At 72.0% G+C, this 96,653-nt stretch carries 99 protein-coding genes and 1 pseudogene; 33 read left to right on the top strand and 67 right to left on the bottom strand.

The annotated features are described in order from the left end of the window. Window positions 1-64: 64 nt before the first annotated feature. The 5 genes from ACNTMW_RS27050 to ndhC all read right to left on the bottom strand — a co-directional run bounded on the left by ACNTMW_RS27050 (window position 65) and on the right by ndhC (window position 3,355). Window positions 65-670, bottom strand: coding sequence for a hypothetical protein (locus ACNTMW_RS27050; protein WP_426636653.1), 606 nt, complete (start codon window positions 668-670; stop codon window positions 65-67). 274 nt (window positions 671-944) lie between these two features. Further along, window positions 945-1,538, bottom strand: coding sequence for a DNA-3-methyladenine glycosylase I (locus ACNTMW_RS27045; RefSeq protein ID WP_426636652.1), 594 nt, complete (start codon window positions 1,536-1,538; stop codon window positions 945-947). Further along, window positions 1,535-1,972, bottom strand: coding sequence for an SRPBCC family protein (locus ACNTMW_RS27040; RefSeq protein ID WP_426636664.1), 438 nt, complete (start codon window positions 1,970-1,972; stop codon window positions 1,535-1,537). The genes ACNTMW_RS27045 and ACNTMW_RS27040 overlap by 4 nt, the downstream gene beginning before the upstream one ends. A gap of 215 nt (window positions 1,973-2,187) precedes the next feature. Beyond that, entirely contained in the window at window positions 2,188-2,748 is a 561-nt protein-coding gene (locus ACNTMW_RS27035; RefSeq protein ID WP_426636651.1) for a DivIVA domain-containing protein, read from the bottom strand. A gap of 229 nt (window positions 2,749-2,977) precedes the next feature. Next, window positions 2,978-3,355, bottom strand: coding sequence for an NADH-quinone oxidoreductase subunit A (gene ndhC, locus ACNTMW_RS27030; RefSeq protein ID WP_426636650.1), 378 nt, complete (start codon window positions 3,353-3,355; stop codon window positions 2,978-2,980). 440 nt (window positions 3,356-3,795) lie between these two features. Here ndhC and ACNTMW_RS27025 point away from each other — a divergent pair, with 440 nt between their 5' ends. Both ACNTMW_RS27025 and ACNTMW_RS27020 read left to right on the top strand, forming a co-directional pair. After that, complete coding sequence (locus ACNTMW_RS27025; protein ID WP_426636649.1) at window positions 3,796-5,640, top strand: 2-oxoacid:acceptor oxidoreductase subunit alpha; 1,845 nt, start codon at window positions 3,796-3,798, stop codon at window positions 5,638-5,640. Further along, the gene (locus ACNTMW_RS27020) at window positions 5,633-6,688 is read left to right on the top strand and encodes a 2-oxoacid:ferredoxin oxidoreductase subunit beta (RefSeq protein WP_426636648.1); all 1,056 of its coding nucleotides are present in this window, start codon (window positions 5,633-5,635) and stop codon (window positions 6,686-6,688) included. The genes ACNTMW_RS27025 and ACNTMW_RS27020 overlap by 8 nt, the downstream gene beginning before the upstream one ends. A gap of 138 nt (window positions 6,689-6,826) precedes the next feature. Here ACNTMW_RS27020 and ACNTMW_RS27015 read toward each other — a convergent pair whose 3' ends face one another. Both ACNTMW_RS27015 and ACNTMW_RS27010 read right to left on the bottom strand, forming a co-directional pair. Next, window positions 6,827-9,520 carry an ATP-binding protein gene (locus ACNTMW_RS27015; RefSeq protein WP_426636647.1) on the bottom strand — a complete coding sequence of 898 codons (2,694 nt, stop codon included), beginning with the start codon at window positions 9,518-9,520 and terminating at the stop codon, window positions 6,827-6,829. Window positions 9,521-9,735: 215 nt separating this feature from the next. Beyond that, a complete protein-coding gene (locus tag ACNTMW_RS27010; RefSeq protein ID WP_426636646.1) occupies window positions 9,736-9,936 on the bottom strand; it encodes an FmdB family zinc ribbon protein in 201 nt (66 codons plus the stop codon). 76 nt (window positions 9,937-10,012) lie between these two features. Between ACNTMW_RS27010 and ACNTMW_RS27005 the strand changes: the two genes are divergently transcribed. Both ACNTMW_RS27005 and ACNTMW_RS27000 read left to right on the top strand, forming a co-directional pair. Next, complete coding sequence (locus ACNTMW_RS27005; RefSeq protein ID WP_426636645.1) at window positions 10,013-11,053, top strand: lytic transglycosylase domain-containing protein; 1,041 nt, start codon at window positions 10,013-10,015, stop codon at window positions 11,051-11,053. A gap of 71 nt (window positions 11,054-11,124) precedes the next feature. Further along, entirely contained in the window at window positions 11,125-12,129 is a 1,005-nt protein-coding gene (locus ACNTMW_RS27000) for a GNAT family N-acetyltransferase (protein ID WP_426636644.1), read from the top strand. Between the two features lie 41 nt (window positions 12,130-12,170). Here the strand turns inward: ACNTMW_RS27000 and ACNTMW_RS26995 are convergent, their stop codons facing one another. The 6 genes from ACNTMW_RS26995 to ACNTMW_RS26970 form a co-directional block, all read right to left on the bottom strand. Further along, the gene (locus ACNTMW_RS26995) at window positions 12,171-13,142 is read right to left on the bottom strand and encodes a TIGR03557 family F420-dependent LLM class oxidoreductase (RefSeq protein ID WP_426636643.1); all 972 of its coding nucleotides are present in this window, start codon (window positions 13,140-13,142) and stop codon (window positions 12,171-12,173) included. A 74-nt stretch (window positions 13,143-13,216) separates the two neighbouring features. Next, the gene (gene hemB / locus ACNTMW_RS26990) at window positions 13,217-14,197 is read right to left on the bottom strand and encodes a porphobilinogen synthase (RefSeq protein WP_426636642.1); all 981 of its coding nucleotides are present in this window, start codon (window positions 14,195-14,197) and stop codon (window positions 13,217-13,219) included. Window positions 14,198-14,268: 71 nt separating this feature from the next. Further along, window positions 14,269-15,852 (bottom strand): bifunctional uroporphyrinogen-III C-methyltransferase/uroporphyrinogen-III synthase, encoded by a 1,584-nt coding sequence (locus ACNTMW_RS26985; protein WP_426636641.1) that lies wholly within the window; start codon window positions 15,850-15,852, stop codon window positions 14,269-14,271. Further along, window positions 15,849-16,772 (bottom strand): hydroxymethylbilane synthase, encoded by a 924-nt coding sequence (hemC, locus tag ACNTMW_RS26980; RefSeq protein WP_426636663.1) that lies wholly within the window; start codon window positions 16,770-16,772, stop codon window positions 15,849-15,851. The genes ACNTMW_RS26985 and hemC overlap by 4 nt, the downstream gene beginning before the upstream one ends. A 5-nt stretch (window positions 16,773-16,777) precedes the next feature. After that, a complete protein-coding gene (locus ACNTMW_RS26975) occupies window positions 16,778-18,199 on the bottom strand; it encodes a glutamyl-tRNA reductase (RefSeq protein WP_426636640.1) in 1,422 nt (473 codons plus the stop codon). Next, window positions 18,196-18,951: a redox-sensing transcriptional repressor Rex gene (locus tag ACNTMW_RS26970; protein WP_426636639.1), complete on the bottom strand. Its 756-nt coding sequence runs from the start codon at window positions 18,949-18,951 to the stop codon at window positions 18,196-18,198. The genes ACNTMW_RS26975 and ACNTMW_RS26970 overlap by 4 nt, the downstream gene beginning before the upstream one ends. Window positions 18,952-19,370: 419 nt before the next feature. Here ACNTMW_RS26970 and ACNTMW_RS26965 point away from each other — a divergent pair, with 419 nt between their 5' ends. Continuing rightward, window positions 19,371-20,840 carry a sensor histidine kinase gene (locus ACNTMW_RS26965; protein WP_426636638.1) on the top strand — a complete coding sequence of 490 codons (1,470 nt, stop codon included), beginning with the start codon at window positions 19,371-19,373 and terminating at the stop codon, window positions 20,838-20,840. Between the two features lie 44 nt (window positions 20,841-20,884). Further along, on the top strand, window positions 20,885-21,529 hold the full coding sequence (locus tag ACNTMW_RS26960; protein WP_426636662.1) for a response regulator: 645 nt from the start codon (window positions 20,885-20,887) through the stop codon (window positions 21,527-21,529). Window positions 21,530-21,563: 34 nt separating this feature from the next. Here the strand turns inward: ACNTMW_RS26960 and ACNTMW_RS26955 are convergent, their stop codons facing one another. The 4 genes from ACNTMW_RS26955 to ACNTMW_RS26940 form a co-directional block, all read right to left on the bottom strand. Further along, window positions 21,564-22,223: an HAD family hydrolase gene (locus ACNTMW_RS26955; RefSeq protein ID WP_426636637.1), complete on the bottom strand. Its 660-nt coding sequence runs from the start codon at window positions 22,221-22,223 to the stop codon at window positions 21,564-21,566. Window positions 22,224-22,232: 9 nt separating this feature from the next. Beyond that, entirely contained in the window at window positions 22,233-22,484 is a 252-nt protein-coding gene (locus tag ACNTMW_RS26950; RefSeq protein ID WP_426636636.1) for a glutaredoxin family protein, read from the bottom strand. Then, entirely contained in the window at window positions 22,481-24,154 is a 1,674-nt protein-coding gene (locus ACNTMW_RS26945; protein WP_426636635.1) for an AMP-binding protein, read from the bottom strand. Before ACNTMW_RS26945 ends, ACNTMW_RS26950 begins: the two co-directional genes overlap by 4 nt. 361 nt (window positions 24,155-24,515) lie before the next feature. Then, window positions 24,516-24,644: a hypothetical protein gene (locus tag ACNTMW_RS26940; protein WP_426636634.1), complete on the bottom strand. Its 129-nt coding sequence runs from the start codon at window positions 24,642-24,644 to the stop codon at window positions 24,516-24,518. 120 nt (window positions 24,645-24,764) lie between these two features. Between ACNTMW_RS26940 and ACNTMW_RS26935 the strand changes: the two genes are divergently transcribed. The 3 genes and pseudogenes from ACNTMW_RS26935 (at window position 24,765) to ACNTMW_RS26925 (ending at window position 28,067) form a co-directional block, all read left to right on the top strand. After that, entirely contained in the window at window positions 24,765-25,634 is an 870-nt protein-coding gene (locus ACNTMW_RS26935) for an ECF subfamily RNA polymerase sigma factor, BldN family (RefSeq protein ID WP_426636661.1), read from the top strand. 184 nt (window positions 25,635-25,818) lie between these two features. Further along, a pseudogene (locus tag ACNTMW_RS26930) lies at window positions 25,819-26,673 on the top strand (DUF5667 domain-containing protein); the annotation flags it as partial. Window positions 26,674-27,134: 461 nt separating this feature from the next. Continuing rightward, window positions 27,135-28,067 carry an HAD family hydrolase gene (locus ACNTMW_RS26925; RefSeq protein ID WP_426636633.1) on the top strand — a complete coding sequence of 311 codons (933 nt, stop codon included), beginning with the start codon at window positions 27,135-27,137 and terminating at the stop codon, window positions 28,065-28,067. A gap of 196 nt (window positions 28,068-28,263) precedes the next feature. On the opposite strand, the gene ACNTMW_RS26920 is transcribed toward ACNTMW_RS26925, so the two are convergent. The 5 genes from ACNTMW_RS26920 to ACNTMW_RS26900 all read right to left on the bottom strand — a co-directional run bounded on the left by ACNTMW_RS26920 (window position 28,264) and on the right by ACNTMW_RS26900 (window position 33,172). Then, window positions 28,264-29,133 carry a lysophospholipid acyltransferase family protein gene (locus tag ACNTMW_RS26920; RefSeq protein ID WP_426636632.1) on the bottom strand — a complete coding sequence of 290 codons (870 nt, stop codon included), beginning with the start codon at window positions 29,131-29,133 and terminating at the stop codon, window positions 28,264-28,266. Beyond that, window positions 29,130-30,200 carry an NAD-dependent epimerase/dehydratase family protein gene (locus ACNTMW_RS26915; RefSeq protein WP_426636660.1) on the bottom strand — a complete coding sequence of 357 codons (1,071 nt, stop codon included), beginning with the start codon at window positions 30,198-30,200 and terminating at the stop codon, window positions 29,130-29,132. Before ACNTMW_RS26915 ends, ACNTMW_RS26920 begins: the two co-directional genes overlap by 4 nt. Before the next feature lie 233 nt (window positions 30,201-30,433). Beyond that, window positions 30,434-30,535 carry a 30S ribosomal protein bS22 gene (locus tag ACNTMW_RS26910; RefSeq protein ID WP_007465623.1) on the bottom strand — a complete coding sequence of 34 codons (102 nt, stop codon included), beginning with the start codon at window positions 30,533-30,535 and terminating at the stop codon, window positions 30,434-30,436. A gap of 172 nt (window positions 30,536-30,707) precedes the next feature. Beyond that, complete coding sequence (locus ACNTMW_RS26905; protein WP_426636631.1) at window positions 30,708-32,114, bottom strand: hypothetical protein; 1,407 nt, start codon at window positions 32,112-32,114, stop codon at window positions 30,708-30,710. 137 nt (window positions 32,115-32,251) lie between these two features. After that, window positions 32,252-33,172 (bottom strand): proline dehydrogenase family protein, encoded by a 921-nt coding sequence (locus ACNTMW_RS26900; protein WP_426636630.1) that lies wholly within the window; start codon window positions 33,170-33,172, stop codon window positions 32,252-32,254. Between the two features lie 282 nt (window positions 33,173-33,454). Between ACNTMW_RS26900 and ACNTMW_RS26895 the strand changes: the two genes are divergently transcribed. Further along, entirely contained in the window at window positions 33,455-34,003 is a 549-nt protein-coding gene (locus tag ACNTMW_RS26895) for a CGNR zinc finger domain-containing protein (RefSeq protein WP_426636629.1), read from the top strand. Between the two features lie 32 nt (window positions 34,004-34,035). Here ACNTMW_RS26895 and ACNTMW_RS26890 read toward each other — a convergent pair whose 3' ends face one another. The 3 genes from ACNTMW_RS26890 to ACNTMW_RS26880 all read right to left on the bottom strand — a co-directional run bounded on the left by ACNTMW_RS26890 (window position 34,036) and on the right by ACNTMW_RS26880 (window position 36,460). Continuing rightward, a complete protein-coding gene (locus ACNTMW_RS26890; RefSeq protein WP_426636628.1) occupies window positions 34,036-34,575 on the bottom strand; it encodes a riboflavin biosynthesis intermediates N-glycosidase in 540 nt (179 codons plus the stop codon). Window positions 34,576-34,618: 43 nt separating this feature from the next. Beyond that, complete coding sequence (locus tag ACNTMW_RS26885; RefSeq protein ID WP_426636627.1) at window positions 34,619-35,416, bottom strand: sugar phosphate isomerase/epimerase family protein; 798 nt, start codon at window positions 35,414-35,416, stop codon at window positions 34,619-34,621. A 120-nt stretch (window positions 35,417-35,536) separates the two neighbouring features. Further along, a complete protein-coding gene (locus ACNTMW_RS26880; RefSeq protein ID WP_426636626.1) occupies window positions 35,537-36,460 on the bottom strand; it encodes a Ppx/GppA phosphatase family protein in 924 nt (307 codons plus the stop codon). Between the two features lie 60 nt (window positions 36,461-36,520). Between ACNTMW_RS26880 and ACNTMW_RS26875 the strand changes: the two genes are divergently transcribed. Continuing rightward, a complete protein-coding gene (locus ACNTMW_RS26875; protein WP_426636658.1) occupies window positions 36,521-37,324 on the top strand; it encodes a DUF3109 family protein in 804 nt (267 codons plus the stop codon). Between the two features lie 37 nt (window positions 37,325-37,361). On the opposite strand, the gene ACNTMW_RS26870 is transcribed toward ACNTMW_RS26875, so the two are convergent. Both ACNTMW_RS26870 and ACNTMW_RS26865 read right to left on the bottom strand, forming a co-directional pair. After that, a complete protein-coding gene (locus tag ACNTMW_RS26870) occupies window positions 37,362-38,048 on the bottom strand; it encodes a response regulator (RefSeq protein ID WP_426636625.1) in 687 nt (228 codons plus the stop codon). Between the two features lie 22 nt (window positions 38,049-38,070). Further along, on the bottom strand, window positions 38,071-39,276 hold the full coding sequence (locus ACNTMW_RS26865; RefSeq protein ID WP_426636657.1) for a sensor histidine kinase: 1,206 nt from the start codon (window positions 39,274-39,276) through the stop codon (window positions 38,071-38,073). Window positions 39,277-39,680: 404 nt separating this feature from the next. Here ACNTMW_RS26865 and phoU point away from each other — a divergent pair, with 404 nt between their 5' ends. Next, window positions 39,681-40,325: a phosphate signaling complex protein PhoU gene (gene phoU, locus ACNTMW_RS26860; protein WP_426636624.1), complete on the top strand. Its 645-nt coding sequence runs from the start codon at window positions 39,681-39,683 to the stop codon at window positions 40,323-40,325. A gap of 65 nt (window positions 40,326-40,390) precedes the next feature. Here the strand turns inward: phoU and ACNTMW_RS26855 are convergent, their stop codons facing one another. After that, complete coding sequence (locus ACNTMW_RS26855; RefSeq protein ID WP_426636623.1) at window positions 40,391-41,143, bottom strand: phosphoglyceromutase; 753 nt, start codon at window positions 41,141-41,143, stop codon at window positions 40,391-40,393. Window positions 41,144-41,316: 173 nt separating this feature from the next. On the opposite strand from ACNTMW_RS26855, the gene ACNTMW_RS26850 reads away from it, so the two are divergent. Both ACNTMW_RS26850 and ACNTMW_RS26845 read left to right on the top strand, forming a co-directional pair. After that, window positions 41,317-42,576, top strand: coding sequence for an MDR family MFS transporter (locus tag ACNTMW_RS26850; RefSeq protein ID WP_426636622.1), 1,260 nt, complete (start codon window positions 41,317-41,319; stop codon window positions 42,574-42,576). Window positions 42,577-42,606: 30 nt separating this feature from the next. Then, window positions 42,607-43,866: an MFS transporter gene (locus tag ACNTMW_RS26845; protein WP_426636621.1), complete on the top strand. Its 1,260-nt coding sequence runs from the start codon at window positions 42,607-42,609 to the stop codon at window positions 43,864-43,866. 383 nt (window positions 43,867-44,249) lie between these two features. Here ACNTMW_RS26845 and ACNTMW_RS26840 read toward each other — a convergent pair whose 3' ends face one another. Genes ACNTMW_RS26840 through mshA form a run of 3 tightly spaced genes read right to left on the bottom strand, consistent with a single transcriptional unit; the run spans window position 44,250 to window position 47,701 of the window. Next, window positions 44,250-45,794, bottom strand: coding sequence for a glycosyltransferase family 39 protein (locus ACNTMW_RS26840; RefSeq protein WP_426636620.1), 1,545 nt, complete (start codon window positions 45,792-45,794; stop codon window positions 44,250-44,252). Window positions 45,795-45,803: 9 nt separating this feature from the next. After that, window positions 45,804-46,304: a type III secretion system chaperone family protein gene (locus tag ACNTMW_RS26835; protein WP_426636619.1), complete on the bottom strand. Its 501-nt coding sequence runs from the start codon at window positions 46,302-46,304 to the stop codon at window positions 45,804-45,806. Between the two features lie 47 nt (window positions 46,305-46,351). Next, window positions 46,352-47,701 (bottom strand): D-inositol-3-phosphate glycosyltransferase, encoded by a 1,350-nt coding sequence (mshA, locus tag ACNTMW_RS26830; protein ID WP_426636656.1) that lies wholly within the window; start codon window positions 47,699-47,701, stop codon window positions 46,352-46,354. A gap of 172 nt (window positions 47,702-47,873) precedes the next feature. Between mshA and ACNTMW_RS26825 the strand changes: the two genes are divergently transcribed. Both ACNTMW_RS26825 and ACNTMW_RS26820 read left to right on the top strand, forming a co-directional pair. Continuing rightward, complete coding sequence (locus ACNTMW_RS26825; RefSeq protein ID WP_426636618.1) at window positions 47,874-48,641, top strand: SDR family oxidoreductase; 768 nt, start codon at window positions 47,874-47,876, stop codon at window positions 48,639-48,641. Beyond that, the gene (locus tag ACNTMW_RS26820; protein WP_426636617.1) at window positions 48,641-49,474 is read left to right on the top strand and encodes a class I SAM-dependent methyltransferase; all 834 of its coding nucleotides are present in this window, start codon (window positions 48,641-48,643) and stop codon (window positions 49,472-49,474) included. Before ACNTMW_RS26825 ends, ACNTMW_RS26820 begins: the two co-directional genes overlap by 1 nt. 61 nt (window positions 49,475-49,535) lie before the next feature. On the opposite strand, the gene ACNTMW_RS26815 is transcribed toward ACNTMW_RS26820, so the two are convergent. Beyond that, on the bottom strand, window positions 49,536-50,618 hold the full coding sequence (locus ACNTMW_RS26815; RefSeq protein WP_426636616.1) for a UDP-N-acetylmuramate dehydrogenase: 1,083 nt from the start codon (window positions 50,616-50,618) through the stop codon (window positions 49,536-49,538). A 63-nt stretch (window positions 50,619-50,681) separates the two neighbouring features. Between ACNTMW_RS26815 and ACNTMW_RS26810 the strand changes: the two genes are divergently transcribed. Then, on the top strand, window positions 50,682-51,443 hold the full coding sequence (locus tag ACNTMW_RS26810; protein ID WP_426636615.1) for a maleylpyruvate isomerase family mycothiol-dependent enzyme: 762 nt from the start codon (window positions 50,682-50,684) through the stop codon (window positions 51,441-51,443). A 74-nt stretch (window positions 51,444-51,517) separates the two neighbouring features. On the opposite strand, the gene ACNTMW_RS26805 is transcribed toward ACNTMW_RS26810, so the two are convergent. The 12 genes from ACNTMW_RS26805 to ACNTMW_RS26750 all read right to left on the bottom strand — a co-directional run bounded on the left by ACNTMW_RS26805 (window position 51,518) and on the right by ACNTMW_RS26750 (window position 59,707). Next, window positions 51,518-52,042 (bottom strand): O-acetyl-ADP-ribose deacetylase, encoded by a 525-nt coding sequence (locus ACNTMW_RS26805; protein WP_426636614.1) that lies wholly within the window; start codon window positions 52,040-52,042, stop codon window positions 51,518-51,520. After that, on the bottom strand, window positions 52,035-52,808 hold the full coding sequence (locus ACNTMW_RS26800) for an EI24 domain-containing protein (protein WP_426636613.1): 774 nt from the start codon (window positions 52,806-52,808) through the stop codon (window positions 52,035-52,037). Before ACNTMW_RS26800 ends, ACNTMW_RS26805 begins: the two co-directional genes overlap by 8 nt. 9 nt (window positions 52,809-52,817) lie before the next feature. After that, window positions 52,818-52,955, bottom strand: a complete 138-nt coding sequence (locus ACNTMW_RS26795; protein ID WP_426636612.1) for a hypothetical protein — start codon at window positions 52,953-52,955, stop codon at window positions 52,818-52,820. 10 nt (window positions 52,956-52,965) lie between these two features. Beyond that, window positions 52,966-53,853: an alpha/beta fold hydrolase gene (locus ACNTMW_RS26790; RefSeq protein WP_426636611.1), complete on the bottom strand. Its 888-nt coding sequence runs from the start codon at window positions 53,851-53,853 to the stop codon at window positions 52,966-52,968. Further along, complete coding sequence (locus tag ACNTMW_RS26785) at window positions 53,853-54,164, bottom strand: DUF2516 family protein (RefSeq protein WP_426636610.1); 312 nt, start codon at window positions 54,162-54,164, stop codon at window positions 53,853-53,855. The genes ACNTMW_RS26790 and ACNTMW_RS26785 overlap by 1 nt, the downstream gene beginning before the upstream one ends. A gap of 131 nt (window positions 54,165-54,295) precedes the next feature. After that, window positions 54,296-54,820 carry a hypothetical protein gene (locus tag ACNTMW_RS26780; RefSeq protein ID WP_426636609.1) on the bottom strand — a complete coding sequence of 175 codons (525 nt, stop codon included), beginning with the start codon at window positions 54,818-54,820 and terminating at the stop codon, window positions 54,296-54,298. A gap of 2 nt (window positions 54,821-54,822) precedes the next feature. Further along, window positions 54,823-55,530, bottom strand: coding sequence for a helix-turn-helix domain-containing protein (locus ACNTMW_RS26775; RefSeq protein WP_426636608.1), 708 nt, complete (start codon window positions 55,528-55,530; stop codon window positions 54,823-54,825). Window positions 55,531-55,710: 180 nt separating this feature from the next. Then, complete coding sequence (locus tag ACNTMW_RS26770; RefSeq protein ID WP_426636607.1) at window positions 55,711-56,670, bottom strand: asparaginase; 960 nt, start codon at window positions 56,668-56,670, stop codon at window positions 55,711-55,713. Window positions 56,671-56,817: 147 nt separating this feature from the next. Further along, window positions 56,818-57,651, bottom strand: coding sequence for a beta-keto acid cleavage family enzyme (locus ACNTMW_RS26765; RefSeq protein WP_426636605.1), 834 nt, complete (start codon window positions 57,649-57,651; stop codon window positions 56,818-56,820). A gap of 59 nt (window positions 57,652-57,710) precedes the next feature. Next, on the bottom strand, window positions 57,711-58,148 hold the full coding sequence (locus ACNTMW_RS26760) for an NUDIX hydrolase (RefSeq protein ID WP_426636604.1): 438 nt from the start codon (window positions 58,146-58,148) through the stop codon (window positions 57,711-57,713). 3 nt (window positions 58,149-58,151) lie between these two features. Then, window positions 58,152-59,231 (bottom strand): CAF17-like 4Fe-4S cluster assembly/insertion protein YgfZ, encoded by a 1,080-nt coding sequence (gene ygfZ / locus ACNTMW_RS26755; protein ID WP_426636603.1) that lies wholly within the window; start codon window positions 59,229-59,231, stop codon window positions 58,152-58,154. Next, window positions 59,228-59,707: a Fur family transcriptional regulator gene (locus ACNTMW_RS26750; RefSeq protein ID WP_426636602.1), complete on the bottom strand. Its 480-nt coding sequence runs from the start codon at window positions 59,705-59,707 to the stop codon at window positions 59,228-59,230. Before ACNTMW_RS26750 ends, ygfZ begins: the two co-directional genes overlap by 4 nt. A 34-nt stretch (window positions 59,708-59,741) precedes the next feature. Between ACNTMW_RS26750 and ACNTMW_RS26745 the strand changes: the two genes are divergently transcribed. After that, entirely contained in the window at window positions 59,742-60,581 is an 840-nt protein-coding gene (locus ACNTMW_RS26745) for an aminotransferase class IV (protein WP_426636601.1), read from the top strand. A gap of 18 nt (window positions 60,582-60,599) precedes the next feature. Here the strand turns inward: ACNTMW_RS26745 and ACNTMW_RS26740 are convergent, their stop codons facing one another. Together ACNTMW_RS26740 and mtfM are read right to left on the bottom strand one after the other, a co-directional pair. Continuing rightward, on the bottom strand, window positions 60,600-61,229 hold the full coding sequence (locus ACNTMW_RS26740; RefSeq protein ID WP_426636600.1) for a heme-binding beta-barrel domain-containing protein: 630 nt from the start codon (window positions 61,227-61,229) through the stop codon (window positions 60,600-60,602). Between the two features lie 58 nt (window positions 61,230-61,287). Beyond that, complete coding sequence (gene mtfM, locus ACNTMW_RS26735; protein ID WP_426636599.1) at window positions 61,288-61,392, bottom strand: small membrane protein MtfM; 105 nt, start codon at window positions 61,390-61,392, stop codon at window positions 61,288-61,290. Window positions 61,393-61,454: 62 nt separating this feature from the next. Between mtfM and ACNTMW_RS26730 the strand changes: the two genes are divergently transcribed. Beyond that, window positions 61,455-61,817: a DsrE family protein gene (locus tag ACNTMW_RS26730; protein ID WP_426636598.1), complete on the top strand. Its 363-nt coding sequence runs from the start codon at window positions 61,455-61,457 to the stop codon at window positions 61,815-61,817. Between the two features lie 18 nt (window positions 61,818-61,835). On the opposite strand, the gene ACNTMW_RS26725 is transcribed toward ACNTMW_RS26730, so the two are convergent. The 6 genes from ACNTMW_RS26725 to ACNTMW_RS26700 all read right to left on the bottom strand — a co-directional run bounded on the left by ACNTMW_RS26725 (window position 61,836) and on the right by ACNTMW_RS26700 (window position 66,255). After that, window positions 61,836-62,693 carry a hypothetical protein gene (locus tag ACNTMW_RS26725; RefSeq protein WP_426636597.1) on the bottom strand — a complete coding sequence of 286 codons (858 nt, stop codon included), beginning with the start codon at window positions 62,691-62,693 and terminating at the stop codon, window positions 61,836-61,838. A 154-nt stretch (window positions 62,694-62,847) separates the two neighbouring features. Then, the gene (locus ACNTMW_RS26720) at window positions 62,848-63,159 is read right to left on the bottom strand and encodes a DUF1416 domain-containing protein (protein ID WP_426636596.1); all 312 of its coding nucleotides are present in this window, start codon (window positions 63,157-63,159) and stop codon (window positions 62,848-62,850) included. A gap of 14 nt (window positions 63,160-63,173) precedes the next feature. After that, the gene (locus ACNTMW_RS26715; protein WP_426636594.1) at window positions 63,174-64,022 is read right to left on the bottom strand and encodes a sulfurtransferase; all 849 of its coding nucleotides are present in this window, start codon (window positions 64,020-64,022) and stop codon (window positions 63,174-63,176) included. A gap of 189 nt (window positions 64,023-64,211) precedes the next feature. Continuing rightward, window positions 64,212-64,286, bottom strand: a complete 75-nt coding sequence (locus ACNTMW_RS26710; RefSeq protein ID WP_426636655.1) for an Ms5788A family Cys-rich leader peptide — start codon at window positions 64,284-64,286, stop codon at window positions 64,212-64,214. A 115-nt stretch (window positions 64,287-64,401) separates the two neighbouring features. After that, on the bottom strand, window positions 64,402-65,181 hold the full coding sequence (locus ACNTMW_RS26705; protein ID WP_426636592.1) for an LmeA family phospholipid-binding protein: 780 nt from the start codon (window positions 65,179-65,181) through the stop codon (window positions 64,402-64,404). A 57-nt stretch (window positions 65,182-65,238) separates the two neighbouring features. Next, entirely contained in the window at window positions 65,239-66,255 is a 1,017-nt protein-coding gene (locus ACNTMW_RS26700) for a hypothetical protein (RefSeq protein ID WP_426636591.1), read from the bottom strand. 189 nt (window positions 66,256-66,444) lie between these two features. Here ACNTMW_RS26700 and ACNTMW_RS26695 point away from each other — a divergent pair, with 189 nt between their 5' ends. The 6 genes from ACNTMW_RS26695 (at window position 66,445) to pstB (ending at window position 72,544) form a co-directional block, all read left to right on the top strand. Next, the gene (locus ACNTMW_RS26695; protein WP_426636589.1) at window positions 66,445-67,176 is read left to right on the top strand and encodes a winged helix-turn-helix transcriptional regulator; all 732 of its coding nucleotides are present in this window, start codon (window positions 66,445-66,447) and stop codon (window positions 67,174-67,176) included. A 30-nt stretch (window positions 67,177-67,206) separates the two neighbouring features. Next, window positions 67,207-68,178: a mycothiol synthase gene (gene mshD, locus ACNTMW_RS26690; RefSeq protein WP_426636588.1), complete on the top strand. Its 972-nt coding sequence runs from the start codon at window positions 67,207-67,209 to the stop codon at window positions 68,176-68,178. Between the two features lie 293 nt (window positions 68,179-68,471). Next, window positions 68,472-69,581, top strand: a complete 1,110-nt coding sequence (gene pstS / locus ACNTMW_RS26685) for a phosphate ABC transporter substrate-binding protein PstS (RefSeq protein ID WP_426636587.1) — start codon at window positions 68,472-68,474, stop codon at window positions 69,579-69,581. Between the two features lie 17 nt (window positions 69,582-69,598). Beyond that, entirely contained in the window at window positions 69,599-70,597 is a 999-nt protein-coding gene (pstC, locus tag ACNTMW_RS26680; protein WP_426636586.1) for a phosphate ABC transporter permease subunit PstC, read from the top strand. Between the two features lie 76 nt (window positions 70,598-70,673). Beyond that, window positions 70,674-71,756, top strand: a complete 1,083-nt coding sequence (gene pstA / locus ACNTMW_RS26675) for a phosphate ABC transporter permease PstA (protein WP_426636585.1) — start codon at window positions 70,674-70,676, stop codon at window positions 71,754-71,756. Window positions 71,757-71,767: 11 nt separating this feature from the next. Next, entirely contained in the window at window positions 71,768-72,544 is a 777-nt protein-coding gene (pstB, locus tag ACNTMW_RS26670) for a phosphate ABC transporter ATP-binding protein PstB (RefSeq protein WP_426636584.1), read from the top strand. Between the two features lie 69 nt (window positions 72,545-72,613). Here the strand turns inward: pstB and ACNTMW_RS26665 are convergent, their stop codons facing one another. Beyond that, entirely contained in the window at window positions 72,614-73,432 is an 819-nt protein-coding gene (locus ACNTMW_RS26665; protein ID WP_426636583.1) for an NUDIX hydrolase, read from the bottom strand. A 103-nt stretch (window positions 73,433-73,535) separates the two neighbouring features. Here ACNTMW_RS26665 and ACNTMW_RS26660 point away from each other — a divergent pair, with 103 nt between their 5' ends. After that, window positions 73,536-74,516, top strand: a complete 981-nt coding sequence (locus ACNTMW_RS26660) for a Gfo/Idh/MocA family protein (protein WP_426636582.1) — start codon at window positions 73,536-73,538, stop codon at window positions 74,514-74,516. A 6-nt stretch (window positions 74,517-74,522) separates the two neighbouring features. Here ACNTMW_RS26660 and ACNTMW_RS26655 read toward each other — a convergent pair whose 3' ends face one another. Both ACNTMW_RS26655 and ACNTMW_RS26650 read right to left on the bottom strand, forming a co-directional pair. Next, window positions 74,523-75,530, bottom strand: a complete 1,008-nt coding sequence (locus ACNTMW_RS26655; RefSeq protein WP_426636581.1) for an inorganic phosphate transporter — start codon at window positions 75,528-75,530, stop codon at window positions 74,523-74,525. 3 nt (window positions 75,531-75,533) lie between these two features. Continuing rightward, window positions 75,534-76,160 carry a DUF47 domain-containing protein gene (locus ACNTMW_RS26650; protein WP_426636580.1) on the bottom strand — a complete coding sequence of 209 codons (627 nt, stop codon included), beginning with the start codon at window positions 76,158-76,160 and terminating at the stop codon, window positions 75,534-75,536. Window positions 76,161-76,375: 215 nt separating this feature from the next. On the opposite strand from ACNTMW_RS26650, the gene sigJ reads away from it, so the two are divergent. Then, window positions 76,376-77,335 carry an RNA polymerase sigma factor SigJ gene (gene sigJ, locus ACNTMW_RS26645; protein ID WP_426636579.1) on the top strand — a complete coding sequence of 320 codons (960 nt, stop codon included), beginning with the start codon at window positions 76,376-76,378 and terminating at the stop codon, window positions 77,333-77,335. Here the strand turns inward: sigJ and ACNTMW_RS26640 are convergent. Further along, window positions 77,307-77,909, bottom strand: a complete 603-nt coding sequence (locus tag ACNTMW_RS26640) for a carboxymuconolactone decarboxylase family protein (RefSeq protein WP_426636578.1) — start codon at window positions 77,907-77,909, stop codon at window positions 77,307-77,309. The two genes, sigJ and ACNTMW_RS26640, sit on opposite strands and share 29 nt — an antisense overlap. 75 nt (window positions 77,910-77,984) lie before the next feature. Beyond that, window positions 77,985-78,518, bottom strand: coding sequence for a DUF402 domain-containing protein (locus tag ACNTMW_RS26635; protein ID WP_426636577.1), 534 nt, complete (start codon window positions 78,516-78,518; stop codon window positions 77,985-77,987). Between the two features lie 364 nt (window positions 78,519-78,882). Here ACNTMW_RS26635 and ACNTMW_RS26630 point away from each other — a divergent pair, with 364 nt between their 5' ends. Beyond that, window positions 78,883-80,745 (top strand): ATP-dependent DNA helicase, encoded by a 1,863-nt coding sequence (locus ACNTMW_RS26630; RefSeq protein WP_426636654.1) that lies wholly within the window; start codon window positions 78,883-78,885, stop codon window positions 80,743-80,745. 39 nt (window positions 80,746-80,784) lie between these two features. Here ACNTMW_RS26630 and ACNTMW_RS26625 read toward each other — a convergent pair whose 3' ends face one another. Next, a complete protein-coding gene (locus tag ACNTMW_RS26625) occupies window positions 80,785-81,963 on the bottom strand; it encodes an AI-2E family transporter (protein WP_426636575.1) in 1,179 nt (392 codons plus the stop codon). Window positions 81,964-82,146: 183 nt separating this feature from the next. Between ACNTMW_RS26625 and ACNTMW_RS26620 the strand changes: the two genes are divergently transcribed. After that, window positions 82,147-82,494, top strand: coding sequence for a GroES family chaperonin (locus ACNTMW_RS26620; protein WP_426636573.1), 348 nt, complete (start codon window positions 82,147-82,149; stop codon window positions 82,492-82,494). 36 nt (window positions 82,495-82,530) lie between these two features. On the opposite strand, the gene ACNTMW_RS26615 is transcribed toward ACNTMW_RS26620, so the two are convergent. From ACNTMW_RS26615 to ACNTMW_RS26595, 5 genes are all read right to left on the bottom strand, one after another. Continuing rightward, window positions 82,531-83,973 carry a PrsW family intramembrane metalloprotease gene (locus ACNTMW_RS26615; protein ID WP_426636572.1) on the bottom strand — a complete coding sequence of 481 codons (1,443 nt, stop codon included), beginning with the start codon at window positions 83,971-83,973 and terminating at the stop codon, window positions 82,531-82,533. A gap of 83 nt (window positions 83,974-84,056) precedes the next feature. Next, on the bottom strand, window positions 84,057-85,490 hold the full coding sequence (locus ACNTMW_RS26610) for an MFS transporter (protein WP_426636571.1): 1,434 nt from the start codon (window positions 85,488-85,490) through the stop codon (window positions 84,057-84,059). Window positions 85,491-85,551: 61 nt separating this feature from the next. Then, window positions 85,552-86,094, bottom strand: coding sequence for a TetR/AcrR family transcriptional regulator (locus ACNTMW_RS26605; RefSeq protein ID WP_426636570.1), 543 nt, complete (start codon window positions 86,092-86,094; stop codon window positions 85,552-85,554). A 32-nt stretch (window positions 86,095-86,126) separates the two neighbouring features. After that, window positions 86,127-87,026, bottom strand: coding sequence for a non-homologous end-joining DNA ligase (ligD, locus tag ACNTMW_RS26600; RefSeq protein ID WP_426636569.1), 900 nt, complete (start codon window positions 87,024-87,026; stop codon window positions 86,127-86,129). Beyond that, window positions 87,019-87,264, bottom strand: coding sequence for an ATP dependent DNA ligase (locus ACNTMW_RS26595; RefSeq protein ID WP_483428540.1), 246 nt, complete (start codon window positions 87,262-87,264; stop codon window positions 87,019-87,021). The genes ligD and ACNTMW_RS26595 overlap by 8 nt, the downstream gene beginning before the upstream one ends. Before the next feature lie 212 nt (window positions 87,265-87,476). Between ACNTMW_RS26595 and ku the strand changes: the two genes are divergently transcribed. Beyond that, window positions 87,477-88,535 (top strand): non-homologous end joining protein Ku, encoded by a 1,059-nt coding sequence (ku, locus tag ACNTMW_RS26590; protein WP_426636567.1) that lies wholly within the window; start codon window positions 87,477-87,479, stop codon window positions 88,533-88,535. Window positions 88,536-88,635: 100 nt separating this feature from the next. On the opposite strand, the gene ACNTMW_RS26585 is transcribed toward ku, so the two are convergent. The 4 genes from ACNTMW_RS26585 to ACNTMW_RS26570 form a co-directional block, all read right to left on the bottom strand. Next, entirely contained in the window at window positions 88,636-89,823 is a 1,188-nt protein-coding gene (locus tag ACNTMW_RS26585; RefSeq protein ID WP_426636566.1) for a methyl-accepting chemotaxis protein, read from the bottom strand. A gap of 98 nt (window positions 89,824-89,921) precedes the next feature. Further along, window positions 89,922-91,562, bottom strand: coding sequence for a fatty acid--CoA ligase (locus ACNTMW_RS26580; protein WP_426636565.1), 1,641 nt, complete (start codon window positions 91,560-91,562; stop codon window positions 89,922-89,924). Window positions 91,563-91,724: 162 nt separating this feature from the next. Further along, window positions 91,725-93,356, bottom strand: a complete 1,632-nt coding sequence (locus tag ACNTMW_RS26575; RefSeq protein WP_426636564.1) for an MDR family MFS transporter — start codon at window positions 93,354-93,356, stop codon at window positions 91,725-91,727. Continuing rightward, a complete protein-coding gene (locus tag ACNTMW_RS26570) occupies window positions 93,353-93,979 on the bottom strand; it encodes a MarR family winged helix-turn-helix transcriptional regulator (RefSeq protein ID WP_426636563.1) in 627 nt (208 codons plus the stop codon). The genes ACNTMW_RS26575 and ACNTMW_RS26570 overlap by 4 nt, the downstream gene beginning before the upstream one ends. Before the next feature lie 322 nt (window positions 93,980-94,301). On the opposite strand from ACNTMW_RS26570, the gene ACNTMW_RS26565 reads away from it, so the two are divergent. The 3 genes from ACNTMW_RS26565 to ACNTMW_RS26555 all read left to right on the top strand — a co-directional run bounded on the left by ACNTMW_RS26565 (window position 94,302) and on the right by ACNTMW_RS26555 (window position 96,045). Next, on the top strand, window positions 94,302-95,510 hold the full coding sequence (locus tag ACNTMW_RS26565; RefSeq protein ID WP_426636562.1) for a helix-turn-helix domain-containing protein: 1,209 nt from the start codon (window positions 94,302-94,304) through the stop codon (window positions 95,508-95,510). A 122-nt stretch (window positions 95,511-95,632) separates the two neighbouring features. Beyond that, window positions 95,633-95,803: a hypothetical protein gene (locus ACNTMW_RS26560; protein ID WP_426636561.1), complete on the top strand. Its 171-nt coding sequence runs from the start codon at window positions 95,633-95,635 to the stop codon at window positions 95,801-95,803. Then, window positions 95,800-96,045, top strand: coding sequence for a hypothetical protein (locus ACNTMW_RS26555; protein WP_426636560.1), 246 nt, complete (start codon window positions 95,800-95,802; stop codon window positions 96,043-96,045). The genes ACNTMW_RS26560 and ACNTMW_RS26555 overlap by 4 nt, the downstream gene beginning before the upstream one ends. The last annotated feature ends 608 nt before the right edge of the window (window positions 96,046-96,653 follow it).

Below are 96,653 nucleotides of genomic sequence, written 5' to 3'. Positions count from 1 at the left end.
GGCGGGGCGTGGCGGGTCGGGCGGGTCGGGCGGGCCTGGGCGGCCCAGGCCGGCCGGCCCAGGGCTACTCGTCCTCGTCCTCCTCCGGGTCGAGGTTGGCCACCTCACCCAGCACGTACGCCTGCATCGCCAGCTCGTCACCGGCGGGTGAGACGAAGGCGGGCAGCTCGCGCGGGCCGAGCTGCATGGTGTACGTCCAGAACGCCCGTACCGCCTCGGCCGGCGAGGCCGCTTCGATCGGCAGGTAGAGCCCGACCAGCCACTTCCGGCCGGTGGCGTCGGCGGGCTGCGCGGTGTCCACCTTGCCGGAGAGCGCGGCGAACCGGTCGGCGTCGATCGGGTACGCCCCGGCCCCGGCCGGCCCGCCGCCGGCCCGTGCCACCAGGCCGTCGCCGGGCAGCGGGGCGTCGAACAGCCGATGCGTGTACGCGATGTCCAGCGAGGCCGGCGGCTGCCCCGCAGCCGGGTCATCCGGGTCGGTCTCGGCGACGCCGACCGCACGTACCCGACCCAGCGCGAACACGACCGGTTCCGCCCCGGTCACCAGGGCCACCTCGTCGCCGACCGCCGGCAACGGGCCGTCCAAGCCGGTCAGTTCCAGCGTCTCGTGCAGGAACAACCGCTCCGCCGCGTACCGCTCATCCGGTACCACCACCGCCCAGTGCGCCATGCCCCCATCTCATCACGAGCGCCCGCCAGTGTTCCGGGGTGACCGTTCCCGCCGGTTGCCCGGGGTCGATCCCGGCCGCCCGGAACGCCGCCGGACCGACCGGTACCACCTTGCGGACCGCCCGGCCGGGCTGGTGGTCGGCCGGGCGTGAGCAGTCGCGCCGGGCGGCGCTCGGCCGCACCGCCCATCGGGTACGCGGTGATGGTGACCAGCGCGGCGTCGACCTGGGGCGGCGGCGCGGCGCCGCGATCCATTTGCCCGCGCGACCCGTCTGTCAGCGGGGGTGTCCCTGGGCCACGTGGCAGTCGGCCAGATGGTCGTCCACCATGCCGGTCGCCTGCATCAGGGCGTACGCGGTGGTGGGGCCGACGAACCGGAAACCACGCTGCTTGAGTGCCTTGGCCATCGCCGTCGACTCCGGCGTGACCGCCGGCACCTCGCCGGACGAGCGCGGTCGCCGGTCGCGCGGAGCCGGTGCGTACGACCAGAGCAGCTCGCTCAGCCCGCCGTCGAGGGCGGCGGCGGCCCGGGCGTTGTGCAGCGCGGCCTCGATCTTCGCCCGGTTGCGGACGATCCCGGCGTCGAGCAGGAGCCGCTCGACGTCGGACTCGTCGAACGCCGCGACCTCGGTGATCACGAAGCCCTTGAACGCAGCCCGGAACGCGGGCCGCTTACGCAGGATGGTCAACCAGGACAGCCCGGACTGGAACGCCTCGAGGGTCAGCCGCTCGTACAGGCCGTCGTCGTCGCGGACCGGCCGGCCCCACTCCTCGTCGTGGTAGGCCAGGTAGTCGGCGGTCGCACCGGCCCACGCACAGCGGGGCAGGCCGTCCGGGCCGGCGACGAGGTCGGGGCCGGGCGCGGTCACGGCAGTTGTCCCATCTCCACGAGCCGGGCGAAGCGGCGCAGCGCCTGGATCAAGCTGACCTTCGAACCGGGCCAGAGTACCGGCCAGGCGACCTTGCCGGCGGTGCCACCGGGCAGGTGGAACCACTCGTGCCAGACCACCTGCGTGCGGTCCCCGTCCATGGGGGTGCACCGCATGACGCCGGGGCCGCGCAGCACCCTGCCGTAGTGGACGACCCGGATCTCGTACGGCCGGTCCACCTTGACCACGCGCATCTCGTCGCGCAACACGGCCGGGCCGACCTGCGTCACGGCCTCGATTGAGCTGCCCTCGCCACCATCGCCGTCGACCAGCCGTACCCGCGTGAACGGGATCCAGTCGCTCTGCCGCTCCCACGCCAGCAGCGCGGCGAAGACCCGGGTGGCGGGGACGTCGACGATGACGGTGGCGGTCACCTCACCGGCACCGGGCTGTACGGCGTCGCCGAGCCCGGCTTGGGCGGCCGACGCGCCGGATTCGGCAGCGCCACCCGCGCCGGTGGCGTCACCGGCGTCCGGCGAGTCGCCGGCGGTCGCGTTCCCGTTACGACCGGAGACGCCGCCGGCGGTCGCCGCCGGCGGCGATGTCGGATCGCTGACCCCGCCCCCCGCGGACCGGGGCTCGGGGGCACTCACGGCAGTCTCATCTCCTCGGGCTGTGCGGACGTGCCGGCCGGGTCGGCGGCGCCGGCCGGGTCCGTGGCGTCCGACCGGTCCGCGGCCTCGGCCTGCTCCCGGCCCTCGGCGTCCGCCCGGTCCACGGCGCCAGCCCGGCCCTCGGCGTCCGCCCGGTCCGCGGCGGAACCGGCGTCCCCGGTGCCGCTCGCGGTCGTCCTCGTCGCCGCCTCCCGGGTGCGCCGCAGCTTGTCGGCGTCGTCGAGCCGACCCTCGCGCAGCGCCTGCACCTCAGCCTCGAGCACCCCGATCAGCTCCAGCTTGTACCCGATGTCGTACGCCGCCCGGCGCAGCGCCGTGTCGACCTGCGCCATCCGGTAGCCCCGTACGGCGGTGTCGAAACGGGTACGCGCGAGATCGCTCTCGACCAGCGGGCGGTCCACCGGCAGCGGTACCGCCCGGCCCTCCGGTTCCACCGGCTGTAGGCCCGGGTCGGAGCCGGAGATGAGCACCGCCACACCGAATCCGATGGCGCCGACGACGAGGGCACCGATCGTCAGGAGCAGGAACTGACCCATGTCACGATCGTGTCACGCTCGCCCCGGCCAAGCGAGCCCGGCGCCCCGGATGGAATGAAAGCGCAGGTAGGCGCGGTGGCGCGGAGCGGCGGGGCATCGAAGAACCGACCTGTTCGCGCGGCCGCGACCGGGGAAGGCACGCACGTCCGGCCCAACGGTCACGCACGTCCGGCCCAGCGGCCGCGCACGTCCGGCCCGACGGAAGGTACGTCCGGCGTCGGTGAAGCCGTCAGCTCCAACGCAGGACGCGCTTACGCCAGGCGTACAGCAGGCCGAGCGCGAGCAGGCCGACGAAGATACCCATCTCGACCACGGTCGCCACGCCGAACCCGGGCCGGTCGAAGACGACCGCCCACGGGAATAAGAAAACGCTTTCTACTGCAAAGAGCACATAAAGGTACGCGTAGACGTAGTAACGGATCTGCGCCTGCGCCCAGTCACCGCCGACCGGGTCCAGCCCGCACTCGTAGTTCTCCCACTTGCCCGGCGTGTCGGTGGGGCGCCGGGGGCGCAGCACGCGGTTGGCGCCGAACGCACCCACGAATACCAGCGCCCCGATCAGCAGGAGCAGCCCGAGCGTCGCGTACGAGCCCAGATATCCGGTCACGCCCGCAGCTTACCGACCTCACCGGCCGTCATCTGACCGGTCGCGGACTGCATGACCAACCAGCCCGACTCATAATGAATGCCTTTGGGCCGGTGCACCCGGCCCGGGCCGACCCACCCGGCACACCGGGCCCGGCCACGCCCCGCACCACGACCACACTCCGCACCGTCACGACCACGCACCGCACCGCACCACCGCGGCACCGCCACGCGGTACCGCGACCCGACCGGGCATGACCAGGGCGCTACCACCACATAGACGACACACCGCTGCGCGGAACGTGTCCTCACCCACCCACGGAATACCACGTAACGATCCGTCGCCGCATTCGACGTAGGCTCGGGGTGTACGTAGGAGCGGGTCCCCCAGGGCCCGTCGCCCGATGCTGCGCGACGGCGACCACCCAACCACAACCCGCCGTCACCAAGGAGGTCAGCCACGTGACCAAGCAGGTCCGCCAACTGGATCGAGTGGTCATTCGTTTCGCCGGGGACTCCGGCGACGGCATGCAGCTCACCGGCGACCGGTTCACCTCCGAGACCGCTCAGCTCGGCAATGACATCTCGACCCTGCCGAACTTCCCCGCGGAGATCCGGGCCCCTGCCGGCACGCTACCCGGCGTGTCCAGCTTCCAGGTGCACTTCGCCGACTTCGACATCCTCACGCCCGGTGACACCCCGGACGTCCTGGTCGCGATGAACCCGGCGGCGCTGAAGGCCAACCTGCGCGACCTGCGCTCCGGGGCCGACATCATCGTCAACACCGACGAGTTCACCAAGCGCAACCTCGCCAAGGTCGGGTACGCGGAGAACCCGCTGGAGGACGGCTCGCTCGAGGGCTACGTGCTGCACCCGGTCGCGCTGACCTCGATGACCGTCCGGGCGCTGGAGAGCTTCGAGATCTCCAAGAAGGACGCCGAGCGGGCCAAGAACATGTTCGCCCTGGGCCTGCTGTCGTGGATGTACTCGCGCCCCAGCGAGTCCACGATCCGGTTCCTGGAGCGCAAGTTCGCCAAGCGTCCCGAGGTGGCCGCCGCCAACGTCGCGGCCTTCAAGGCCGGCTTCAACTTCGGTGAGACCACCGAGGACTTCGTGGTCCGGTACGAGGTCAAGCCGGCGAAGATGCCCGCGGGCGAGTACCGCAACATCACCGGCAACACCGCGCTGGCCCTGGGCGTGGTGGCCGCCGGCGTACGGGCGAAGCTGCCGGTGTTCCTGGGCGCCTACCCGATCACCCCGGCCAGCGACATCCTGCACGAGCTGTCCAAGCACAAGAAGTTCGGCGTGACGACGGTGCAGGCCGAGGACGAGATCGCCGCGGTGGGCGTGGCGCTCGGCGCCTCCTATGGCGGTGCGCTCGGGGTGACCTCGACCTCCGGCCCGGGTGTGGCCCTCAAGAGCGAGACGATCAGCCTGGCGGTGGCCCTGGAGTTGCCGCTGCTGGTCATCGACGTGCAGCGGGCCGGGCCCTCGACGGGTATGCCGACCAAGACCGAGCAGGCCGACCTCAACATGGCGCTGTTCGGCCGGCACGGCGAAGCGCCGGTCGCGGTGATCGCGCCGCGCTCCCCGGCGGACTGCTTCGACGCCGCCATCGAGGCCGCGCGGATCGCGCTCACCTACCGCACGCCGGTGATCCTGCTGTCCGACGGGTACATCGCCAACGGATCCGAGCCGTGGCGGCTGCCCGACGTGGCCAGCCTGCCGGACCTGCGGGTGGAGTTCGCGAGCGAGCCGAACGGCCCGGAGGGACAGTTCCTGCCGTACCTGCGGGACCCGCAGACCCTGGCCCGTCCGTGGGCGGTGCCGGGCACTCCCGGCCTGGAGCACCGCATCGGCGGCCTGGAGAAGGCCGACAAGACCGGTGACATCTCGTACGACCCGGCCAACCACGACTTCATGGTCCGTACCCGTGCCGCCCGCATCGACGGTATCGAGGTGCCGGACGTCGAGGTCGACGACCCGGACGGCGACGCCCGGGTCCTGGTTCTCGGCTGGGGCTCCACCTACGGCCCGATCGGCGCCGCCTGCCGGGCGCTGCGCCAGCGCGGCCTGCCCGTCGCCCAGGCGCACCTGCGCCACCTCAACCCGATGCCGGCCAACCTCGGCGAGGTCCTGAAGCGCTACGACCGGGTCGTCATCCCCGAGATGAACCTCGGCCAGCTCGCCGGCGTGATCCGGGCCCGGTACCTGATCGACGCGATCGCCTACAACCAGGTCCGCGGCCTGCCGTTCACCGCCGCCGAACTGGAGAGCATGCTGGAAGAGGTTGTGAAGAATGCCTGAGACCGACGTGTCCGGCGGCACCCGGGTGCCTCTCAAGCTCACCGCGAAGGACTTCAAGTCCGACCAGGAGGTGCGCTGGTGCCCCGGCTGCGGTGACTACGCGATCCTCGCGGCCATGCAGTCGTTCCTGCCCGAGTTGGGCATCCCCCGCGAGCGCATCGCGTTCGTGTCGGGCATCGGCTGCTCGTCGCGCTTCCCGTACTACCTCAACACCTACGGCATGCACTCGATCCACGGCCGCGCGCCGGCGATCGCGACCGGCCTGGCGGTGTCCCGGCCGGACCTGTCGGTGTGGGTGGTCACCGGTGACGGCGACGCGCTGTCGATCGGCGGCAACCACCTCATCCACGCGCTGCGCCGCAACGTGAACCTGAAGATCCTGCTGTTCAACAACAAGATCTACGGGCTGACCAAGGGCCAGTACTCGCCGACGTCCGAACTGGGCAAGGTCACCAAGTCCACGCCGGTCGGCTCGACGGACTCGCCGTTCAACCCGCTGTCGCTGGCGCTGGGCGCGGAGGCGTCGTTCGTGGCCCGCACGATCGACTCCGACCGCAAACACCTCCAGTCGGTGCTGCGCCAGGCCGCCGAGCACAAGGGCTCGGCGTTCGTCGAGATCTACCAGAACTGCAACATCTTCAACGACGGCGCGTTCGAGGTACTCAAGGACCCGGCCACCCGCGACGAGTACGTGATCCGCCTGGAGCACGGGCAGCCGATCACCTTCGGCAAGGACGGCGAGTGGTGCGTGACGCACCCACCGGGCGCCTTCGGGCTCCAGGTCCGCCGGACCGCAGAGGTGGCCGCCGACGAGGTGGTCGTGCACGACGCGACGGTGGGCGAGCCGGCGTACGCGTTCGCGCTGTCCCGGCTGCCGGACAGCGACCTGCGCAACACGCCGATCGGCGTGTTCCGTGCGGTGGACCGGCCGGTCTACGACGACCTCGTCCGTACCCAGCTCGACGCGGCGAAGGCGAAGCTGGCCGGCGACGCCGACAGCGAGCTGGCGACCCTGCTCGGCTCCGGCGACACCTGGACGATCCTGTAACCGTCCCGCCTCCAAGATCGTCACAACTTCCCGGAAGTCGTGGTCACGACCGGGCACGGAGACCACAACATCCGGGAAGTTGTGGCGATCTTGCGTTGTGCGGACCCGGCGGACCCGGCGGTCAGGCGGACCCGGCGGTCAGGCGCTGTGGCTGAACCGGTCCGAGCCGACCGCGAGATCGGGGTGCTCCACGGTCAGGGCCACCGCCACCGCGTCCTCTAGGGACAGCGTCGCCCCCTCGGCATACGCGGCGTCGAACACCACGTCCCCGAGGACCGCCCGGGCCACGGCCTGCTGCTCGTGCCAGTACGGGCCGAACGGCCCGGCCGCCAGCCGCAGCCGGGCCCGGGCCGCCTGTGCCGCCGCGAACAGCCGGGCCGCGGTCAGCGGTTCGCCGCCGGTCAGGCAGCGCACCGCGACCGCGTTGAGCGCCTCGCTGACCTGCGCGTGGAAGCCGAACCCCATCCGGGACCGCAGCGCGGCCATGAGGTGGTCGTGCGCCGCGACGACGTCGCCGCGCCGGAGGGCCGCCAGGCCCAGGAGCAGGTCGACGGTACGCTGGCCGCGCTCGGCCGGCCGGGAGGCCTCCAGCGGCCGGGCCCCGGCCAGCAGGTCGGCGGCCTCGTCGAGGGCGCCGCGGCGCAGCAGGATGCGGGCCAGGGTGTACACGGCCGCGACCGCGTCGCCCGGTACGCCCTCCCGGCGGGCCCACGCGGTCACCTCGCGGCAGACCTGCTCGGCCTCGTCGAGGCGCCCCATCCCGGCCAGCGGCGCTCCGCGCCCGCCCAGTACCCGCGCCAGCAGGCCGGCGTCACCGCAGCCGCGCGCCATCGCCTCCGCCCGCTGGGAGAAGCGCAGCTGTTCGACGTACTCGCCGGCGGCGCCGGCCTGCAGGGCGTGGGATTGGTACGCGGCCGCCCACTCCGCCTCGGTGAGCTGCTCGCCGGTTGCCCTGATCCGCTCGTAGAGCCGGAACAGCCACATCCGGCTCTCGCTGGCGAGCCCCCGCTCCCGCCACCACTGGTCCAGGGAGGTCGCGACCGCCAGGCCCTCGCGGGCCAGGCCCCGCGTCACCGTCCAGCGCAGCGCCCCCCGCACCTCGTCGGCCAGCGGGTCGATCGAGTACAACGACAGCGTGACCGGCCGGCCGTTGGGGTCGACGTGGGCGCCGCGGACCTGCCGCAGGCACCACCCGACATGCCGGTCACGGACCACCTCCTCCTCGCCGGTGTCGCGCAGCGCGCGGGCGGCGTACGCCCGGACCGGGGCCAGCAGCCGGTAGGTCGCCGCGTCCGGTTGCTGCTCGACCTGTACCAGCGACTTGTCGACGAGTGTGGCCAGCGGGTCGAGCGGGTCGCCACCGCCGAGCCACTCGACGGCGGGCAGCGCCACCGGCCCGGCGAACACCGACATCCGGCGCAGCAGCCGCGCGGCCGGCCGGTCGAGCGTGCGGTACGACCACTCCAGGGTGGCCTGCATCGTGCGGTGCCTGCCGCCGCCGGACGGCCAGCCGCCGCGGCCGGCGTCGAGGACGCCGAGTACGTCCTCGATGCGGGCGGCGAGCTGGCCGGTGGAGAGCACCCGCAGCCGGGCGGCGGCCAGTTCCAGCGCCAGCGGCAGCCCGGACAGCGCGGTCACCACCCGGTCCAGATGGCCGGCCTCCTCGCCGCTCAGTGGCTGCCCGCCGCGGGTGGCGGCCGCCCGGTCGAGCAGCAACGCCATGGCGTCGCTCGGGCCACCGTCGGCGGCCGGGCAGGTGGACAGCGGTGGGACCCGCCAGACGACCTCCCCCGGCAGGCCGAGCGGTTCGCGACTGGTGGCCAGTACCCGCGCACCGGGACCGCTGCCGACCAGCCGCGCCACCAGCGGGGCGACGGCGGCCAGGTGCGCCTCGCAGGTGTCGAGCACCAGCAACAGGCGGCGGGCGGCGACGTGGTCGGCGATGGTCCGCGCGACCGGGCGCCCGGGCTCCGGCCGCAGTCCCAGCGCCGCGGCGACGGCGACCGCGACGACGTCCGGACCGGTGGCCTCGGCGGTGCCGGTCCCGGCGGCGCCGGTCTCGGCGAGGTCGACGAACCAGATCCCGTCGGGGTACGAGCTGACGAGGTCGTGTGCCACCTCGACGGCGAGCCGGGTCTTGCCGGCGCCGCCGGTCCCCACCACGGTGACCAGGCGGTGGTCGTCCAGCAGTTCGCGCAGCCGCTGCCGTTCGGCGACCCGGCCCACGAACGAGGTGGTCGGGGCCGGCAGGTTGTGCGGGGACCGGTCGAGGGTGCGCGGGCGCGGGAAGTCCCGGTCGAGGCCGGGGGCCACCAACTGGAACAGCCGTTCCCGGCCGTCGAAGCCGCGCAGCGGGTGCAGTCCGAGATCGGCGAGCGTGACGCCGGTGGGCAGGTGGCCGGCCGCCGCCGCGGTCGCCGCCGAGCACAGCACCTGGCCGCCGTGCGCGGCCGCCGCCACCCGGGCCGCCCGGTGCACCTCGGGACTGGCGTACTCCCCCGCCACCGGCTCGGCGTGCCCGGTGTGCAGCCCCATCCGTACCATCGGGCGGGCCTGCGGGTCGCGCCACCCGTGGGTGGCCAGCGCGCGCTGCGCGGCGGCGCACGCCGTGAGCGCGGCGGCCGCGTCGGCGAACGCGACGAACAGCGAGTCGCCCTCGGTGAACAGCTCCACACCGTCGCCAGTGGACAGTGCGCGCCGGAGCACCCCCCGGTGTTCCATCAGTACCGATCGGTAGTCCGCACCGAGCATCTGGGCCAACCGGGTCGAGCCCTCGATGTCGGTGAACAGAAAGGTCACCAGCCTGTTCGGCAGGCGCATCCGTGCCGACACGCGTGAACCTCCGCCCTGCCAGTCCGCACTCATGCTGCCGCACGCCCCGCCGCGCGCACATCATAGAAACGGCCCAGCGCGGCCCACCCGGGTTGCAACGTTGATCTATCCGAGCAGGCCAGTGGGCGCAGGGGTGTTCGGCTGAGGTGACGCCGGGAGGATGAAAGGACCGCCACCGGATGGATGAACATCACTACTGGCGGGTACGCCGCCGGTCAGCAGCCGCAGGCTCCTCCGCAGCACCCACCCGACGCGGCGGGCTGGCCGGGGCGGCCGGTCACGGCGACAGTGGACAGAAGCTTGACGGTGTCGTCATGGCCGCCGGGGCAGCGCGCCGGTTCACCCGACTCGCGCATCGGCCGGTTGACCTCGAATGTGGAGCCACAACGACGGCAGCGGTACTCGTAACGGGGCATGTCACCAGGTTACCTACCAAGACCGAGACGGTTCCGGAGTACGACCGGACCCACCGGATGGGCCATACTCGACGGCGTGGGACAGGGGGACGGGGTGGCCGAACCGATGACGCTGCGACCGGCGGCACCGACCGAGGTGACCGATCCCCCGGCCGCGGCTGACGGTACCGGCGATGTCATCGAGGCCACCGGCGGGCCGGCCCGGCGCTCCGGCCACCGCTGGGCGCGACCGGCGATCCGACTCGGTGCGCTGGCATCCCGGCTCGGCGCGGGTGCGCGCGCCGCGGGGCGGGCGGCGGTCGGCTGGTCGCGGCGGCGGTACGGCCGGGTCGTCGCCCACGGACTCGTCATCTTCGCGGTGCTCGGCGCGTCACTGGCGGCCGGCGCGTACGTCGTACCGGTGTGGCCCACCTCGACCCAGCGCGCCTTCGCCACGCTCGCCCCGGCCGCCGACGGCGTGCCCGGCGGCGGCTCCGACCTGCCCGGAGTGGACCCGAGCGGGGGCGCCGGCGCCGGCCCGGGTACCCCCACCCGCGCGCCCGACGCCGTGACCAAGCCGTCCGACCTCGCCGCCTGGGCCAGGCCGCTGGCGACCCGGCTCGGCATCCCGCAGGTGGCGATGCAGGCGTACGGGTACGCGGAACTGGCCACCGCGATCAGCCAGCCGACCTGCCAGCTGCGGTGGACGACGCTCGCCGGTATCGGCAAGGTCGAGTCCGCGCACGGCCAGCACAAGACGACCCTGGCCGCCGACGGCACCGCGCTCCCGCCGATCCTCGGCGACCCGCTCGACGGCCAGGGCGGCCGCATGGCGATCCACGACACCGACAACGGGCGGCTCGACGGCGACCGGATCTGGGACCGTGCCGTCGGCCCGATGCAGTTCATCCCCTCCACCTGGGCGTCCTACCAGGCCGACGCCGACGGTGACGGCGTCGCCGACATCAACAACATCAACGACGCGGCCCTGACCGCGGCCCGCTACCTGTGCGCCGGCAACCGCAACCTGTCGGTCGCGGGTGACTGGTGGGCGGCGATCATGTCGTACAACGCGGTCCAGGCGTACGTGCAGGACGTGTTCGCCGCCGCGAACGACTACGGCGTACGCAGTCGCTGATCCGACACGGATGGGATCCAATCCTCGCTCAGCCCTTCCGTCCCGGCCCGAAGCTGGGCAAGCTATGAGCCGTGCAGGTGCGCGAGTGGGATCCGGCTGCCGCTCCCGCCGAGGAGATAGCGGGGGTGCTGCGCACCCTGAACATGATCATCGCCACCGACATGCCCGAGGATCCGCCCTGGCGGACCGACTCCTTCCGGGAGTACCTGGCGGTGACCATGCCCGACGAGCGCCGCGTCTGCTGGATCGCCGTCGACGGCGACGACCTTCTCGGGTACGCCACCATCCTGCTCGTCGGTGACATCGCCGTCCTGGAACTGCTCGTCCGCCCGGACGCGCGCCGGTCCGGTGTCGGCACCGCGCTGCTGGCCGCCGCCGCGCGGCGCGCCCGGGCGGAGGGGTACGACGCGCTCGGCGTGGAGGTCGTGGGCGGCACGCCCGCCCCGGGCTTCTTCGAGGCCCTGGGGTTCCGGTGCGCGTTCGTGGAGATGCGCAACGTGCTCGACCTGTCCACCGTCGACTGGGACCAGCTCGGCACCCTGGCCGAGGGGGTCGGCTCCGGCTACCGGATCGAGTACTACCCCGGCGGGCCGCCCGAGCCGATCCTGGACGAGTACGCCGGGGCCAAGGCGACCATGCGGCTGGACCCGTCCTACGACCTGGACCTGCGGCCCAGCTCGTATGACAGCGACCGGCTGCGGGCGAGCCTGGCCACACTGCACGCGCGCGGCCTGAAACCGCACGTCGTACTTGCCGTCCACGAGCAGTCCGGCGCCGTGGCGGGGCTGACCGAGGTCGTGGTCCCGGCACAGCGGCCCACCCGGGCCGACCAGTACGACACGGTCGTGGTGCGCAGCCATCGGGGGTACGGGCTGGGCCGCGCCCTGAAGGCACGGATGCTGACCGAGTTGCGGGCCGCCGAACCCCAGTTGCTCGACGTGCAGACCTGGAACGCGGTGGGGGCCGACGCCCTCCTCCGGATCAACGACGAGCTGGGGTTCAAGCCCGACCGCGAGTGGCGGGAGTACGAGGCCGACGTCGACGAGGTGCTGCGCCACCTGGACCAGGTCGCCTAGCGACCCCGGCGAGACCGCCCAGGCGCGTCGGCCCGCCCCGCTCAGGCGCCGACCGTCTCCCGCCGCCGCACCCGGGGCATGACCTCCTTGGCGTACAGGTCGATCAGCTCGCGGTAGTGCGGACCGATGCCCGCCACGTACACCTCGTCGTAGCCGGCCTGCTGGTACTTCTCGATCATCGCCAGGTGCCGGGCCGGGTCGGGGCCGAGCGCGAACAACTCCTTGAGCATCTCGGGCTGGACCAGACTGCTCGCCTGCTCGGTGTGGCGCGGCGACGGCAGCACCTGGTTCAGCTCACCGGGCACCGCTTCGCTCCGCCACTTCTGATGCGCCAGCCGCATGGCCTCGTCCTCACTGGACGCGTAGCAGGCCTTGAAGCCGCCCTGGACGGGCTTGTCGCCGCCGCCGCTCTCCCGGAACCGGCGTACCTTCTCGGCGTCGGGCATCACGCACATGAAGCCGTCGCCGATGCGGGCGGCGAGCTCGATCGACTTCTTCCCGAACCCCGAGACGTAGATCTTGGGTGGCTGTTCCGGCAGCGTGTAGATCCTGGCCTGCTCGACCTGGTAGTGCTCGCCGTAGTGGTTGACGAACCTGCCGCTCCACAGCTCCCGGATCACCTCGACGGCCTCTTCCAGCATGTCGAGGCGTATGCCAGCCGACGGCCAGGGGTCGCCGAGGATGTGCTCGTTGAGGTACTCGCCGCTGCCGACACCGAGGACGAACCTGCCGCCGGTCAGCACGCCGCTGGTCGCCGCCGCCTGCGCGATGATCGCGGGGTGGATCCGGACGGTCGGCGCGGTGACGGCCGTGGTGATCGGCAGCGAGCAGACCTGGCTGAGCGCGCCGATCATCGACCAGACGAACGCGGACTGGCCCTGCTCCTCCAGCCACGGGTGGAAGTGGTCGGAGATCCACAGGGCCTCGAAGCCCGCCTGCTCGGCCGCCTTGGCCTGCTCGATCAACTCAGCGGGTGCGTACTCTTCGCATGACAGGAAGTATCCGAGTCTCATACGACTCGGATACCCCCTGCCGCCGTATCGACACGACCGGGCCTTCAGCACCCGGGGCGGAGCGACCGGGTCGCTCAGTAGTCCTGGCGGAGCAGTCGCGCGGCCTCGACCGCCCAGTACGTGAGGATGATCTGCGCGCCGGCGCGCCGGATCGAGGTGAGCTGCTCCAGGATGACCCGCTCGCGGTCGATCCAGCCGTTCGCGGCGGCCGCCTCGACCATCGCGTACTCCCCCGACACCTGGTAGGCGGCGACCGGCACGTCGACGTTCGCGGCGACCGCGGAGACCACGTCGAGGTACGGCAGCGCCGGCTTGACCATCACCATGTCGGCGCCCTCGGCGAGGTCGAGGGCGACCTCGCGCATCGCCTCGCGCAGGTTGGCCGGGTCCTGCTGGTAGGTCTTGCGGTCGCCCTGCAGCGTCGACTCGACGGCGTCCCGGAACGGGCCGAAGAACGCCGAGGCGTACTTGGCCGCGTACGCCAGCACCGCGGTGTCGGTGTGGCCGGCCTCGTCGAGCGCCTCGCGGATCACGCCGATCTGGCCGTCCATCATCCCGGACGGGCCGAGCACGTGCGCGCCGGCCTCGGCCTGCGCGAGCGCCATCTCGGCGTACCGGGCCAGGGTGGCGTCGTTGTCCACCGAGCCGTCCGGCCGGAGCACCCCGCAGTGCCCGTGCGAGGTGAACTCGTCCAGGCACAGGTCGCTCATCACCACGGTGGCGTCGCCGACCTCGCTGACCACGTCGCGGAGGGCGGCGTTGAGGATGCCGTTCGGGTCGGTGCCGGCCGAGCCGATCTCGTCGCGGGTGGTCGGGATACCGAAGAGCATGATCCCGCCGATGCCGGCCTGTACCGCCTCGACGGCGGCCTTGCGCAGCGAGTCACGGGAGTGCTGGACCACGCCGGGCATCGAGGTGATCGGCCTCGGCTCGGTCAGCCCCTCGTGCACGAACATCGGCAGGACGAGTTCGGCCGGGGCGGGCCGGGTCTCCGAGACGAGCCGGCGGATGGCGGGGGTACGGCGCAGGCGCCGCGGGCGAATCGTGGGAAACATGACTCCTCCACAATCTTCGACACTGAGACCGGCTACAACCGGTCTCAGTGTCCAAGATCCATCGAAAAACGTCAGCGGTAGCGTAGCGCGGTCGGGCCCTGGACCTTGGATCCGCGGCGCTGCTTGGCCGGCATGGCCGCCAGCTTCTCGCGCAGCTCCACCGCGTACGCGGCGAGCGCCTCCACCAGGTCGGGAACACTCGCGTGCTGCGGCTGCACGTCCACGCGCAGGCCGAACTCGGTCGCCGTCTCCGACGTCTTCGGTCCGATCACCGCGACAACGGTGCGGGCGTGCGGCTTGCCGGCGATACCGACCAGGTTGCGCACCGTCGACGACGACGTGAACAGCACCGCGTCGAAGCCACCCGACTTGATCGCGTCGCGGATCTCGGCCGGCGGCGGCGCGGCGCGCACGGTCCGGTACGCCGTGACGTCGTCGACCTCCCAGCCCAGCTCGGTCAGGCCGGCCGCGAGCGTCTCGGTGGCGATGTCGGCGCGCGGCAGCAGGATCCGCCCGACCGGGTCGAGCACCTCGTCGTGCGGCGAGAACTCGGCCAGCAGCCCCTCGGAGGACTGCTCACCCGACGGGATCAGCTCCGGCTGCACGCCGAACGCGCGGACCGCGTCGGCGGTCGGCTCGCCGATACAGGCGATCTTCACGCCGCCGAAGTGGCGCGCGTCCAGCCCGTGCTCGGCGAACTTCTCCCACACCGCGCGGACGGCGTTGGTGGAGGTGAAGACGACCCAGGCGTACCGGCCGTCGACCAGGCCCTTGATCGCCCGCTCCATCTGCGCCGGGGTACGCGGCGGCTCGACCGCGATCGTCGGCACCTCGCACGGGATCGCCCCGTACGCCCGCAGCCGCGCGCTCATCGCGCCGGCCTGCTCCTTGGTGCGCGGGACGAGCACCTTCCACCCGTACAGCGGGCGGTTCTCCCACCAGCCCAGCTTGTCGCGGTGGGTGACGCTCTCACCGAGGCTGACCACGACCCGGCCGGTGAACCCGATCACGGCGGTGACCATGTTGTCCACCGAGGACGACGTCGTGTACTGGGTGTCGCCGGTGCCCTCGCCGGTCACCGCGACCGGGGTGCCCGGGTCGACGCCGGCGGCGAGCAGGCCGTCCCGCACCGTGGCGAGATCGCCCGCGTCCACCGCGAGTGCCACGGACGAGCCCCTGGCCAGGGCCGACGCGAGCGGCTCGAAGTCGAGCGTGTGTACGTCGTCGACGTCGACGACGGTACGCACGCCGGGCAGCGGCACGCCGGCGTAGGTGGCGACACCCGCCGCGGTCCCGATGCCGGGTACGACCTCGAACGGCACGTTGGTGCGGGCGACCGCCTGCACCTCCTTGACCACCGACTCGTGCCCCAGCGGGTCACCACCGACGAGATGGACGGCCGTCAGCCCGGAGCGGGCCGCCGACAACAGCACCTTGGCCACGTCGCCGGACGCACCCTCGGCCGGGGAGAACTCCGTCTCCGGGGCGGCGTCCGCCCGGATCGCGGCGAGCATCGGCTCGGACACGTGCCGGTCGTACACGATGTGGTCGGCGGTCGTCAGGGCGTCGTGGGCACGGCGGGTGAGCAGTCCGGGGTCACCCGGGCCGGCACCCACGAACACGATGCGGCCTGCGGTCTTACGGGTACGGGTCATGCTGTACTCCCCAGTACAGAGTCAGCGCCTTCGGCGAGCAGGTCGGCGGCGAGCAGCCGGCCGACCTGGTCCGCCTCGGCGAGCGTTCCGGTGCGGGACAGCCGGACGTCGAATCGACCGTCCGGGCTGAACACCGCACCGCGCAGGTAGATCTCGGGGCCTTGGTCGCCTTCGGCGACCTCGGCCAGAGCGGCGACCGGTGCGGAGCAACCGGCCTCCAGTTCCGCGAGCAGGGCACGCTCGGCGGTCACCGCGGCACGGGTGCCCGCGTCGTCGAGCGCGGCGAGCAGCTCGATGAGCTCGCCGTCGTCGTCCCGGCACTCCACCGCCAGCGCACCCTGGGCGGGGGCGGGCAGCATGAGCATCGGGTCGAGGATCTCGGTCACCTCGGCCGCCCGGCCGAGACGGGCCAGGCCGGCGCGCGCCAGGACGATTCCGTCCAGCTCGCCCTGGGCGACCTTACGCAACCGAGTGTCAACATTACCTCGGATTGGGACGCATTCCAGATTTCTCCCGAGAGCGGAGATTTGGGCGATCCGGCGGAGCGCGCCGGTACCCAGCCGGGCGCCGGCGGGAAGCTCCGCCAGCGTCAGCCCGTCCCGGGCGACCAGCGCGTCGCGGGGATCCTCCCGCGGCGGGACGGCGGCGACGCACAAGCCCTCCGGGGCCGCGGTCGGCAGATCCTTGTAGGAGTGCACCGCGAAGTCGATCTCCTTGGCGACGAGCGCGTCACGCAGTGCGCTGACGAACACGCCGACCCCGAGGCGGGCCACCGGCGCGCTGGACCGGTCACCGGCGGTCACGATCTCCACCAGCTCGACCTCGCGGCCGGTCTTCGCCCGGACGGCGTCGGCGACCATGCCGGACTGCGCGACCGCGAGCGCGCTCCCCCGGGTGCCGAGCCTCAGCTTCCCGTACACGTCACTCACGACTCCTCCGGCCCTGTGACGGCGACCTCGGAGGCGGCCACAGGATCGATGTCCTGCGGAATCTCCAGGTCGAACAGTGCCCGCAGGGCGAGGGCGTATGCCTCCCCGCCCGGTTCCGCGGCGAGTTGGCGCACCCGGACCGACGGCAGGTGCAGCAATCGCTGCACCACCCGGTGGATCGCGTGCGCCACGTCGTCGCGCTGATCGTCGGTGAGGTCCGGCCGGCGCTGCCGCAGCCGGCGCAGCTCGGCCGCCACGACCTCGTCGGCGCGGGCCCGCAGGGCGGCCACTGTGGGCGCCACGTCGGAGCTGCGCTGCCAGGTACGGAACGTCTCCACCTCGTCGTCGACGATCGTCTCGGCGGCGCGCACGTCGGTGTCGGCCGGCAGCCCCAGGCCCTGCCCTTCCGGCAGGGCCACGTCACCGGCGACGCCCATGACGTCGGCAGTCTCACCGGCCCGGTCCCCGGCGGCGAGGCCCAGGCGTTCGAGGTCGACCAGGATCACGCCGGGCAGGTCCCCGACACCGGCGGCCACGTCGCGCGGCACGGCCAGGTCCAGGACGAGTAGCGGCCGGTCGGTGGCCGAACCGGCGCGCCGGGCGGCGACCAGCAGGTCGGTGGTGAGCACCGGTTCGGGCGAGGCGGTCGCGCAGACCACCAGATCGACCCGGGCAAGCGTCGCGACGAGGTCGTCGAACGACACCGCCTCGGCCTCGTAGTTGCCCGCCAGCCGCTGTGCCCGCGCGGCACCCCGGTTGGCGACGTACAACTGACCGGCGCCGGCCCGGCGCAGCGTGGCCAGCGCGAGCGCACCCATCGCACCCGCACCGATGACCAGCGCGTCCGCGGGCGCGTCCGGCGGGAAGGTCTCGGTCGGCGTGCCGTACAGCCTCGACAGGCCCAGGTTCAGCGCCGCGGTGACCACGCTCTGGCCGGCCCGGTCGATACCGGTCTCGGCATGGGCGCGCTTGCCGACCCGCAGGGCCTGCTGGATCAGCTCGTGCAGCAGCCGGCCGGCGGTGCCGTACTCCGTTGCGACCGCGTACGCGTCGCGCAGCTGCCCGAGGATCTGCGCCTCGCCGACGACCATGGAGTCCAGGCCGGCGGCCACCCGGAAGGCATGCCGGACGGCGTCGACCTCGTAGCTGACGTACAGGTGGGGGGCCAGGTCCGCGACTGAGCAGCCGGCCCGCTCGGCGAGTACCGCGCCGATGTCGGCGAGGCCGCCGTGGAAGGCCGAGACCGAGGCGTACACCTCGACCCGGTTGCAGGTGGACAGCACGAGGGCCTCGCCCACGAACTCCTGGGCGAGCAGACGGTTGAGCAGCTGGGGGGTCTGGTCAGGCGTCACCGCGAGCCGCTCCAGCAGGGCAACCCCGGCGGTGCGGTGCGAAACGCCGACGACGAGCAGGTTCACGTAGCGAGCGCCTCCCCATCAAGGGCTGGACGGATCTTCACCCTCCCGTTGGGCGCGGGCGGGGGCAGCGTGGTCAGTGCCGACTTGCGGTGTTCGTGGAACGACAGGATCTGCAGCTCGATCGCGAGATCGACCTTTCGCACGTCGACCCCGTCGGGGACGGTCAGCACGCACGGCGCGAAGTTGAGGATGCTGGTGACGCCGGCGGCGACCAGCCGGTCGGTGACCCACTGGGCGGCCTCGGCCGGGGTGGCGATGACAGCGATGGAGATCCCCTCCGTCGCCACCACCTCCGGCAGCCGGGAGATGTCCTGCACCACCAGTCCGTTGATCTGCTCACCGATCCGCCCGGGGTCGGCGTCGAAGAGCGCGGCGATCCGGAACCCGCGGGTGCCGAACCCGCCGTAGCCGGCGAGGGCGTGACCGAGATTACCGACGCCGACCAGGGCGACGGCCCGCCGCTGGGTCAGCCCGAGGACGTGCTCGATCTGCTCGATGAGCAGCGTCACGTCGTAGCCGACCCCGCGGGTGCCGTACGAGCCCAGGTGGGAGAGGTCCTTGCGCAGCTTGGCCGAGTTGACCCCGGCGGCGGCCGCGAGGCCCTCGCTGGAGACCGTGTCGAAACCGGTCTCCGCGAGGTGGTGCAGGGCGCGGAGATACTCCGGCAGCCGGGCGACAGTGGCCTCGGGAAGGTCCGGAAAGACAGCCCCGTCGGATACACCGGCGGCTTGCCCGTTGCGCTGCTGGCTCATCTGACTCCGAGACGTCGAACGTTACTGGGAACCCCTCGTGCTCAGCCACAGGACGGCTGTGCTATTCAGGCTCGACGTCGTAACAGAGTAGGCGTTTGTGAACGCCTGCACAAACTCACGATCTTGAAGAAGCAGGTGGTCAGCGCCCACCCGTCACGCATCACAGCTCGAGATATGCCCCCGCGACACGGTGTGCCATTCATTCTGGACCTGCCGCGTGACGGGCGGACGCCGACCCCGATTATTGCGCAATTCGGACGTACTGGGATAAGACGCGCCGAGGGTACGTACGCTCCAGGTCGGTACCCGCGCGTCACGGCGAACGGCGCACCTCGCCGCCGGTGGTAGGGCTAGCCTCACCCCGAAGACGCCAGCCGGCGGGATGGGGATGAGCGGGCCCGGTGCCTAGCGTTTCCAGCATGACGAGGACGGATATGACGGCGGCGGACGACCCGGCGGACGCGACGACATCGGACAGGGTGGCGGCGGACACGGTGACGCGGGACAGGACGACGCCGTACGGGGCGGCGACCGGTGCGCCGTACGCGTACCCCACGCCGCCCGCGCTCGCCGAGCCGCCCCTGCGGCGGCTGACCCGCCGGCTCGGGGGCGACTCGGTGTACCTGCTCACCGGCTTTCCGCTGGCCCTGATCAGCTTCGTCGTCCTGGTCGTCGGGCTCTCGGTCGGTCTGGGGACGCTGGTCACGGTGGTGGGCATCCCGGTCCTCGTCGCCACCCTGTTCGCGGCCCGCGGCTTCGCCGAGCTGGAACGCTGGCGGATCTCACGGGTACTCGACGAGCCGCACGTCCGCGGTCGGTACAAGCGCCCGGCCCCCGGGGCGGGATGGTGGCGGCGGCTGTTCACGTCGCTGTCCGACGCCCAGTCCTGGCTCGATCTGCTGCACGGCCTGATCGTGTTCGTCGTGGCGACCGTCACGTGGTCGGTCGCGATCACCTGGTGGGCCGGTGCGATCACCGGCGTCCTCTACCCCGCCTACGACTGGGCGCTTCCGCACCCGCCCGGGAACACCGACCTGTCCGAACTCCTCGGCATGGGCGACGGCGCCTCGGCGCGGATCGTGCTGTACACCGCCATCGGCATCTTCTTCCTGTTCACGCTGCCGCTGGTGAGCCGGCTGTGCGCACTGTCCCAGGCGTACCTGGGCAAGGCGCTGCTGACCGGCGTGACGGAACTGCGGGTCAGGATCAGCGGCCTGGAGGAGGCCAACGCCGCCGCCGAGGCGGCCCGGGACACCGCCCGGTCGCAGCGCGCCGCCGCCGTGTCGGCCGAGGCCACGGCGCTACGCCGGCTCGAGCGGGACATCCACGACGGACCACAGCAGCGCCTGGTACGGCTGGCGATGGATCTCGGTCGCGCCCAGCACCAGCTCGACACCGACCCGCAGGCCGCCCGCCAGACGGTTGCCGAGGCGCTGATGCAGACCCGCGAGACGCTCGACGAACTCCGTGCGCTGTCGCGCGGCATCGCCCCGCCGATCCTGGTCGACCGGGGCCTGGCCGCCGCCGTCGCGGCGCTGGCCGGCCGCTCGACCGTGCCGGTCGACCTGGAGGTACCCGACCCCGGACGGCTGGACGCGGCGGTCGAGTCGACGGCGTACTTCGTCCTGGCCGAGGCGTTGACCAACGTCGCCAAGCACAGCGGGGCCGACGAGTGCCAGGTGACGGTGCGCCGCGAGGGCGACCGGCTGGTCGTCGCCGTCACCGACAACGGCGTCGGCGGCGCCGCGCTGGCGAAGGGGCACGGGCTGGCCGGCCTGGCCGACCGGGTACACGCGGTGGGCGGCGAGCTGACCGTCACCAGCCCGTCCGGCGGCCCGACCACCGTCCGCGCCATGCTGCCTGCGCCCCTGACGACGGGAGATCTGTGAACGACACCCATCGGACCGCCGCCGGCGACCCGCCGCGCGGCGGTCTGCGGATCGTCATCGCCGACGACGCCGTGCTGCTGCGCGAGGGCCTGGTACGCCTGCTCGCCGAGAACGGCCACCACGTGGTCGCCGCGGTCGGGGACGGGCCGGCGCTGGTCGAGGCGGTGACGCGGCACCGCCCGGACGTGTCGATCGTCGACGTCCGGATGCCGCCCAGCCACACCGACGAGGGGCTGCGGGCGGCGGTGGAGGTGCGTGACCGGCTGCCCGGCGCGCCGGTGCTGGTGCTGAGCCAGTACGTCGAGGTGTCGTACGCCCAGGACCTGCTGGCCGACCGGCACGGTGCGGTCGGGTACCTGCTCAAGGACCGGGTGGCGGAGGTCAGCGAGTTCCTCGACGCCCTCGAGCGGGTGGCCCGCGGCGCCACCGTGCTCGACCCGGAGGTCGTCGCCCAGCTGCTGGTACGGCGCCGGCGCGACGACCCGCTGCGCACGCTCACCCCGCGCGAGCGCGAGGTGCTGGCGTTGATGGCCGAGGGCCGCTCCAACAACGCCATCGCCCGCCGGCTCGTGGTCAGCGAGGGCGCGGTGGAGAAGCACGTCCGCAACGTGTTCGCCAAGCTCGACCTGGCCCCCGACGACGAGCAGCACCGCCGGGTCCTCGCGGTGCTGGCCTACCTGCGGGCCTGACCGGCCGGCCTACCTGAGGGCCTGACCGGCCGGCCTACCTGAGGGCCTGGTCGCCGACCGCCGTGCGGGCCAGCGCGACCGCCTCGACGAGGGTGGCCGCCACCGGCACTCCGACCCCGGCCAGCCGGTCGGGGTGGGTGAAGCCGCCGCCGTAGAGCACACACGCCGCCCCGACGGCCGCCGCGGCGTGCGCGTCGTCGGCGGAGTCGCCGATCAGCACGGCGTCGCCGGCCGGCACGCCGACCGCGTCCAGGTGCGCGACCAGGTGTTCGGCCTTGTGCCCGCCAGCGACGACGCCGGGGCGCAGCCCGTCGATGCGCTCGAACACGGTGTGCAGCCCGCGCCGGGTCACCTCGGGGACGAGCTCCTCGTGGAACCACATCGACAGCAGGGACTGGGTACCCGGCCAGGCGCGCATCGCGTCCTCCGCGTCGGCCGCGAGCGCGCAGTCGAGCAGCCCCTCCCGGTAGAAGTCGTGGTAGACCCGGTCGAGCTGGATGAACTCGTCCTGGGACACCGACCGGCCGAGCACGTGGCCGTAGTAGTCGGCGATGGGCCGGCGGAAGTCGCGCCGGTGGTCGTCAGCGGTGATCTCCGGGCCGCCCATGCCGGCGAGCGAGACGTTGGTCGCCGCGACCACGAGGGTCAGGTCATCGAGCAGGGTGCCGTTCCAGTCCCAGACAAGATGTGCCACGCGGCAACCCTAGCGTCCCAGGTCGCGCAGCAGGCGCTGCTCCTCGACCCGCCAGTACCCGTGCTCCTTGCCGTCGAGCATCACGACCGGGATCCGGTCGCCGTACTCGGCTTCCAGCTCCCGGTTGCCGGAGATGTCGACCTCGTGCCACGACTCACCGCTCGCGGCGGCGACCCGCGCCATCGCCTCCTTCGCGACGTCGCACAGATGGCAGCCGGCCCTGGTCAACAACGTGAGTCGAACAGGCTTCTCCGAGGTCACCCGAGCTCACCCTTCCGCACCTTGCCGGTCGCCGACTTGGGCAGGTCGGCGACGAACTCGACCGCCGTGGGGCACTTGAACCGGGCCAGGTTCGCCTCGCAGTACCCGATCAGCTCCTCGGCGGTGACGCCGGTGTCCGGCCGGCGCACGACGTAGGCCTTCACCGTCTGCTGGGTGTACGGGTGCGCGACCCCGACCACGGCCGACTCGACGACCGCGGGGTGGCTGTCGAGCACCAGCTCCACCTCGTGCGGGTACACGTTGAACCCGCTGACGATGATCAGGTCACCGACCCGGTCGACCAGGAACAGGTCGCCGTCGGCGTCGGCGTACGCGACGTCGGCGGTCGACCACCAGCCGTCGGCGTCCGGGCCGCCGTGCGCGTCGGGCCAGTACCCGGAGAACAGGTTGGGGCCGCGGACCACGATCACGCCGGGGTCGGTGCCGGGGCTGCCCGGCGAGTCGTACTCGAGGTCGGTCTCGTCGTCGATCCCCTCGTCGTCGACGGCGCCGACCACGTTGCCGGCGGCGTCGACGAGCTTCACCTCGACGTCGGGCAGCGGGCGGCCGATCGAGCCGGCCTTCGGGTCCTTCTCCCCCAGCGTCGTGGTGAGCACGGGCGCGGTCTCGGTCAGCCCGTACCCCTCGTACACCGGCCGGCCGACGACCTCGGCGAACCGGCGCGCGGTCTCGACGTCCAGCGGGGCGGCGCCGGAGACCGCCACCCGGACGCCGGCGAACGCGGTCGCCAACTGCTCGCCCATGAGCGACCAGGCGACGTACATCGGCGGCACCCCGACGACGACCGTGACGCCGTGGCTGCGGATCCGGTCGAGGGTGTCGGCGGGATCGAAGCGCTCCACGAGCACCCCGCACGCGCCGTGGTAGGCGATGGCTCCCAGGCCGGTGTTGAGCCCGTACGAGTGGAACAGCGGCAGGGTGAGCAGCACCACGTCAGCGGCGCCCATCGGCTTCGGATCGATGGTGGCGAGCTGGGCATGGTTGGCCACCAGCGCCCGGTGCGACAACATCGCGCCCTTGGGCATGCCGGACGTACCGGAGGTGTAGAGCAGCACGGCGATGTCCTCACCGCCGGCGAGCGCCTCGACTCCGGCCGGGGGCGCGGCCAGGAGATCGGCGAAGGGCCGTGCGGCCACGGACCCGGTCGTGGGCTCCGCTCCGGACTCTCCGCCCAGGGTGTACGCGTGCCGCAGCGCCGGTGTGGCATGCGTCGCCACGGCCGCGAGGACGGCCGGCGTGCCGATGATGACCTCGGCGGCCGTGTCACCCAGCACGTACGCCAGCTCGCGGGCGGTGTACCCGGGGTTGACCGGCACCGCCACCAGGCCGGCGCGTAGCGCCCCGAAGTAGCTGGCGGCGAACTCCGGGACGTTCGGCAGCGCGATCGCCACCCGCGGTGCGGCGCTCGCCGCCGCCCCGGTCTCCGCCGCCGCCCCCGTCTCCGCCGGCGACCCGGTCTCCGCCGGCGCCCCCGTCTCCGCCGGCGACCCGGCCCGCACCGCTCCGCTCAGGGCCGCCGCGACCGCGTCGACCTGCGCGTCCAGTTCACCCCAGGTGATCACCCGGTCGTGCCAACGCAGCGCCGGGCGATCGGCACCCAGGGCGGCGGCGCGACGGACCAGATCGGCCACGTTTCGTACGTCCTGCACGACCGCTGACCCTATCGCGCCGAACCTCCCCGGATCACCGTCCGGGCGACACGCCGGACGGCAGATAAGTAATCAGGAGACACCCGAATAGGTGACCTGGGCGTGCCTTAACGGACATCAATGAGTACGACAGAGTCGATCTTTAGCGCAATTACTCATAAATACGACACGTTTAAGCGCCATGACGCACACGGTGTGCGACGGAGGGTCTCGGTGATCGGGAAATACTCATGCCCCGTGTAACCAAGCGCCCACAGCCGGGTGACGACACCCCAACAGTCACCCCAGCCAAGATCATCCCTTTTAACGTTTGGTACCCCTCACCCCCCGAGGAGGCCGCAGTGCCCTGTTTCGCACCGCATCAGCGCTTCTCGGGCGTGGACCGCAGCGCCACCCGCGCCACGCCCACGCCCCACCCAGGGTCGACCGCCCGGCGGTCCGGCCGGTCGGGTGGTGCCGTGGTCGACATCGACAGGCGTGCGAGTGCCACGGTCAGCCCAGCTCTGACCGCCGAGGAGATCGCGTGAGCGGGTACACACTCGGCAGCGCCTCCGACGTCGTCGCGGCACGCCACGCCCTCAGCGATGGACTGAGCACGATCCGCGAAGTGATGACCACGGCGATCCGGCGGGACAGCGGCCTGCCGCACACCCGGCACCGCCCGCACGTCACCGAGTCGCACAGCGTCCGGCACGTACCCGGGCCGAACGCCCGGCCGGTCGACGGCCGCGTGGCGCCACCCGGCCGCGTCTCCCCCGAAGGCCACCCGGAGCCGCCCCCGTCCGGTACGCCGGCCGGCAGCATCGCGATCGACGAGCCCGCGACCGGCGGCGAACCGAAGCCGGACAGCGAACCCCGTACCGGCGGTGACGGCGGCCCGCCGCCCGGCTACCCCGACCGCCCGGAACCCACGGACGCCGCGGCGGCCGTCTGGAGACTGGTCGAGCGGGCCCAGGCCGGCGACGCCGAGGCGTTCGGGCTCATTTACGACCGGTACTTCGACACCGTCTTCCGGTTCGTGTACTTCCGGGTCGGCAACCGGCAGCTCGCCGAGGACCTGACCGCGGACACGTTCCTACGGGCGCTCAAGCGCATCGGCAGCTTCACCTGGCAGGGTCGCGATCTCGGCGCCTGGCTGGTCACGATCGCCCGCAACCTGGTCGCCGACCACTTCAAGTCCGGCCGGTACCGGCTGGAGATCACCACCGGCGACGTCCTCGACGCCGAGCGCGCCGAGAGCGGCCCGGAAGGCAGCCCGGAGAGCGCCGTCGTCGACCACATCACCAACGTCGCCCTGCTCACCGCGGTCAAACAGCTCAACCCGGAGCAGCAGGAGTGCATCGTGCTGCGCTTCCTGCAGGGCTTCTCGGTGGCGGAGACCGCGCAGGCGATGGGCAAGAACGAGGGTGCGATCAAGGCGCTCCAGTACCGCGCGGTCCGCACCCTGGCCCGGCTGCTGCCCGACGGCTTCCAGCCCTGACGGGTCTGCCGTACCGGTACCGCTGAAATATTCGGCAGATCACGTTTGAGGTGACCGTAACCACGGCCACCATGACGGCGTTGGAGGGAGTATGACCGGTGGCCGGGCGCCCGCCGGTCCCGGTGGCGACCCACGCTGCCCCGTCGCGCCACACCATCGTGACGAGCGAAGGGAGGTGCTCGCGGTGAAGCCGTCGATCTTCCACCGCCGGAGCGCCGAACGCTTCGCGCAGCTGCTCGACGAGGCCGGTGACGCCCATCGCCACCACGCCCGTCCCGACGTCGAGCCGGACCTGACCGACCTCGTCAAGGTCGGTGACCGGTTGGGCGGCATCGACGTCGACGTACCGGTCGATCCCGAGTTCCGGGCCGGACTGCGCGCCATGTTGATGGCGACGATCGAACGGGAGGGCATCGGGGCGACCGCGGTCGAACCCGAACCGCCCGCGCCGATCCGCCGACCGGTCGCCACCGGCACGAGACTCGCCTGGATGCCGGTACGCAGCCGGCGTGCCCGGGGCGCCGTCGTGGTCGGCCTCGCCGTCGGCACGCTCGCCGTCTCCGGCATGTCCCTCGCGAGCGGCGACGCCAAGCCCGGCGACCCGCTGTACGGGATGAAGCGCTCCGCCGAACGCGCCCAACTGGCCCTGTCCGGCTCGCAGTCCGGTCGTGGCCAGCTCTACCTCGAGTTCGCGAAGACCCGGCTCAACGAGGTCGCCGCGGGCCGGGGCGACGCTCTCGCCATCCTCGACGACATGGACAGCGAGACCCGCGAGGGGGTACGGCTGCTCACCACCGCGGCCGTCGACCGGCAGGACCCGACGGCCCTGGACGTGGTCGACGCCTTCGTGTCCAACCAGCGTCACACGATCGCCGGCCTGCTCGACACCGTCAGCGGCGATGCGCGTACCCGCACCATCGGCTCGCTGCGCCTGCTCGACGAGGTCCAGACGCGCGTCGGCGGCCTGCGCAGCGGCTTCGCCTGCGGTGCCGGCACGAACGCGACCACCGACGAGCTCGGCCCGGTACCGGGCCGGTGCGCCCCGGTCACGCCGTCACCGGTTCGGACCGGCACGGCGCCCGACAGCGGCGCGGTGACACCCGGCAACACCGCACCGCTGTCGGAGGGCGGCTCCAGCGCCGGCGGCTCCAGCAGCGGCTCCAGCAGCGGCGCTACCACCGGCACCACGCCGGCCACGGATACCGGGGCGAGTACGGCAACGTTTCCGGTGACGCCCACCACCCCCTCGGCCGCACCGTTGCAGGACGCCGGCGCCGACAACTCTCTCCTGGGTCGGATCGGTCGGCTGCTCGGCCTGGGCTGACCCGTCCGGACACCGTCTGCCCGGCGCCCGGACGGTGTCCGTTGCCGGCGGCTCACGCGCGCGTCTACGTTTGTTCGCCGGTTGTGGGCCCGCATTCGGCCCACGACCTGGTATCTGCCAGATACCCTCACAAAGGCGGCCGAACGGCCGGCCTGATGCAACAGGGGGGCGACAGCATGGCGAGCCGGATCCCGATCCGCCGCAGATCACGTGCCGCTACCGCGTCGACGAAGGTGGTCGACCCGGTAGCGGGCTGGGCGGCGGCAGAGGTCGAGGCAGCGCTCGCCATCCCGACGGACCCCACCGCCGCGGCCTTCTTCGACGTGGACAACACGATGATGCAGGGCGCCTCCATCTACTACCTGGCCCGCGGCCTGGCCGCCCGCAAGTACTTCACCACGGGCGACCTGGTGCGCTTCGGCCTGCAGCAGCTCCGGTTCCGGCTACTGGCCTCGGAGAACGCCGGTGACGTGTCGGCGGCCCGGGACGCTGCGCTGGCCTTCGTGGCCGACTGGCGGGTAGACGACCTGGAACGGCTCAGCGAGGAGATCTTCGACGAGCTGATGGCGGAGCGCATCTGGGCCGGTACCCGGGCGCTCGCCCAACTGCACCTCGACGCGGGCCAGCGGGTCTGGCTGGTCACCGCGGCCCCGGTCGAGCTGGGTCGGGTCATCGCCAAGCGGCTGGGCCTGACCGGCGCGATCGGCACCGTCGCCGAGGTCCGCGACGGCCGTTACACCGGGCGTCTGGTGGGCGACCTCATGCACGGCCCGGCCAAGGCCCAGGCGATCAACGCCCTCGCCGAGGTGGAGGGTCTGGACCTGGCGCGCTGCTCGGCCTACAGCGACTCGGTCAACGACATTCCCATGCTGTCCACGGTCGGGCACGCGGTCGCCGTCAACCCCGACTCGGCGCTGCACAGCGAGGCCCGCCGCCGCGGTTGGGAGATCCGCGACTTCCGCACCGGGCGCAAGGCCGCCAAGGTCGCCGTGCCGACCGCCATGGGTACGGCGCTCGCCGCCGGTGCCCTCGTGGCCGGTGTCGCGCTCGCCCGCCGCCGCCGAGGCAGCCACGAGCACCGCTTCTCGATCGCCCATTTCCGGCGCTGAGCGCCGGACGGGCGGCTCAGCCGGCGCTGAGCGCCGGACGGGCGATTCAGCCGGCGCTGAGCGCCGGACGGGCGATTCAGCCGGCGCTGAGCGCCGGACAGGTGGCTCAGCCGGCGCTGAGCGCCGGACAGGCGGCTCAGCCGGCGCTGAGCGCCAGGCCCGGGTCCTCGCCGCTCCCGGTGTCCCGTCGCCCCGGTCAGGCCGACCACGGGTCGGGACGGCGCTCCAGCAGGCGGTGCAGGGTCTGCTGGATCGTCTCGCGGACCTGGTCGGCGAGGTTGAACACGGCCATCGGGTCGTCGGCCTGCTCGCTGCGCCCCTCGGTGCTGATCGGCTCGCCGAACTCGATCAGCCACTTGCTCGGCAACGGCACCATGCCCAGCGGCCCGAGCCACGGGAACAGCGGCGTCACCGGGAAGTACGGCACGCCCAGTAGGCGCGCCAGCGGCCGGATGTTGCCGATCAGCGGATAGGTCTCCTCGGCGCCGACGATCGAGACCGGGATGATCGGGGTACCGGTGCGCAGCGCCGCCGACACGAATCCGCCCCGGCCGAAGCGCTGCAGCTTGTACCGCTCGGAGAACGGCTTGCCGACCCCCTTGAAGCCCTCCGGGAACACACCGACCAGCTCGCCGACCCGCAGCAGCCGCTCGGCGTCCGGGTTGCAGGCGAGGGTACTGCCGGACTTGCGGGCCACCTCGGACAGCCCCGGCATGCGGAACACGAAGTCGGCGCCGAGCAGGCGCAGGAACCGGTGGGCCGGGTGCTCGTCGTGCACGGCGACGGCCAGCATCACCGCGTCGAGCGCGACGGTGCCCGAGTGGTTCGCCACGATCAGGGCCGGTCCGGTCTCGGGCAGGTGCTTGGCACCGTACGTCTCGATCCGGAACCAGGAACGGTAGAGCGGGCGCAGCAGCGGAAGGAACACCGACTCGGTGAGCTGCTTGTCGAAGCCGAACTCGTCGACGGAGTAGTCGCCGGTAAGGCGGTGGCGCAGCAGGGAGAGCAGCCCCGCGACCCGCTGGTCCCAGATGTCGGCGTCGATCTCCTCGCTCGGCTCGGTCACGGGTTCCCCTCCAGGGCGGCGCGGATCCGCCGGATGCGGTCCAGGATCACCTGCTCGGCCGCGCGTACCTTCTCCGGTCCCAGCGGCCCGAACCCGGCGCCGCGGATGAAGTCGTCGAACGCCACCGCCGTCGGGCGGGGCGCGAAGTCGAACTCCCGGACCAGCCGTGTGGTGTCCACCACCCGGCCGTGGACGAACAGGTCGAGCTGGTCGAGGGAGAAGTCCAGCGCCCCGGTGCCTTTGGCGAACCCGGCCACCGCCGACAGGCCCGGCTCGACGACGGGCAGCGCGACCCGCCCCGCCCGCCGGATCGCCTGGGACAGGGTCAGCACGCCCGAACCGGCGACGTTGTAGGTACCGGGGTGGTGCTCCACGACGGCCCGGTGCAGTACCTCCAGCGCATCGTCGACGTGGACGAACTGCAGCCGCGGGTCGCGGCCCAGCACGGTCGGGACGACCGGGAGCGAGAAGTACCGGTTGAGCCGGGTACCCGCGCGCTCACCGATGAACGGCGCGAACCGCAGCACCGTCGCCACGACGTCCGGGCAGCGGCGGCGGAACCCGCGCACGTACCCCTCGATGTCGAGGACGTCGCGGCCGAAGCCGCCGCGCGGGGCCTCGCGCGGCTCCATGTCCTCGGTGAAGACCGCGGGATCGCGAAACGACGCCCCGTACGCCGCCGTCGACGACCGGACCACCAGCTTGCGCAGGTCAGGTGCCTGCTGGCAGGCGGCGATCAGCTGCATCGTGCCGATGACGTTGAGTTCCTTGGTCGCGCCGCGGCCGCCGGACTGGGCATCGGCCGCCGTCGTGATGGCCAGGTGCGCCACCGCCTGAACGCCCTCGTCACCGAGCAGCCGGGCGATCTCCGGATGGCGGAGGTCGACCCGGTGCAACTCGACCCCGTCGAGCAGCCGCACCAGTTCGGCGGGCGGCGCGGTGAGGTCCACGCCGATGACCCGCTTCACCCTGGGATCGGCGCAGAGCCGCCCGGCCACCTGCGCACCGAGGTGGTGGGCCACACCGGTGACGAGCACGATCTCCGGCACGCCCCACTCGTCCGGCATCGAGCCCCCGGTCCGCTCGCCCACGCCATCACCTCACGCCTCTATTACCCGCAGGGCGCATCGGCAATACGCACCGGATGTTGAGCCGCTCGATGGAACTGTACGCTCACGCGCGGTGCGGCGGCACCGGCCACGACGACGTCCCGGAAGCGGTAGGACGCTACGCCCGTGGTGCCGCCACGGAGCGCAGGCACGTACCGGTCACTGGTACGCGCCGACGCACCGCACGGAGGTCACTTGCCGAGACGACGACGCTGGACCCGGGTCTTGCGCAGCAGCTTGCGGTGCTTCTTCTTGGCCATGCGCTTGCGGCGCTTCTTGACCACAGAGCCCATACGAATGTCCCCTTGTCACATGGATGAGTGCCGGCCGCCGCGAAGAGCGCCGGTGACACCCGGAAATAATGGCGCGTCCAGGGTAGCCGGCAGTATACGAGATCGGGAAACAGGCACCGCACATCGTTTCGCTGGTCACGACCGGCCGGCGGCCCGGGCGGTGCGGCGGGCGTCAGGTCAGGCTCCGCCGCACGTACCCGGCGCAGCCGCCGGCCGTCCCGGCCCAGTCCCGGCCGAGCGCGACGACCGCGGCCTCCGCCACCGGGGCGCCGTGGCGTACCACCCGGTCGAAGAAGCGCAGCAGCCGCTCCTCGCCGAACCGCTCGGCCAGGCACCGTACGGTCAGGAAAGCGATCCCGTACCGACCGGCGGCGTCCTCGGCCGGGGCGTCGGCCGGCGGCTCGGCCAGGCTCCCCACGTCGGTCGCGTGGCCGGCGCGGACGTACCGGCGCGATACACCCAGCAACTCGTAGTCGGCCAGCGGTCGGCCCACCATCCGCACGTACTCGGCGATCCCCTCGACCAGCCACCACTGCCCCGAGTAGTCCCGCCCGACCCGGTCGAGCGTCACCACGTGGGTGAACTCGTGCCGCAGCGTGTCGACGACCTCCGCGCCGTCGACCCGCTGCCCGTTGAGCACGATCTCGGTGTCGTGGTCGGCTACCGGCATGGCGTACCCGGCGACCCAGTCGGCCTGGTGCACGCCGTACCAGCGGCGCCACTCGTCCGGTCCGGCGATCGCGACGAGGTACCGGCCGGGCGGCGCCGACCAGCGGGCGTACCGGTCGGCGATCGAAGCGGCCGCCTCGGCCGCCTCGAGCAGCGTGCCCAGGCGGTCGGCGTACCGCGGCGGGGCGGCGATCAGGACCCGCCGGCCCACCGCGACCCGCAGGTCGCTGACCTCCCACGGTCGGGGGCCGAGGTCGGCGCCGGCGGAGGTGCCGAACTCGACGAGGCTCGGCGACCCGGCGCGGTCCGTCCAGCGGGTGACCACCGGCACCGTCACCGGCTCGCAGCCCACCACGACGAAGCAGTACCCGATCCGCACCACCACCCGCCAGCCGCCGTCGACCGGCTCGGGCTCGCCGCCGAGCGTCTCCGTCCAGCCCGCCACCCGCAGGGCGCGCAGCACCCCGAAGCGCCGGCGCAGCTCGTCCACGAGGGCGGTGGCGCCCGCATCGACCGGGGCGAGGAAGCCGGCCTCGTCGCCGCGCAGCAGCGCCGCGGCCTGCGCGTCGAGCGCCGCCTGTAGCGCGGCGCGCACCCGGGACCGGCGGATCACGGTGGCACGGGCGGCCGCCCCGGCGGCCACGGCCGGCTCCGCGCCGGGCGCGGCCCCCGGGGCGCTCTGCTGCCTCATCGCCATCGCCGCCCGGTCGAGCGGCCACCACCGGTTGCCGGCACCGGCCACCAGGGCAGGGGTGCCGAGCAGACCGCACAGCACGGCCAGGCAGAGGACCAGCCGGCCGAGCGGTGCCGACCGGCAGCGCGGCCCGGCCAGTGGGTACGGCGGTGGCCGCAGCGGACCGGACCCGACCGGCCCAGCCGGAACGGCCCCGGGTTCGGGCTCGTCGGTCACGATTGGACGCTACGCGATACCGAGTCACCACGCTCTCTGAAAGCGCAAGTCGATGGGTATCCGATGCGACGTCAGCCCCGCGAGTGACGCCAGCGCCGCGAGCCCGGCACCCGTCAGCGCCGCGAGCCCGGCACCCGTCAGCGCCGCGAACCCAACGCCCGCGCGAAGAACGCCAGGTTGGCCGGGCGCTCGGCCAGCCGGCGCATCAGGTACCCGTACCACTGGGTGCCGTACGGCACGTAGACCCGCACGGTGTACCCGTCCTTGGCCAGCCGCAGCTGCTCCTCCGGCCGGACGCCGTACAGCATCTGGAACTCGAACTCGTCGGCCGAGTGGTCGAACCACTTGGCCCGGTCCTCGGCGATCGCCACCACCCGCGGGTCGTGGCTTGCGATCATCGGGTACCCGTCGCCGGCCAGCAGGATGTTCATGCAGCGCACGTACGACTTGTCGACGTCGAGCCGGGACTGGTAGGCGACCGACTCGGGCTCGGCGTAGGCGCCCTTGCACAACCGGATCCGCGACCCGGTCGTCGCCAGCTCCCGGCAGTCCGCCTCGGTGCGCCGCAGGTACGCCTGCAGCGCCACGCCGACGGTCGGGAAGTCCGCGCGCAGCCGGGCCAGCGTCTCCAGCGTCGCGTCGGTGGTGGTGTGATCCTCCATGTCGAGGGTGACCGTGGTCCCCGCCTCGGACGCCTTCGCGCAGATCGCCCGCGCGTACTCCTCGGCGAGCTTCTCGTCGAACGCCTGCCCCAGGGCGGACAGCTTCACGCTCACCTCGGCCGCGGGGGTCAGCTCGGCGGCGGCCAGGGCATCGAGCAGCGCGAGGTACTCGTCGCGGGTCGCCTCGGCGTCGGCCGGCGTGGTGGTGTCCTCGCCCAGATAGTCGAGCGTCACCGCGAGGCCGTCGCCGACGAGGTCGCCGGTGGCGCGGAGCGCGTCGTCACGCGTGCTACCCGCGACGAACCGGCGGACCACGTTGCGGCTCAGCGGGACGGTCTGGACAAGCCGCTCCACCTGGGAAGACCCGGCGGCGGCGAGGATCACCGATCGGAACATGAGCGTCAGCGTAGCCCCCGCCTCCGACAGGTGCGCCGGTCTGAGGCGACTGACACCGACCAGGCGATCCGCGCCCACCGGACCGGGCGACAGGAACGGGACCGGGCGACCGGAACTGCGCCGACGCCGACGGCCGGGGCGAGGCGGCCGGACCGGGTTCCGGGAGAGCGACGGCCTGATCACCGATGGATACGCCCGGTTTCTGCCGCACCTGATACCCGTGGACCAGGGCCCGATACCCGTGGACTAGGGCGCGGCGGATTTCTTGTCTACCTTTGTCGCGTGGACTTCGACGCGTACGCCCGGTCGGCCGTCGACATCGTCAACGCACCGCTGGCGGGGTTGGCCGACCTGAAGGAGCTGTTCGGCGAACAGGGATGGATGGCTGCGGAAGCCACCGAGCGGGACTTCACCGCCATCAAACGCGCGCAGAGGCGGCTGCGGGAGGTGTTCGAGCACGGCTCCGCCGGCCGCGACGCCGAGGCCGTGGAGGAGCTGAACGCTCTGCTGGAGGCGTACCCGATCCGACCGCGGATCTCCGGGCACGACAGCAACGACTGGCACATGCACGTCACCGGCCGCGGCTCGGCGGTGAGCTCCGAGTACCTCGCCGGGGCGGCGTGGGGGCTGGCGGTGTGGCTGTGCGAGCACGGCAGCTCCCGGTTCGGCATCTGCGCCGACGAGCGCTGCGGGAACGTGTACCTCGACACCTCGTCGAACTGCTGCCGCCGCTTCTGCTCCGAGCGCTGCGCCACCCGCTCGCACGTGGCGGCGCACCGGGCCCGCAAGAAGGCCGCGGAGTCCGAGCCGATCCCGGTGACCGTCGCCTGACCGGCTGTCCCGGTGATCGTCGCCTGACCTGCTCACCCGAGCTTGGCGCGGACCTCCATCAGGGCGAAGCCGAGGAGGTTCTGGCCGCGCCAGCGCGCCGGGCTCTGCGCGTCGGGCGCCTCGGCGCTCAGGCCGATGCCCCAGATCCGGTCGTCCGGGCTCGCCTCGACCAGCACGCGTGAGCCGGTGGCGAGCAGGAACCGTAGCAGCGGCGGGTGCTGCTGGAACTTGGCCAGGTTACCGGCGACCACGACGTCGTAGCGGTGCGCCGCCCAGGTCCGCTCGTCGAAGCGCCGCACCCGCCGCCCGACGCTCTTGGCCCGGTCCGGGGTCGGCGCGGCCAGGACCGCTTCCGCCGCCGCGGCGTCGCCGAACAGCCGGGCCTTGGCGGCCATCATGTAATGCTCGGCCGTGGGGTACGTGGTGCCGTCGACATCGAAGGACGCCGGGTACCACTGGCTCAGGCAGGACTTGCCGACCCCGCCGCGTGCCGCGGGTCGATGCCCCCAGAAGAAGAGCAGCTCAGGCAGCTCGCCGTGGTGCTCTGCGGTGATCAGGTCGTCGACGCGCACCGGTACATGGTGCCAGCCCGGCCGGCTGTCCGGTGTCCCGCACTCACACGTCCACGGTGGACGGGGTGCCCAGGTGCTGGCGGGCGAAGGCCAGCGCCTCGGCGAGGTCGGCCTCGCGCTCGGCCCGGCTGGCCGACCGGCGGGTGGAGACCTCCACCGCGACCGATCCATGGAAGCCCCGCCGCGCCAGTGACTGGAGCAGCTCGGCGCACGGCTGGCTGCCCCGGCCGGGCACGAGGTGCTCGTCGCGGCCCTCCCCGGTACCGTCGCCGAGGTGCACGTGGCTGAGCCGGTCCCCCATCGCGTCGGCCATGGTGAGCGAGTTCGTCCGCGAGGCGGCGCAGTGCGACAGGTCGAGCGTGTAGTCGTCGAACCCGGCGACCGTCGGGTCCCACCCCGGCGAGTAGGGCACGAACTCCCGACCGGCCATCCGCACCGGGTACATGTTCTCGATCGCGAACCGGACCGACGGGTGCTTCACCGCTACCCGGCCCAGTCCGGTGCTGAAGCCCCGGGCGTAGTCGCGCTGCCATGTGAACGGCGGGTGCACCACGACGGTCGGTGCGCCGAGGGTCTCCGCCAGCTCGGCGGCGCGCCGCAGCCGCTCCCACGGGTCGGCGCTCCACACCCGCTGGGTCACCAGCAGGCACGGCGCGTGCACCGACAGGACCGGAACCCCGTAGTGCTCGGAGAGCCCGCGCAGAGCCCCGGAGTCCTGGCTGACCGCGTCGTTCCAGACCATGACCTCCAGCCCGTCGTAACCGAGCGTGGCGGCCACCTCGAAGGCGGCGGCGGTGGGCTCCGGGAACACGGACGAGGTCGATAGCAGGACGGGCGTCACCGCTTCAGCCTAGCCGCCGTACCGGCCAAAAAGCCGAGATACCGCGCTTCACGGCTGATTTGTGGGCGTCATCCCAGCGGTACGCCGGTGGATATGATCCGCAGCGGGACACCGCCGGTGTCACCCCGTCAGGATGTCGAGACGGCGCAGGATCACGCCCTCCCGCAGTGCCCAGGGGCACAGGTCCACCGAGTCGATGCCCAGCCGGCGCATCGCCGTCTCCGCCACCACCGCCCCGGCGAGCAGTTGGTGTGCCCGACCGGCGCTGACCCCGTCCATCTCGGCCAGCGCGGCCGACGGCATCCGGCGGATGAAGCCGAACACCTGGTGCAGCCCGGTACGGGTGAGCCGGCGCGGCACCCAGCGACCGGCGCTCGACGGGGCGGCACCGGCGAGGCGCCCCAGCGTCCGGAACGTCTTGGAGGTCGCCACCGCCCGGTCCCAGCGTCCGGGCAGCTTCTCCACCGCCTTCGCGACCTGCTCGTCGACGTATTCGCACAGCTTCTCGACCTGCACCGGGGACGGCGGATCACACGTCAGCCAGTCCCGGGTGAGCCGGCCGGCCCCCAGTGGCAGCGAGAGCGCGGCGTCGGGCTCCTCGTCGATTCCGGACGCCAGCTCCAGCGAACCGCCACCGATGTCGAGTACCAGCAGCCGCCCGGCCGACCAGCCGAACCAGCGCCGCACCGCGAGGAACGTCATGATCGCCTCGGCCTCGCCGGAGAGCACCTGCAGGTCGACCCCGGTCTCGTCGCGTACCCGACGCAGTACCGCCGCGGAGTTGGCGGCGTCCCGTACCGCCGAGGTGGCGAATGCCAGCAGGTCCTCGGTCTGTCGGCTCGCGGCGGCGTCCCGGGCCTTCGCCACCGCCTCGACCAGCGCATCCGCCCCGGCCCGGCTCAGCTTGCCGTCGGAGCCGATCTTCTCGGCGAGCCTCAGTCCGACCTTCTCCGAGTGCGCCGGCCACGGATGCGCACTGTGGTGGGCATCGACCACGAGCAGGTGGACGGTATTGGATCCCACATCAAGTACGCCGAGTCGCATCCGCATACCGTAGATCTCGCCGGGTAGCCGCGTACGGTAGTCGGCGTGGTGGTGGAGATTATGGTCACGGTGGAAAATTCGGACGATCACACTAAATCGGACGACCCGCGCAGCCGCGAGGTCGGCTTGGACTTCCCGCGCGAGTGGCTGGAGTTCGTCGACCCGGCCGACCCCGAGCACCTGATCCGGGCCGACCTGACGTGGCTGCTGTCGCGGTGGACCTGCATCTTCGCCCGCGGCTGCCACGGCATCGTCGCCGGCCGGGCCGCGGACGGCTGCTGCTCGCACGGTGCGTTCTTCACCGACTCCGACGACGAGAAGCGGGTACGCGCGGCGGCGAAGAAGCTGACGCCCGAGACCTGGCAGCACTTCCGGCGCGGCTTCAAGAACTACACCGAGATGGACACGATCGACGGCGACTCCCCGGCACGGCGCACCGCCACCCGGGGCCCGGATGAGCCGTGCGTGTTCCTCAACGAAGCCGACTTCCCCGGCGGGGGCGGCTGTGCGCTGCACGCCCAGGCGCTGCGCGACGGCGTGCACCCGTTGGAGTACAAGCCGGATGTCTGCTGGCAGCTACCGATCCGTCGGGACCAGCAGTGGACCAAGCGCCCGGACGGGTCGAAGGTCCTGCTGTCGGTGCTCGGCGAGTTCGACCGCCGGGGCTGGGGCGAGGGCGGTCACGACCTGCACTGGTGGTGCACCTCGTCGCCGGAGGCGCACGTCGGCACCCGGCCGATGTACGAGGAGTACGGGCCGGAGCTGACCGCGTTGATCGGCGAGGCGGCGTACGAGAAGCTCGCCCGGCTGTGCGCGGCCCGGGTGGAGCTGGGCCTGGTGGCGAAGCACCCGGCGTCCCCCTGACGGGAAGACGGCCGCGCTCACGGGAAGACGGGAGCGCTCACGGTTCGAACTTGTAGCCGAGGCCGCGCACGGTCACGATGTAGCGCGGCGCCGACGGCTCCGGCTCGATCTTGGAGCGCAGCCGCTTGACGTGCACGTCCAGGGTCTTGGTGTCGCCGACGTAATCGGCGCCCCACACCCGGTCGATGAGCTGCCCGCGGGTGAGGACCCGGCCGGCGTTGCGCAGCAGCAGTTCGAGCAGTTCGAACTCCTTGAGCGGTAGCTGCACGGTGTCGCCGTCGACGGTCACCACGTGCCGGTCCACGTCCATGCGCACCGGCCCGGCGGACAGGGTCGGCGGGGTCAGGTCGGCGGCGTCACCGGCGGCCTGCCGGCGCAGTACCGCGCGGATCCGGGCGACCAGCTCGCGGGGCGAGTACGGTTTCGTCACGTAGTCGTCGGCACCGAGCTCCAGCCCCACGACCTTGTCGATCTCGCTGTCCCGGGCGGTCACCATGATGATCGGTACGTGCGACTTGGCGCGTAGCTGCCGGCACACCTCGGTACCCGACATTTCGGGAAGCATCAGGTCCAGCAGCACGATGTCGGCGCCGGTACGGTCGAACTCGGTCATCGCCTCCGTGCCGGTCGCCGCCACGGAGACCTCGAAGCCCTCCTTGCGCAGCATGAACGACAGGGCATCGGAGAACGACTCCTCGTCCTCGACCACCAGCACTCGCGACAACGTCCGTTCCTTCCTTGACGATCTAGTTCGGCTCGATCTCAGCCGAGGCCGGTAGCGGCAGGGAGACGTCCGGGGGACGTCCAGGCAGCCGTAGGGTGAACGTCGACCCCACGCCGACGGTACTGCTCACGTCAACCCGGCCAGCGTGGTTGGTGGCTATGTGCTTGACGATAGCCAGCCCCAGACCGGTACCGCCGGTGGCGCGGGACCGGGCCCGGTCGGCCCGGTAGAACCGCTCGAAGATCCGGTCCAGGTCCCGTGGCTCGATACCGATTCCCTGGTCGACGACGGCGACCTCCACACCGTCGGCGCTCGTGCGGGCGTCCACGGTCACGCGGGTGCGCTCCGGCGAGTACGCGATGGCGTTCTCCACCAGGTTGGTGACGGCCGTCACCAACTGGCTCTCGCTGCCGTACACGGTCAACTCCCGCTCGCCGGTGAACAGCACCTCGATGTCCTTGGCCGACGCCGGCGTACGGGTACGGTCCAGCACCTCCGCGACGATCCGGTCGACCGAGACCGGCTGCGGCTCGGGCAGCGGCTCGGCGCCCTGCAGGCGCGACAGCTCCAGCAGCTCGCTGACGAGCCGCCCGAGCCGGATCGACTCCTTCTGGATGCGCTCGGCGAAGCGCCGGGCCGCGGCGGGGTCGGACGCGCCCCCGGCCTGGCCGGTACCGGTACCCACCGCGCCGGCCTCGTCGGTGCTGGTGGCCTCGTCGGTGCTGGTGGCCTCCAGCAGCGCCTCGGCCAGTAGCTGAAGAGCACCGACCGGGGTCTTGAGCTCGTGGCTGACGTTGGCGACGAAGTCGCGGCGCACCCGCGCCACCCGGTGTGCCTCGGTCACGTCGGCCGCCTCCACCACGACGTGCCCGGCGTCCAGGGCGGAGGCCCGTACGTGTACCCCGAGCAGTTCGGCGCTGCTGCCCTCGATGCCGCGCGGGCGGGGAAGGTCCAGCTCCACCTCCCGGCTCACGCCGGACCGGCGCACCTGGCCGGCGAGGGTACGCACGATGCTGTGCGCGTCGAATCCGCCGCCGCTCCGCCCGCGCACCAGGCCCATGTCCCTCGCCGCGGGGTTGGCCACCACCGGACGGTCGGCGGCGTCGAGGACCAGGATGCCCACCCGCAGTGCCTCCAGGGCGGCCCGGGCCAGCGGGGCGCCACCGGGTTGCGGCACCTCCAGGAGGGTCCGGTCAGGTTGGGCGTCCGCGGGCCGCGACACCTCCAGGGCTGCCCCGGCCGGCGGATCCCCGGCGGTCGGTGGGAACGGAGACGGGACGGAGGTGGCCGCCGACCCGCGGGCTACCGGATCCACCTGGGAATCCCCGCCCACAGGCCGCCCACCCGGTACTGCTGGCGACACGACCATGACGGTACGCCGCCGGCGCGCACCCGCCACGGCAACCGCCACCACGGCGAGTCCGAGCAGCACGGCGGACATCACAACGAGGTAACCGGACGGCATCCGCCGATGGTAAGGGCCCACCGGCCGTATCAAGCCGGTCAGTTCGCGCCCCCGGACAGCCTTTCGTCGATTGTTCACCGGCGCGCGGTACCCCGTTCACTCATCTGCCCCGACGTGAGCCCCCGTCCGGAATAGTCTGAGCGGCCAGCCTCATGTTCAGGAGTGTCATGCGCGAAGAATTCCGGGCGGATCTCGCCCAGATCGGCCGCACGCTGGTGGCGATGGCGGAGTCGGTCCAGGCAGCCATGCGGCGCGCCACGGACGCCCTACTCAAGGCCGACCAGACCGACGCGGAGCAGGTGTGTGACCGGGACGCCGAAATCGACGCGCTGTACCGGATCGTCGAGGACAAGGTGTACGACGTGGTCGCCCGGCAGGCACCGGTCGCCTCCGACCTGCGGGTGGTCCTGACCGCCCTGCACGTGGCCGGTGACCTGGAACGGATGGGTGACCTGGCCGAGCACGTGGCACGGTCGGTACTGCGCCGCCACCCGGCACCCGTCCTCGCCCCCGAGCTGACCGACGTGGTCGAGCACATGGGCCGGATCGCCGACCTGCTGGCGGGCAAGATCGCAACCGCGCTGACCAACCTCGACGCGGTCGTCGCCGCGCAGCTCGAACGCGACGACGACGTGATGGACGACCTGCACCGCCAACTGTTCAAGGTCGTCCTCGACCCGGGCTGGTCGCACGGGGTCGAGGCGGCGGTCGACGTCGCCCTGCTGGGCCGCTTCTACGAGCGGTACGCCGACCACGCCGTCAACGTCGGCCGGCACGTCGTCTTCCTGGTCACCGGCGAGAACGCCCCGTAGGTTCTTCCGCGATCGTGGACACTTGACGGCGCCACAGGCCCGCCAAGTGTCCACGATCGGCGTAGTTACCGGCCCTGGTTCGCCACCGCGGCCGCCGCGTCGCGCGCCGCCTCGGGGTCGAGGTACACCCCGCCCGGGGTGGTCGGCCGCAGGTCGCGGTCGAGGTCGTACCGCAGCGGGATGCCGGTCGGGATGTTGAGCCCGGCGATCGCCTCGTCGGAGATCCGGTCGAGGTGCTTGACCAGCGCGCGCAGCGAGTTGCCGTGCGCGGCGACCAGGACCGTCTTCCCGTCGAGCAGGTCCGGCACGATCCGGTCGTACCAGTACGGCAGCATCCGGTGGACGACGTCGGAGAGGCACTCCGTCCGCGGCATCAGCTCCGGCGGCAACATCGCGTACCGCGGGTCCCCGACCTGCGACCACTCGTCGTCGTCGGCGATCGGCGGCGGCGGGGTGTCGTAGGAGCGACGCCACAGCATGAACTGCTCTTCGCCGTACTGCTCGAGGGTCTGCTTCTTGTTCTTTCCCTGCAGGGCCCCGTAGTGGCGCTCGTTGAGTCGCCAGCTCCGGTACACCGGGATCCACAGGCGATCACCGGCGTTCAGGGCGATCTCGCTCGTACGGATGGCGCGGCGCAGCACCGAGGTGTGCACCAGATCAGGCAGCAGGTCGTGCTCGCGCAGCAGCTCGCCGCCGCGACGCGCCTCCGCCTCGCCCTTGGCGCTGAGGTCCACGTCGACCCAGCCGGTGAACAGATTCTTGGCGTTCCACTCGCTCTCGCCGTGGCGCAGCAGCACCAGCGTCCCGACTTCGCTCATGCCACACATCTTCGCGCACCCGCCCGCTGGGCGACCGGCCACCCGCCGGGGCCACGGTGACCGCCAGGTGGCAGCCGTGATCACGGACACGCGTAAACAGGTGTCGTGATGATCGGGAGCCGACCTAGGCTGTAAGGATCGCACTGGCAAATGGTCATTACGGGGGCACCAGCGTGGAATGGTTACGAAGGCCGGCACACGGCACGACGGGCAGGCTTCCCGGCCGGTTCTGGGCGCTGTGGACCGCAACGCTGATCAATCGGGCCGGCAGCTTCGTCGTCCTGTTCCTGGCGCTCTACCTCACCGCCGAGCGCCATTTCTCGCCCTCCGCGGCGGGCGCCGTGGTCGGCCTGTACGGAGCCGGCGGGGCGGCCGGCGTGACGCTCGGCGGCTACCTGGCCGACCGGTGGGGCCGCCGCCCGACCGTACTGTCGGCACTCGGCACCTCCTCGGTCCTCATGGTGCTGCTCGGCCTGGCCAGCCAACCGCTGACGATCGCCGCCGCGGCCGCGGCGCTCGGACTGGCCGCCGAGGCCGCCCGCCCGTCGCTGGGCGCCATGATCGCCGACATCGTCCCGGACACCGACCGGATGCGCGCCTTCTCGGCGTACTTCTGGGCGGTCAACCTCGGGTTCAGCGCCGCCGCCATCCTCGCCGGGTTCGCCGCCCAGGCCGGCTACCTGCTGCTGTTCGTCCTCGACGCGATGACCACCGCGGCGGCCGCGGTGCTGATCGCGGTGAAGGTACCCGAGACCCGCCCGGTCATCGGCGCGGACGCCACCGACCGGGGCGGCAGCCTGCGGACCGTCGTCCAGGACCGCGCCTTCCTCGGGTTCGTCGTCTGCAACCTGCTCGTCGCGCTGGTCATGCTCCAACACATGTCGATGCTGCCGATCTCGATGCGCGCCGACGGCCTGTCCAGCCGGACGTTCGGCCTGGTGATCGCGCTCAACGGCATCCTCATCGTCGCCGGGCAGTTCCTCGTCACCCGCCTGCTGCGCGACCGTCGCCCGACCCGGGTGCTCGCGGTGTCCGCCGTCGTGATGGGCCTCGGCTTCGGGCTGACGGCCTTCGCGCACACGCCGGCCTGGTACGCGGCGACCGTCCTGGTCTGGACGTTCGGCGAGATGCTCAACGCCCCGTCGAACTCGGCGCTGCTCGCGGCGATGTCACCGGTCGCCATGCGCGGCCGGTACCAGGGCCTGTTCAGCCTCTCGTGGCAGCTCGCGAGCTTCGCGGCGCCGGTACTCGGCGGCTTCGTCCAGCAGGAGGCCGGCGGACCGGCCCTCTGGCTCGGCTGCCTCGGGCTCGGGCTGGTCGCGGGGGCATGGAACCTCGCCGCCGCTCCGGCCCGGGAGCGGCGTATCGCACAGGTGCAGGCCGCGACGGCTCCGCCGGCCGGAAATCGGGATGACAAGCTGGTTACGATCTAGCAGTTAGCAAACCTAACTGAGAGGCGTGGGATGCGGGCCTGGTACCGGGCGAACATCGGCGGGCTACCACGCACCTACTGGTACCTGTGGGCCGGATTCTTCATCAACCGGCTCGGCGGCTTCGCGGTGCTGTTCCTGTCGCTGTATCTGACCAGCGCCCGTGGCCTGTCGCCGGCGGTCGCGGGACTGGTCGTCGGCGCCCACGGGATCGGCGGCGCGGTCGGCGTACTGGCCGGCGGGGTGCTGGCCGACCGGTGGGGCCGCCGGTCGACGCTGCTCACCTGCCACGGCGCGGCGGCCGTCCTGATGCTCGTCCTCGCCTGGTCCACCTGGCTACCGATGATCGCGATGGTCACCGCGCTCATCGGCCTCGCCCAGTCGATGGCCGGGCCGGCGTTCGTGGCCGCGATCGTCGACGTCACCCCCGAGCCCGACCGTACCCGCGCCTTCAACCTCCAGTTCTGGGCGTTCAACCTGGGGGTGGCCGGCGCCTCGCTGCTCGCCGGCATCGTCGCCGAGGCCAGCTTCACGCTGCTGTTCGCCGTCGACGCGGCGGCCACGCTGGTCACGTTCGTGATCCTGCTGCGGGTCCCGGAGACCCGCGGCACCGCGCGCCGGCCCGCCGCAGAGCGGTCGGGCGGCCGGCCCGTCGGCGAGCAGCAGGGTGGCCTGCACACCGCCCTCACCGACCGGATCTTCCTGGCGTTCGTCGGGCTGACGTTCGTCTCGGCCGTGCTCACGACGCAGACCTCGACGATCCTGCCGCTCGCCATGCGTGCCGACGGGCTGCGGCCGTCGGCGTACGGCCTGGTCGCGGCGTTCGCCGGGGCGCTGATCGTACTGGGGCAGCTGTTCGTGCCGCGGCTGATCGCCGGCCGGCTGAAGGGTCACGTGCTGGCGGTCGCCACCGCCGTCCTCGCCGTCGGCATCGGCGCGGTCGGCCTGGTGGACGCGCTGCCGGCGTACCTGGTGGCCGCGACCGTGTGGACGGTCGGGTCGATGCTCGCCGCTCCCCCGAACGCCGAGATCAACGCCGAACTGTCCCCGCCCGAACTGCGCGGGCGTTACCAGGCAGTGTTCTACCTGACGTTCCCCGCGGCGGGGTTCGTCGCCCCGGCCGTCGGCGGCTGGAGCCTGCAGAACCTGGGCGACTGGCACTGGACGCTGTGCGGGCTGGCCGGTGTCCTCGCCGCCGCCGGTCACCTCGCGGCGTCCCCGGCGCGCGAACGCCGTACCGCCGCCGTTGCTCGACACAACGTCCGGGAAGTTGTGGTATCTGACCGGGGCTGACACCACACTTTCCCGGAAGGTGTGACGATCAAGGCACCCCAACCAGCCCAGCACCCGTGGCGATATCGACGACGGCGGGCGGCGCGTGCCCCCACGCTCGCGCCGCCCGCCCCGCTCCAGCCGCGGCGGACGGGGTCCGCCGGCTCCCCAGCAGCCGGACACCGTCCGCGGCCGCATCGACCCGTCCCCCCGAGACTCCCCCCAGCAGGCGGGTCGACCAACCCCACGGCTCACCGTGGGATCCAAGGATCCCGAACCGCACACTGCCGAACTGTCGCCCTCCGCACAGTCCGGCTGACGGCTAGCGGACACGTGACCACGGTCACCTGCCCGCCGGGATCCGGAGCAGGGCCGGTCCCCGGCGGACCGGAACGGTGTCGCCGTCAGTCGAAGTGCTGGAACCTCGGCCAGAGCTCGCGCCACGAGCCCCGGGGATCCCGGCAGATCCGGACCGGCAGTCCCTGCTCCTCGTTGTCGACACCGACCCCGTTGTCGAGGCGCCCAGCGACCACACAGGACGCGAAGCGCGCCGCGAGGTACGCGTCGGAGAAGCCGCCGACCACGACCACCGTACGGGCCGACTCCGGGGGCGGCCCCTGCCGGTACAGCTCGTTCTGGCCGCTGTACGCCCTGGGCAGCCCGTAGCCGCGGCCGTACCGGTCGAGGGCGCCGGCCTCGCCGTAGTTGCCGGTGACGATGACCGCGCCGGCCCGCTCGTCGGGCGGCAGCATCCGGTGGACGTCGGCGACCTGGCGCACGTACGCCGGCCAGCCGATCTGGTCGGCGACGGTCTGGTTGGCAGCCGGGATCGGGGTCTGCGCGAGTACCGGCAGCGGCAGCACCGGTATCGCCATGACCGCCGACAACACGGCGTTGGCGCCGACCACCGCGACCGTGCCCACCCACCGGCGCGGTCCCCCCGCGGCCAGCCACCGGGCCGTCGCCACACTGCCCACGGCGTACAGCGCCAGCAGCAGCCCGACCGTGTAGTACGGCTGCCCGGCGAGGGCGAACAGCAGGACGCACATCAGCGGGTACGCGACACCGAGCGCCCGCACCGCCCGCAGCGCCGGGTTGCGCAGCAGCGACACCAGGCCGGCGACCCAGACCGGCACCAGCAGCGGTCCGAGCAGGATGAGCTGGAACGGCACCAGGGTGATCCGCGCCTCGTCGCCCTTGTTTCGCCGCAGGGCCTCCGCCATCGCCAGCTGCGGCCAGTCGTGGGTGGCCTGGTAGACGAGGTTCGGCGCGCCGATGACGAGGGCGAGCGCGACGCCCGCCCACAGCCAGCCCGACCGCAGGACCCGGCGGGGGCCGGCCAGCAGCAGGCCGCCGGCCAGCCCGAGCAGCAGCAGTACGACCAGGTGCTTGTTGTACAGGCCGACCCCCACCACGGTGCCGGCCGCCAGCCACCAGCGCGGCGCGTCCCGGTGCAGCGCCCGGATCACGAAGAGGATCAGCACCGACCAGATGACCAGGTCCACCGTCGAGGTCAGCAGCACGTGCCCGGAGATCAGCGGGAACACCGACAGCACCCCGGCGGCCGCGAGCACCTGTGCGGTCCGCCCGCCGCCCAGTTCCCGGGCGATCAGCGCGACGACGAAGACGGTCGCCACCACGCTCAGCAGGCAGGGCACCCGCAGGGCCCACACCGAGTCGCCGAGGACGGCGGTGGCGATCCGGGCCAGCAGCGGCGTCAGCGGCGGCTGGTCGACGTACCCCCACGCGAGGTGCCGGCCGAGCTGCCGGAAGTACAGCTCGTCGCGGTGGTAGTCGTACCGGCCGGAGGTCGCGGCCAGCAGCGCGGCGATCCCGGCGGCCAGTACCGCCACCGGCCGCCAGGCGAACGGCGGTGGCTCGTCACCGGCGACGGCGACCGGGACGGCCGGCTCGACAGATTCGGTTCGTGACGCTGTCGACCCGGCCATCCCCGTACCTCAGCCTGTTCGTTTGATGAAGTGTTCGAATGCCCGCAGGTTGTCCAGCGGCTCGCCACGCTTGACGCGCCACTCCCACTCGCGCCGGATCGCGGTGCCGAACCCGATCTCGAGCATCGGATCGAAGCTCTCGTCCGCGTACGTGAGCACCGAACCTAGCAGCCGGTCGAGCTCCTCGGTGGTGATCGCCGGCAACGACACCCGACCGGTCAGATAGATGTCGCCCACATCGTCAATGGCGAACGCCACGCCGTACATCCGGGCGTTGCGCTTCAACAGCCAGGCCCACAGCTGCTCGCGGTTCTCGTCCGGCTGGCGCATCACGAACGCCTCGACGCGCAGCGAGTGCTCGCCCACGATCAGGTTGCAGTTCGTCTTCAGCTTGTGCGCGCCGGGCAGCGTCACCACGAACGAGTGGTCGCCGGTGCGCTCCACCGGGACCTCGCGCTCGGCGCACACCGCTTCGATCAGCGCGCTCACGCGCTCCTGCTCGTCGCTCACGTCTCCCCCTCGACCGCCGTCCGCGCCTGGTACCCGATCGGCACCGGTCACGAACATGCCCCCGTGGACACCGCGGCGCGGCGGGCGCGGTGCTCGCCCAGCGCCTCCCGGTACACCGCGAGCAGGCCGCAGGCCGTGCGGTTCCAGGAGAAGTTGCGGGCGTGGGCCGCCGCACCACCGGCGAGCCGGTCCCGCTCGCCGGGGGCGCGCAGCAGGCCCCCGATCACAGTCGCCCAGTCGGCCGGGTCGTGGCCGTCCACCAGTACGCCGGAGACTCCGTCGCGCACCGCCGTCACCAGCCCGCCGACCGCCGCGGCGACCACCGGCGTACCGCACGCCTGCGCCTCCAGCGCCACCAGGCCGAAGGACTCGTTGAAGCTCGGCACGGCGACCAGGTCGGCGGCCCGGTACAGCTCGGCGAGCGCGTCACCGGGCTGCGGCGGCAGGAACCGGACGGAGTCGGAGATGCCCAGGTCGGCGGCGAGTTCGATCAGGGCTTCCGGCCGTTGCAGGCCGGTGCCGCTCGGGCCGCCGCAGACCGCGACGACCAGCTTCCGCGCCGTCTCGGGGTCACGGGCGCGCAGCTCGGCGACCGCACGCAGCAGCACGTCGGGGGCCTTGAGTGGCTGGATACGCCCGACGAACGCCACCACGTACGCGTCCGGGGGCAGGTCGAACCGGCGCCGGGCGGCGAGCCTGGCCGCCTCCGCACCGCCGGCCGGCGGCGGGCAGAACCGGTCGAGGTCGACACCCGGCTCGACCACGGCGACCCGGCCGAGGTCCGCGCCGTACAGGTCGACCAGCTCCCGGGCCTCGGTCGGGGTGTTGGCGACCAGCCGGTCGGCCTCGGCCACCACCTGTTCCTCACCGATCACCCGCGCCTTCGGCTCGGGGGTGTCACCGGCGGCGAGCAGCCGGTTCTTGACCTTCGCGAGGGTATGGGCGGTATGCACGAACGGCACGCCCCAGCGGTCCTTGGCCAGCCAACCGACCTGTCCGGACAGCCAGTAGTGCGAGTGGACCAGCTCGTACCAGCCCGGCGCGCGGGCCGCCTCGGCGCGCAGCACCCCGGTGGTGAACGCGCACAGCTGGGCCGGCAGCTCCTCCTTGTCCAGCCCCTCGAACGGGCCCGAGATCACGTGACGGACGAGGACGCCGGGCGCCATCTCGACGACCGGCGGCAGGTCACTCGACGTGGCGCGGGTGAAGATCTCGACCTCGACACCGGCCTGGGCCAGCCGCTTGGACACCTCGACGATGTAGACGTTCATACCGCCCGCGTCGCCGGTGCCGGGCTGGTGGAGCGGCGAGGTGTGCACCGAGAGGGTCGCCACCCGCCGGGGCAGGTCCGAGCGGGTGGAACGGCGGCAGGGACCAAAATTGTGCAGCGAATCCACTCGCGCCACCGGTACTCCTTCTGTCGCCGCCGCGCCCCCGCGCGGCGGTCGCCGTTGCACGCGCCCGTCAACACAACACACCGGGCGCACTCCATCTTCCCAGGAGCCGCGGCGCCGTCTTCCGGTGTACCCCCGGTGGGGGCGAAGATGCCCGGAGCGGGAGGATCGAACCATGTCACAGAAGATCGCCGTAGTCACCGGGGCATCCAGCGGGATCGGCGCCGCCACCGCCCGGCGGCTGGCCGCTGAGGGCTTCCACGTCGTCGCCGCCGCACGGCGCGCCGACCGCCTGGACGCGCTGGTGAAGGAGATCACTGACGCGGGCGGATCGGCGACCGCGGTCGCGGTCGACCTCACCGACGACGCCCGGGTGGCCGCCCTGGCGGAGACCGTCGCCGGCCTGCCCGGGCCGCTGGAGCTGCTGGTCAACAACGCCGGCGGGGCGCGGGGCGGTGACTACGTCGAGGACGCCGACCTCGCCGACTGGCAGTGGATGTACGAGGTGAACGTCCTCGGCACGGTACGTGTGACCAAGGCCCTCCTGCCCGCGCTGGAGGCGTCGGGGGCGGGCACCATCGTCATCGTCAGCTCCACCGCCGGGCTCATCGTGTACGAGGGCGGCGGCGGGTACACGGCCGCCAAGCACGCCGAGACCGCGGTCGCCGAGACGCTGCGCCTGGAGCTGTGCGGCCGGCCGGTACGCGTCGTCGAAATCGACCCCGGCATGGTGAAGACTGACGAGTTCGCGCTGGTCCGCTTCGGTGGGGACGCCGACAAGGCGGCGGCGGTCTACCGTGGCGTACCTCACCCGCTGGTCGCCGACGACATCGCCGAGTGCGTAGCGTGGACGGCCACCCTGCCCCACCACGTCAACGTGGACCGGCTGGTGGTCCGCCCGCTCGCCCAGGCAGCCCAGCACAAGGTGCACCGGGTGGAGTGATGGCGCCACGGGCACCGCGCCGCGCGGGGACCGGGGCCGGCAGGCCGCCGGTGGCGCTGGGAGCCATCACCCGCGGTACCACCAACCCCAACCGGCTGCGCCGGGTGGACAACTGGATCGCCGCGCGGCTCGGTGGCCTGCTGCGCGGCGCGGACGACCCGCTGGTGGTGGACCTCGGGTACGGGGCGAGCCCGGTCACGACGGTCGAGCTGCGCTCCCGGCTCGCCCGGATACGGCCCGACGTGCGGGTCGTCGGGCTGGAGATCGACCCGGCCCGGGTGGCAGCCGCCGCACCGGCCGCCGATCCGCCGTCGCTGGAGTTCCGGCGCGGCGGCTTCGAACTGGCCGGCCTGCGACCGGTGCTGGTACGCGCGATGAACGTTCTTCGCCAGTACGACGAGTCCGAGGTGGACTCCGCCTGGGCCACGGTGTGGCGCCGGCTCGCGCCGGACGGGGTGCTGGTCGAGGGTACCTGCGACGAGCTGGGACGGCTGGCCTCCTGGGTGACGCTGGACGCGGCCGGCCCGCGCAGCCTGACCCTGGCCGCCGCGCTGTCCACCTTGGACACACCGGCCACGCTGGCCGAACGGCTGCCCAAGGCGCTCATCCACCACAACGTGCCCGGTGCGCCGATTCACGGCCTGATCAGCGCGCTGGACGACGCCTGGCGGGCCAACGCCGGGTACGCGTCGTTCGGGCCGCGCCAGCGATGGCGCCGCAGCGTCGAGGCGGTACGCGCGGCCGGCTGGCCGGTGCTGGACCGGCCGGGCCGCTGGCGGCTGGGCGAGGTGACCGTGCCCTGGTCCGCCGTCGCACCCCGCCCCTTGCCATGATCACGGAAACTTTTCCGGGCCCCGAGCCGGAAAAGTTTCCGTGATCACGAAATGTGGGGCGTCAGAGGGTGCAGTTGACCAGTACCGGCTCGGGGCGCAACACCACGCCGAACCGGTCGCGTACCCCGTCCCGGATCTCGCGGGCCAGTTCCAGCAGCGCGGCGGTCGTGCCGGTACCGCGGTTGGTCAGCGCCAGCGTGTGCTTGGTGGAGATGCCCACACCGGAGCCGTCGTGACCGTACCCGCGGGAGAACCCGGCGTGCTGGATCAGCCAGGCGGCGCTCACCTTGACCGAGCCGTCCGCTTCGGACCAGGCCGGCGGCTCCGCCCCGGCCCGCGCGCACAGCGCCGCGTACTCCGCCGCCGGCAGTACCGGGTTGGTGAAGAACGAGCCCGCTGAGTTGGTGTCCGGGTCGGCCGGGTCGAGCACCATGCCCTTGCCGGCCCGAAGCGCGAGCACCACCTCGCGTACCCGCCCCAGCTCGGCCGGCTCCCCCGGCGCCACTCCGAGGGAACGGGCCAGTTCGGCGTACCGGACGGGCATCGACCGGGTCGACACGGCGAGCGAGAAGTCCACCGACAGCACGACGTAGCGCGGGTTGTGTTTGAAAACACTGGTGCGGTACCCGAAGCCGCACTCCCGCGGGCTCATCGTGCGGGTTTCGCCGGTACGGCGGTCGTAGACCCGTACCGCCGCGATCGTCTCGGTGACCTCCTGCCCGTACGCCCCGACGTTCTGCACCGGCGTGGCGCCGGCCGACCCGGGGATGCCGGACAGGCACTCCAGCCCGGCCAACCCTTCCGCCACGGTGAAGGCGACCAGTTCGTCCCATTCCTGGCCCGCTTCGACGCGTACCGTCGCCCGGTCACCGTCGCGGCGCACGCTGAACCCGCGGTTCCGCAGGAGCACGACCGTGCCCGGGTATCCCTCGTCGGCGACGACCACATTGCTGCCACCGGCGAGCACGAATGCAGATATGGCGGCATCATCGGAGGTGGGTTCGCTCGGGTCCACCTTCCGGAGAGCGGCGACGATCTCGTCGGCGCTCGACGCCTCGACCAGCTCGGCGGCGGGGCCGCCCAGCCGCAACGTGGTGTGCGAATCAAGCATGACGCGATGGGTACGTTCCGGCACGTGGTTCACCCTAGGCTGGAGTCGGCGGGACATCCCACCGGCGCGGCCGTTTGATGGTGGGGAAGGATGGGGATGAGCAAGCCGCACTTCAACAAGGAGTTCTGGGTGGCCGGCCTTCGGGCCGAGAGTACCGCGTTCCGCGCGGCTGTCGGCCAGGACGGTGCGCTCGCGCTGCCGGTCCCGAGCTGCCCTGATTGGACCGTCGAGGACCTGGTCCGCCACCTGGCGGGCGTCTACCGCACGGTGACCGCACACGTCAGCCGAGGTGTGACCACCCGGCCGGAGGCTTGCGACCATACCGACGGTCCCACCGGGGTCGACCTGCTGACCTGGTGGGACGAGCAGTACACGACCCTGCTCAAGACCCTGGACTGGATCGACCCGGCCCTGCCGGCGTGGAACTGGGCCCCGCAGCCCAAACGGGCCGAGTTCTGGCACCGCCGGATGGCCCACGAGACCGCCGTCCACCGGTGGGACGCCCAGATGGCCGTCGGCCTCAGCGAGCCCGTCGAGGCCAAGCTCGCCGCCGACGGCATCACCGAGGTGCTCGACACCTGGCTGCCGTCGGGTAACCGGCGGGGCCCCCTCGACCGGCATGGTGTCGTCGCGCTGCGGGCGGCCGACGTGGCGGGAGCGTGGGAAGTGCGGCTGCGCGGCGACGGGATCGCGCTGCTGGACAACGACACCCTCCTCGACCACGACCGGCACCACGAACGCGTGGTCGCCACCGGTACGGCCAGCGACCTCCTGCTGGCCCTCCACGGGCGGGTGCCGTTCGACGTGCTCGACGTCGCCGGCGACGGGACGCTACTGGAGGCCCTGCGGGTCGGCTGAGCACCGGCGGACGAGCGCCGGCCCATGGAGGGCCGGCACCGCACCGCGGTCGGTCAGCGGCCGGCCACGGTCGGTCAGCCGAACAGGTCGGCGGCCACCTCCTCGGCGACGGCCCGGGTGGCGTCGTCGAAGAGCACCAGCCGCACGTCGGCCGGGGCCGAGGGCGCCGTACGGATGGCGTCCAGCGCCTGCACCACGGCGTCCCGCTTCGGCCACCCGTACACCCCGGCGGAGATCAGCGGAAACGCCACCGAGCCGACCCCCAGCTCGGTGGCCACCCGCAGGGAGTTGGTGTAGCACGCGCGCAGCAGCGGTGTCCGGTCGACCGCACGGTCCCAGACCGGGCCGACGGTGTGGATCACCCACCGGGCCGGCAACCGGCCCGCCGTGGTGGCGACCGCCTCACCGGTCGGCAGGCCCCGGCCGTACCGGCTCGCCCGCAGCGCCCGGCACTCCGCCAGGATCGCAGGGCCCCCCTGGCGGTGGATCGCGCCGTCCACGCCGCCACCGCCGAGCAGCGACGAGTTGGCCGCGTTGACCACCGCGTCGACCTCCTGCACCGTGATGTCCCCGGTGACCAGGGTGGGGCGCCTACTCATGGGGTTGTCCCAGGACCCGCCGGGTCAGGAGGGTGGCGCCGGCCACCGCGCCGGGCATCACCAGCACCGCGACGAACGGCACCAGAAAGACCACGAACACGGGTACGCCGAAGCCCAGCGTCAGCGCCCGGTTGGCGCGCAGCAGCCGGCGCCGGTCGTGAAGCCGCATCCCGCGCCGGTTGAACGGCACGCCGGAGATCTCCACCGCGAGCAACCAGCCGCCGATGACGGCGCCGAGGACGGGTACGACCGTCTGGCCGAGAAGCGGGACGAACCCGAGGACGAACAGCACGATACTCACCGACAGTGACAGCAGCAGCAGGCGCAGCGAGTCGGCCAGGTTCCACCCGAGGGTGCGGTACCACGCCGCCTCGACCTCGGCGGCACCGCCGAACCGGTCGTCCACCCGCTTCGAGATCGCCTCGTAGAACGGGTCACCGATGGTGAGGGTCAGCGTGGTGAAAGTGATCACCGCCAGGATGACCCCGACGGCCACGACCATGAACCCGGCGAGTGCCCGGACGGCCGTGCGCGCGCTCTCCGCCCAGGCGTCGGCGAACCAGGTGAGGACCCCGGCGATGTCGCCGGCGAAGTAGATCAGCGTGGCCAGCGCGGCCAGCACGACCAGGAACGAGATGACCGCCGGAACGAGGCCCAGCAGCAGGAGGCGCGGGCTGCGCCCGACCAGACCGATGCCCCGGAAGAGCAGGCCGGTACCGGTGAAGAACTCCGACACGGCGTTGCGTTGACGCACGGTGGTTACCACGGCGGCAGCCTAACCGGTCGGTTGTTGCGATCCCTCCCGTCGGCCGGCGGCCGGACGGGCGCGGTCGGCCGACGTCGTCAGGTACCACCCGATGCCGTTCTTGCTGATCAGGTACGTCGTGATCAGGACGGCCGTGAAGTCAGTCATCCAGGAAAGGTCAGTCATTCAGGAAACCCGCGATGCGTTCCCGCAGATCGGCCCGGTCGGTCCAGATCACGCCGGGCCGGTCGTACACGTGCAGGGTGGCGTCCGGCAGCGCGGCCGCCAGTTCCTCGGCGACCTCGACCGGGTGCAACTCGTCGCCACGACAGGCGAGCACGAGGGTGGATGCCGTCACCCGGCGCAGCGCGGTACGGTCCGCGATCGCCACCTGTTCGGGCAACTCGGCCAGCCCTTCGGCTAGGCCGTCGCGCATGAGCTGGTCCAGCCGCTGCCGCAGGTACGCCCACACGGCCGGGGTGTTGCGTAACTGCGGGGGCGCCTCCAGGGAGACGATCTCGGCCACCGCTGCCGCGTCCCCGGCCTCGACCGCGGCCAGCAGCCGGGCCAGCCGGCCGTCGGCGCCCCGGGGCCGCCGCCGGTCGAGCACCGCGGGCAGGAAGAAGACGGCCTTGTCGAAGCGGCTCGGGTTGTCTGCCAGGAGCCGGCACAGCGCGCCGGCGCCGAGGCTGACGCCGAGCGCCCGGGTGGCGCCGAACAGATCGGCGACCGCCCGCAGGTCGCGGGAAAGGTCGAGATAGCTCCAGCGGCCCGCCGGGGCGGCCGACCGGCCGTGCCCGCGGAACTGGAAGAAGATCCGGCGACCGTGTACACCGCTACCCAGTGGCCGGGTCTCGGCGATACCGGCGGCCAGCCCGTGCGCGAACACGGTGACCGGCAGACCGGAGCCGGTGGTCAGGCACTCCAGGTCGACCCCGTGCGGGGTGGCGACCAGTTCGGTCGGCGGCGCGGGCAGCGTCGGCCGGCCGGTCTGCGGACCACGGTTGGCCGGCGGTCGGTACCGGTCGGGGCGGCCGTCGGGCGGTGGCGGCCAGCGGAAGTCCATTACCAGGATCCGCGGCCGTCGATCACGTCACGCAGGGCCGGCCGGACGTCGAGCAGATAGACCGCGGCGATGGTGATCGCGATCAGGCCGAGGATGAACGTGGGCCCGCCGAGCAGGGTCACCAGGATCGACCCGCCGAGCATCGCGAGCCACGCGCCCTTGGGCAGGGTGCTGATCGCCCCGAAGGCGTCAGGGCGCTGGAGCAGGCAGTGCCCGAACGCCCACACCTCGATGAGCAGGGCGAACACCAGAAGCAGCAGATTCACCCAGGCGATGACGTGGTTGAAGAAGATCGGTGCGGCGAGGGCCATACGTTGAGCTTAAGCGCGATCCCCGGTACCGCGTCGGCGGTACCGGGGATCACCGGACGTGTCCTGCGCAACGTCGCCCATGGCGGCCGTGACCGGGTCGCCGCAGCGGCCGGCGACCGTGGACGGATCGACTACTTGGCGGCCGTGGCCTTGTTCGCCGCGGCGCGGGTGCGCTTGGTCGGCTTCACCGGCGCCGACGGAAGCGGAGCCTGGGCGTCCTCGGCGTGCTCAGCGATGAGGGCCTCGGCCTCGGCCTTCGCCTCCACCTTCTCGGCGTCCTTGAACTCGGCCTTGGCCGTGGCGAGCTGCGCCTTTGCCTGCTCGGTACGGGCACCGGCGACGATCCGCTCACCGCGGGCCACCAGCTCGTCGTACACGGCCACGGCCTGCTTCTGCGCCACCTGCGCACCGGCGATGAAGACCTGGGCGTTGCGTAGTGCGCCGTCGCGCAGCTTGTCGAGATCGGCACGCAGATTGCGCTCCGCGACACGCTCGGAGACGGCGTCGGTGACGACCGGGCGCAGCTCGGCGACGCGTACCCGCAGCTCGGCGACGCGCTCCGGCAGTCGGCGCAGCTGCTCGTACGCCAGTTCACCGGCGCCGGCGGCGGCGTACAGCGGGTTGGGGATCTTCCTGGGTTCGGTCTTGGCGGTCATGCTCACTCCTCGGTTCCTTCGTTCGCGTCTGTCGCCGCGGAGCCCTCCGCGCCGGGCGTCTCGGCGGGCGGTTCGGATCGGTTGGTGCGTGGCTGCCGCTTGGCGGCGGTCTTCCGCGGCTTGCCAGCCGTGGCGCCGACCTCGTCGGTGTCGCCGCCGGTGGCCGAGCCGGTCGGCGTGGCGGCCCTGCGGGTCGTGCCGCTGCCGGCGGCCCGGCGCGGCGGCGCGGCGGAGGCCGTTCTCCGCCGGGCCGAGTTGAGCTTTGCCGGTCGCTGCTCGGCCGCGCCGGATCCCGCACCCTTATGCGTACCCTCGTCCGCCTGCTCACCAAACGTGACGGATTCCTCGCCCGCGCCGGTGGAGCTGCGCAGGTTCTCGCGGCGGAACGTCTCGTAGATCTGGGTCAGGGACTGCTTCTGCGCGATGCTCAGGTCCGGATCCGCGGCGATCGCGGCCAGCACGCCCTGCCCGCCGCTCGCGTCGAGCAGGCCGGCGCGCAGGTACATCATCGGCGTCGACACCCGCAGCGCGTGGGCCAGTTGGGCCAGGACCTCCGCGCTCGGCTTGCGTAACCCGCGCTCGATCTGGCTGAGGTACGGGTTGCTCACCCCGGCCTGCTCGGCGAGCTGGCGGAGGGAGATCTGCGCGTTGCGGCGCAGGTCGCGGATGAACCCACCGATGTCGCGCGGCAGGTCACGTGGTGCGGTCACGATTCGACCGTACGCCGCCCTGCTTGCATCTGCAAGCGAAGTGCTTGCTCTAGCTAGCGTGACTCCCGGCACACGCCCATTCCATCGCGCGCGCGTTCCAGGCGCATTACGACGCCGTATCCGGCCGTCGCCGGGCGTCGATCCGAGCCACCGCTGGGCCGGACCGGCACCCGGAAGGCCCTACCAGACCGAACGCACCGAACCGACCCGCCCGCCGCCGCCGAGCACCGGCGCCTCGGCGTACTCGTCCAGCACCTCGCCGGCCAGGCCGAGGCGGCGCAGGGCCGACACGAGTACCGGCAACCGGGCGCGCATCGCGCCGTCGTCCACCTTGACGGCCACCGCACCCACCCCGGGTACCGCGACCGCCTGCACCCCCTCCGCTCCCCCCTTGGACAGCAGGCCCGGCACGCCGCGCATCAGTCGGGTGTCCTCGCCCAGGGTCCCGGAGACCAGTTCCGGGTGGGCGCGCATGGCGTCGGCGACCCGACGCTCGACGGTCCCCGGCGCAGCCGACACCAGCCGCAGAAAGGCGCCGGCGAGTCCGCGCAGCGACAGCGCGAAGATGGGCGCGCCGCAGCCGTCCACCCCGATGTCGGCGACGGTCTCACCGGCCAGGTCCTCGACCGCGTCGCGCAGGCGCCGCTGCAACGGGTGCTCGGGCGACCGGTAGCCGTCGTACGGCCAGCCGTTGGCCGCGCACGTCAGCAACATGCTCGCGTGCTTGCCGGAGCAGTTCATCAGGATCGGCTCCCGGCCGCCGCCGGCCCGGATCACGTCGTCGCGGGCCGACTCCGACAGCGGGTAGTCCGGCGGCGTCCGCAACTGCGACTCGTCGATGCCGCCCGCGGCGAGCATCGCGCGTACCCGGGCCACGTGAAACGGCTCACCCTGGTGACTGGCGCACGCCAGCGCCAGGTCGGCGTCGTCGGCCAGGGCGAGCCCGGCGCGCAGCATGCCGACGGCCTGCAACGGCTTGTTCGACGAGCGCGGAAAGATCGGTCCGGTCACGTCCCCGGCCCAGGCCGAGACCTCCCCGTCCGGCCCGAGGACGACGACCGAACCGTAGTGACGGCCCTCGACGAAACCGGAGCGGACCACCTCGGCGAGCACCTCACCGCCGGCATACAAATCGCTCATGCCGCCACCTCGCTGCGCTCGCCGCCGGCATGAGACTCCACCGCACTGAGCCCAATGATTCGCTCGCTTCGCTCGCTCATGCCGCCACCTCGCTGCGCTCGCCGCCGGCATGAGACTCCACCGCACCGAGCTCCATGATTCGCTCGCTCATGCCCTGATCCCCAGCAGCGTGCGGGCCTCGCTGACCGGCATCGGCGGGCGCTGGGCCAGCCGGGCGAACCCGGCCGCGCGGGCCACCAGTTGCGCGTTGCTCTCCACCGGCTGGCCCTTCGCGTACGTCACCGTGTCCTCCATGCCCACCCGCAGGTGACCGCCGGCCGACAGCGACGCCAGCAGCACCGGCAGGGTGCTGCGGCCGATGCCGGTGGCCGAGAACGTGGTCCCCTCGGGCAGGTCGCGCAGCGCCTGCTTGAACGCGACCAGCGCCTCCGTCGTACCCGGTGCGCCGCCCGGCACCCCGAGCACGAAGTCGACGTGTACGTGCCCGCCGAAGGGCAGCCCGTGCTTGTCGAGCAGGCGCGCCAGCGACGTCAGGTGACCGAGATCGAAGATCTCGTACTCGGGCACGATGCCCCGGTCCCGCATTGTCTCGTGCAGGGCGACGATGAACTCCCACCGGTTGAGGAAGACGTCGTCGCCGAAGTTGACCGTGCCCATCGTGCAGGACGCCATGTCGGGCTCGGCGTCGAGCACGCGCAGCCGGTCGGACTCCGGGTCGGTGACCGCCCCGCCGCTGGACAGCTGCACGATCAGCCCCGTCTCGGCGCGCAGCGCGGCGACGGTGTCCCGCAACCGGCCCGGGTCGAGCGTGGGCCGGGCGTCGGCGTCACGGATGTGTACGTGGATGATGCTCGCCCCGACCGCCTCGCACTCCTTGGCGGTAGCGACCAGTTCGTCCAGGGTCACCGGCAGCACCGGCACGTCGGTCTTGCTCGACTCGGCTCCGGTCGGCGCGACCGTGATCAACGTCGTTGTCGTCACGCCGAGCATCCTCGCACGTCAGCGAGCCAGGCGCGGACAGCCGGGCCGCTCATCGGGGATCAGGCGAGCGCGCGGGCCCGGTCGGCGGCGTGCGCGTAGTCGGCCGACGCGAGGAACCCGGGTACCAGCAGGGCGGCGCTGACGGCCAGGTCGCGGGCGCGCACCTCGTCCGGCGGCAGGAAGACCATCGCCTGTCCCTCGCCGAGCACCACGTCGTCCTGGGTCGCCGCGGTCACCCCGTGGTACGCCCAGAGTTCGACCCGCGACGAGCCCGGCTTGCGCCCCCGCCACCACAGGTCCAGCCGGCCCACGGTCAGGCCCGTCTCCTCGAACAGCTCCCGGTGCGCGGCGGCCAGGGGGTCCTCGCCGGGCTCGACGTGCCCGCCCGGACACCCCCACAGGTTCGGCGACGAGGGGGCGTCCGCCGTCCGGTGCTGCATCAGCAGCCGCCCTCGCGGGTCCACCAGCAGGACCACGGCGACCCGGTCGGCGGGCACCGCTCACTCCCCCGGGTCGATCGCGGCCGCCGCCTCGCCCACCCGCAGGTCGGCGTCGTCGGCCACGTTCTGCCGGACCAGGGCCAGCGCGATCATGCCGAGCTCGTGGTGGCGCGCCGCCGTGCCGACGAACCCGACCTGGCGGCCGTCCGCCGTGGTCACGGCCTCGCCGTGCGGCGGGAGTTCCTCGGTGGTGATGCCGTCGAGGTGCAGCAGGACCAGCCGGCGCGGCGGCCGGCCGAGGTGGTGCACCCGGGCGACCGTCTCCTGGCCGCGGTAGCACCCCTTCTCCAGGTGCACGGCCGGGGCCGTCCAGCCCACCTCCGCGGGCAGCGTGCGGTGGTCGGTCTCGAAGCCGAAGCGCGGCCGGCGGGCGGCCACCCGCAGGGCCTCGAACGCCCAGGTGCCGGCCAGCGGTACCCCGGCCGCGGCGACCACGTCGGCCTCGGTCCCGCGGCGGACCAGCAGGTCCGCCCCGTACGGCATGCGCCGGGCCCAGCCGCCGAGGTCGGGCAGCGCGGCGACCGAGTACCGGATGGTGGGCCGCGCCGGCACCGTACCGGCGGCGAACTTCGGGCCGGGTACCGCGACGGCGTCCGGCGGCAGCAGCGGCCCGACGCCCAGCGCGACCAGCGCTTCGTCGGTGTCCGGGCCGACCAGCGACAGCAGCGCGAAGTCAGCGCTGACGTCGGCCGGCTCGACCCGCATCAGGAAGCGCATCCGGGTCAGGAAGTCCAGCAGCGCCCCGGCCTGCCCGGCCTCGACGTCCAACCAGGTCGTCGCACCGTCGTCGGTGACCACCGCGTGGCGCTCGACGTGGCCGTGCGGGGACAGCACGAGCAGCTCGGTACCGGTCATCGGGGGCAGGTCGGTGAGGTACTGGGTGGTGAGGTTGTGCAGCCAGCCCAGCCGGTCCTCCCCCGGTACCGCGAGCACGCCCCGGTGTGACCGGTCGACCAGTCCGACCGAGGTGGCGAGCGTGCGCTGTTCGCGCATCGGGTCGCCGTAGTGGGCGACCACCCCGGCGTCGGGGTGGTCGGGGTCGAGCGCGGTGACGGGTACCGCGCCGGATGCCGTGATCACGGATTGTCCTTCTCGTTCCCGGTGGAGCACTGCCCGCAGGTGCCGAACAGCGCGACATGGCCGACGTCGACGGCGAACCCGCGGGTGCGCTCCAGCTCCCCGACGAGCCCGTCCAGTACCGACGGTGGCACCTCGTCGACCCCGCCGCACGCCCGGCAGACGAGGTGTACGTGCTGGTCTTCGCCGACCGCGTGGTAGGTGGGCGAGCCGTGCGAGAGGTGGGTGTGCGTCACCAGCCCCAGCTCCTCGAGCAGCTCCAGGGTCCGGTACACGGTGGTGATGTTGACCCCGGCCGCCGTGCGCGCCACCGCGGCGTGGACCTGGTCGGGGGTGGCGTGGCCGAGCGCGTACACCGCCTCCAGCACGAGCTGGCGCTGGGCGGTCAGCCGCAGGCCGCGGGCGCGCAGCACCTCGGCCAACGACGGGTCCTGCGCCGGTAGGACCCGTGACCTGTCCTCTGACCTGGACGACGACACAACGTCGATCCTAGGCGACACTAAGCTCGCCACCATGGCCCGAGTACTTGCCCTCCTCGGTGTGGGGGTCGTCCCCGCCGACACGCCCGTCCTGCGCGCCGACGATCTCGGCGTCCTCCGCGGTGACGGTGTCTTCGAGACCATGCACCTGCGCAACGGTGAACCGTGGCAGCTCGACGCGCATCTGGACCGGATGGCCCGGTCGGCCGAGCTGCTGGCGATCCCGCTGCCCGCGCGGTCGGACCTGGTCGAGCTGGCCGGCCAGGCGGCCGCCGTGTGGCCGGCCGGGGTCGAGGGCGCCCAGCGGCTGGTCTGCACCAGGGGGCCGGAGGACGGCGGGCCGGTCACCGCGTACTCGACGATCGCGCCGATCGGCGCCGCCGCCGTCGCCGCCCGGCACAACGGCGTGGCGGTGGCCACCGCCACGCTGGGCGTGCCGGCGCGAGTGCGTACCGGGGCTCCGTGGCTGCTCGGCGGCGCGAAGACCCTGTCGTACGCGGTGAACATGGCCAGCCTGCGCTGGGCGGCCGACCAGGGCGTCGACGACGTGCTGTGGGTCTCCGTCGACGGGTACGCCCTGGAGGCGCCGACCTCGACCCTGGTGTGGCTGGCGGACGGGGTGCTGTCGACGGTCCCCGCCGCGACGACCGGCATCCTGGCCGGCACGACGGCGGCGTACCTGCTCGCGCACGCCGCCGACCTCGGGATGCGCGCGGACGAGCGGCTGGTCCGCCCGGAGGAGTTGCACCGCGCCGACGGGGTGTGGCTCACCTCGTCGGTGCGCGGCCTGACCGAGGTGCGCAGCATCGACGGGGTCGCGCTCGGCCCGTCCCCGGAGACCACCCGGATACAGAAGCTGCTCGGGTACGTGTAGCTCGATGATCGTGAAGCGTCAGCCGGCGACGCGCTCCAGCCGGGCCGACAGGTGCGGCGCGGGTGGCTGGCCGACCGCCGCCATGTCGTAGGCGTACAGCAGCGCGCCCTCGACGATGCCGTACAGCCGGCGACCGCCGGTGACCTCCTTGGCGGTCGCCGTGCGCACCACGGCGTCGGTGGCCATCTCCACCCGGGTGCCGTTGGCCACCACCTGCCCGATGTACAGCTCCAGGAAGCCGGTCGGGTGGGTGAGCAGAACCTCGATCTCGTCCGACTTCGTGGGCACCGCCTCGGCCGCGTGCTCGGCGGCCGGGTCGGTCTGCACCGGCCGCCACCAGCCGACCTCCCGGGCCGACGGGCGGATCGGGGTGCCGTCGGGCTCGATCAGCCAGCTACGCGACTCGTAGTACAGGAACGGCCGGCCGTCGTGGCTGAACCGGATCTCCTGCGCGTACTCGAAGTCGTGCTCGAGCGTCGGGTAGCCGCCCTGACCCCGGCCACGCCACACCCCCACGAACGGCAGCAGTCCCAGCAGCGCCGGGTGCAGGTCGGGGCCGGTGCGCAGGTCGTGGGTCTCCTCGTACGGGTACGGGGTGACCGGCGTCTGCCCCATCCACACCGGGTTGACCTGGCTTTCTTCGCTCACCGACGTCCTCTTTCGTTCCCGACCGAACCTGCTGCCACGGTCCGTGCCCCGATCGCGCTCACCAGCGCCCCCGCGACACGCGTACCGCCAGATAGACCAACCCGCCGGCCAGCGCGCCGAGGCCGGCGACCAGCAGGCTGACGAATCCGATTTCGGTGACCATGACAGGGCTACCCTGCCACCCGTACCGGAATCGTGGTCACGCAGAGATCTTATGCTGCGCCCATGGCTCGTTCTCTCGTCGTCAAGGCCACCGCGGGTGCCGATGCCCCGGAGCGGTGCGCGCAGGCGTTCACGGTCGCGGCGACCGCGGTCGCCGCGGGCGTGCCGACCTCGCTGTGGCTCACCGGTGAATCGACCTGGTTCGCCCTGCCCGGGAAGGCGGCCGAGTTCGAACTGCCGCACTCGGCGCCGCTGGATGACCTGCTCGCGGCCGTCCTCGCCGGCGGTCAGGTGACCGCCTGTACCCAGTGCGCCGCCCGGCGCGACATCGGTGAAGCGGACGTCATCGACGGCATCCGCATCGCCGGAGCCGCCGTCTTCGTCGAGGAGTGCCTCGCCGAGGGCGCACAGGCGCTGGTCTACTGAACGCCGTGCCCGTCGTCTCTACTGAACGCCGCACCCTGTCGTCGCGGTGACCGTCACCGCGCCGTCGCGGGCCCGCGCGACGACGCCGACCGGGCCGCTGCGGTAGACGTACAGGTCGGGCCGGGCCAGGATGGCGTCGGGCGCGGCCGGACGGAGGGCGTCGGCCAGGGACGCCGGTACGCTGGCGGGCGGCCCGTCCGCCTGTACGGTCCAGATCGACCCGCCCCGCTCGCACGGCACCCGGTGGGTCTGCCAGTGCACGTCGGTGACGTTGAGGGTGGTCAGCACCGCCTGGCCCGGTAGCCGGTTCGCGGCGACCGACGGCGGCTGGGCCTCGGTCACCGGGCCGGTCAGTGGCCGGCAGCCGGTGTCGGCGGCGATCCGGACCTCACCGGTACCGGCGACGCCTCCGCGCACCGCGACGAAGTCGCCGGCGTCGGCGCTCAGCTCGTGGTTGCCGGTCCTGCGCACCTGCGCGCCGTAGTCGCGGGGCAGCGCGGCGCGGATGCGGTCGAGCAGGGCGGGCTCCTGCCCGGCCGGTACGTACAGGTGGACCGCCCGCTCGTAGCGGGCGCCGTCGCGGATCGCCGTGATCGTGCACCGGGCGCTCACCTCGCGGTACCCGTCGATCTCCGCCACGGCGCCGGCATCGGTCGCCGCGGCGGCCACCTCGGCGACCGCCCGGTCGACGGTCGGCAGCGCCTGCCCGATGGTGGTCTGGGTGCGTACCGTCGCGCCGCCCCGGCCGACGGCGTAGAGCGCGAGCCCGACCAGCAGTACCGCCCATGCCGCGGTGACCGCGACCAGCCAGCGGCGACGGGAGCCGGCCGGAGCGGCGCCGGGGGCTGGCTGCGCGGGAAGGCCCTGGATCGTCACGTGGCACATGGTCGCAGGCGACCACCCGACCGGGCGCACCGGAGGTCGGCGGCGCACCGGAGTCCGGCGGCGACCTCTGAAATGGCGAACGGCCCACCTCTCGTCAGAGGTGGGCCGCTCAAATGATCCTGGGGAGGATCCGTTGTCAGTTTAATCAGGCTGTGACGAAGACCGCAACCTCATTTATTCCGCGGTCCGCCGACACCGTCGCGTCACCGTTGCCGGCGCGCGACAGCGCGCGCAGCGTCCAGGTGCCGGGGGCGGCGAAGAAGCGGAACTGGCCCGCCGACGACGTCACCACCTCGGCGGTGAACTCACCGGTGGCGTCCAGCAGCCGCACGTACGCACCTCCGACCGGCGCGCCGTCCGCCTGGACGACACCGCTGATCACGGTCTCCTTCTCCACGTCCACGCCGGCGGGCAACGGGGTGCCCTGCTCCGGCGCGCCGCAACCGTCAAGACTCATCGTGGCGTCTCCTCTCATGCCTCGCCGGGCTCGTCGCCGAGCGCCACCGGGACGCCGACGAGCGAGCCGTACTCGGTCCAGGAACCGTCGTAGTTGCGCACGTCGGAGTAGCCCAGCAGCTCGTGCAGGGCGAACCAGGAGTGCGAGGAGCGCTCGCCGATGCGGCAGTACGCGATGGTCGGCTTGCTCTCGTCGATCCCGGCGTCGAGGTACAGCTTGCGCAGCTCCTCGTCGGACTTGAAGGTGCCGTCCTCGTTGGCCGCCTTGCTCCACGGCACGCTGATCGCGGTCGGGATGTGGCCGGGCCGCTGCGACTGCTCCTGCGGGAGGTGGGCCGGGGCGTTCAGGCGACCGGCGTACTCGTCGGGCGAGCGCACGTCGACCAGGTTGTGCGAGCCGATCGCGGTGACGACCTCGTCGCGGAAGGCCCGGATCGCGCGGTCCTGCTCCTGGGCGGTGTAGCTGGTGGCCGGCCGCTGCGGCACGTCCTTGGTGTAGGGGCGCCCGTCGAGCTCCCACTTCTTGCGGCCGCCGTCGAGCAGCCGGACCTGCTCGTGACCGTAGAGCTTGAAGTACCAGTACGCGTACGCGGCGAACCAGTTGTTGTTGCCGCCGTAGAGGACGACGAGGTCGTCGCCCGCGATGCCCTTGCGCGACAGCAGGGCCTCGAACTGCTGCTTGTTGACGAAGTCGCGGCGGACCGGGTCCTGCAGCTCGGTCCGCCAGTCGATCTTGACGGCGCCCGGGATGTGTCCGCCGTCATAGGCGGTGGTGTCCTCGTCGACCTCGACGAACACCACCTTGTCGGCGCCGATGTTCTTCTCGGCCCAGTCGGCCGTTACGAGTACAGAGTCGCGACTCATGTTTGAGCTCCCTCGAATGACGATTCGGGTGGAGAGCCGCCGCACGCGCTGGAGTTTCGGCCATACGCCACGGGCGACCCAGGGACGGATCACGGGGGCGGGTCCGGGCCGTGACAGGGACTAACCCGCGTCAGGCGGCGCCCCTGTCAGCGACAGAGGCGCACGAGAGCACACGCAATCGGCCCGCCGTCAGGCGAGGCAACACAGACAGGCGGCCACGCGGCAGAGATCAACCGCGCGCCTCTTGGTGAGCAGCGTGCCCATGGTCAGGCAGCGTAACATCGCAACGCGCCGCTGCCACCGGGCTGACCGACAGGCGAGACGGTGTTCACGCAACCGGCGACGGTCGCGCGGGTCGCCGCCGGCCCGCGCGGGTCGCTCAGGCCTGGCCGGCGAGCACCACGTTGGCGGCGGTCGCGATGATCAGGACGCCGTCGGGCGAGGTCTCGACCTTGTTGACGACCAGGTCGTACGGCAGGCTCGGCACCGCGATCTTGACGCCGAGCTGGCTGCGATACTGGTCGATGAACGACTGCGGGATCGCCATGCCACCGGTCGGCGACACCGCCCGCAGGTCGTCGAGCTGGAGATGCACCTCTCCCCCGGTGACGGCCAGCGTGCCGGTGGCCTCGAGCTGGAGGTTGATCCCGGCGAACGCGACCGGCGCGGCCAGGTTCACCTTGTTGTCGCGCACCGTGACCTTCAGCCGCGAGATGTCCAGTCCGGGTACCTGGCGCAGCGGGGTGGTGTCGACCAGGTCACGGACGGCGTCCCAGCCCAGCGTGGCCGTACCCTGCACGGCATCGGCCGTGACCTGCCCGTGACCCGAGGTGATCGCGTCGAGCGGGGCGTGCACCCGGTCGGCCACCAGGGTGAAGCGATCGAGGCTGACCTGGCCGCTGCGCGGGTGGTCGACGGTGAAGGAGACCTTCCGGTACGTACCGCCGAGCACCTGGGTCAGGAACGGGAACCCAGCGATGTCTGCCTGCGGCTTGCTCGCCGAGGTGATGCCACGGTTACCCATCTCCTTGGCGGCCTCGTCGGCGATCCGCTGCTCCGCCATGGTGACGGCCACCCGGTCGGCCACGACGAACAGCCCGCCCAGTACCACCACGACCACGACGAGCGCGATCACCCATCGACGTCCCCGTCTCGCCACGCCATCCTCCCTGATGTATCCGGCCCAGCGGCCCGATCCGCGTGCCTACCCGCGGCCCTACAGCAGCAGCGCACTCACCACGTACGCCACCGGGGCGCTCAACGCGAGCGCCAGCAGCGGACCCTGCGCGCGGGCGACGAGGCCCGGCGCCGGGGCGTCGCCCGTCACCTGCCGGCCGGCCTCGGCGTAGCACGCCGCCAGGTCGGTCACGGCCGCGATGACCGCTGCGACGAGGCCGGCCACCGCCGCCGTACCGACGGTAACGCCGGTGACGAGCGAACCGGCGACGGCCGCGGCGACGGCGCCGACCAGTACGCCCAGCAGCACGCCGAGGCCGCCGCGCGGCACCTGCGGCGTGAACCGCGGCCACGGCGCGACGGTGTCGGTGAGCCGGGCCACCGTGACGGCGGCGCCGGCGGCGACGAGACAGGCCACGATCGATCGGTTACCCACCGGCTGGCGGATCAACACGACCAGACCGGCCAGCGCGACCACGCCGACCACCACGGCCAGCGTGTTGCCCAGCGATTCGGTCACCCGTTCCCGCCCGGCCGGGCGGGCCAACTGGCCGATCACGCCCGCACCGAACGCGGCGGCCGTGACGTAGGCCAGCGGCGCGAGCGAGGCGGGCTCCACCCATGCCGCGGCGAGGTCGGCCGCCGCGGCCGCCGCCAGGCCCACGCCCGCGACCGTCCGGGGCGCGGGTGGCCGCGTGGCCGTGGCCCAGGAGTAGACGAACAGCGCCTGCACCGCGAAAACGAGCACCGCGTACGCACCGGCCGGCGCCGCGGCGCCGGCCGCCAGCACGACGGTGAGCAGCGCGGCGACCCCGGCGACAGGCAGGTCGACCGACCGTCGGGCCGGTACTCCCGGCGAACCGGACCCCGGCTCGTCCGGCGAACCGGGTCGCGGGTCGTCACCGGTGTCGCGCCGGATCACCGGGACCTGCTCGGTCGGCTCGTCGACGAGCGGCGGACCACCGACCGCACGGTCGGTGCGCTGCGCCGGATCGAACTCGCGCGGCCCGCGTAACCAGTCGTCATGGCGATCGTCAGCGGCAGGGGTCGCAGGCACGCCACGATCGTGCCAGAGCGCCGCCGCCTGGGCGAACCGTGTCCGGGAGTGATCCATCGCAATTCCCTACCAGCCCGTTTTCCAGGGATCTCCGGTATTCTCTGAAGCTACGCCGCCCGTCAGCGACGCCGGACGATGGCGTGACGATACTGCCCGACTCCCCGGAGCGGGCGGTGACGGAGGTGCCGCTTGGAGATCCTGCTACTGACCTCGACCCCTGCCGGCCAGGTCATCCTCCCAGGCCTCGACCTGCTGCCACACTCGGTCCGCACGGCACCCCGCGACGTCCGCACCCTGGTCGGCGGCCCGAGCCCGGACATCGTCCTGGTGGATGCCCGCGCCGAACTCGCCGACGCCCGCGCCACCTGTCGCATGCTCCGCGCGACGGGGCTCGGCATGCCCCTGGTGGCGGTGCTGACCGAGGCCGGCCTGGTGGCGGTGCACGCCGACTGGGGCGTCGACGACATCCTGCTGGCCAGCGCCGGCCCGTCCGAGGTGGAAGCGCGGCTGCGGCTGGCCGTCGGCCGGCTGACCCAGGCCACCGCCGGGAGCGCCGGCTCGCTGGTCAAGGCCGGCGAGCTGACCATCGACCCGGACACCTACGCCGCGAAGCTCAAGGGGCGACCGCTCGACCTCACGTACAAGGAGTTCGAGCTGCTGAAGTTCCTCGCCCAGCACCCGGGCCGGGTCTTCACCCGCGACCAGCTACTGCGCGAGGTGTGGGGCTACGACTACTTCGGCGGCACCCGGACGGTCGACGTCCACGTGCGGCGCCTGCGGGCCAAGCTCGGCTCGGAGTACGAGTCGATGATCGGCACGGTGCGGCAGGTGGGCTACAAGTTCGTGGTGCCTCCGACGCGCCAGCTGCCGGACGTGACAGCGGAAGAAGTCACAGAGTACGCGCACGGTTCCCGTCAGTAGTCGCACCCCGCAGCCGCTACCGTAGTCGACGTGACTGCGGTGGTGGGTGTACAGCGAAGCGACCGGTTGACGACCGACGAGGTGGCCGAGGTTCTGGACCTCATGCGGGCGGCCGGCGACGCCGACGGCGCCTACCCGCTGTCCGAGCACGTGGTGCTGCACCTGCGCCAGGGCGGCGACATACGCGCGGTGCACCTGCTCGCCCGGCACGAGGGCCTGCTGGTCGGGTATGCCCATGTGGACACCACCGACCCGGTCGAGGGCGCGGCCGCCGAGCTGGCCGTCCATCCGATGTACCGCCGGCGCGGCCTGGGTCGGGCGCTGGCCGCCGAGGCGATGGCCGTCGCCGACGAGCGGGCCGGGCGGGCGCCGGGCCGACTGAGGCTCTGGGCCCACGGCGACCACCCCTCGGCGACGGCGCTGTCGATGTCGCTGGGCTTCGAACGGTCGCGGGTGCTGTGGCAGCTGCGCCGCTCGCTGGTGACCCCGATCCCCGAGCCGACCCTGCCCGACGGCGTGAGCCTGCGGCCGTTCCGCCCCGGCGCCGACGACGCGGCCTGGGTCGCGCTGAACGCCACGGCCTTCGCCAGCCATCCCGAGCAGGGCAAATGGACGATTGACGACCTGCATGTCCGGATGCGGGAGCCGTGGTTCGACCCGGCCGGATTCCTGCTCGCCCAGCGTGACACCGACGGCAAGCTGCTGGGCTTCCACTGGACCAAGATCCACGGCGCGGTCAGTGCGCAGCCCGCCGCCGATGGCGCGGCGCCACACGCGCACGGGCCGATCGGCGAGGTGTACGTGCTCGGCGTCGCACCGGCCGCGCACGGTACCGGGCTGGGCACCGCACTCACCCTGGCCGGCCTGCACCACCTCCGCAGCCGGGGCCTCGACCAGGCGATGCTGTACGTCGACGAGTCGAACACGAGCGCCGTCAAGCTGTACCGCAAGCTGGGCTTCACCCACTGGGCCACCGACGTGAGCTTCCGCCGGCAGATCTGACCCGGCCGGGTCAGCGCAGCCGGCAGCCGGTGACCGGCATCGTCCATACCCGACGCCCATGCATGATACGGACATAGCATGGCTCCGAGCCGACTAGTTCACCGATCGGACATCGTCCGTCCGGACGAGGGTCAGCCAAGGTAGATCACCTGTTCACCATTCGTTCATGTGAGGCCGGGTGGCCGGCAACCTCGCCCTTCTAGCGTTCGCACCAGTTGATGACCATCGTCAACTCCAGACCTCGCGCCGATCGACGTCGGGCGAAGGTCGGACGAACCCTCGAAGGGACAGCAGTGAAGCTGAAGCGCCACGGCATCTTGGCCGCCGTCGCGGCCGCGACGCTCGCGCTCGCGGCGTGCGGATCCGATAACACGAGCAAGGACGCGTCGGGCGATGCCAGCAGTGCCGCGAAGCCGGCCATCGACTGCAAGACCGGCAAGCTCACCGCCCAAGGTTCAACCGCGCAGAAGAACGCGATGGACGTATGGGTCAAGGAGTACAGCCAGTCCTGCACCGGCGCCGAAATCAACTACCAGGGCACCGGCTCCGGCGCCGGCATCACGGCGTTCACCGGTAACACCGCTGACTTCGCCGGTTCCGACTCCGCGCTGAAGGCCGGCGACGAGCAGACCAAGGCCGACGCGCGGTGCACCGGCGGCAAGGCGATCAACCTGCCGATGGTCATCGGCCCGATCGCCGTGGCGTACAACCTCGACGGCGTGAAGGACCTGCAGCTCAAGCCGGACACGCTCGCGAAGATCTTCGCCGGCACGATCAAGACCTGGGACGACGCCGCGATCAAGGCGGACAACCCGAACGCCACCCTGCCGTCGAGTCCGATCACCGCGGTGCACCGGTCGGACTCGTCGGGTACGACCGAGAACTTCACCAAGTACCTGAAGGCCACCGCCCCCACCGACTGGACCACCGACGCCAGCAAGGACTGGAAGGCCGCCGGCGGCCAGGGCGCTGCCAAGTCCGACGGCGTCGCCGGCGCGGTGAAGCAGACCGCGGGTGCGATCGGCTACGTCGAGTACTCGTTCGTACAGACCAACAACCTCGCCGCCGCGAAGATCTACAACGGCGCCGGTGAGTACGTCGCACTGGACGACAAGTCCGCGGGCAAGGCCGTCGCGGGCGCCCAGGTGGTCGGTACCGGCGACGACCTGAGCCTGAAGATCGACTACACCACCAAGGAGTCGGGTGCCTACCCGATCGTCCTGGTCACGTACGAGATCGTCTGCAGCAAGGGCAACCCGGCCGACACGGTGGAGCTACTGAAGTCCTTCCTCGGCTTCGTCGCCAGCAAGGACGGCCAGGCCAAGCTAAGCCAGTACGGCTACGCCCCGCTGCCCGACACGCTGCAGACCAAGGTCGCCGCTTCCATCAGCAGCATGGCCTGACAGACAGGACACAAAAAGTGAGCCAGCAATCGCTCACCACCACCCCCGCCGGCGCTTCCAGCGCCGGCGGGGGTGGTGCGTTGCCGAGGGGTCAACGTTTCGGCGCCGAGAAGCTGTTCCGCGGCTTCGCCACCGCCGCGGGCTCGACGGTGCTCGTCATCATCGTCGCAATCGCGATCTTCCTGATCGTGAAGGCGATCCCGGCACTGCGTGACGACGGGGAGAACTTCTTCACCTACCAGAAGTGGTTCGCCAACGACGAAACGCCGCGGTTCGGTATCGCCGCCATCGCCTTCGGCACGGTGCTGACCTCGGCGTTGGCGCTGATCATGGCCGTACCGGTCGCCATGGGCATCGCCCTCTGCCTGACTCACTACGCCCACCGGCGGGTGGCCAGTACCCTGGGCTTCTTCATCGACCTCCTGGCCGCCGTCCCCAGCGTCGTCTTCGGCCTGTGGGGTCGCGACTTCCTCTACCTGCCGGTCTCCGACCTCGCGGCGTGGCTGCACGAGAACTTCGGCTGGATTCCCGTGTTCGGCAGTGAAGGCCCATACGGCAGGTCGATCCTGCTCGGATCGATCGTGCTGGCCATCATGGTGCTGCCGATCGTGACCTCGCTGTCGCGCGAGGTCTTCCTGCAGACCCCGCCGCAGAACGAGGAAGCCGCCCTCGCCCTGGGCGCCACCAAGTGGGAGATGATCCGCACGGCGGTGCTCCCCTACGGCAAGCCGGGCATCATCGCCGCGATCATGCTGGGGCTCGGCCGCGCACTGGGTGAGACCATCGCGCTCGCCCTGACCCTCGGCGCGGTCTACAACGTCTCCTTCGACCTGCTCGGCAGCGGCGGAAACACCATCGCGGCCAACATCGCGTTGAAGTTCGCCGAGGCCAACCCCACCGGCCGCAGCGCGCTGATCGCCTCCGGCCTGGTGCTCTTCGCCATCACCCTGGTGGTCAACATGACAGCGCGCGCGATCGTCTACCGCCGCCGCGAGTTCACGGGAGGTGCGGCATGAGCGAGCGTAGCGAGCGAATCGGAAAGCTCAGCGTGCTGGAGTCTCACGCCGGCACGGAGCGAAGCGAGGTGGAGGCATGAGTTCGTCCACCATCGCTTCCCACTCGGCGCGTACCCGGGCCGGCCTGAAGGCCCGCCGACTGCCCGGCTGGGCGCCGGCCGCCATCGGGGCAGGCGCTCTTCTGCTCGCCTACCTGGTGATCTACCTACCGGGGGGTGGCGGACCGGTCCTCACCGGCGTCGCCGCGGCGCTACTCTTCCTGATCGCACTGGCCGCGCTCTCCGCCGTCGTCGAAGGTGGCCGCGCAGCCCGTAACCGCATCGCCACCTCGCTGGTGTACTCGGCGTTCCTGCTGGCCCTGGCGCCGCTGCTGTCGGTGGCGCTGACCCTGCTGAGCAAGGGCACCGAGCGGCTCGACCTGTACTTCCTGAACACGTCGATGAAGGGCGTCAGCGCGTTCGACGACGAGGGCGGGGCGTACCACGCGATCATCGGCACCCTCGAGCAGGCCGGCATCGCCACGCTCATCACGGTGCCGCTGGGTGTGCTGGGCGCCATCTACATCGTCGAGTACGGCCGGGGCCGGCTCGCCGCCCTGATCCGGTTCTTCGTCGACGTGATGACCGGCATCCCGTCGATCGTCGCGGGCCTGTTCATCCTGGCCTTCTGGGTGCTCATCGTCTCGCCGTACTTCAACAACGGGCGGCCGGAGTACTCCGGCTTCGCGGCCGCGCTGGCGCTGTCGGTACTGATGCTGCCGACCGTGGTGCGCTCGACCGAGGAGATGCTGCGGCTGGTGCCGAGTGCGCTCCGCGAAGGCGCGTACGCGCTGGGCGTACCCAGGTGGAAGACGATCATGCGGATCGTGCTGCCGACCGCGGCACCCGGCATCGTGACCGGCGTCATGCTGGCGGTGGCCCGCGCCTGCGGTGAAACCGCCCCGGTGATCCTGGTCGCGTTGGGTAACCCCGCGATCAACTTCGACCCCTTCTCGGGTGGCCAGTCGTCGCTGTCGCTGTACGTCTACGAGCAGGCCGGCACCGCGTCCAAGTACGCGCCCGGCCGCGCCTGGGCCGGAGCGCTGACACTGGTCGTCCTCGTCCTCACCCTCACTGTCGCCGCGAAGCTGCTGGCCCGGCGCAACAAGCTAGGTCGATAGGAGTGCGCACCATGGCCAAGCGCATCGAAGCCGTCAACGTCTCGGCGTACTACGGCGCGTTCCGCGCGATCGACAACATCACGATGACGATCGAACCCAAGTCGGTGACCGCTCTGATCGGGCCGTCCGGCTGCGGCAAGTCGACGTTCCTGCGCTCGATCAACCGGATGCACGAGGTGCTGCCGGGAGCCAAGGTCGACGGCCAGCTCATGATCGACGGGCAGAACATCTACGACCGCGACATCGACGTCACCGCGGTACGCCGGATGATCGGCATGGTGTTCCAGCGCCCCAACCCGTTCCCGACGATGTCCATCTACGACAACGTCGTGGCCGGGCTGAAGCTCAACGGGGTGCGCAGGAAGTCCGCCCTGGACGAGGCGTGCGAGAAGGCGCTGCGCGGCGCGAACCTCTGGAACGAGGTCTCCGACCGGCTGAACCGGCCGGGCGCCGGCCTGTCCGGCGGCCAGCAGCAGCGGCTGTGCATCGCCCGCGCCATCGCGGTCGAGCCGCAGGTGGTGCTGATGGACGAGCCGTGCTCGGCGCTCGACCCGATCTCGACGCTCGCCATCGAGGACCTCATCGCCGAGCTGAAGAACCAGTACACGATCGTGATCGTGACGCACAACATGCAGCAGGCGGCGCGGGTCTCCGACCGGACCGGGTTCTTCTCGATCGACTCTACCGGCGAGCCGGGCCGCCTGATCGAGTACGACGACACCGCGAAGATCTTCACCAACCCGTCGGTGAAGCGGACCGAGGACTACATCACCGGCCGCTTCGGCTGACGTCAGCGCGAGAAGACGTACGGGCGGGGAGTGCGTGACGCACTCCCCGCCCGTTTTCCGTCGCTCGGCTCAGCGGTGCTCCCCGGCGGCGGGCACGACGAACCGGTCCTCCCCGCCGCCGAGTTCGACGTACGGCATGACCGGCGCGGTGACGTCGTGCTCCGCGCGCATGGCGGCGGCCAGGTCCGGGTACTCGCGCAGGCCGCGCAGCGCGGCCAGGGTCGGCGGCAGCATCGGCAGGCCGAGCAGGTCGGCGGGGTGGCCCCAGACGACCTGCTCCGCCTCGCCGCCCACGTCCCGGGTCACCTGCCGCTCCGGTAGCCGGGCCAGGAAGAAGTACGTGTCGTAGCGGCGGGGTTCGAACTCCGGGGTCAGCCAGCGCGCCCACGGTGTCAGCAGGTCGCTGCGCACCACCAGGCCCCGCTCGGCGAGCAGCTCGGCGAAGCCGATCTCGCGGGCGATCAGCGCGACCCGCGCCGCCTCCCACTCCGCACCGGAGACGTCGCCGACCACCGTCGCCGCGTCCGGGCCGGCCAGCAGGACGCCGCACTCCTCGAACACCTCCCGGACGGCGGCGCTCACCACCGCGCGGGCGGTCGGCTCGTCCTGTCCCAGCAGGGCGGCCCACTCGGCCGGTGTGGGGCCGCTCCACGCCGGCTGTACGGCCGCGTCGCGGGGGTCGACGGTGCCGCCCGGAAAGGCGTGCATCCCGGCGGCGAAGGCCATCGTCGCGGCGCGGCGGATCAGGTACACCTCGGGGCCGGGGTTGGCCGGGCGCAGCAGGAGGACCGTACTGGCCAGCTTCGGCGGTGCCGGCCGCACACCGGAGGCGTAGAACCGGCGCGCGTGTTCAAGCAGCCCCGCCGGTACCGGAAACGACTCAGCCACCCGACACCACCCTCACGTCCACGCCGCCGAGCCTATCCCCGCGACCGGATCCGCAACGCATGCCGGGCACCTGTCGTCGATCATGCCGTCTAGGGTCACCGATATGAGTGATCCCATCCGCTGGGGTGTCCTGGCCACCGGTGCCATCGCGCGCGCCTTCGTCTCCGACCTGTCGCTGGTCCCCGACGCCCGGGTCACCGCGGTCGGCTCGCGCAGCCAGGAGGCGGCAGACCTGTTCGCCGAGGCGTACGGCATCCCCCGCGCGTACGGAAGCTGGCAGGCGCTCGCCGACGACCCGGAGATCGACGTCGTCTACGTCGCCACGCCACACTCGGCGCACCACGCGGCGGCCCTGACGTGCCTGCGCGCCGGCAAGGCGGTGCTGTGCGAGAAGCCGCTGACGCTGAACCTGGCGCAGGCCGAGGAGCTGGTGGAGACCGCCCGCAGCAACCAGGTGTTCCTCATGGAGGCCATGTGGATGCGCTGCTTCCCGGCGATCCACACAGTGGCCGGGCTGATCGCCGACGGCGCGATCGGCGACGTGACCTCGGTGCACGCCGACTTCGGCATGGCCGCCCCGGTCGCCACGACGCACCGGCTGCGCGCCCCCGAGCTGGGCGGCGGGGCGCTGCTGGACCTCGGCGTCTACCCGGTGACCTTCGCGCACCTCGTACTCGGCGCCCCGGACCGGATCGAGGCGTGGGCGCGGCTGACCCCGGAGGGCGTCGACGAGAACACCGGGATGATCTTCGGATACGAGTCCGGGGCGCTCGCCGCGCTCACCTGCTCGCTGGTTGGCCAGACCCCGCGGACCGCGACCGTGACCGGTACCCACGGGCGGATCGAGCTGCCCCGCGACTTCTACCGGCCGGCCGGCTTCACCCTGGTGCGCGGCGACGCCCCGCCCGAGTACGTGGCAAGCCCGTTCGACGGCCTCGGGTACCACTTCGAGGCGGCCGAGGTGCAGCGCTGCCTGCGCGAGGGGCTCACCGAGAGCCCGGTGATACCGCTGTCCGGGACGCTCGCGGTGATGTCGACCCTCGATGCCGTCCGGGACCGCATCGGGGTCGACCACCCCGTGTGACCGACGTCAGCTGAACAGCGGGCGCACCACGAAGTACGCCACGACCGCGATCGCCCCCGCCGCCGGGAACGTCATGATCCACGCCATCACGATGTTGCCGGCGACGCTCCAGCGCACCGCCGACAGCCGCTTCGTCGCGCCGACGCCCATGATCGCGGAGGTGATCGTGTGCGTGGTCGAGATCGGTGCCTTCAGCACCAGCGCGTTGAAGTACAGCACCGAGCTGGCGACTGCCTCGGCCGCGAAGCCCTCCGGCGGTCCGAGGTCGATCACCTTGCGGCCGAGGGTGCGGATGATGCGCCAGCCACCCGAGTACGTCCCGAGGGCGAGCACCGCCGCCGAGGTGAAGAACACCCACCACGGGATGTGCGTGCGGCTGGACTGGAAGCCACCGGTGAACAGGGCCAGGACGATGATGCCCATCGTCTTGGCGGCGTCCTGCATGCCGTGGCCGATCGCCATGGCCCCGGCCGAGATGGTCTGCGCGGTCCGGAAGCCCCGGTTGAGCTTGCGCGGGTTGCCCTTACGGAAGATCCACAGGACCGCCAGCATCACGAGGAAGCCGAGGATGCCGCCGACGATCGGGGAGAGCACCATCGGGACGATCACCTTCTTCGAGATGGTGTCCCAGTGCACCACCCCGTCGGCGGCGAAGATGGTCGCGCCGACCAGCCCGCCGAACAGCGCGTGTGACGACGACGAGGGCAGGCCGAAGTACCAGGTGATGAGGTTCCACGCGATGGCGCCGAGCACCCCGGCGAACACCACACCCAGGCTGGCCGTTCCCTGGGGCAGGGTGACCAGCCCCTCACCGACCGTCTTCGCGACGCCGGCGCCGAAGTACGCGCCGACCAGGTTGCCGACCGCGGCCAGCCCGAGGGCGACCCGCGGGGTCAGGGCGCGGGTGGACACGGACGTGGCGATGGCGTTCGCCGCGTCATGGAAGCCGTTGGTGTAGTCGAACGCCATCGACACGAGGATGACCGCGACGACCGCGACAAACTCTGCGGTCACGCGTCAGGACTCCTTCACGGCGATGGTCTCGACGGTGTTCGCCACGTGCTCGAAGGCGTCGCAGGCCGCCTCCAGCTCGTCGGCGACCTCCTTCATCTTCAGGACGGTCAACGCGTCGTACTCGCCGGAGAACAGGCGCACCAGCAGCATCCGGTAGGCGCGGTCGCCGTCGTTCTCCAGCCGGTTGATCTCGACCCAGTAGTCGCTCAGGTCCTTCATGCTCTTCAGCCGCGGCATCGCGTCGGCCGTGAGCTTCGCCTGCTGGTCGAGCACGTTGAAGATCTCCAGCAGCTCGCGCGGCAGCGCCGGCATCCTGGTCAGGCCGTACAGGTAGAGCAGGCTGCCGACCGCCTCGAGGTGGTCCATGACGTCGTCGAGCAGCGAGCCGAGCCGGTAGATGTCCTCCCGGTCGAACGGCGTGATGAACGTCGTATTGATCTTGTTGTACAGCTCGTGGGTGATCGCGTCGCTGTCGTGCTCGACCTCGACCAGACGCTCGCTGATCGACTGCACGTCGGCGTCGGGAAGGGCGAGCTCGTTGAGCAGCTCGGTGCCTCGGACGAGGTTCGCCGCCGCCTTACTGAAAAACTCATAGAACGCGTCGTCGCTGGGACGCAGCTTGATTCGCACGGTTGACCTCGTCACGGTATGGGATGCGATGTGGCGCCATGGCCTGCGTGAATGCTAGGCAACGCGGAAAACGGTCGTGCGCCGGCCTTCACTAATACACCCCGTGAGCCGGCCGGATACGGACGGTTGCCGACCGCATCCTGTGCCCCCTGTCACATCCGGGCGGGCGGCTACGTCACCATGGGGGGCCCGGTACCGCCCGCGAGGAGGTCGTGTTGGAGTCCACCCCCGTACCCACGGCCGACCGTGATGCCTTCTCCACGCACCGCGACCACCTGACCGCGGTGGCGTACCGGCTGCTGGGCAGCCGCGCGGAGGCCGAGGACGCGGTACAGGAGGCGTGGCTGCGCTACGCCGCGCACGACCCGGCCGGCATCGACGACCTGCGCGCCTGGCTCACCACCGTCACCACGCGCATCTGCCTCGACGTGCTGCGCTCGGCCCGGGTACGCCGGGAAGCCTACGTCGGCCCCTGGCTGCCCGAGCCGGTCGTCACCCGGCTGCCGTCCGGCGAGCCGGACCCCGCCGACGCGGCCGCCCGTACCGAGGAGCTGAGCCTGGCCCTGCTCGCCGTCCTCGAACGGCTGAGCCCGGAGCAGCGGGTCGCCTTCGTCCTGCACGACGTGTTCGCGGTGCCGTTCGAGGAGATCGCCACCGTCCTGGGCACCAACCCGGCCGCGGCCCGCCAGCTCGCCTCGCGGGCCCGCCGGACCGTGACCGACGCGCGGGTCCGGCGACACCACCCCGACCTGGGCGAGCAGCGACGGGTGCTGGAGGCGTTCCTCGCGGCGGCCGGGCGCGGCGACATCGACGGCCTGCTCGCGGTCCTCGCCCCGGATGTCGTCGCCACCGGCGACGGCGGCGGGATCGGCCCGGCCGCCCGGACGCCGGTCACCGGCGCGCTGCGGGTGGCCCGGTTCGTGCTCGGGCTCTTCCGGCAGGCCGATCGGGCGCCGACGGCGGTCGAACCGGTACTGGTCAACGGCGATCTGGGGCTGCTGATCGAGACCACGTTCCCGGGCGACCGCACGTTCCTGGTCGTCGTGGCGTTCACGGTGGCCGATGGCCGGATCATCGCCGTCCACAACCAGCTCAACCCGGCGAAGCTGGGCCGGGTCCCCCGCCCCGACCCGACCCGCAACCTGCTCACGCCCCGGCCGACGCCGCCCGGCTGATCTGCTCGGCGAACGGCAGCGGGCAGGCGTCGCCGCTGGTGTACCCCTGCGCCGTCAGTCCGAGCGCGTGGTTGGTCCGCGCCCGCATGTTCTCCAGCGCGACCAGGTACGTCAGCTCGACCAGGCCGGCGTCGTCAAGGTGTTCACGGACCCGCGCGACGAGCTCGTCGGTGACGGTCATCGGCTGCGCGGTCATCGCGTCGGCGTACTCCAGGGCCACCTTCTCCGCCGGGGTGAACGCCGCCGACTCGCGGTAGCGGTCGAGCTCACGGTGCCGCTCGACGGACAGCCCTTCGTGCAGCGCCAGCATGGTGCCGAAATCCACACACCACGAGCAGCCGACGACGGTCGCCACCCGGTGCACGACGATGTCCCGCAGCGCGGGGTCGAGGCGGCGGGCCGCCCGTTCGACCATCAGTTCGTGGACGACGCCGGCACGCATCAGGCCCGGATGGTTGGCCGAGGCCCGCAGCGGCTCGGGCACCTCACCGAAGCGGCGACGGGCGATCGCGAAGATCGCCGTACGGGTGAACCAGCCGACCCGGGAGTCGGTCACCAACGGAATGCGGGGCATCGGGGTCCTCCTCGTGGATGTTTCCTGCGGGGAGGACGGGGCGGTCGGGCGGGGTGTGACGGTGCGTGGCGCGCGTCACGCCACGTTGATCCGCCCGAAGTCCCGCGCGACGATGTCGAGCCAGCGCAGATAGACACGGTCGAAGGGCTCGATGCGGTCGGTCAGCGCGGTCGCCAGCCGCTCGGCGGCCGCCCACGCCTGGTCGATGACCTCGGTCGGGTACCCGTACCGGACCTGGTGCAGCGCGAATTCGTCCTCGTCGAGGAGCTGGACCACGCCGGTGCGGCGGCGCCGGACGTCGAGGTCGAGGTCGACCATGGTCACCACGTCGGGGGTGGGCCAGGTCGGCACGGTCGTGATGTCGCAGTACACGTCGGTGCGGTGCGGGGCGGCGTTGAACAGCGCCGTCCACCAGCCGTCGCGGGGGAACAGCATCACGTGGTCGTGTTCGGCCGGGTTGACCCGCTGCTCGCCGCGGGACACCGGCGTACCCGCCGCACCGCCGAGCCAGACGCCGAACTCGTCCTCGCCGAGGAGCCTGGCCGGCTGGTTCCAGTGCAACGAGCCGTCGTACTTGCGATACACCACCCGTACGAGATCGCCTGTCACGAGACCACCCTATCGATCATCCTGGCTGGCTTGGGACACCGCGGCACATGCATCGACCACTGTCGACAAAAACTGCGAGGCGGCGATGAACGGCACATGGACGCCGCCGGAAGACACCATGCCAAGCCTACGCGGCGCGCACAAGTCGATACCGAACGTGGGTTTTGTCTGTGGACAACGAGTGACGCGCTGTGGATAACCGGCGATCGGTCGTACCGAGCGGGTAGCCTGCCTTCCCGTGACCGCCGCGACCGCCACCTCCGCCGCCCGCCGTGACCGCCAAGGGCGACCCGGCGTCGCCGAACTGCTCGCCGCCGCCGTCGGCGCGGTCCCGGGCGGCGCCGAGCGGCCGGGCCAGCGACAGATGGCCGAGGCGGTGGCCCACGCCGCCAGTTCCGGCGAACACCTGCTGGTGCAGGCCGGCACCGGCACCGGCAAGTCGCTGGCGTACCTGGTGCCGTCGCTGCTGGTGGACGGTCCCGTGGTGGTGTCGACCGCCACCCTGGCCCTCCAGTCCCAACTCGTCGACCACGACCTGCCACGCCTGGCCGAAGCGGTCGAGCCGCTGCTCGGCCGCCGACCCACCTACGCCGTCCTCAAAGGTCGCCACCACTACGTGTGCATGGCCCGGCTGGACAACACCTCAACCGAGGAGCCGAGCGACACGCTGTTCGGCGACGAGGGCGGCGGCACCAAATGGCTCGGCGAGGCCGGCCGGCTGGGCAAGCAGATCCAGCGGCTGACCGAGTGGGCGATGGAGAGCGAGACCGGCGACCGCGACGAACTGGACCCGGGCGTCGACGACACAGCCTGGCGACTGGTGTCGATGCCGGCGCGCGAGTGCGTCGGCGCGGCCCGCTGCCCGTACGGTTCGGAGTGCTTCGCCGAGTTCTCCCGGCAGCGGGCCCGGGAAGCGGACATCGTGGTCACCAACCACAGTCTGCTCGCCATCGACATGCTGGCGGAGCGGAAGATCCTGCCGCCGCACAAGCTGCTCGTCATCGACGAGGCGCACGAACTGGCCGACCGGGTCTCGTCGGCGGCACAGGCCGAGCTGTCGCCCGAGGCGCTCGACCGGGTGGCCCGGCGTGCCCGCGCCCAGGTCGACGAGGGCTGCTACGAGTCCCTCGTGGAGGCCGGCGACGCGCTCGCGGTGGGGCTCGCCGACGTGCCGGCCGGGCGGCTCACCAACGGCCTGCCGACCCCCCTCGCCGAGGCGTTGACGCTGCTCGACGGCGCGACCCGCCGGTGCCTGGACGCCATCGGCGAGGTCAAGAACGACGACCCCGACCCGGTCCGCAAGCAGCAGGTGAAGTCGGTCCTCACCGACCTGTCCACCACCGCGCAGCGGCTACTGGCGTTCGCCGTCCACGACGTGGCCTGGGTGGACAAGGACGACCGGGGCCGGCGCGCGATCGTGGTCGCTCCGCTGTCGGTCGCCGGTACGCTCTCCACCCACCTGTACGAGGAGCGCACCGTGGTCGCCGCCTCGGCGACCCTGGCCCTGGGTGGCAAGTTCGACACCGTGGCCACGTCGCTCGGTCTCGATGACGAGACCGACTGGACCTCCCTCGACGTCGGGTCCCCGTTCGACTACCCCCGCCAGGGCATCCTGTACGTGGCGGCGCACCTGCCCCGCCCGACCGCGTCGGGCCTGTCGGAGGCGGCGGCCGAGGAGATGGTGGAGCTGGTCACCGCCCTGGGTGGGCGCACGCTCGGGCTGTTCTCCAGCCGCCGGGCCGCCGAGCGCGCCGCGGAGGTGCTGCGCGAGCGCACCGACCTGCCCGTCCTGCTCCAGGGCGAGGAGGCGCTGCCGCTGCTGGTCCGCCGCTTCCGGGAAGACCGCAGCAGCTGCCTGCTCGGTGTGATGTCGCTGTGGCAGGGCGTGGACGTGCCGGGCGACTCGTGCCAACTGGTCCTGGTCGACCGGCTGCCGTTCCCGCGCCCCGACGAACCGCTCGCCGCCGCCCGGTCGGCGGCCGTCGACGCGGCCGGCGGCTCCGGCTTCGCGGCGGTGAGCGTGCCGATCGCCGCGGTACGCCTGGCGCAGGGCGCGGGCCGGCTCATCCGGGCGGCCGGCGACCGCGGCGTGGTCGCCGTGCTCGACTCGCGGCTGGAGACGGCGAAGGGCTACGGAGGGTTCCTGCGCCGGTCGCTGCCGCCGTTCTGGTACACCACGAAGCCCGAGGTGGTGCGGGCGGCGCTGAAGCGGCTCGCGGCCGCCTGACCCCGGTCAGGGCACCGGGACCCGGCGGAGCGACCGCGGTCAGGGCACCGGGGCCGTGGCGACGGCCTCCTCGGGCCGGGGCGGGGCACCCGCGGGCGGGGGTGTCTGGTGACGGTGGCCGACGAGCCGGCGGATGCCGGTGTTCAGGACGGCCACCAGCGGCACCGCGATCAGCGCGCCCATGATGCTGGCCAGCAGCAGGCCGGTCGCGATGGAGAGGATGACCGCCAGCGGGTGGATCGCCACCGCCCGCCCCATGATGAGCGGCTGGAGGATGTGGCCCTCCAACTGCTGCACGATGATGACCGCGGCGAGGACGAGTAGCGCGCTGACCCAGCCCTTGGTCACCAGCGCCACCAGGACGGCCACCGCGCCGGACACGGTGGCGCCGACGATCGGCACGAACGCGCCGAGGAACACCAGGATGGCGAGCGGGAACGCCAACTGCACCCGCAGCGCGGTCAGCGCCAGGCCGATGCCGACCGCGTCGATGAACGCCACGAGCACCGTGGCCCGCACGTACGACACGAGCGTCGCCCAGGACGCCTCACCCGCCCGGCCGAGGGGCTCGCGGGCGACGCTCGGCAGCAGGCCGACCAGGAACCGCCAGATCCGGTGGCCGTCGCGCAGGAAGAAGAACGTGGTGAACAGCACGAGCAGCGTCGTGAAGAGCGCGTCGACGGCGGTCGTGGCCGTCGACAACGCCCCGCTGGTGAGGCTGTCGCGGTGGCTGTCCAGCCACTTCTGCGCGGCGTCGGCGACGCCGGTGAGCTGGTCGTTGGACAGGTGCAGCGGCCCGGTCCGCAGGCTGTTCTGGATGGTGCGGATGCCGTCGGTGGCGTTCTTCGCCAGGGCCGGGAACGAGCTGACGAACTGCGTCACCACGAGCGTCAGTACGCCGCCGACCGCGGCAATGCCGCCGATGAGGACGACGGCGACCGCGAGCGAGTGCGGCAGCCGTGCCCGCTCGCGCAGCCATCTGACCGACGGTGCCAGCAGCGCCGACAGCAGCAGCGCGATACTCACCGGGATCAGGACGTCCTTGAGCAGGCCGACCAGCCACAGCACCAGCGCGGCCGCGGCGGCGAGCACGAGCAGCCGCCACGACCAGGCGGTGGCGATCCGCAGGCCGCGCGGGACGTCCTCGTCATCGCGGCTGGCCACGGACGGCAGCACGGGTGCGGGCGGCGGTGGTGTCTGGACCGGGATGGGCTCCACAGCGGGCTCCTGGCGTTCAGGGGGCGGCACCTCGCGGCCGGCACGCATGGCCGCGTAGGTCCGACGGATATTCGCGCGTAAATGCTCAAACTGGCCCAACGGGTCCTCCTCCCCGCTCCACCGTAATGGTTGGGGCACACCTACCCGATCGTGAAACACCGGAGACGAGGTACCGTCAGCTTCGTGACTGCCGCACCATCCCCTGCCGAAACCGACAACGGTCTTCCCATCCGGCTACTACACGACCGCGTCCTCGTCCGGATCGAGGGCAGTGAGGGCGAACGCCGGTCGGCGGCGGGCATCGTCATCCCCGCCACCGCCGCGGTCGGGCGCCGGCTGGCCTGGGCCACGGCGGTCGGGGTCGGTCCGCACGTGCGCTCGATCGTCACCGGCGACCGGGTCCTGTTCGACCCGGACGACCGCTCCGAGGTCGAACTGCAGGGCCGCGACTACGTCCTGCTACGCGAGCGCGACGTCCACGCGGTGGCCGCGCGGCGGGTCGAGAACGACGCGACCGGCCTGTACCTGTAACGACGACGAGGCGGCCCGGTACCCGGTGACCGGCCGCTACCGGTAACCGGCGGGCCCGTAGCCGGGCTGCGCCGGGGACGGGTACCCCGGCGCGGGGTGCCCCGGCACCGGATGGCCTGCGGGGCCGAGCACCACGGGTACCGGCACGACCGGCTGCGGCGGCGCGTCGGCCGCGCGTACCCCGCCGTCGGGGAAGGTCAGCTGGTAACGCGCGCCGTCCCAGCGGGCGCGGGACGCGTACGGGTCACGGCCCGTGAAGACCCGGCGGTACGCGTCGATCGCGGCGAGCAGCCGGCGCTCCTCGGCCAGCGTCTCGGCGGCTTCCGCGCCCTCGAGTCCGACCCCGCGGCTCATCCCGTCGCGCAGCAACGCCAGCCGGGTCGCGTCGAACTGGTAGGCGCGCATCGCCTTGGCCCCGGCGTCCCCGGCGACCCGCTTCGCCCAGCGCCGGGCGGCCAGCCGCCGCCCCAGGGTGCCCAGCGTCGCCGCCTCCGGTGGGGAGAACCAGCCGGCCCGCACGTACTCGCCGACGACCCGCTCGGTCAGCCGCCCCTCGGCGCCGCGCAGCCACAGGGCGAACCCGACCATCCCGAAGAAGATCGGCATCATCACCGCGACGTACCCGTACAGCATCACCAGCAGTTGACCCGACTCCTGGGTCAGGACGGCCATCAGGTTCCAGGTGCCGTGCAGCATCATCGCGACGATCAGCCCCGCTAGCGGGGTCAGCCAGCGCACCCTCCGGTCCCCGGCGCGGGCGGCGATACCCAGGCCGATCCCGGTCATCGAGGTGAACAGCGGATGGGCGAAGCCGCTCATCAGGATCCGGGCGATGAAGATGACGACCACGGCGGTGGCCCCGGCCAGCGGCCCGTTCTTGTCCGCGGTCGCCGCGTACCCGTGACCACCGAGGTAGAGGATGTTCTCCACCATCGCGAAGCCGGTCGCCGACAGGCCACAGTAGACGATGGCGTCGATCAGGCCGGAGTACGTGCGCCGGCGCACGGCGAACAGCAGGATCGGGCCGAGCGCCTTCATCGTCTCCTCGATGAACGGCGCGACGAGCACTCCGACCAGGCCGCCGGGCAGCCCCCAGGTGGCGAACAGCTTGCTCGCCACGGTGTTGACGACGAGCGCGACCCCGGTCGCCACACAGGCGCCCCAGCCGAAGCAGAACGCCAGGTACTTGACCGGCTCCGGCTCGTACCGGTCCAGCCACAGGAAGCAGAAGACCAGCAGCGGTACGGGCAGGATCGCGGCCACGATACCGACGGTGAGCGCGAGCGGGCCGATCTGCCATCCGACATAGGACAGGACCGCGAGGCCGCTGAGGGCGATCAGCGCGATCACGCCGCCGAGCATGGCGCCGCGGCGCCAGTCCAGGCGCCGCGGCGGCGGGGGCGCGGCCGCGAGCGCCATTCCGGGGCTGGGGTACGCGCCGGGCGGAGTGGGGTTGCCGGCGGGCGGCAGGTCGCTCATCCCGTCAGCGTAGTCAGCGCGGTCGGGCGGCAGGTTCCCGCACGGCCACCCTTGATCGGCACAACTTCCGGGACGTTGTGGCCTCAGCCCCCGGTCGAGGCCACGACTTCCCGGAAGTTGTGCCGATCTTCGGCGCCCAGCGGGGCGGGCGCCCCGGCCGGTGACGGCGTGGTCCGCGGAATCGCGAGCGCCACCACGGCACCGGCGGCGAGCACCACCGCACCGACCGCGGCCGCCGGTACGACGCCGTCGACGAACTGCTGTGCGGTGGCGTACCCGCCGCGCGCGGAGAAGATCGCACCGAGGACCGCGATACCGAGGACGGTGCCGAACTGGCGGACGGCGTTGGCGGTACCCGAGGCGACGCCCTCCAGCGGGGCGGGCACGAAGGCCAGGACGAGCCGGGTACTCGGGGCGAAGAACAGGCCCATGCCGGCGCCGGCGAGCACGAACGGACCGATCATGTGCGGGTACGGCAGGTCCGGCGAGGTGATCGCGGCGAGCCAGCCGACGCCGGCGGCCTGGAGGGCGAGGCCGAGGGCGACGATGCGCCGGCCGCCGATCCGGTCGGTCAGGATCCCCGCCACCGGCGCGGTGATCGCCGGCATGGCCGTCCACGGCAGCGTGCGCACCCCGGCGGCGAGCGGCGAGAGGTGCTGCACCCCCTGCATGAACTGGGCCAGCAGGAACACCGTGCCGAACATGCCGAACGACATCAGCAGCCCGACGGCCGTGGCGAGCGAGAACCCGCGGGAGGCGAACATCGACAGCGGCATCATGGGGGCGTCGGTACGGGCCTGCCACGCCACGAACGCCAGGAGCAGGACGCCGCCGCCGACCAGTCCGGCCAGCACCGACCCGCTGGTCCAGCCGTGGCCGTTGCCCCGCACGAGCCCGTACACGATCCCGAACAGCCCGGCGGTGACCAGCGCGGTACCGAGCGGGTCCAGGCGACCGGGGCGGCCCCGGCTGTCCCGGACGAGGGCGGTCAACGGCAGCAGGACCAGACCGACGGGAACGTTGATCCAGAAGATCCACTGCCACGACGCGTACTCGGTGACGGCGCCCCCGACGACCGGCCCGAGCGCGACGCCGAGGCCGCTCATCGCGCCCCACGCACCGAGGGCGCGACCGCGCCGGGCCGGCGGCACGACACCCACCAGCAACGTCAGTGACAACGGCAGGACGACCGCTCCACCGAGCCCCTGTACCGCCCGTGCCGCCACCAGTACGCCGATGTCCGGCGCCAGCGCGGCGACCGCCGACGCGGCGGTGAAGACGGCGAGCCCGGCGGCGAACAGGCGCCGACGGCCGACGCGGTCACCCAGCACCGCGGCGGTGAGCAGGAAGACCGCGAAGGTCAAGGTGTACGCGTTGACCGTCCACTCCAGCCCCTCGAGGCCGGTCCCGAGATCGGTACGGATCACCGGCAGCGCGTTGGTCACGACGAGGTTGTCCATCGCGGCCATGAAAACCGCCACCCCGGTGACGAGGTAGGTCCACCAGGACTTCGACACATCTCCCCCTAGTAAGTAATTAGTCACTAACTTCTGGGCGCAAAAAAAATTGGCGTCGGCCTCAGTCCGCGTCGTTGAACGCGTCCTCCAGCTGGTCCTGCATGCGCGGCAGCTCCACCGCCGCGAGCACATTGAGCAGCATGCCGCGCCCCATGAACGCGACCACCTGCTCGGTGTCCGCACCGGAGATCCGCTCCACCAGGTGCCACAGCTCCGACAGCCGCTTGCGCGCCAGCACCCGCACATCGCCGTCCTGGCAGGCCGCAGCCCAGGTCTGCAACTGCATCTGGAGGATCTCGCGGTTGTCGAGCAGTGAGTTGTAGGCATGGCCCATGTCGCGGAGCGCCTCCCCGCCGACCCGATCGCCGGCGGCGCGGGTGAACAGGTCACGCATGTCGTCGAAGCAGCGGTCGACCGTGGCGAGAAAGAGCGCCTTCTTCGACGGGAAGAGCCGGAACAGGTACGGCTGGGAGACCCCGACCCGGCGGGCGATCGCCTCCGTACTCGTGGCGGCGTAGCCCCCAGCGCCGAACTCGACCCGGGCCGCACGCAGCACCGCTTCGCGCCGCTCGGCGGCGCTCATGCGCGTACTTCCGCTACCCATGATCACTAAGTTAGTGGCTACTAACTAACTTGTCAATCGGGCACCCGAGGCCCCGGTTCACACAGCCCGCTCGTCAGGTCGCCGTACCGGGCCACCCGCTCCAGCACCACGGGCGCGGTCAGGCTGGCCGGCACCACCTTCCGGGACTCCACCTCTTCCCAGCGCAGCGGGGTCGACACCGTCGGGGTCGGCTGGGCCCGCAGCGAGTACGGGGCGACGGTGGTCTTCGCCGCGTTGTTCTGGCTCCAGTCGATGAAGACCTTGCCCGGGCGCAGGCTCCTGGTCATCCGCGACACGACCAGCTCCGGCGCGGCGCGCTCCAGCTCCCGGGCGACCCGCTTGGCGTACCCGCTGACCTCGTCGGCCGACTGCTCACCCGAGACCGGGCAGGCCAACTGCATACCCTTCCTGCCGGAGGTCTTCGGGTACGCGTCGATGCCGTCGGCCGCCAGCCGCTCCCGCATCAACAGCGCCACCTCGCAGCACTCCCGGATGCCGGCCGGCGGCCCCGGGTCCAGGTCAACCACCAGCAGGTCCGGGCCGGCCGCCCCGATCCGCCACTGCGGGACGTGCAGCTCCAGCGAGGCCAGGTTCGCCAGCCACACCAGCGTGGGCAGGTCGTCGCAGACGACATAGTCGATCGTCTCCCGACCCATACTCGACCCCGGCGCGGGCAGCCGCTCCAGGCGTACCCAGTCCGGCGTACCGGCCGGGGCGTTCTTCTCGAAGAAGCCCTTGGCGGCCACGCCGTCCGGGTACCGGATCCGGGTCACCGGGCGGTCGCGCAGGTGCGGCAGGAGCACCGGAGCGACCCGGGTGTAGTAGTCGATGACCTCGCCCTTGGTGAACCCGGCCTCCGGGTAGAACACCTTGTCCAGGTTGGACAGCTCCAGCTCGCGGCCGTCCACCCTGACCAGTACCCGATCACTCATCGACCACTTCTTCCGGGGTCTTGTCCGGCCGCAGCCGGAGGAACCGGGGGAAGCGTAGCCGGCCGTCCCGCGTTCGCTGTGCGAACCTCATCTCCACCACCTGCGGACGTACCCGGATCGCGGTTGGCGAATCCTCCCGGCGGGCGGCCGGCCGAACGGCAGGTCGGCCACGACGAGCGGGGACCGCACGCCGGCGCCCGTGGGCAGCGGGCCGGCGGCGGCGAGCATGGGCGCGAATGGCGAGCCGGACACCCCACCGATGCTAAGGACCCACCGCGAGCTGTCGATGGACAGTCGGAACGAAGATGACCTCGCGCGAAGCGCGCCCGCGATGCGATGCTGGGCATGCGTGCTGCTCAACGCACGTATCGACGGCGACCCTGAGGGGTAGGTAGCCCTCGGCTGCCTCGTGGGGCGTACGGGGCGCAGGGCGAAGGGGGATGTGCGGCGATGCGGTCCATCTGGAAGGGGGCGGTCTCCTTCGGGCTGGTGTCCATCTCGGTGCGGCTGTACTCGGCCACGGAGGAGAAGGACATCCGCTTCCACCAGGTCCACCGCGCCGACGGCGGCCGGATCCGCTACAAGCGGACCTGCTCGGTGTGCGGCGAGGAGGTCAGCTACGACGACATCGCCAAGGGGTACGACCTCGGCGGCGGCGAGATGGTGGTGCTGACCGACGACGACTTCGCCGACCTCCCGCTCGCCACCAGCCACGCGATCGACGTGCTGGAGTTCGTACCCGCCGAGCAGGTCGACCCGATCCTGTACGCCAAGGCGTACTACCTGGAGCCGGACGGCTCCGCGACCAAGCCGTACGTGCTGCTGCGCGACGCCCTCACCCGCACCGACCGGGTCGCGATCGTGAAGGTGGCGCTCCGCCAGCGCGAGCAGCTCGCCACCCTGCGGGTACGCGACGACGTGCTGGTGCTCAACACCATGCTGTGGCCGGACGAGGTACGCAAACCCGCGTTTGACTTCCTCGACGACGACATCGACGTGCGCCCGGCGGAACTGGCCATGGCCGGCTCGCTGATCGAGTCGATGGCGGCGGACTTCGAGCCCACGGCCTACACCGACGACTACCGGGCGGCGTTGCAGGAGGTCATCGACGCCAAGGTCGGCGGCCGCGAGGTGGTGGCGCCCGAGGCGGAGGAACCGGCACCGGCCGGCGCGATCGACCTGATGGCCGCGCTGCGCGCCTCCGTGGAGCGGGCCCGCGCCGCCCGGGGCGAGGCCGCCGGCGACCACGCCGACGCCACCCCGATCAGGTCGGCCGAGTCGACCGCGACCGGTCAGGGCCGCACCGCGACGTCCGGCGGGTCGGACCGGTCGCACACGGCCGCCCCGGCGAAGAACACGTCCGGGAAGGCGGCTGCCAAGAAGGCGGCCCCGGCCAGGAAGGCCGCGCCCGCAAAGGCCACCGCCACCAAGAAGACGGCCGCCGCGAAGACCGCCGAACCCGCGAAGAAGACGGCGGCCAAGAAGACCGCGGCCCGCAAGTCCGCCTGACCCACCAGCTCCCGCCCCCCATGATCACGGAAACATCTCCGGGTCCCGGCACGGACGAAACTCCGTGATCATGGGATATGGGGCGGGCGGGGCGGGGCGGTCAGCCCCGGAAGACGGAGACGAGCTCGCCCAGCCGGTCGGCGGTCGCGGTCAGGTCGACGACCGTCCGGTGCGTCTCCACCGAGGCGGCGCGTACGTCCTTGGCGGCGTCACCGACCGTACCGATCGACTCGCTGATGCGCGCGGAGCTGGTGCTGACCGTACCGGCGCCGTGCGCCATGGCCCCGATCGTCGCGGTCTGCTCCTCGATCGCGCTGGCGATGCTGGTCTGGTGCTCGGCGATGAACCGGATGACCTCGGCGAAGCCGGTCACCGCGGCCACCGCCTCGTCGGTGTCGCCCTGGATGGCCTCCACCCGCCGGGAGATCTCCTCGGTGGCCGTGGCCGTCATCTGCGCCAGCTCCTTCACCTCGCCGGCCACGATCGCGAAGCCGCGCCCGGCCTCGCCGGCCCGGGCGGCCTCGATGGTCGCGTTCAGGGCGAGCAGGTTGGTCTGCGCGGCGATGGCGTTGATCGAGCGCACCACCTCGCCGATCGCCTGACTGGACTCACGCAGCCGCTCCACGTTCTCGGTGGCCTGCGCCACGCTGGTCACGGCACCGTCGGTGGACCGGGACACGGCGGTGGTGTCGGCGCTGACCTCACCGATCGCCTGCCGCAGCTGCTGCGTACCGGTGGCGATCGACTCCACCTCCTGGCTGGCCTGCCGGGACGACTCCGCCGCCAGCTCCAGCTCGGTCGCGGTGGAGTCGGCGGCCGCGGCCATGGTGTCGCTGGCCGACCTCAGCGCGGACGACGACGCGGTCAGCTCGTCGATCGCCTGCCGGATGCCGTGCACGGTCGCCTGGAACTGGCCGATCATCGTGTTGAAGGCCAGCCCCATCTTGTGCAGTTCGTCCCTGCCGGGGATGTTCATCCGCGGCGACAGGTCTCCGGTGGAAGCGACCATGATCACGGTCGCGGCGTGCTTCAGCGTACGGACGATGCTCACCCACGTCGACATCTGCAGGTAGAGGCCGGCCGGCACGAGCACGACCGGCACCCACAGCGCCAGCGCGGCCAACTGGTCGAGCGCGGCGCGGGCCGGCGAGCCCGCCGGGAGCCCCGCGGCGACCTCGTGCGCCACCGAGCGCGCGTACAGGCCCAGCGCGAGGAAGCCGCCGCACAGGAAGAGCAGTGCGAGCGAGGTACGCAGCTTGGTCGGCAGGCGCTCGACGAGAGTGAACACGGTGACTCCTCAGCCGGGTACGGGCGGACCGGGTACGGGTAATTCGCCATCGACCGGCGCCGCACCCGACTGAAGAGCATGTGACTCAGCACACTGCACTACTCCGCGAGCTGCACCACATCCAGCCCACCGTCGGCATACCGCGCGCGCACCACCTTCTTGTCGAACTTGCCGACGCTGGTCTTGGGCACCGTCTCGATGAACGCCCACCGCTCCGGCAGCTGCCAGCGGGCGACCTTGGTCGCGAGGAACTCGCACAGCTCGTCGGCGGTCGCCGTCGCACCCTCCCGGAGCACCACCGTGGCCAGCGGCCGCTCGCTCCACTTCTCGTCGGGTACGCCGACGACGCACGCCTCCAGTACCGCCGGATGCGCCATCAGGGCGTTCTCCAGATCGACCGAGCTGATCCACTCCCCGCCGGACTTGATGACGTCCTTGGCGCGGTCGGTCAGGGTGAGGTAGCCGTCGGCGGACAGCGTGCCGACGTCGCCGGTACGCAGCCAGCCGTCGCGGAACTTCTCCGGGTCGGGCTCGCTCTCCCCCAGGTACCGTTCGGTGATCCACGGGCCGCGGACCTCCAGCTCGCCCACGGCCCTGCCATCGGCGGGCAGCGGTTCGCCGAGCGGCCCCACGATGCGGGCCTCCACCGAGGCCGGGATCCGGCCTTGGGTGTACCGGTAGGACCAGGCCTCCTCGGGGGTGACCCCGGCCGGCGGGCGGGCGATCGAGCCCAGCGGGGACATCTCAGTCATGCCCCAGGCGTGGATGATCTCGATGTCGTACCGCTCGGAGAACGCGTGCATCAGCGCCGGCGGGCAGGCCGAGCCGCCGACCACGACCTCCTTGAGCGACGAGACGTCCGCCGGGTGGGTGTCGAGGTACGCCAGCAGGTCGTTCCAGATCGTCGGGACGGCGCCGCCGTGGGTCGGCCTGACCTGCGTGATCATCTCCGCGAGCGGTGCCGCCTGGAGGAAACGGTCGGGCATCAGCAGCGAGGCGCCGCCCATGAAGGAGGCGTACGGCAGCCCCCACGCCATGGCGTGGAACATCGGCACGATGACCAGTTCCGTGTCGGTAGGGCCGAGCCCGAACGTCTCGGCCATGCACACCTCCATGGAGTGCAGCCAGATGGAGCGGTGCGAGTAGGCCACGCCCTTGGGGTTGCCGGTGGTACCCGAGGTGTAGCAGAGCGCGGCGGCGTCGTTCTCGTCGACGACCGGCCAGTCGTACCGGTCGGGCCGGCCGGCGAGCAGGTCGTCCCAGCGGTGCACGGTCACGTGCGACGCGGCGTCCAGCGGCGCGGTGTCGCCGGCCCCGACCACGACGACGTGCTCGACCGTGGACAACTGCGGCAGCACCCGGGCCAGCAGCGGGATCAGCGTCCCGTCGACGATGACGACCTTGTCCTCGGCGTGGTTGGCGATGTAGACGACCTGCTCCGGGAAGAGCCGGATGTTGAGGGTGTGGAGTACGGCACCCATGCTGGGCACGGCGAAGTACGCGACGAGGTGCTCGGCGTTGTTCCACATGAACGTGGCGACCCGCTGGTCGCCGGTGACCCCGAGATCGTCACGCAGGGCGTGGGCCAACCGCGCCGCCTGGCGACCGATGTCGGCGAAGGAGGTCCGGCGCGGCCCCGACGCGGTCCAGGTGATCACCTCGGCGGCGCCGTGGACGGTCCTACCGTGCTCCAGAAGCCGCGACACCAGCAACGGCGTCGGCATCATCGTGCTCTTCATACCCAGACGTTAGTGGTGCGCGTCACACATGTGGAAGGTCCGATCGGGCAGGTCCACCGGTTGGTGATCAAAGACGGGCTGCCCGGCCCCCTCACCGGGGACCGGGCAGCCCAACCTGATTGCGGCCGACGTCAGGTCATCATCGCGGCCGGGGTGCCGCGATCAGATCATTGCGGCCTTGGCCTCCATGTCGGCGGCGGCGTCCTCCTCGGTCGCGGGGGCCGGCCCGGGCCCGCCGCCCCGCAGCACGCCGTTGGGCAGCGCCACGCACAGGAGCACCGCGAGCAGCGTGACCCCGGCCGAGACGAGGAACAGCGGGTGCAGGGAGGCGACGAAGCCCTCCTCGATCGCGCGGCGTACCAGGTCCGGCAACGCCTTGATCGACTTGGGGTCGTTGATCGAGACACCACCCGACATCGCGCCGGCCATCTTCTGCTGGGCCTGCGCCGGAAGCTGGCGGACGGCCTCCATCACGCGCGGCTGAAGCTCGGTCGCCAGTCGGTTGGTCATGATCGCACCCAGGGCCGCCACGCCGAACGAACCACCCAGCGACCGGAAGAACGTGGCCGTGGCCGTACCCGCACCCATGTCGCGCAGGTCGAGGGCGTTCTGCACGGCGAGGACCAGCGGCTGCATCGACAGGCCCAGGCCGATACCGATGATCACCATCGGGATGAACGACAGTCCCACCGCGGTGTCCACGCCGATGAAGGCGAAGATCACCATGCCGAGGGCCATCACCAGCGTGCCGGCGACGGTGAACCACTTGTACCGGCCGATCTTGCTGATCATCTGACCGGAGATGATCGACGTGAAGATGATGCCGACCATCATCGGCAGCATCAGCAGGCCGGAACTCGTGGGCGTCGCACCCTTGACGATCTGCAGGTACAGCGGCACGTAGATGATCGAGCCGAACATGCCGAAGCCGAGGATGAAGCCGGCGGCGTTGGCGATCGAGAAGGTCGGCCGGCGGAACAGCCGCAGCGGCAGGATCGGCTCGCTGGCCCGCGACTCGACGAACACGAAGATCGCGCTCAGGATGGCCCCGACGGCGAGCAGGCCGATGATGACCGGCGAGCTCCAGGCGTACCCGTTGGGCTCCTTCTGCCCGCCCCAGGACAGCGCCAGCAGGATCGCACTCACGCCCGACACCAGCAACGCGGCGCCCAGCCAGTCGATCTTGTGGTCACGCTTGGAGTGCGGCAGCATCCGCAGCACGTGGTTGGACAGGAACAGCGCCGCGATGCCGATCGGCAGGTTGATGTAGAAGATCCAGCGCCAGTTGTGCTCGGCGAAGTACCCGCCGGCCAGCGGACCGGCCACCGACGACAGGCCGAACACCGCACCGAACAGGCCCTGGTAGCGGCCCCGCTCCCGGGGCGGCACCGCGTCGGAGATGATCGTGAAGGCCAGGGTCATCAGGCCGCCGGCGCCCAGGCCCTGGATCCCGCGGAACACGATCAGCGACACCATGTTCTGCGAGAGGCCGGCCAGCAGCGAGCCGACCAGGAACGTCACGATCGCGAACAGGAAGATCGGGCGCCGTCCGTACAGGTCGCTGACCTTGCCGTACAGCGGGGTGGAGGCCGTGGAGGCCAGCAGGTAGGCCGTCACGACCCAGGAGTAGTGCTCGATCCCGCCCAGCTTGCCGATGATTGTCGGCAGCGCCGTACCGACGATCGTCTGGTCGAGCGCGGCGAGCAGCATGCCGGCCATCAGACCGAACATCAGCAACAGGATCTGTCTGTGGGTGAGCCTGGAAGGTTCGGTCGCGGTCGTGGTCGTGGTCATTCCCTCTCCATCCCGGCGCTCGCCGGCGAGTTCTTCTCCATGGCCTCGTTCTTCTTGTCCATGGCCTCGTTCTTCTTGTCCATGGCCTCGTTCTTCTTGTCCATGGCCTCGTTCTTCTTGTCCATGGCCTCGGTCTCCGTGGTCTCGCTCTTCTTCACGGCCTCGGTTTCCATGGCCTCGTTGAGCCGGGCGAAGAGTCGCGCGAACTCCCGCCGCTCGGCCGGTGTCCAGTCCGCCATGAGCTGCTTGAGCGCCCCCAGCCACCGCTCGCGGTGCGCGGCGAGGACCTTCGCCCCGGTCAGCGTGATCTCGATCAGGCTCGCCCGGCGGTCGGTCGGGTCCGGTGCCTTCCGGACCAGCCCGGCCGTCTCCAGCGCCGCCACCTGGCGGCTCGCCGTCGACATGTCGACGCACAGTTCGCCGGCCAGGGTGGACAACCGCTCGGGGCCGCCGGTCGCGATCCGCCCGAGCACCCCGTACGCCGCACGCTCGAGCGCGGGGCCTGAGGTGTCGAACGAAATGCTCTGGTAGAAACGCTCAGCTCGGCGGAAGAAGAGGCCGAACTGTCGACCGATCGCGACGTACTCGTCGTACTCGTCGTCCGAGCACCCGTCATGCGGCACCGTTCACCCTCCCCCCGTTAGTTGTTTGATACAACCATCGGCCAGGTGGGCGGCCGACGCGAACGCTTTTTGTGCGAGCTACGTCACCGCTCTCGACACTCCACCGCTTGCGGGTCACCGTTTGGCGCGCACAGTCGCGCCGCTCGCGCCGCTCGCCGGCTTCGTCCCCATCCCGGCGAGCTGCGTCGTCCCCTACGACGCCGGTACCCAGCGCCGACCGACTTGCACCTGCCGGCACCGGTCGAGGCTCGAGCCCATTGGCCGGGTGGATTCGCGAGTAGGCTGACGCGACGTCCAACCCGCTGCATGGGATGGAGACGCGATGCCGCGACGAGCAGGTGATAACCCCGGAGTCAGCGAACGGATCCGTACCCGACGGCAACTACGTGGCTGGAGTGTCCGCCACGCCGCCGACCGGGCCGGCATCAGCGCGTCAACGTGGTCGAGGATCGAACGCGGCCTGCGTACCGTCGACAACCGGTTCATGCTCGCCGACATCGCGAACGCGCTCGGATGCTCGGTGGCCGATCTCACCGGGCAGCCTGCCCTCACCAGTGACCCGCTGATCGCCGCCGCCGATGCGTGCGTGCCGCTGATCCGCCAGGCTTTGATCGAAACCGCGCCGGACGAGCCGGCAACACGGTCAGCACCACCGATGGCCGTGCTCGAACAGCGGGTAGCGCTCGCCCGCGACCTGTACCGCAGATGCGATCACGCGGGGCTCGGCCGGATGCTTCCCGGAGTACTCCTCGACCTGCACGCCGCCGCCAGTTCCGGCACGGGCGCTCGGGCGGCACTCGGATTGTCGGTCCAGGCACATCTGGTCACCATGGCTGCACTCAAGCACTTCGGGCATCCGGCAGAGGCCTGGTTGGCCGCGGAACGCGGGCGAGAGGCCGCCCAACGCCTGGAGAACCCGGTCGCGCTCGCCGTAGCAGAATTCGGACGCACCTGCGCGGCGACCGGATGCGACGGGTATCGGCGCGCACACACCCTGGCGGTCCGTGGCATCGATGCGCTCGACGGACACCTGGCAGATCCGCTGGCTCTCGAAGCGCTCGGACTCCTGACATTGCGGACAGCCTTCTCCTCGGCCGCGCTGAAAGATCCCGACCGATCGCGCGAGGGATTCGCCGAGGCCCGGCGGATCGCGGTGCGGACCGGCGAGAGCCATTCGTGGGACATGTTCTTCGGCCCGACCAACGTCGACGTCTGGCGGATCGGCGTCGAGACCGACCTGGGTCGACCGGGACTGGCCGTGGAGATCGCCCGCAAGGTGAATCCGGTGACGTTCGGCGCAGCCGTTCGCCAGTCCGCCTTCTACCTCGACACTGCCCGTGCGCTCGCGCGTGCCCGCAAGGACCGGGAAGCGGTCCGGATGCTGCTCACCGCAGAACGCCTCGCGCCCCAGCGGGTACGCGTGATGCCACTCGCCCGGGAGACCGCCCGGGGGCTGCTGGAGCGTGCCCAGCAGCGCACCGACGCGGCCGAGCTACGCGGATTCGCCGAGCGGGCAGGAATCGCCGTCTGAGCGCCGTTGCCAATTGGCAACGGGGCAGGGCGACCGCCGCCCCACGCTTACGTGTGGACGCGGCGGTCGGATGATCCGCACCTGGCCCGGCCGCCGCGCTCCCCGTATCGAGGGAGGCGACGATGGACGGCAGGGTCGAGGCGTACCAGGTGCTCGTCGACCACCAGCCGGTGAAGCGCTGGTTCGGGTGGCGGCTGGTCTGCGCCCGGTGCGGCGTCCGGTACCGGTGCCCGGCGGTCGTCGCGGCTCTCGACGAGCTGGCCGGTCGCGCCGGTGAGTGGTGGCGAGCGTGAGCGCCCACCAGCCGCTGCGCCCGAACTGGCCGTGCGCCGGCTGCGGGTACCCGTGGCCGTGCCCGTCGCGGCGGCGCCAACTGCTGGCCGAGTACGCGCACGCCCCCGCGTCGCTGGCCGTGGTACTGGGTACGGCGTTCGTCGAGGCGGCCGCCGACCTGCGCGGCGTGCCGGCCGGGGAGCTGCACGACCGGTTCGTGGGCTGGCTCCCCGGGGCGAGGACCCGGGAGTACCCGAGCTGAGCTGTCTCCACAGCCTGTGGATGGAACATGTGTACGACGATCCGGTGCGGTCCGGAGGGGCACACCGGACCGGGGAAGCGACCACACGGCCCCGCCGCCATGTCCACGCCCACCCGTGCGACCTCGTCATGCGGGGCCGCCCGCCGCCGTCGGCCCACCGCTCCCGACCGGCCTCACTTCCACTTGCCGTGATCCAGCGGCGGGGCAGACTCGATCAAATGGGACCGAAAGCCGGACGACCTGCGGCGACGCCTGTCGTTCTTGGCCGACCTTGGTCACTGCTGGTCTGCGTTCTACGGCCTGGAGACGGCCTGATCTTGGTCCTGCCCCGGCCTCGCCGAGCCTGAACCTACGGAGTACCGGCAGGGCGGTCAGGATCGGTGTGAGCCGTTGTGGTGCAACGCCCTACGGGTGGCTGCGGTCGGCCATGGCCGGCGCGATTGCTGTACTTCGCTGCTGTACAGCAGGTGCCCGCGCCGCCGGCTGCGTCCACGGAGATGGTGTACGACGGGCTCGTTGATGAGCGTGTCGTGATGTAGGAGACGGCCACCGCGTAGATCCTTCGAGACGGCTAAGTCACAAACCGAAGGAGACGAACGCGATGGCCG

This window comes from Planosporangium spinosum, assembly GCF_049999945.1.
Taxonomy (GTDB): domain Bacteria; phylum Actinomycetota; class Actinomycetes; order Mycobacteriales; family Micromonosporaceae; genus Planosporangium; species Planosporangium spinosum.
Note: the sequence above shows the minus strand (reverse complement) of the source record. Positions and strands in the feature narration are given on the sequence as shown.

Coding starts and splice junctions, on each gene's coding strand:
- ACNTMW_RS26805 (WP_426636614.1), bottom strand. CDS start 52,042: ATGAGTAGGCGCCCCACCCTGGTCACCGGGGACATCACGGTGCAGGAG.
- pstB (WP_426636584.1), top strand. CDS start 71,768: ATGGCCAAGCGCATCGAAGCCGTCAACGTCTCGGCGTACTACGGCGCG.
- ACNTMW_RS26715 (WP_426636594.1), bottom strand. CDS start 64,022: ATGAGTCGCGACTCTGTACTCGTAACGGCCGACTGGGCCGAGAAGAAC.
- ACNTMW_RS26630 (WP_426636654.1), top strand. CDS start 78,883: ATGGCCGAGGCGGTGGCCCACGCCGCCAGTTCCGGCGAACACCTGCTG.
- ACNTMW_RS26580 (WP_426636565.1), bottom strand. CDS start 91,562: ATGAAGAGCACGATGATGCCGACGCCGTTGCTGGTGTCGCGGCTTCTG.
- ACNTMW_RS26935 (WP_426636661.1), top strand. CDS start 24,765: ATGACCACGGCGATCCGGCGGGACAGCGGCCTGCCGCACACCCGGCAC.
- ACNTMW_RS26615 (WP_426636572.1), bottom strand. CDS start 83,973: ATGAGCGACCTGCCGCCCGCCGGCAACCCCACTCCGCCCGGCGCGTAC.
- ACNTMW_RS26790 (WP_426636611.1), bottom strand. CDS start 53,853: ATGGACTTCCGCTGGCCGCCACCGCCCGACGGCCGCCCCGACCGGTAC.
- ligD (WP_426636569.1), bottom strand. CDS start 87,026: ATGAGTGATCGGGTACTGGTCAGGGTGGACGGCCGCGAGCTGGAGCTG.
- ACNTMW_RS27020 (WP_426636648.1), top strand. CDS start 5,633: ATGCCTGAGACCGACGTGTCCGGCGGCACCCGGGTGCCTCTCAAGCTC.
- ACNTMW_RS26660 (WP_426636582.1), top strand. CDS start 73,536: ATGAGTGATCCCATCCGCTGGGGTGTCCTGGCCACCGGTGCCATCGCG.
- ACNTMW_RS27010 (WP_426636646.1), bottom strand. CDS start 9,936: ATGCCCCGTTACGAGTACCGCTGCCGTCGTTGTGGCTCCACATTCGAG.
- ACNTMW_RS26825 (WP_426636618.1), top strand. CDS start 47,874: ATGTCACAGAAGATCGCCGTAGTCACCGGGGCATCCAGCGGGATCGGC.
- ACNTMW_RS26910 (WP_007465623.1), bottom strand. CDS start 30,535: ATGGGCTCTGTGGTCAAGAAGCGCCGCAAGCGCATGGCCAAGAAGAAG.
- ACNTMW_RS26995 (WP_426636643.1), bottom strand. CDS start 13,142: ATGAGACTCGGATACTTCCTGTCATGCGAAGAGTACGCACCCGCTGAG.
- ACNTMW_RS26780 (WP_426636609.1), bottom strand. CDS start 54,820: ATGACCGCCAAGACCGAACCCAGGAAGATCCCCAACCCGCTGTACGCC.
- phoU (WP_426636624.1), top strand. CDS start 39,681: ATGCGCGAAGAATTCCGGGCGGATCTCGCCCAGATCGGCCGCACGCTG.
- ACNTMW_RS26640 (WP_426636578.1), bottom strand. CDS start 77,909: ATGCCCCGCATTCCGTTGGTGACCGACTCCCGGGTCGGCTGGTTCACC.
- ACNTMW_RS26565 (WP_426636562.1), top strand. CDS start 94,302: ATGCCGCGACGAGCAGGTGATAACCCCGGAGTCAGCGAACGGATCCGT.
- ACNTMW_RS26720 (WP_426636596.1), bottom strand. CDS start 63,159: ATGAGTCTTGACGGTTGCGGCGCGCCGGAGCAGGGCACCCCGTTGCCC.
- ACNTMW_RS26730 (WP_426636598.1), top strand. CDS start 61,455: ATGGCTCGTTCTCTCGTCGTCAAGGCCACCGCGGGTGCCGATGCCCCG.
- hemB (WP_426636642.1), bottom strand. CDS start 14,197: ATGTTTCCCACGATTCGCCCGCGGCGCCTGCGCCGTACCCCCGCCATC.
- ku (WP_426636567.1), top strand. CDS start 87,477: ATGCGGTCCATCTGGAAGGGGGCGGTCTCCTTCGGGCTGGTGTCCATC.
- ACNTMW_RS26925 (WP_426636633.1), top strand. CDS start 27,135: ATGGCGAGCCGGATCCCGATCCGCCGCAGATCACGTGCCGCTACCGCG.
- ACNTMW_RS26840 (WP_426636620.1), bottom strand. CDS start 45,794: ATGGCCGGGTCGACAGCGTCACGAACCGAATCTGTCGAGCCGGCCGTC.
- ACNTMW_RS26795 (WP_426636612.1), bottom strand. CDS start 52,955: ATGACTGACTTCACGGCCGTCCTGATCACGACGTACCTGATCAGCAAG.
- ACNTMW_RS26605 (WP_426636570.1), bottom strand. CDS start 86,094: ATGGGTAGCGGAAGTACGCGCATGAGCGCCGCCGAGCGGCGCGAAGCG.
- pstA (WP_426636585.1), top strand. CDS start 70,674: ATGAGTTCGTCCACCATCGCTTCCCACTCGGCGCGTACCCGGGCCGGC.
- ACNTMW_RS26985 (WP_426636641.1), bottom strand. CDS start 15,852: ATGACCCGTACCCGTAAGACCGCAGGCCGCATCGTGTTCGTGGGTGCC.
- ACNTMW_RS26900 (WP_426636630.1), bottom strand. CDS start 33,172: ATGTTCCGATCGGTGATCCTCGCCGCCGCCGGGTCTTCCCAGGTGGAG.
- ACNTMW_RS26820 (WP_426636617.1), top strand. CDS start 48,641: ATGGCGCCACGGGCACCGCGCCGCGCGGGGACCGGGGCCGGCAGGCCG.
- ACNTMW_RS26560 (WP_426636561.1), top strand. CDS start 95,633: ATGGACGGCAGGGTCGAGGCGTACCAGGTGCTCGTCGACCACCAGCCG.
- ACNTMW_RS26785 (WP_426636610.1), bottom strand. CDS start 54,164: ATGGCCCTCGCCGCACCGATCTTCTTCAACCACGTCATCGCCTGGGTG.
- ACNTMW_RS26845 (WP_426636621.1), top strand. CDS start 42,607: ATGCGGGCCTGGTACCGGGCGAACATCGGCGGGCTACCACGCACCTAC.
- ACNTMW_RS26880 (WP_426636626.1), bottom strand. CDS start 36,460: ATGCGACTCGGCGTACTTGATGTGGGATCCAATACCGTCCACCTGCTC.
- ACNTMW_RS27050 (WP_426636653.1), bottom strand. CDS start 670: ATGGCGCACTGGGCGGTGGTGGTACCGGATGAGCGGTACGCGGCGGAG.
- ACNTMW_RS26915 (WP_426636660.1), bottom strand. CDS start 30,200: ATGCCGGACGAGTGGGGCGTGCCGGAGATCGTGCTCGTCACCGGTGTG.
- ACNTMW_RS26770 (WP_426636607.1), bottom strand. CDS start 56,670: ATGAGCGATTTGTATGCCGGCGGTGAGGTGCTCGCCGAGGTGGTCCGC.
- ACNTMW_RS26875 (WP_426636658.1), top strand. CDS start 36,521: ATGGTCACGGTGGAAAATTCGGACGATCACACTAAATCGGACGACCCG.
- ACNTMW_RS26965 (WP_426636638.1), top strand. CDS start 19,371: ATGACGAGGACGGATATGACGGCGGCGGACGACCCGGCGGACGCGACG.
- ACNTMW_RS27035 (WP_426636651.1), bottom strand. CDS start 2,748: ATGGGTCAGTTCCTGCTCCTGACGATCGGTGCCCTCGTCGTCGGCGCC.
- ACNTMW_RS26810 (WP_426636615.1), top strand. CDS start 50,682: ATGAGCAAGCCGCACTTCAACAAGGAGTTCTGGGTGGCCGGCCTTCGG.
- ACNTMW_RS26745 (WP_426636601.1), top strand. CDS start 59,742: ATGGCCCGAGTACTTGCCCTCCTCGGTGTGGGGGTCGTCCCCGCCGAC.
- mtfM (WP_426636599.1), bottom strand. CDS start 61,392: ATGGTCACCGAAATCGGATTCGTCAGCCTGCTGGTCGCCGGCCTCGGC.
- ACNTMW_RS26855 (WP_426636623.1), bottom strand. CDS start 41,143: ATGAGCGAAGTCGGGACGCTGGTGCTGCTGCGCCACGGCGAGAGCGAG.
- ACNTMW_RS26575 (WP_426636564.1), bottom strand. CDS start 93,356: ATGACCACGACCACGACCGCGACCGAACCTTCCAGGCTCACCCACAGA.
- ACNTMW_RS26970 (WP_426636639.1), bottom strand. CDS start 18,951: ATGAGCCAGCAGCGCAACGGGCAAGCCGCCGGTGTATCCGACGGGGCT.